The organism is Micromonospora sp. IBHARD004 (assembly GCF_052814115.1).
Genome location: NZ_CP199934.1, coordinates 5,454,899 through 5,565,766, shown reverse-complemented (window position 1 = coordinate 5,565,766; position 110,868 = coordinate 5,454,899). Strand labels below are relative to the sequence as shown.

Below are 110,868 nucleotides of genomic sequence, written 5' to 3'. Positions count from 1 at the left end.
ACGCCGACGCCGCCGAGGTCTTCGCGCTGGCCGACAAGTACTTCGGCGCGATCCCGCTCCGCGTCGACATCCCGTCCGCGCCGGACGGGCGTACCGTGCCGGCGACCGGACGCCCGGCGGCGGAGACGGTCACCACCGACGTGCCCGCGCCGCGGGTCTACCTCGCGCACCGCACCCACCCGTTCGGCATCCCCGGGTACGACGTGACCACCGTGCTCGCCACCGTCCTGGGCAGCGGCCGGGGCAGCCGGCTCTACCAGCGCCTCGCCGACGGCGAGCGGATCGCCCAACCGGACCTGATCGGCGCGTACGGGGTGGACCTGGCGCACGGGCCCGCCCCGCTCATCGCCACCGCGACCGCCCGCCCCGGCGTCACCGCCGAGCGGTTGGCCGCCGGGCTGGCCGAGGTCGTCGACGAGCTGGCCACGGTGCCGGTGACCGCGGCCGAGCTGGACCGGGCCAAGTCGCTGCTGAGCACCATGTGGTGGCGGCAGATGTCCACCGTGGACGGCCGGGCCGACACCCTCGGCCGGTACGCCACCCAGTTCGGCGACCCGGCGAAGGCCGGCGAGCGGCTGCCGGCCTGGCTCGCGGTCACCGCGGAGCAGATCGCCGAACAGGCCGCCGAGCTGCTCGGCGCCGCCGACCGGGTGACCCTGATCTACCTGCCCGAGGAGACCTCATGACGCTGATCGCCGAACGTCCCGGTCCGGGCGCCGCCCGTCCGTACCGGTTCCCGCAGGTGGTGCGCCGGGCCGCCGCCGGCGGGCAGGTCGTCGCCGCGCACCTGCCCGGGCAGAACCTCGCCGTCGCGCTGCTGCTGCTCGACGCGGGCGCCGGGCGGGAGCCGGTCGGCAAGGACGGCCTCGGCGGGGTGCTCGCCAAGGCCCTGGAGGAGGGGACCGCGCAGCGGGACGCCACCGCGTACGCGCTGGCGATCGAGGCGCTCGGCACCGAGCTGGTGACCGGGCTGGACTGGGACTCCTTCCAGGTGAGCGTGCAGGTGCCGGTGGAGCGGCTGAGCGCCGCCGTGGAGCTGCTCGCCGAGGCCGTCCGGACGCCCCGGCTCGACCCGGCCGACGTGCGGCGGGTCCGCGACGACGAGGCGACCGCGCTGCGGATGGACTGGGCCAATCCGGGACCGCGGGCGGACGCCGCGCTCCGCGCCGACCTCTTCGGCGCCGAAAACCGGTGGGGCCGGCCGATGTACGGCGACCCGGACACGGTGGCCGGGCTCGACGTGGACGACGTGACGGTCTTCCACTCCGAGTGGTTCATCCGCCCCGGGACGCTGATCGTCGCCGGTGACCTGGAGCGGATCGACCTGGACGCGCTCGCCGCGACGGCGTTCGCCGGCGCCGGCGGCGGGCCGGTGGAGAAGGGCGGCCCGATCGAGGTGCCGGTGCACGACCGCCGGCGGATCATCCTGGTGGACCGGCCCGGGTCGGTGCAGTCGACGCTGCGCCTCGGCCACCCGTCCCCGCACCGCGCCCACCCCGATTACGTGCCGATGACGCTCGCCGGCACGGTGCTCGGCGGGGCGTTCACCTCCCGGCTCAACCATCTGATCCGCGAGGTGCGCGGCTACACGTACGGCATCCGGGGCGACTTCGCCTCGTCCCGCCGGTTCGGCCGGTTCGCGGTCAGCTCCGGGGTGCAGACCGCGGTGACCGCGCCGGCGCTGGTCGAGGCGGTCGGCGAGATCACCCGTACCCAGCTGACCGGGGTGACCGAGGACGAGCTGGTGGTGGCCCGCTCCTGGCGGGCCGGGCAGCTCTCGGTGGAGCTGCAGAGCCCCCGGGCGATCGCCGCCGCGCTGACCACGCTGGTGGTGCACGACCTGCCGGACGACTACCACGCCCGGCTGCGCGAGTCGCTGCTCGCCGCCGACGTCGATCAGGTCTCCGCGGCGGCCGCGACGCATCTGCACCCGCACGCGCTCACCCTGGTCGTCGAGGGGGACTCGGCGGTGATCCGGGACGAACTCGTGGCCGCCGGCCTCGGCGAGGTCGTCGACCACGCCGGCTGACCGCGCGGTGTGACATCGGTCGCGGCGCCGCCGAGCGGGGCGTCCGGGGGCCGGCTGCGAATGCTTCGGCGGGGCGACCCGGAGGCGCGGGATCTTCCGGGCCACCGGGCCGTCCGACGGCGTCGTTCCGGGCCGCGGGGCCGGCCCGGTCGCCGTCGCCGCCGGTGAGCCGGCCGGTCGCCGGCCCGGGCGGTGGGAAAGCCTTCCCCGCCCGGCCGGGGACCTGGGTAGCCTCGCGGGCATGAGGATCGGCATTGTGGGGGCCACCGGCCAGGTCGGTGGCGTGATGCGGCAGGTGCTGGCGGAGCGCGAGTTCCCGGCGGAGCAGGTGCGGTTGTTCGCCTCGGCGCGGTCGGCCGGGCGCACGCTGCCCTGGCGGGACGGCGAGGTCACCGTCGAGGACGCGGCCACCGCGGACTACCGCGGGCTGGACATCGTGCTCTTCTCCGCGGGCAAGGGCACCGCGAAGGAGCTGGCCCCCCGGGTCGCCGCGGCCGGCGCGGTCGTCATCGACAACTCCTCGGCCTTCCGGATGGACCCCGAGGTGCCGCTGGTGGTCGCCGAGGTCAACCCGCACGCCGCCGCGAACCGGCCGAAGGGCATCATCGCCAACCCGAACTGCACCACCATGGCCGCGATGCCGGTGCTGCGCCCGCTGCACGAGGAGGCGGAGCTGGTCGGCCTCGTCGTCTCGACGTACCAGGCGGTCTCCGGCGCGGGGCTGGCCGGCGTCGCCGAGCTGGACGAGCAGGTCCGCAAGGTCGCCGAGCACGCCAGCGGCCTCGCCTTCGACGGCGCGGCCGTGGAGTTCCCGGCGCCGCGCTCCTTCGCCCGCCCGATCGCCTTCAACGTGCTGCCGCTCGCCGGCTCGATCGTCGACGACGGCTCGTTCGAGACCGACGAGGAGCAGAAGCTCCGCAACGAGAGCCGCAAGATCCTGGAGATCCCGGGGCTGAAGGTCTCCGGCACCTGCGTCCGGGTGCCCGTCTTCACCGGCCACTCGCTGCAGATCAACGCGCGCTTCGCCCGCCCGGTCACCCCGGCCCGCGCCCGCGAGCTGCTCGACGGCGCGCCCGGCGTGGCGCTCTCCGACGTGCCCACCCCGTTGCAGGCCGCCGGCCAGGACCCGACGTATGTCGGGCGGATCCGGGCCGACGAGACCGTCGAGCACGGCCTGGCGCTCTTCTGCTCGAACGACAACCTGCGCAAGGGCGCCGCGCTCAACGCCGTGCAGCTCGCCGAGCTGGTCGCCGCCGAGCGCCGCTGACCCCGGTCGTCCGCGTCGGCGCGTCGATCCGCGGGGCTGCCGTCGCATATCGCTTGTCGGGCAGCTGCCCGGTGAGCGCCCGGCCTGGTCGTCGAGTGGTCCGGCAGCGCCGCACGCCCGCCTGCGGCGATCGTCGCGCGCGCGCTTCGGCGATGCGGTGAGATGGGACGCGGAAGCGACGCATCGACGCGGGAGGATCCCATGACGGACGAGAACACCGAGCGGGCCCTGACCGACCTCATCGCCGGCCGGTGGATGGGCGTGCTGGCCACCATCAAGCGGGACGGCCGACCGCAGCTGTCCAACGTGGTTTACTCCTTCGACCGGGAGCGCGGCCTGATCCGGGTCTCGGTGACCGAGGGCCGGGCCAAGACCGCCAACCTGCGCCGCGACCCCCGGGCCAGTTTCCACGTCGGCAGCAACGACGGCTGGGCGTACGCGGTGGCGGAGGCGCGGGCGGAGCTGACCCCGATGGCCGAGCGACCGGACGACGCGACCGTCGAGGAGCTGATCGGGCTCTACCGGTCGGTGCAGGGCGAACACCCGGACTGGGACGACTTCCGGGCCGCCATGGTCGCCGAGCGCCGCCTCGTGCTGCGGCTGCACGTGGAGCGGGTCTACGGCATGCCCCCGCGCGGCTGACCATCGGGCCGGGTTCCCGCCCCGGCCCCGCTGTGTCCCGGGGGCGCGGTAACTGCCGGTCCCGGCACAGCCGCGCCGACTGGTGGTCCTGCTCGTGGCTGCCGCTCTTCTACGGCCTCAGCAACGGCTTCTACGGCCTGCGGCGGCGGATGCCCCGCCGGCGGTGGGCGGCGCGCGTTACCGGTCGGCGGGGGCGGGTAGACGACCGTGCCGACACCGAGAGGGGAGCACCATGACAACGGTCGGAGAGTTCATGACGACCCGGTTGGTGACGATGGACGGCAACGACACGCTCACCGCCGCGGCGCAGGAGATGCGCGACAGCGCCATCGGCGACGTGGTGGTGACCGACGGCGACAACGTGGCCGGCATCGTCACGGACCGGGACATCACGGTCCGCGCCGTCGCCGAGAACATGGACCCGAGCTCGACCAGGCTCAACCAGATCACCAGCAAGGACGTGGTCACGGTGAGCCAGTACGACGACGCGGTGGCCGCCGCCGACCTGATGCGGACCTACGCCGTCCGCCGGCTGCCGGTGATCGACGACGGCCGCCTGGTGGGGCTGGTCTCGATGGGCGACCTCGCCGTCGAGCGGGAGCCCCAGTCGGTGCTGGCGGACATCAGCGCCGACGAACCGAACAACTGACCCGTCCGCCGCGGTGACGCCGGCCCCCGGTTCGGGGGCCGGCGTCGTGGCTTTCGGCGGGCCTCCCCGCAGACGCTCAGACCGCCTCGATCACCACTCGCGCCTCGGACGCGCCCCGCGCGGCGGCCACCACCTCGGCTTCCGCCCGCACCTCCCGGCCCAACCGGGCCGGCAGCGCCGTGAACGGGGTGACGGTGAGGTCGAGTCGACCCTTGGCGGCCTGTCTGGCCCGCCAGGTGCCGGCGATCTCGCCGTCGACCAGCAGCGCGCCCGGGTTGCCCAGCATCCGCCAGAGCTGCTGCTGGTGGGCCTTCTCCGGGACCAGCAGGGCCCGGTCGCGGGCCTGCAGGTAGGGGTCGCCGGGCGGCAGCAGCCGGACCAGCCGCGCCCGCTCGGCCGCCCGGAGCGCGTCGAGCCGGTCCGCCGGCACCCAGGCCGGGCGGCCGTCGACGCGGACCTCCGTCAGCGCCTCCGCCGGCCACACCCGGCGCAGCTCGGTGGCGCTGGTGCCGAGGAACGCCGCCACGTCGCCGATCGTGGCCGGGCCGAGCAGCCGCAGGTAGGTCAGGGCCAGCGCGTCGGTGCCGGTCGCCACCTCGGGCGGCCCCGGGCGCTCGGCCAGCGGCGCGAGCCGCGCGGCCCGTCCGGACACCGCCAGGCGTACGCCGCCGGCCAGGCCGGCCTGCTGGAAGAGCGCGCCGGAGACGTGCCGGGCGCCGCAGGGCCGGCAGTCGTAGCTCAGCGCGGCCGGGATCCGCTCGGTGACCGCCCGGCTCACCTCGCCCCGGTCCATCGGAGCGGTCACCACCGCTTGGAACGCGTCGGCGGCGGCGCGGAACGCGGCCAGCCCCAGCTTCGCCCCGTCCCGGATCTGCCCGGGGATGCGGCGGGTGGCGTCGGTGTCGCTGAGCGGCCAGAGCGCCGCGGCCAGCGCCGGCAGCTCCGCCCGGCGGTGCAGGTGCGGCGCGCCCCGGTAGGACCAGACCAGCTCCAACCGGTCGTCGTCCAGCCCGACGGTCGCGGGAACCCGGGCGGCCAGCGCCAGCCGGGCCGAACCGTACGGGGTGTCCTGCGCGCCCACGGCCAGCACGTCGAGGTCGCCCGGGCCCGGCCCGGGACGGTCGAGCTGCTGGGCCGCCACCCGGTACGCCAGCACCCGCTCCCGGTCGATCCCCGCCACACCCGCCACGTGCCCTCCTCCGTCCGTCCCGTCGCAGGCTACCGCCGCCCGCCGACACCGCCGCGGCGTCGGCTCACCCGAACCGGGCGAGATTGACGTCGTACCCGATGGGCACCCCTCCTCGGACGTCGCACGCCGCGGATCGCGGGAGGAGTGGACCGGATGGACGCGACCACGAGGTTCTTCGAGGACCTGGACCGGCGGGGGTTCGAACCCCTGTTGCAGAAGACCTCCGGAACCCTGCGCTTCGACCTGCACGAAGGGGCGCAGACGACCCACTGGCTGCTCCAGATCGAGCGGGGCAACCTGCACGTGAGCCAGCAGGACCGGGAAGCCGACACGGTGGTGGGTACCCCGCCGCGGCTCTTCGGCGAGCTGGTCACCGGCAATGAGAACGTCATCGCCGCGCTGCTCCGGGGCGACATGACCGTCTCGGGCGACCTGCGCCTGGTGCTCCAGCTCGAACGGATCTTTCCCGGTCCGTCGGATGCCCGCGGGCCCCACCACGCATTCCAGAGGGAGGTCCGCTGATGTCGGCCACCAACACCGTCCGGATCCTGGACGGCAACACCTTCGTGGTCTCCGAGGACACCGGCGACATCGAGGCCACCCCGAGCGAACCGACCGGCCTGTTCTCCATCGACACCCGGTTCCTGTCCAAGTGGGTGCTGACCGTCAACGGTGAGCGGCTCAACGCGCTCTCCTACGACGACCTCCAGTACTACGAGGCGCGGTTCTTTTTGGTGCCGGGGATGGCGACGCACTACATCGACGCGAAGCTGTCGATCATCCGGGAGCGGGCGGTGGGCGCCAGCTTCCGGGAGACCCTGACCATCCTCAACCACGACGAGAAGGCGGTCGACCTGGAGATCCGGATGGACGCCGGCTCCGACTTCGCCGACCTGTTCCAGGTCAAGGACGAGATCCTCAACAAGAAGGGGGAGACCTACGCCGAGGCCGAGCCGGACCGGCTGCGGCTGGGCTACCGACGCGGGAACTTCCGGCGGGAGACGGTCGTCACCTCCTCCATGCCGGCCCGCTACGACCGGAACGGCTTCGCGTACACCATCCACCTAGAACCCAACGAGCAGTGGGACACCGCGATCGAAGTGCAGACGGCCGCGCTCGGCCCGGGCGGCCGGGACCTGCGGCTGGGGTTGCAGGCGCACGGCACCGAGCGGCTCGCCCTCCAGCACGACCTGGAGCAGTGGATCGCCAGGGCGCCCAAGGTGAACAGCGAGCACGGCCGGGTATCCCACACGTACCGGCGCAGCCTGATCGACCTGGCCGCGCTGCGCTTCTCGCCGATCTCGCTGGGCGGGCAGACGCTGCCGGCGGCCGGCCTGCCCTGGTTCATGACCATGTTCGGCCGGGACAGCATCCTGACCTGCCTCCAGGTGCTGCCGTTCGCCCCGGACCTGTCGAAGACGACGCTGCGGATCCTGGGCGCCCTGCAGGGCACCCGCTTCGACGACTTCCGCGACGAGGACCCGGGCCGGATCCTGCACGAGATGCGGTACGGCGAGACGGCCGCCTTCGAGGAGCAGCCGCACTCGCCGTACTACGGCTCCGTCGACGCGACCCCGCTGTTCGTGGTGCTGCTCGACGAGTACGAGAAGTGGACCGGCGATGTCGCACTGGTCAAGGAGCTGGAACGGGAGTGCCGGGCCGCGCTGAAGTGGGTCGACGACTACGCCGACCTGGTCGGCAACGGCTACATCTGGTACGAGCGGCGCAACACCGACACCGGCCTGGAGAACCAGTGCTGGAAGGACTCCTGGGACTCGATCTCGTACTCCGACGGGACGCTGCCGCCGTTCCCGCGGGCCACCTGCGAGGTGCAGGGGTACGCGTACGACGCGAAGATGCGGGCCGCCCGGCTGGCCCGGGAGTTCTGGGGCGACCTGGCGTACGCCGACCAGCTGGAGCGGGAGGCGGCAGAGCTGAAGCAGCGGTTCAACCGGGAGTGGTGGGTGGAGGACGGCGAGTACTTCGCCCTCGGCCTGGACCCGAGCGGTCGGCAGATGGACGTGCTCAGCTCGAACATCGGTCACCTGCTCTGGAGCGGCATCGTCGACCACGAGCGGGCGGCGAAGATCGCCGAGCACCTGGTCGGCCCGCGGCTCTTCTCCGGGTGGGGGGTGCGGACCCTGGCCGTGGGCGAGGTCCGCTACAACCCGATCGGCTACCACAACGGCACGATCTGGCCGTTCGACAACTCGTTCATCGCCTGGGGGCTGCGCCGGTACGGCTTCGCCGAGGAGGCGGCCACCATCGCCAACGGCATCCTGGACGCGGCCACGTACTTCGACGGGCGGCTGCCCGAGGCGTTCGGCGGCTACCCGCGGGAGCTGACCAAGTTCCCGGTGGAGTACCCGACGGCGTGCAGCCCGCAGGCCTGGTCGACGGGTACGCCGCTGCTGCTGATCCGCACGATGCTCGGGTTGGAGCCGCACGAGGGGCACCTCGCGGTCGACCCGCGGCTGCCGATCGGCATGGGCCGGATCGAGGTGCTGGACATCCCGGGCCGGTGGGGCCGGGTGGACGCCTTCGCCCGGGGCCGGATGGACATGCACAAGCTGGCCGCCTCGTAGCCGCGCCGCGGTGGCGCCGCCGGCCCCTGGCCCGCGGCGCCCAGGGCGTTCAGTGCCCCGGCGGCGTCTGGTCGCCGTGTGCCTCGGCGCGGGGGAGCAGGCAGAACTCGTTGCCCTCCGGGTCGGCCAGCACGGTCCACCGCGGCAGCTCGCGGACCACCGCGGCCCCGGCCTCCAGCACCGCGGCCCGCTCCTCGGCGTCGCCGACCAGATCGAGGTGGATCCGGCCGGGGGCGGGCAGGTCGTCCGCCGGGCTGATCCAGACGTCGGGCCGGTGCCCCGACGGGTCGCGCAGCAGCACCGCCTCGGTCGGCCCGAGCGAGCGGTCGGCGAGCCGGACCTGATCCACGTCGGCCACCGGCAGCCCGGTGATCGCGCTCCAGAACGGCGCGAGCAGGTACGGGTCGCGGCAGTGGATGACGATCGCGGCGAGGTCGGGCATGCCCTGACGGTAGCCGCGTCACCCGGTCGGCAGCACGCTGTCCAGGAACGCGGCGCTGACCGCCCGGATGTCCGGACGGTCCAGGTCGAGGGCGTGCCCGCCGTGGGTGATCCAGGTGTGCACCGGGTGCCCCGCGGCGAGCAGCCGCCCGGTGAGCCCGACCGACTGGCCGGCCGGCACGGACCGGTCGTCGCGCCCGTGCACCAGCAGCACCGGCACGCCGGAGCCGAGGTGCGTGGCGACGGTCGCGTCGACGGTGGCCGGGTCCCCGGCGGCCGGCGGGTGGCCGAGCAGGTCGGCCCACGGATCGTCGTGGGCGCGCAGCCGCCGCCACTCCGAGTCGAGCGGGTCGACCGGCGGCCAGTACGCCAGCGCGGCCGCCACGTCGCCGCGCCGGTCGACGCCGCGCAGGGCCAGGTGCAGGGCCAGGGTGGCCCCCGCCGAGTCGCCGCCGACCAGCAGCGGCAGCCCGTCGGCGGCCCCCCGGGCCGACCGGGCGGCCGCCCGTACGTCGTCGAGCTGGGCCGGCCAGTGCGCCTCGGCCACGAAGCGGTAGGTCGCCGACACCACCCGCAGCCCGAGCGGGGCCAGCGCCGCGCCGTCCTCGTGGTACCGGCCCCGCCAGCCGCCGCCGTGGATCCAGAGCAACACCGCGCGTTCCGTCATCCCGCCATCGTGTCCGGCTCCGCCGCCGCCCGCGAGCCGCCTCTGCCAACGGCAGAAGGGTGGTCCACCCCCGGAGTCCCGCGGCATGCTCCGCCCCTACGGTGCCGTAACCTACGCGGGGTAAAGTTGCCGGATGTCGGAACTCGTGTACCCGCCCGTGATCGCCGCCGCCAAGACGATGTTCCGGGTCCTCGACCTGCGCCTGACCGTGGAGGGCAGCGACCACGTGCCGCGCACGGGTGGCGCGGTCCTGGCCAGCAACCACGTCAGCTACCTGGACTTCATCTTCTGCGGCTACGGCGCGTACGAGTCCCGCCGGCTGGTCCGGTTCATGGCCAAGCACGAGGTCTTCGCGCACAAGGTCTCCGGCCCGCTGATGCGCGGTATGAAGCACATCCCGGTGAACCGGGCGGCCGGCGCCGGGTCGTACAACACGGCGGTGGAGGCGCTGCGGCGCGGCGAGGTGGTCGGCGTCTTCCCGGAGGCCACCATCAGCCGGTCGTTCCGCGTCAAGGAGCTCAAGAACGGGGCCGCCCGGATGTCGCAGGAGGCCGGCGTGCCGCTGCTCCCGGTCGCGCTCTGGGGCACCCAGCGGCTCTGGACCAAGGGCCGGCCGCGCACCCTGACCCGCCGGCACACCCCGATCACCATCCTGATCGGCGAGCCGATGGACCCGGCCGCGTACCCGGACGCCACCACCATGACCGCGGAGCTGAAGAGCAAGCTGAGCGCGCTGGTGGACCGGGCGCAGCGGGAGTACCCGGACGCCCCGGCCGGCGCCGACGACACCTGGTGGCAGCCCGTGCACCTCGGCGGCACCGCGCCGACCCTGGAGAAGGCCGCCGAACTGGACCGCCGGGGCCGGCGCACCACCACGTCCTGATCGGGCCAGCAGCAAGCGCTGGCGCGGGCGTTCGGGTGCGCGCGGGGGGTGTTCAACGACGGGCTGCGCGCACGCCGGGAAGCCCGCGAGGCGGGCGAGCCCTCCTGCCCGATGGTGAGCTGTCGAAGCGGGTCATCACCCAAGCGAAGCAGACGCCGGAACGGGCGTGGCTGGGCGAGGCGTCGGCGATGGTGCTCCAGCAGCGCCACGGTGGAATCGGCGGCCCGGGCCGTCGGCTTCACCGACGCCCGGATGCTCCGCCGCCTCCGCACCCGCACCCGCGTCACCCGCGACTTTCTCCTCCTCGCCAGCTGACCCCGACCGGGTCGCCGCGCCCCCGCCGGCCTCGGCCGGGGCCGGTGTCCGGCCAGGATCGCGGGCGGATCGGGTCGTGGGGTCAGCAGGCGGAGCCGGGGCGGTGCGGGAGGGCCGGCGGGACGGGCGCCGACTGGCGGGGCGAGCTCGGGTCCCGCTCCGCGTGCCGGCGGTAGTAGTCGTCGCGGGAGAGGAACTCGACCGGGAGCGAGCCGGGCAGCGTGACCCGGCCCGCCGCCGGGACGGGCGCCGGGCCGACCCGGGTGACCAGCTCGTCCCGCTCCGGCGGGGAGAGGTCCACCAGCTCCGGATGCACCAGCCGGAAGGCCGCCACCGACCGGCGTACCTGCCGGGCCAGCTCGGCGACCAGCGCGACCGGGCCGCCGAGGGCGAGCGCCGGCTGCCGGATGGTGCGCAGCGCGTCGCAGACGACCAGCAGTGCGGTGTCGCCGTCCGGGCCGTCGGCCCGCAGCTCCAGCCGGGACGGCCACTGCCAGCGGATCTGCCCGCTGACCAGGCGGGACGGCCGGGCCGGCCGCCGGTGCCGGGCGCCGGTCCGGCCGTCCCGCCCGGAGACCAGGGCCAACTCGGCGCCGCCGCAGACGTACGCGACCCGTCGGTCGGTGACGGTGACCGTCGCCGGCGCGGGGAGCTCCCAGCTGCGGGCGCTCTCGGTCGGACCGAGCAGGTGACCGGCCACCTGGAGTCGGTGCAGCCCGAGCACCCGCTCGCCCGGCTCCGGGAGCAGCGCGTACCGCCGGTCGAGCACGGGGCGGGCGGCGTCGTCGTCGCCGTCGAAGCGGTGCGGCCCGACGAAGAAGGGTGCGGCGTCCTCCTGCACTGTCACGACCTCCCCGGGACGGCTGGCGGTACGTCGAGCGTCGCCGACAATCCGCCCGATGTCATGACACCCGTTAGGGGGTCGGCCGGTCGGTCGCCGCCTGTGACCGGTAGATGCCGATCTCTTCCGGCCGGACGAGCCCGTCCTCGATCGCCCGGGCGAGCAGCGCCGCCTTGGTGGCGGCCGGCCGGCCCGCCCGGGTGTACTTGATCCGCGCCCGGTCCACGTACTGCTTGACGGTGTGCTCGCTGATCCGCATCCGGCGCGCCACCGACGCCTTCGACATCGACTGGAACCACAGCAGCAGCGCCTCGCGTTCCTTGTCGGACAGCGCCGGCCGGTCCGGCCGGGGGTCGCCCACCATCGCCCCGGCCAGCGCCGGCGGCACGTACGGGCGGTCGCTGGCCGCGGCGAGCACCGTGGCGACGCAGTGCTCGCGTCCCTCGTGCTTGGCGAGGAAGGCCACCGCCCCCGCGTCGAGCGCGGCGAGCATGGTGTCCGGGTCGGTGTGCTCGGAGTAGACCACCACCCGCCGGCCGGCGGCGCTCAGCTCGGCCAGCTTGTCGATCACCATCCGCCCGTGCAGCCGCAGGTCGAGCAGGACGACCTCCGCCTCCGGGGCGGCCCGCAGCACCACGTCCGGATCGTCCCCGGTGGCCAGTACCCGCAGCCGCGGCTCGGCGGCCAGCCAGGCCCGCACCCCGTCGATCACCACCGGGTGGTCGTCCACGATCGCCACGCCGATCGGCGGCGCGCCGGTCACGTCCTCCGCCACCGGGTCTGCGTCCATCTGATCTCCCCGTCCCGCTCGTGCACCCGCTCCACCGGACCCGCCTCGTCGGCGGCCGGGGGACCGGTCGCGTGCGGCCCGTCGTGGTCCGGGGTGACCAGGCTGACCACCACCTCGTCCGCCCCGGCGACCACGGTCAGCCGGGCCCACCGCCGGGCGTCGGCGAGCGCCGCGGTGAGTGGGTCGGCGAGCCGGCGGCGTACCTCCACCGGCAGGTCCGGTGGCACGCCGATGGCGATCAGCTCGATCGGCAGGCCGTTGCGGTCGGCCAGGTCGGCGGCGGCCCGCAGCTCGTGCAGCAGCGGATCGGGCACGTCGTCCGACTCGGCGATCAGCCGGCGCAGCCGGGCCGCCGCCAGCACGCAGCGCCGCCGCACCTCGGGGTCGGCCGGGTCGGCGTGGCCGGCCGCGAGGGCGGCCAGCACCTCCTCGGCGGCGCCGCTGACCAGGGCCAGCCGGGCCCGGCGTTCCTCCAGGGCCCGCTCCGCGGCCACCCGTTCCGTCGCCACCGCTCCGGCGGCCGCGGCGGTGCTCGCCCGGTCCCGGGCGAGGGCGGCGATCGCGGCGGCCCCGACGAAGACCGCCACCGGCAGGGACGAGGTGCCGTAGACGTACATCGCGTACCGGGTGAGGTCGGCGGGGGCGGTCGACCCGTGCCCGAGCACGGCGCCCAGCGCGATCACCGCGTGCGCGCCCAGCAGCGCGAGCAGCCAGCCGACCGGGCGGCGCCAGAGCACCAGCAGGAAGAACCAGGCGAGCCCGCCCCACACCCAGTTCGCCGTGGTGAACAGGTACGGCTCGCCGGCGGCGGCGAAGACCGCCGCGTCGACCAGCAGCAGCACCGCCGCCAGCCGCCGGGCGGGCAGCGGGGGGCCGCGCAGCAGCCGTACCCCGGCCAGCCCGCCGACCGCCGCGGTGACCAGCCAACCCGCACCCACCACCGCCGGCGCGGCCAGCTCCGACCAGGCACCCAGCACCGCCGGCAGCCCGATCGCCACGTGCCAGGCCAGCGCGATGGCCACCGCCGCGACCCTTGCGCCCCGGTCGGACGCGCTCGCGACCGCGCTCGCCGCGGCCCCCGCGCCCATCCGCTCGCCCACCGCCGCGGCCGGCCCGCCGCCGGGCCGGGGCGGGCGGCGGGCGGCCTCCTCCGGCGCGCCGACCCACGCGCCCAGGTCAGCCGACACCAGGCCACTCCAGCCGGATCCGGGCGCCCGTCCCCGGGGCGGAGGCCACCTCGGCCCGCCCGCCGACGGTCGCCATCCGGCCGCGGATCGACTCGCGCACCCCGTACCGCTGGGGCGGGACCGTGGCCGGGTCGAAGCCCGGACCGTCGTCGGCGACCTCGACCACGACGGCGTCGGCGACCCGGGCCAGGCGCAGCGTGACGGTCGCGCCGGGCGCGTGCCGGGCTACGTTGGACAGCGCGGCGGCGGCGCTCTCGGCGAGCGCCTCGGCGACCTCGGTCGGGACCGCGCACGGTGCCAGCGTCGCGCTCACCGGCAGCTCGGGCAGCCGCGCGAGGACCGCCCGCAGCCGGTCGTCCAGCGCCGTCGGCCCGGCCGCCGGCGCCGACCGGGCGTCGGCCAGGGCGGCGAGGGTACGCAGGTCGGCCGCGCACCGGTCGCGCAGCGCGGCCGACGGGCCGGCCACCGCGCCGAGCCCGACCATGGTAAGCGTGGCCAGGACGGTGTCGTGCAGGTCCCGGTTCTGCCGCCGCTCCGCCTCCCGGGCGGTCCGGGCCACCACCGCCGCCCGGGCCAGCCGCTGGAAGTCGGCGAAGGCGCGGTCGGCGCGCCCGATCCGCCGCCGCATCAGCGCCGTCATCATCGCCGTGCAGCCGGTCTGCACCAGCAGCGTGGCGGCGTGCGCGCGGGCCTCGACGGCGTTGCCGGCGTCCGCCGCGCCGGCCGCGTACGCGGCGGTGACCAGCAGCCCCGCCGGGACGGACCAGCGGGCCGGGGCGGTCGCCTGGGCGTTGATCACGGTGGTGCTGGCCAGCACCGCGAGCCAGCTCCCCTCGCCCGGCAGCACCCCCGGCGCCACCAGCCAGGGGATCAGCAGGCAGGCCGCGGTGGTGAGCGCGACGTCGCCGGCCACCAGCGGCCCGGAGGTGCCGCGCCGCAGGGCCCGGACGGCGTACCAGACCGACCAGGCGGTGAGCGTCGCGACCACCGGCACCAGCAGGGCCACCCGCACCGGCGGCGTCCGGACCGCCAGGGCGGCCACCGCGCCGACCAGACCGCAGGTCAGCCGGAGCAGCGCCGGCAGGGTGGTGAAGACGACGTTGAACGCGCCGCCCGCCGGCCGGTCCCACGCGGACGGTGGCGAGGTCGTGACGGCAGCGACCGGCATCGGGGGATTTGTCCTTCCGGCAGCGACCCGGTCGGGTCCGCACGGCGTAGATCGACGCCGGAGAATAACATGTTTGACTGCAGTCGGTCACCCTCGGTACGCGGCGCGTCGCTGTCCCGATCCGGCCCTCCCGGGCTGCGGCGCAATGCCGGCGCGCGTTCGGCGCTCGTGCGGTTGACTGCCGACATGCGCAGCGAATCACCGCGACTCCGCGTCGCCTTCCTCGGACTCGGCCGGATGGGCACCCCGATGGCCCGCCACGTGCTGAAAGCCGGACACGACCTGACCGTCTGGAACCGTACCCGCGGCAAGGCCGACGCCCTCGCCGCCGACGGTGCGACGGTGGCCCCCATGCCGGCCGCCGCGGCCCGCGGCCGGGACGTGGTGGTGCTGATGCTCGCCGACCCGGAGGCGGTCGAGCAGGTGCTGCTCGGCCCGGACGGGGTGGCCTCCGGCGCCGAGCCGGACACCCTGGTGGTGGACGCCAGCACCATCGGCCCGGACGCCTCCCGGCGAATGGCGACGCGGCTGCGCGAGCACCGGCTGCGCTACGTCGACGCGCCGGTCTACGGCTCGGTCGGGCCGGCCACCGAGGGGACCCTCGGCGTGCTGGCCGGCGGGGAGGAGACGGACGTCGCGGCGGCCCGCCCGCTGCTGGAGCTCTGGGGCGACCCGGAGAAGGTGCGGCACGTCGGGCCGGTCGGCGCCGGCAGCGCCGCCAAACTGGTCCGCAACCTCACGCTGGGCCTCGCTCTCGCCGGGATCGGCGACGCGCTGCGGCTCGCCGCCACCCTCGACCTCCCGCCCGACGTGGTGGACGAGCTGATCGCCGCCGGCCCGCTCGGCGCGGCCTTCCCACCCGTCCGCCGGATCCTGGCGTCCGGGCCGCCGGAGACGGCCGGTTTCACCGTCGACATGCTCACCAAGGACCTGCGGCTCTGCCTGGCCGCCGAACCCCGGCTGCCGCTGGTGGACGCGGCCCGGGAGGTGGGGGAGGCGGCCCACGCGGCCGGCCACGGCCAGGACGACACCGGTGCCCTGCCGCGCTGGATGCGCGACGCGTCCTGACCCGACGCTCCGCCTGACCGGCTGCGGTCACCCGGTCCGCCCGCTCGGTGAGGTGGTAGAGCGGACCCAGCAGCAGGGTCGCGTCGACCGAGTCGTCGGGCAGCGGCAGGTCCCGGGTACGCGCCGACTCCAGCCGCCCCTGCGGGGCGCGGTGCAGCCGCTCCGCCTCGGCGTGGACCTCGGTGTAGTACCGCCGGATGTCCGGCTCGGCCGGTCGATGATGTGGCATCCGTCGATGGTGGACGGCGGCGGGGCCGTCATCCGGTTTCCGGCCGCTCGCCGGGGGCGGGCGGCCGGAGGCCCGGTCAGGCCGGGCAGTTGTGGTACGCCTCGACCCGCCACCCGTCGTCGCCTCGGGACAGCACCCAGGTGGCGCGGCGCAGCCGGTCGGCGGGGAGCGTCTGCTCGCCGGGGAGCAGGAAGCCGCTGCGGCTGACCACCACCGCCGCGTCGTCCCCGACGAGCCGGACGCTCTCCGGCTCGTCGACCGAGGTGGAGCCCCGCAGCGGGCCGGCGAACGCGCCGGCCAGGTACCGGCGGACCTCCTCCCGGCCCTGGTGGAACACCCCGCCGGGCAGCACCACCGTGGCGCCGTCGGCGTAGCGGTCGGCGAAGGCGTCCGCGTCGTTGGCCGCCCAGGCGGCGACGAGGGCGTGCAGCACCTCGCGTACCGCCCGGTCGCCGCGGGTGTGGATGGTTCCGGTCTGCGTCATGGTCGTCCTTCCGTGGTGTGGGCCTCGCCGGTACCTACTCGCCGGCGGACCGGAACTCATCGGCCCGGCGGCGATGAAATCCGGCGACCGGGCCGGTAGGTATGTGATGGGCAGACCGGAGGGACGGACCAGTGACGGCGATCAGCGAGGACTTCGACCAGCGGACCCGCCCGTACCGGCGGGAGTTGCTGGCGCACTGCTACCGGATGCTCGGCTCGGCGCACGAGGCCGAGGACCTCGTGCAGGAGACGCTGCTGCGGGCCTGGCGGGCCTTCGACCGGTACGACCCGGAGCGGGCCTCGCTGCGGACCTGGCTGCACCGGATCGCGACCAACGCCTGCCTCACCGCGCTGCGCGGCCGGGCCCGGCGGCCGCTGCCGTCGGACCTCGTCGCGCCGAACCCCGACCCGGACGCCCGCATGGTGGTGGGGGAGGTGCCCTGGTTGCAGCCGATCCCCGACGCGGCGCTCGACCCGGCCACCGTGGTCGCCGCCCGGGGGAGCCTGCGGCTGGCGCTGGTCGCCGCCCTGCAACTGCTGCCGCCCCGGCAGCGGGCCATCCTGATCCTGCGCGACGTGCTCGACCGGCCGGCCGCCGAGGTCGCCGAGACCCTCGCCACCACGCCGGCCGCGGTCAACAGCGGGCTGCAACGGGCCCGGGCCCGGCTGGGCGCGCTCGCCGTACGGGAGGAACAGGTCGCCGAGCCGGCCGACCCCGACCGGCGGGCGCTGGTGGACCGGTACGTGGCGGCGTTCGAGCGGGCCGATGTCGAGGCGCTGACCCGGCTGCTCACCGTCGACGCCGTGCTGGAGATGCCCCCGGTGCTCAACTGGTACGTCGGCCGGGAGCGCTACGGCCGGTTCATCGCCCGGGCCTTCGCCATGCGCGGCACCGACTGGCGGATGCTGCCCACCGCCGCCAACGGCCAGCCCGCGCTGGCCGCGTACGTGCGCGACGGGGACGTGTACGTCCCGCACACCCTGCAGGTCCTCACCGTAAACTGCGGCCGGATCAGCCGGAACGTGGTGTTCCAGGACCGGACGGTGTTCGCCGCATTCGGGCTGACGCCGCTGGCAGCCGCGACGCCGGTCAGTGGACCGGCAGCGCCGTCGGCCCGCCGCCCTTCACCGACCGCTTCATCTGGTCGTACGACCAGATGAAGCACCGGACCTGCCGGTCGCCGCGGGCCCACGCCGCGTCGCCGGCCAGGGTGGCGAAGGGCACCTCCGGGGCGGTCCAGGTGCCGGCGTGCTGGGTGGGCCAGTCTGACGGGTGGTCGCCGCCGGTCTCGACCGCGCTGACCTCGAAGACGTCGCAGCGGAACAGCGGCTGCCCCCGGTCCAGCCGCTGCCACCACCAGGGGCGGGACGGGTGCGACGGGCTGATGCATCCTGCCACGGCGCCGGTGCTGCCGCCGTCCCGTCCACCGTCGCCGCCCGTCGCGGCGTGGCCATCCCAGGGTGACGGTGTGACATCCGGCGGGGGACCGGCGCTGAGGGGCACGAGATGAACGGACAGAACCTTTGGCCAGCGGACCTGCGGCGTCGCCGACTGATCACTCATCGGCGTCACCAGCGGTCCTCGGCAGCGGCCGGCCACCCCCGCCCGGCCGTGGGTCAGCCCGTGCGTACGTCCCGGCCCCCGGCGCCCCCGCCGGAGGCACCGCTGCACCGGAGGCACGCCGGGTGGCATTTCCGCACTTCCATTTCTCAGACGGAGCTGCTCGATGCTTGAGACCGCCCTCGCGAAACTCCTCACCCTGAAGGTCGGCGCCACGGCGCTCGCCGTCGCCGCCACCGGTGGGGTGGCGCTCGCCGCCGCGACCGGCACGCTGCCCGACCCGCTCAACACGTCGACCGCGAAGCCGTCGGCGCACGCCACCGGCAAGCCCTCCGACAAGGCCGACCACGGCAAGGGAGGGCCGGCCGAGGCGAAGGGCTCCCCGTCGCCGAACCTGGTCGGCCTCTGCCACGCGTACAAAGCCGGCGTCGCTGACAACCCGGGTAAGGCGCTGGAGAACCCGGCGTTCCGGGTGCTGATCACCGCCGCCGGCACGGAGGAGAAGGTGGTCGCGTACTGCGACACGCTCCTGGCGAACGAGAAGGGCCGGCCGAGCGGGGCGGCCAAGCCCACGGTCACCCCCAGCCACCCGGCCGGCCGGCCGCAGACCCGTCCGACCACGGCGAAGACCGAGCGCCCCGAGGCGCCCGGCGGCCAGCAGGCGACCACCCCGGCGACCAACTGACCCCCGGCACCGGGCGGGCTCACCCCCCTCCGCCCGGTGCCGGCACCGTGGCCTCCGCCGGATGACCTCCCCCCTCGGTCATCCGTGCGGGGTCGCGATCCGCGCCCACCCCGGCGCGGCGAGGCGGCGGCCGGTCCCGCGGCCGCCGCCTCACCCCTACCGTCCGCCCTGCCACCGACCGCCCACCGCGCGTGCCGCCCCGGCCCGGTCGCGCAGCCACTCCAGCGCCGTCTCGGCGTGGGTGAGCACGGAGATGTGCCCGTCCTCCGGGTACCGCCGCAGCTCCGCGCCGGGACAGCGCCGCGCCAGCCACTCGCCGTGCGCCGCGGGCACGACCCCGTCCCGGCCGCCGTGCAGCAGCAGCACCGGCGGCGTGACCCGCGCCGGATCGAAACCCCACGGCGACACGTACGCCAGGTCGTCGTCGATCAGCCCGCCCGGGCCGGCCTCGGTCGCCGGACCGACGACGCTGTCGAACCAGGACCACTCGCCGGCCAGGGCGGCCAGGTCGGCGGGGGTGAACCCCGGGTCGTACTCGACGCCGGAGGTCTCGAACTCCTCCTTCGCCGCGCGCCCGGCCGCCGCGGCGCGCAGCGACGCCACACCGGACGGCACCATGCCGGCGAACCAGTCGAGCCCGTCCGCGTCGTACGGGGCCATCGCCGCGCTGCTGACCACGGCGACCACACGGTCCGGCAGGAGCGCGCCGCAGGCCAGCGCGTGCGGACCCCCGCCGGAGTGCCCGACCACGGCGAACCGGTCGAGGCCCAGCGCGTCGGCGACCGCCGCCACGTCCGTCGCGGCCGAGGCGATGCCGCGGCCGGGGAGAGGCGTCGAGCCGCCGTACCCGGGACGGTCGTGGGAGATCCAGCGGATGCCCAGCCGGTCAGCCGCCGCGAACAGGGGCGCGGGCGGCGCGCCGATGTTCGGGGTGCCGTGGTGCCAGAAGACGGCGAGCCGATCCTCCCCGCCGGTGTCGTAGGCGTGCAGCGTGCGGCCGTCGCCCAGCCGAAGATCCAGCTCCGTCACCATGGCCCGAGACTAGCCGCACCGGCCGACGCGGCGACGTGCCGCCGGCGGGTGGCCCGGGCCGGAAAATCCGTTGATCCGGCTGCCAGAATCCGTCGCATGACCACCCGTGACAACCTCCTGCAACTCCACGACGACCAGGTACGCGGCACCATCGCCGACCGGCTGCCGAAGACCTGGACGCCCTTCTGGGACGGCCCGGTCCTCCGGATCACCGCCCCGTCCCGGGGGTTCACCTTCGCCCGGGACCTCGACCGGCTCTCCGTGGAGGAACTGGACGCCGTGATCGGGCGGGTCCGGGCACACTTCGCCGAACGCGGCCAGGCGGTCGAGTGGAAGACGTACGGCCACGACCGGGCCGATCTCACCGAGCGGCTCCGGCTGGCCGGCTTCGCGCCGGAGCCGGACGAGACCGTGCTCGTGGGCCTGGCGTCCGACCTGGAATCCGCGGGCGAGGCACCGGACGGCGTGACCATCCGACCCACCGCCGAGCGGGCGGACCTGGCCCGGATCGCCGCTATGGAGACCGAGGTGTGGGGCGTCGATTTCTCCTGGCTGGCCGACGACCTGGCCGACCGGATCGAGACGGCGCCCGACGACATTGTCGTCCTGGTCGCCGAGGCCGAGGGGCAGGTCGTCTCGGCCGCGTGGCTGGTCCTGATCCCGGGCACCGACTTCGGCGCGCTCTGGGGCGGATCGACCCTGGCCCGGTGGCGCCGGCGGGGCATCTACCGGGCGCTGGTCGCCCGGCGCGCGCGGATCGCCGTCGACCGGGGCCTGAAGTACCTGATGGTCGACGCCTCCGCGGACAGCTGTCCCATCCTGCGCCGGCTCGGCCTGCACGAGGTCAGCACCACCACCCCGTGGCTGTGGACGCCGGAGGCCTGACCGGAGGAATTACGGTGGCGCGGCATCCGGTGCCGCTGCTTGGCTGACGGCCGTGAGTGGACTCAACGATCCGGCGTTCTTCGACCGGTACGCGCACGAGTACGACGAGCGGAACGCTCCCGATCCCACGCCGGCGGTGGAGTTCCTGGCCGGCCTGGTGCCCGCCGGCGGGCGGGTGCTGGAACTCGCCATCGGCACCGGGCGGGTGGCCGTGCCACTCGCCGGGCGTGGCCTCGCGGTGGAGGGGATCGAGGGGGCGCCGCTGATGCTGGAGCGGATGCGCGCCAAGCCCGGCGGCGCCGACATCCCGACCGTCCTCGGTGACATGGCCGACGTGCCCGTCCAGGGCCCCTACGACCTCGCCTACCTGGTCTTCAACACCCTGTTCAACCTGCCCGACCAGGCGCGTCAGGTCGACTGCTTCGTGAACGTGGGAAAGGTGCTCGCCCCGGGCGGGCTCTTCGTGGTGGAGGCCTTCATCCAGGACGTGACGCAGTTCGACCGCGGCCAGCGGGTGGCCACCCGGGCGGTCACGGAGGACTCGGTGAACATGGAGTTCCTCCAGCACGACCCGGTGGCGCAGGCCGTCACGTACCAGCGGGTGACCTTCGACGCGCAGGGCACCACCCTGCGTCCGCTGCGGCTGCGGTACTGCTGGCCGAGCGAGCTGGACCTGATGGCGCGGCTGGCCGGCATGCGGCTGCGGGAACGCTGGAACGACTGGGGTCGCGGTCCGTTCACCGCCGCCAGCCGGCAGCACGTCTCCGTCTACGAGCGGGCCTGACCGGTCCCGTCACACCGGACGTTGACCTGCTGACATGCCGAAACTCGGGTGCGCGTCGGAAGGCGCACCCCTAGGTTGAGCCGATGACACTTGCTCATGACGTGGCCGGCAGCGGCCCGACGGTGCTCCTGCTGCACTCCACTGCCGGCGACCGGCGGATGTGGGACCCGCAGGTGCCGGTGCTGGTCGACGCCGGCTGTCGAGTGGTACGCAGCGACCTGCGGGGCTACGGGGACTCGCCCATGCCGGACGGGCCGTACAACAACGCCCAGGACGTCATCGAGCTGCTGGACCTGCTCGGCGCCGAGGAGTTCGCGCTGGTCGGGTCGTCGGGCGGTGGCCGCGTGGCGCTGGAGATCGCCGCCCGCTGGCCGCGCCGGGTCACGGCGCTGGCGCTGCTCTGCACCGCGCTGGCCGGGCACGAGCCCAGCGCCGCGCTCCAGGCGTTCGGCGAGCGTGAGGACGCGCTGCTCGAGGCCGGGGACGTCATCGGCGCGACCGACCTCAACGTGGACACCCTGGTGGGTCCCCACGCCGACCAGGCGGCCCGGGAACAGGTACGCGAGATGCAGCGGCACGCCTTCGAGGTGCAACTGGCCGCCGTGGAGGAGTTCCCGCAGCTCCGGCCCGAGTTCGACCTCGCCGACATCACCGCCCCCACCCTGCTGGTCTCCGGCGACCACGACCTGCCCGACTTCCGCCAGATCGCCGTGCGTCTGTCGAAGGAACTGGCCGACGCCCGGCACCTCGAACTCGACTGGGCCGGTCACCTGCCCAGCCTGGAGCGCCCCGAGGTGGTCAATCCGCTGCTGCTCGACTTCCTGCGGGAGACGCACGCCGGGGGTGGTCGGGGCCGACAGGGGTGACGGGAGCACGCCCGCCAGGGTTCGCGCCCGCGGCCCTGGCATCAGACGTCGTGACCGCGGTGCCCGCGGCACCTATCGTTCGCGGTATGCCGTCGTCCCTCTCCCGTCCCTCGCCCGGCGACGGCCCACGTTGGGCACGACAACGTGACCCACTCGGACGAAGGTAGGTGCCTCTTGTCTGCGATCGCCTCTCTGACCGTGGTCGACCGGACCAGCGTCCCGGAACTGGCACGGCTGGCTCACGTGTCGGCGTCGGAGCTGTCCGAATACCTGACCGAGCAGGGCCGCGAGCCGGAGGAGCAGTACGACTGGTCGGGCTACTGCATGACAGACCTCCTGATGTACCTGGAGGAGCGCGGCGTAGACCTGCAGAAGTCAGAGTTCGACGGCGAATCGGCAGCCATCAACGAGGTGTACGACCTGACCGTGCTGATCACGCCGGCGCACAAGAGGTTTCTCGACCAACTCGACCCCGCCGCGCACAGCGAGGAGGAGATGGCCGTCCACTTCGAGGAGATGGGGAATGGCTTTGAAGAGAGCGGCGTGGCAGGTCTGGACGGCCTGAGGCTGCTGCACGACGCCATCTCTCACCTTCGAGATGACGAAGTGCTGCTGCTGAACGTCGGCTGACCCGGGCGTGACCGACCTCGGTGATTGCTGCCGGCCTCGTATCCTCCGGGTCATGGCCGATGATCCACCCAGCTCGCGCCCGCCGCTCGGCCCCGTGCCGCGCACGTTGATCGCGGCGCTGCTCGTGCTCGGGGTGACGGTGCCTGCTCTGATCATCCGGGAGCTGGTGGGAGACGATCCGCTGGCCGATATCGGCTGGATCGCAGTTCCGGCAGCGGCTACGGCTTGGCTTGCGCCGCGTGCTTCCTACCGCCGGCGAGACGCACTGTTGTGGTTGGTTGGCCCGGGCCTCTACATCTTCGCCGTGATCGCCTGGCGTCTGGCCTTCCTGCCCTACCGCGATTGGAACCCTCGACCTGAGGAGGCATCGCACCTCCGGTGGCTTCGCGACCCGCAGCACGCCGGGTTGTGGTACCTGCCGGGGAACGCACCGTAAGTGATCGCCAGATGAGTGTGGTCAACGGCGCCGTTGATGAGGTTGGTGGACCGACAGCGGTTTCAGGTCTTCGTGGCCGAGTCGGCGCCCGATGTCCCGGGCCTGAGCGTGGGGATCAGTACCGTCGACCGGGAAGGTGACCACGTATCTGCCCGGCATGGCATACCGCAGTTCGCTCAGGTCGCGGGCGTAGTAGCTGATCTCGACCACGTCCGGGCGGTCCTCCGGCGCGCGGATCGCCACGTAGCTGCGTATCCAGGCTCCGCCGTCCTGCGCGTACCCTTCCCGCCACAACACGGCCTGGAGCGCCTCGGCAACCGACCGAGCCGGCCAGACGCGGCTCGCCCGGGCCGTGGCACGGGCCATCTCACCGGCGTACGCCTGCGCGTCGAACCGGAAGGTGCCCAGCCCGATCTCCGGCCCCTGCCTGAGCACCCTTCCGATGTCCGTCAGGCGCCAGCAATCCCAGATCACCTCAGAGCCGACCTGATGGATGCGGACCGCAAGTTCGTCCTCGGTCGTGTCGGACCCACCCAACCCGACCTCTCGTGCCAGCGGTGAGACGGCCAGCCCACCCGGTCCCAGCAAGCCGGAGGGCGTGAAGCCGGCTACCGGGTTCCCGTGGAAGCCGCCCGGTGGATACGCCGCTGCCACGACGTCAACGCCGTTGACGAGGATCCGCATACGGTGCGACGTGAACTCGGCGGGAAACAGCAGCGGCTCCAGCCTCAGGACATCGACCATCGCGCAAGTCTAGCTTCGCAACGAGCAGCGCAGTGTGCGCTACGACCGGGTGTCGGAAGCCCTGGTGATGGACTCGACCGGAAGCGGCATGCCGTCGACCCGCGTTGACGGTGGTGCGCCCGGCAGGATTCGAACCTGCGGCCTTGGGATTAGAAGTCCCCTGCTCTATCCGCTGAGCTACGGGCGCGCGTCGTGGGTGTCGCGCCAAGAGGGTACCGCCGCCTCCCGGGTGCGCGGGGGAACGGGTGGTCCCGGCCACGTCGCCGATCAGCGTCGCACAGCGCGCCCTCGCTGGCAGCCGGGTTGTCCGGGTCGGCTGACGGGCGGTGGCCACGATCCGTACCCTCGGCGTCGTGCTGCTCGACCCGGAAACCGAAAACGAGATCGCCTCCGAGCTCTGCAAGCTCCTCGGCCGCGCCATCCTGCCCGTCGGCCAGCTCGACCGGCCGGGTGACACCGGCCGGGGTTTCGGGACGGCGTTCTTCTTCACGGAGCTGGTCACGGCCACGGACGGCAGGCAGTTGGTGCGCGAGTACCTGCTGACCGCGGACGCGATCACCCGGGCACCGTACGGGGAGATCGGTCTGCGGGCGAGCATGACCGAGCCGGCGGGGGCCGCGTCGGACGGGATACTGCTGGCGGACTTCGCCGCGCAGTGGGTCCACCTGCCGGAGGTCGGGCTCGCCGCCATGCTCGCCAAGGGCCTGCACGAGCACGCCGAGGCCCGAGGCTGGCGGTGGCGGACGCAGCCGGTGACCGCAGCGGTGGCAGCGTCCTCGGAGGCCGTCGCCCGGATCGGCAATGCCCCCGCGTCGGCGTTCGTGCTCGCGCTCGGCGTCGCCGAGGACGGGTCACGGCCGCTGGAGGCGGCGATCGAGCGGCTGGTCCGCGACGGTGACGACATCCGCATCACCACGGAGCTGCCCGCCGGCTACGTCGGCGCCCCGGTCTTCGGCGTCGAGGAGACCGCCGTCGGCGACCTGGCGGTGCACTGCCTGGGTCTGGTGCTGCCCGGCGGGGGCGGCGGCCACCGGATCGCGACCTTCGACCGGATCCGGACGGCGCTCGCCGCGGTGTCGCCGGGCGCCTGAGGCTCAGCCCTCGGCGGTCGCGCCGGCCCGGTCCTCGACCGGCCGCCGGGCCGCCGGCGGGCCGTCCGGCTCCGCCGCGGTCGGGCCGGCGCCGAGGAAGGCCTCCGCCCACCGCCCGGCCTCCGTGAAGACCTTCTCCCGTACGGCGGGGCTGGAGAGCGTCAGGTCGTGCAGCCCGCCGTCGAAGCGCGCGAGGGTGACGTGCCGGCCGAGCCGGGGCGCCCAGCGGACCATGTGCTCCACGTCGAGCACGGCGTCGGCGAGGGTGGCCGACTCGTGCCACTTCGTGCCCCGGAAGCTGCGGGTCGAGCAGGCCAGCAGCACCGGCACCGGGATCTCCAGCCCGGCGCGGAGCTGGCGCTGGGCGCTGCGGATGGCGTTGATCCAGCCGGCCCGGACGGGGAACCCGGCGAGCGGCTTCCAGGCCAGGTCGTAGCGCCACTCGCCGCGGTGGTCGGCGTGCAGGCTCTCGCCGTACACGGTGCCGAGCCCGAAGGGGAGGATGCGGTGCGGCGCCCTGCGGCCCAGCCGGGAGACGGCGGCCGCGAGGGGTCGACGGACCAGCCAGGGCGCGTTGATGTCGAAGAAGGGGCTGTTCAGGAAGAGGCCGTCGACCAGGCCGGCCTCGCGGCGGGCGTGCGCCCAGAGCGAGATGATCAGGCCGCCGGTGGAGTGGCCCATGGCGAGCAGGGTGTCGTGCCCGTCCTCCGCGCGGATGATCTTCGCGGCGGCGTCCAGCTCCGGGAAGTACTCGCTCAGGTCGTGGCAGAAGTTCGGGGTCTGGTGCGGCTGCAGGCTGCGGCCGTACTTCCGCAGGTCGAGGGCGTAGAAGTCCCAGCCGCGCTCGGCGAAGAAGTCGGCGACGTGGGTCTGGAAGAAGTAGTCGACGAAGCCGTGCACGTAGAGCACCGCCCGCCCGGTCGGGCGCTCGGCGCGGCGGCGGACCAGGGTCGCGACGACCGGTCCCTCGTCGTCGGTGCCCAGGTCGATCGTCTGCCGCTCGTACGGCGATCCCAGCACGTCCGGTTCCACAACCGCGACGGTACGCCGCGACGCTACCCGGCGGTAGCCCCCGCCCCGTCCGCACCGCGCGGACGGGCCGGGGTCGCCTCAGACGGTCTCCGCGTCGGCCCGGCTCGGGTCGGCGGCGGGCAGCTCGTCCCGCTCCTCGGCCCGGTCGGCGCCGGCGTCGGCCAGGCCGTTGTCCCGCAGGTGCTTGTTGTGCCGGGGCTCCTGCCGGGTCTTGGCGTCGTTCAGCCGCCGGCGCAGGTCGTCGCGGACATCGTTGAGCGCGGCGTGCAGGTCCTCCTCGCTGGAGGTGGTGACGATCTTCTGCCGGCCGGCGACCCAGCACTCCAGGGTGACCTTCTGCCCCCGGGCCTCGCGGTCCTTGACCGACACCTCCAGCTCGGTGGCGTCGGCGTGGAAGCCGGCCAGCCGGGCGTCCAGGGTCGCGAACTGCTCGGCGATCCAGTTCCGGTCCCCCTGCGAGAACCCGGCGCCGACGCGCAGGCACCCGGCCACGGTCGCGGGGTTCGCCACGGCGCTCATCGCCGGGCCTCGCCCTCGGTGCGGACGGAAGCGGTCGTACGGAGTGAGCAGAGGATCATCTCGCTGGCCTTTCTCTCGGTTGATCAAATCCATACCCAGTCGGCGTCCGTCCGGAACCGCCCCGCCCTGGCGCCCCGTCCGGCGATTCCGATCATGCGGCGGCCCAGGTCGGGGCTCCCGGGTCGATCGGCCCTAGCAGGCCGGACCTTGATCAGGTCGTTGTCCACAGGCCGCCGCGTCGTCCACAGGCCGTGCCGGTGGCGGCGACGGTGGCGCCTCCGGTGGCCGAGGCTCGGCGTCGAGTCGACTCGCCACGGCAAGCCCCGAATTTCCCCTGGAGGGACGATGTTCGATACGTACGTCACCATCGTCGGCAACGTGCTGACCGCGCCCGAATGGCGCCGCACCACCCAGAGCAACACCCTGGTGGCCAACTTCAAGGTCGCCTCGACCGCCCGGCGGCTCGACCGGGACAGCGGCCGCTGGGTCGACGGGAACAGCCTGCGGGTACGGGAAAGTACCATGTCCCACTATGACTACGGCGATCATCTACGTGCGGCTCTCGTCCCACCGGGGCGACCTCGACCCGTCGACCTCTCCCGCCCGGCAGGAGGAGCGCGCCCGACAGTACTGCGCGGCGAAGGGCTGGGACGTTCACCCGCATGTGGTCCGTGACCTGGACGTAAGCGGGTCCGACAAGGGCCTTCGGCTCGATCGTCCGGGCCTTGGCGAGATTCGCGAGCGGTGGGGCGAGGTCGACGTCGTGATCTTCGCGAAGCTCGACCGGCTCGCGCGGAACGTCGTCGACTTCCGGGCCTTCGCCGACGAGGCGGACGCACACGGCGCGGCCCTCGTGTCAGTCGCCGAGTCGCTCGACCTGACCACGCCGGGTGGGCGCTTCGTCGCGACGATCCTCGCGGCCTTCGCGGAGATGGAAGCCGCGACGATCGCCGAGCGGACCGTCGCCGGCATCGCCGGGGTGCGGGCTCTTGGCCGCTGGGCCGGCGGCGCTGCGCCGTATGGGTTCCAGATCGTCCCGGCGCCGGACGGACCGGGCTTCGTGCTCGCGCCCGACGCTGAGACGGCGCCCTTCGTCCGCGAGGCGGCCGAGCGGGTGCTCGCAGGTGAGTCGCTGTACCGGATCGCGCACGACTTCAACGGGCGCGGTGTGCCGACGCGCTCGGCACTACTCATCCGCGACGGGCGAACAAAGCGCGAGACGGCGGCCAAGTGGTCAACCCAGGTCGTCGCGCAGATGCTCCTGAATCCTGCGACCGTCGGCCGGTCGGTGTACCGGAAAGAGGTGATCCGAGGCGAGGACGGGATGCCGCGCCAGTTGTGGGAGCCGATTCTCTCGCTCGACGTCTGGCACCAACTCCGCGCGGCGCTCGCGGCGAACGGTGACGGCGTCGAGGGGCGAGGCCGGCGCGTGCGGGCTGCGCGGCTGCTCTCGGGGATCGCCAGGTGCGCAGGATGCGGGCGGGTGCTCTACGCGTCGTCGCGGAAGCACGCGAGCGGGACGACCGTGCCGACGTACGCGTGCGCGGCGCGGCGCAACGGGCAGGGCTGCCAGGGCGTCGCGATCACGGCCGAGCCGACCGAGCAGTACGTCGAGCGGGAGGTTATGCGCCTCGTCGGGCACCGGCGGGTCGTCGAGATGGTGACTGTCGCGGTCGACGACGGCCGGCGGGCTGACGTCGAGGCGGGAATCTCCGACATAGCGCGCCAGATGACAGAGCGCGGGGCGGACGTCGCGGCACTGGCGGCCCGGCTCGCCGAGCTGCACGCAGTGCGCGAGGCGTTGCCGGCGACGGCTGTGACGGAGGTTCGCCGGGTGGAGACCGAACGCACCTACGCCGAGGAATGGGAGTCGCGCGACGTTGACGGTCGGCGGGCGCTGCTCGCGTCGGCCGGCGCGCGGGTTGTCGTGCATCGGGCGGCGGTGCCGGGGCGGAAGATCTTCGATGAGACGCGGATCGACTTTCAGACCGGGCACTTCGACGACCCCGAGGCGCAGCGGCTCGCCGAGATCGCATACGAGGAGGCGATGCCGTAGGGCCCCCAGAAACGGCCGCAGCCCCGGCCCTAGCTGGACTAGGGCGCCGGGCGGAACGGGCGCGAGAAGTAGCCCTACGAGGGGTCGGCGGTGGCCTTACGCGGCGACGACGAACGATCGCCAGTCGAAGTAACCGCGCCCGTCGCGGATGTAGACCGCGCTACGCGGCGCGACCTGGCGCGAGCGACGCCCGCTCGATCCGCTAGGAAGCGTGGCAGCGCGACCTCCTCAAGCCGCTCCCGCAAGAAAGCCAGGACATGTTCGTCGTGTCGACGTTCGATCTCCGCGCGACGACGAGCCGAGCGTGAGCCCCACCCTCGGGTCGTCGTCCGGTTACCGACCTGGACAAGCCGGGGGCCTCCGCCGTCTCCCAACTCAACGACAAACCAAACTGCCATGAGGTCAAACTCGGGCACGTAGTCGAGGTCCGTCTCGTCCATCAGCCGAATGTCGCGCACCTTGAAGATCCACGAGTTTGCGCCGTGGCCCTCAAGCCGGTACGGCAATGCCGGCCCTTCTTCTGGCGGCGTCTGCGAAGTCATGATCCAGTTTGGATTCTCGACGAGCAGCTGACACCGCCATACCGTTACAGCTCCACGCCCCCGGTTTGTCAAGTCCAACTGGATCAGTCGATCGTCGGGCGAAAACGGCGTTGGGAGATTGGGCTCAATCAACACCTTCGGCGCACCAGAGCGGAATGCGAGCCACGAGACCACCAGAGAGCCGGTCGAAACGATCGAGGCGTAGATCGACAGAGCCAGTGCCATGGATCGATGGTGGCATGCGGGATCGAGGCTTGGTCGTTCTGCGGGTGTCGGCGGCGGTCAGAATCCGAAGCGCTCGCGCTCGGTCGGCGGGGCCGGCTCGTGCTCGACGGCGGCGGGGTTGGCCGCGATCCACGCGTCGGCCAGGGCTTCCCAGTCGGCGCGGCCGTGCCGCATTCCGTAGAGGTGGGCCTCGACGCGGATCGTCCAGCGGTCGACGTTCGGCGCGTCGGTCGTCCAGCCGGTGCCGGCTCGCCGGGGCTGGACGCGGGCCAGCGGGTCGAAAGGCGGTGCAGTCGCGGGGCGCGCGGCGTACCACGCTCGGGCGGCGGCGACGGTGAGGTCGGCCCGGTCGACGCCGGCCGGGAGCAACGTCGCGGCGTACCGCTGGGCCGCTCGCCGGACGGCGTCCAGGGTTCGCGAGGCGTCGTCCGGGCCGTCGGGGTAGTCGGACGGTCGGAACGGCGGCCACGCTCGACCACCGAACGCGACGGCGACGGCGGCGTCACCCCCGCGGCCGGCGCGGAGGGATGCGCGGCGGCTCATCCGTTCCGTCTCCACCGCTGGCCAACGAGAGCGCGGCCCGCATTGGACGCGGCCGACGGCTCGGCCAGGTGCAGGCCGACGCTACGAAGGGCCCTCACGGCCTCGGCGCGGGCCATACGAGCATCGCCGACGAGCGGGTTAGCGACGAGCTGGCCTCGGTAGCCGGGGACGAGCCATGCGTCGCCGATCGCGGCCTCGGCGCGGTCGGCCAGGGATACGAGCTTGACGGCCTGGACGAGGGCGCCGAAGCCGACGGCGGTGATCGTCGCGCCGTTCTCCTCCAAGACGTCGTGCCAGAGGTCCAGGGCGTCGGACGTGAGGCCCCCGGGCGGCGTTACGGAGGGTGATTCGGGGGCGTCGGGGACAGGGGTTAAGTCCGTTTCTGGCACGGAGTCTCCAAGGTGTGCAGAGGGTCGGTACGTATGGCGAGGGCGAGACGCTATGCCGCTTCGGTGAAGGCCGGGAGGGGCCGAGGGGGGTCCCCCAGGTCGGTAGCTCGCCGTGACTGACACGCGTTCAGTCGCTGGCCTGCTCGTCGGCCGACCACGCCGGGCCAGCGGGGCCGGGGCCGGGGCGGCGGGGGTAGGGGCACGCGCACACCGCCGACGGCCCGACCCGCGCCGGATGAGGGCGGGGCCGGGCCGGGGTCGGGGCGTGCGGGCCGTGCGTTAGTAGCGCTTGCGGATGCGCTGGGCGGTGTCCTCGGGGTCAAAGCCGTCGCCGTCGTCGTGCAAGGGCGAGTAGCTACCGGCGACCGGGGCGCGCCTGACGGCCGGGGTCTCGGCCTGGGCCTCAGCCTCGGCGGCGGCGATGCTGGCGCGGGTGGCGGCCAGGTCTTGGGCCTGGCGCATGATCTCGGCGGGTCGGGTCGCCGTGATCTTCGCGGCCAGCTCGGGCGGGAGGCCGCAGCGCTTGGCGTAGTAGGCGACGACGTCGGCCGTGGTCATGCGGCCGGAATTGTCGTCGCGGCGATCCAGCAGCTCAGCGGCCTCGGCGATTGCGCGGCCGACGCGGTCGGTCCGGTGGTTCATCTCGGGCACGGTCACGCCTTCGTTTCGTAGCGGCCATAGGTCGGGTTCCACACGATCGCGCCGGCCTTCGGCGTCTCGGGGTCGGCGTTGAAGTGCGCCAGCCGGAGTCCGCGGCCGAGGTCGGGGGAGGCGAGCGGGTCGACGGTCCAGGAGTCCACCGGGATGCCGGCCGTCACGGCGAGGACATCGGCCCAGGCCGCGTCAATCCGCGCCGACAGGTTGCCACGGCTGATCGCGTCCTGCCGGGCCAGCTTGGCGTAGTGGTCCGCGACGACTCCGCCCATGGCGAGTCGACGGTCGGCGTCCGGCTCGACGTGGGCGGCGACGGTGTCCAGGTCGGCGGCCGTCCTCGTGATCACGCGGACGCGGGCGTACGCGTCGGCGGCCTCCTGCGCGGCCTTCTCGGCCTTGGCGGCCAGCTCGGCCAGCGGGGCCAGGATCAGCGGGCGCAGCTCGGCGCGGTGGGCGGGGATGCTTGCCTCGGCGGCGCGAGCGGCGACGAGGGCGCGGGTGCGGCACGCCATGACCTCCGCGCGGGCGTGGGCGAGACGCGCCTCGGTGTGCGCCGGGTCGATCGCGACGGGGAGCTTGGTCTTGCCCTCGCGGATTGCGGCGGCGATCGCGGCGCGGTTGTCGGCGTCGGCGTCGTTGATTTCGTCGATCTTCGCCAGGGCCGAGCGGGTCGCGTCCTGGGCGGCCTCGAAGGCGGCGAAGGCGTCGCGCACGGCGGCGGGACAGTCGGCGTGGGCCAGGACGGCCGAGGGGAGGTTGTGGTCGAGGACGACGTTGTCGCCGTAGGTCTTGGCCATGGGGGCGGGTCCTTTCGGGTGTGGGCGTTACTGGCCGGCGGCCGGGCGGCCGTCGTCGGGGTTGGATAGGCGGAAAATCCAGGCCGGTCGGGCCGGCTTGGGCCGGCTGGTCCTAATGCCGTACTCGGCCAGGTCGGCGCGCAGCGGCAAAACCGCCATCCGGGCGGCGTCCACCGACTGCGCGGCGCGGCTGTCCGGCAGCGTCTCGGCGAACATCGCTCGCAACTCGGCCGACGTCGCGCGGTACTCGCCCTCGCCGGAGAGGACACGCTCGGCAATCACGCGGACCAGCGCGGGACGCACGCCCAGGAGAGACAGCCGACACACGCGGACACGCGGGTCGCCGTCGACCTCCTCGCGGGCGTTGACGAACGCACAGCCGTAGAGATCGCGCAGGAATTCACGCGAGGCGCGAGCGGACCGCTTCGCGGATGCCTCATACCGACAGGCCGGGTGACCGGGGCCGAGGCGGGCGGTCAGGTATGCGAGCAGTTCTTCCGGCGTCCCGCGCCAGTCACCGGCGTGGGCGTCGGCCAGCTCGGCGAGTGCGTGGGCGACGTATTCGTCCGGCTGGCGGTCGGGGAAGGTCACGCGGGGTCCTTTCTCGGGGTGTGCCGAACGCAGTAGGCGCGGAGACGGCCCGCGGCGTCGCGGGCGGTGTTTCGCGTGGGCTTGCGGCAACGGCGCCCGTCCGGGCGGTGGCCTCGGCATCGGTACTGGTCGGCCCGCAAGGCCTGCCAGACGGCCGCGTAGGGCTCTGGGGTGGTCACGGGTGGAGGCGCTCTCTTCGGCGGTGTACGGGCGTCTCTGAGGGGGTGGACGGGGCAGACCGGGGAGGGCGCCGCACGCTGCCTAACGGCGTACGGCGTCCCCCTCGGGAGCGCGCACCGGGTCGAAAGGAAGAAATAACCGGCGGCGCTCGGCCTCCCCGGACCCGCCCAAGGTCGAGGAGGCGTTTACACGAACGCCCGCCGATACCGGGGGCGGCCGGTAGGGCGGGCGTTCGTTGGTGCGGGGGTTAGCCGACCCGGCGCATGAACGGGAGGACCTGGGCGTCGTCGTGCCGCGGGGCGGCGGGCTCCCGCACGGCCTGGCGCTCGGCAACGAGGTCGGCCAGGCCGTCGAGGGCGGCGGCCCGCCACTCGTCGGTGAGACGGTCGACGATCAGGGCGGCCAGCTCGCGACTCTGCTCGCGGTTCATCGGCGTTACCTCCTGGGGAACGACGTACACCGGGCCACTGGCCCGACGTTTGCGAGGGCCGATTGCCTCGTCGGCAATGCGGTAGAACGTGGTGCGGCCCAGCGGGTTATGGCCGGGGGTGTTTGCGGCGGCCGTGGCGTACCACCCGTGAAGCTCGCCCGCCGGGTGCGGGCCGGGGGCCGCGCGGTCGCGCCAGGCCATGCACGCCTGAGCGGCGAGGATCATGTCGTCGCGCCGGCCGGCGCGGTCGTCGGCGCGTGCGGCCCGGTTGTGATCGCGCATGTAGGCGCGGCGACGCTCGGCGCGCTCTTCCTCGGATTGGGCCGACGTCGTCGAGCCGGCGCGGATGAGGGCCGGCGGCGGGTCGAGGTCGCCGAGGGACGGGAGGCGGCCGGCGATGAGGTCGGCGACCTTGCGGACCCATGATGAGCGGCCCCCATGTGCGGCCAGGGCGCGGACGTCGCGGGCGCCGTGGAAGGCGACCCAGGACGCGTCGGCCGGCGGCTCGGGGAAGTCGGCCAGGACGGCGGCGACGCGGTCCGCGAAAGTCGCGCGGGTGATGTGGTCGGCGGCGGCCCGGTCGTCGTGTAGCTCGCCAACGAGGACGCGGTCGTCGTCGCCCTCGGTCTGCTGGACGAATCGCGCGGCGAAGAGGGGCGTTAGGGCGACGGCGAGGTCGTAGGCGCGGAACGGCTTGACGGCGCGACGCAGGAGGGCGGAATGAGCGGAGGGCTCACGCCTCAGAAGGTCGGCGTAGAGCGGGGCGAGGAGGTCCGCCAGGTCGGCGGGCCGGGGTGATGACGGCGGGTCCGCGTCGGATGACACGCGGGGGGTCCTTTCGAGGTAGGGACGGGGCGGGACGGCTGGGCGGTGCGGTGACGCTCTGCTCGGCGGCATGTCGACCTCCTCGGCGGGGACTAGTTGCGTTGCACGCGCAGACGCGCCAGCTCGTCGGCCAGCTCGGCGACGGCGCGGGCACGTTCGGCGCGGTGGTGCGCGGCGCGGCACGGGCCACCGCAGAAGCGGCGATCGGCGCGCGAACCATCGGGCAGCGGCGCGGAACACTGGGCGCATTTCATCGGTAAACCTCCCTACGTACGTACAGATGACGGTGAAAAAAAGGAGCACCCCGCCGAACCTGAGCCGTGGGGAGGCTCGGCGGGGTGCTAGATCGCGAACGCGAGGGGCGCTCTAACTTGCCTATGCGCCAGCGTCGGGTGTCGCGTACGTGCGCTCCACCTTGTCTATGCGCCAGCGTCCCGACGCGGGGCGCGGTGAGCGGCGGCGGGTTGGTAGGCGGCCGGCGGCGGCGCTAGCGACGTCTTGGGCGAGTGAACGAGTGATGTAACAGGGCGAACTTTCGTCACCCCCGTATAACTCCCATAGAGGAGGAGGAGGAAAAAAAGGAGGCGGGATATATAGAAGTGACGTTCGTCGAGGGTGTTACATCACTCATTCACTCTCGGGTGACGATCGCGCCTCTCCCGCGTCGCCCGCGGCCGTGGCTACGGGCGCCTCGCCGCCCTCCCCGGCGTCGTCCCCGCGGCGTCGCCCCGCCACGGCGGCCCACAACGACGAAACGCCCCGCCGGGGCCGCACGGGGCGGCGTCCAGCGGGGCGGTCGGCCGGGCTGGGCGCGGTCCGCCTTGACACCGCCCTCCATGCTGGCCCCGCCGGGTGTCGTCGATAAGGAGTCCCCAGGGTGGACGTAGCCGCAATCGCGCAAGCGCTGTTCGGTGGGCTCGTCGGCGGGGCGCTGGTGCCCTACCTCACGCACGCGCGGGAGAAGCGCGCGGCCCGTAGCGCGGTGCGGCAACGTCTCGCCGAGGTCGAGCGCCGGCGGTGGGCCAAAAGCAAGGACTACGCCGAAGAGGTCGAGTTTGAGGCCGCCGTCGCGGCGTTCGAGGCCGAGGCCGTCAGCGCCGGCCTTCCCCGGTCGGTGGTCGGCGTCTACGCGGCGGCCGCCTACGTGAGTTTTGACTCAACCCGTAGGACCTACGGCAAGTACTCGGAGCCCGACATCCCGCCTGGCCTACCCGACATGGGCTGGCTTTCCGGTGATGTTGACGCGGTGGTGGTAGCCGCTAGGGACCTCGTGGCGGACGCAATTTGGCGGCCGGTCCTCAGCGCCGCGACGCGGGACTGGCGTATCCGAGGCATCCGGCAAACGGTCGAGTTGCTGCGTGACACGGAGGACCCCGACACGGACTGGCAAGCCTGGGCAGAACGAAACTTCAGAATGACCGACGGGCTGCGCAACGTCCGCAAGCGCTTGAGGGCGAAAGGCGGGGCGGGTGGCAAGCCGCTCCCGCCGCCGGATACGCCGAAAGCCCGCCGGGCCACCCTCGCGGGTGAACCGACGGGCTCGGATTGATCTAGGCGGGCCGCCAGGGCCTCGCTTGAGGACGTCGGCCAAGCGGGCCGGTTATGAGGCCGTAGCGGCGCGGGCGTGCGCCGGGGCGAGGGCGTCGAGGTCGTCGGCGACGCGGCAGCACGGGCAGACGTCGTCCCAGCGGGCGGCCAGGCTCGCGCCGTCCAGCGGCAACCACGCGCCGTCGTCGTCGGGGCTCACGGCCAGAAACGCGCCGCCCGCCTCTTCGCTCGCGTGGCCGTCGAGGTAGACCGAGCGGGCGTCGCCGGGGAGACGGACGACCGCGCCGAGCGGGGGCAGGCCGTCCGGGCCGGGCGTGGTGAGTTGCTCCAGGAGGTCGGCCGGCAGGCTCGACGGGTCGCAGACGAGGAGGAGGCCGCTAGGGGCGTCTACTTCGCCGCAGTAGGTCACGACGGGGGCGGGTGATGATGAGGCGGGGGCGCTGCTGGACATGGTGGGCGGCTCCTTCGACGTGGGGTGACGTCCTGCCTATGCGCCAGCGGCGGCCGGGGTGTTCAGTCGTTCTCGACCGCTCGGAACGCGTCCAGCGGCCCGACGACGGGATCGCCGTGCGGGACATGGCGCAGGACCTTCGCCCACGCCTCGTCGCGCGGCTGTCCCTCGCGGGCGTACTCGCGCAGGATGTCGTACACCATGAGTCGCAACGTGTGGCCGTCCTCGTCCAGGTCGGCGGCCGGGAGGTAGCCGAGGCGGTCGTCGCCCTGGCGGAAGAGGTGGCCGACGGTCTTACCGGCGAGCCGCACGGCGGTGATCTCGCCGGGGCCTCGGTAGGTCGGCGAGGGGTAGCTCGGCGGGGCGTAGACGAGGGACGCGGGTTGCGGGCGCCATGGCATGGGGGGCTCCTCGGGCGGCGGGGGCGGGCGGGGCCGGCGGCCGTAGCTACCGGCCCCGCTGGCGGACGTTAGGCGGCGGCTACGACAAGAGCGGGCGTCGCGACAGACTGGCGCGGCCAGTGTCGCTGGCACGTCCGCACACTGACGCCGAGGTCGGCGGCGACGCTCGCCGGGGTCGCGCCCGGTACGGCGGCGGCGCGGATCGCGTCGGCGGACGACTGGCGGGCCGTCGCCTTCGCGGGGGTCGACGTCGCGGCGACAACGGAGGCGACGACACGGGCGGCCGACAGATCGACGACCGGGGCGACGCTGGCGGCGGGCGACAGATCGGCGACCGGGGCCGGGGCGACGTCGGCGACGTGGGCGGGCGTCGCGGTGTCGGCGACGGCGGCGGGCGACGACGAGAAGACGAGCTTGACCAGCGCCATAAAGGCCAGCGCCGGGACGGCCGACAGGAGGCCGCCAGACAGGCCCGGCTTGGCGACGGCGAGCTGCGCCGAGAGCGACAGACCGGCGGCGGCGACGAGCAGCGCCAGCGGGTAACCCGCGGCCTTGCTGGCGCGGCGACGGCGGCGGATGTCCAGCAGCGCGGCAACCGGGACAAGCTCCGAAATGCACGCGTTGGCCCAGCCGAACCAATCCGGGGTGCCGGCGGGGCTGTTGCTCATCGTCCAGTCGTGAACGTGTGTAAACGAGGCTGCGCCAGCGGCGACGCCGACGACGAGGAGGATCGCCACGAGGACGACGGACTCGGCCCGCTCGGCGCGGGTCGGGCGGGTGGTCACGCGGCACCCCCGAGACGCTCGGCGCGGCAGGGGCCGCAGTTGTTCGCGGGCGAGCCTCGATGCTTCGGACACTGACCGGCGCGGGGGTTGGTTGGTAGCGCGGCGCCGCCCCGTAGGGAGCGGGCGCGCTCTTGGTTATTGATGGTTAAGGACGGTTCCCCCGAAGCACGCTTCGCCCCGGTCGGTAGCACGCTTCGCCCCGTTCGGAAGCGTGCCTCACCCCGGTCCGCTACCGGGACGAAGTCGGCTTCGTCCCGGTCCTCGGCCGGCTGCGGGACCTCGGTCGGGCCGCCCGACTGCGGCTCGGCGAACGGGTCCAGGGCGCCGGGGAGAGGCCGGCGGCGCCCCATGGCGAGGTCGTAGACGACGGGGCGCCGGTCGGCCGGGAGAAACGCGGTGTGCCGTTGGTCGCCGCGCCGGATAAGGCCGAGGCGCTCCAACGTCTTTAGGTCGTTCTGGACCGAGCGGACCGTCTTACGGGCGTAGTGCGCTAGACGCTCCTGCGAGGGAAACGCGGCGCGTCCGTTCGCGTGCGCGTGGTTGGCGAGGCCGATCAGCACGGCGACGCACTGCGGCGGGACGTCGGGGGCGTCGCTGAGCGCCCACGAGACGGCTTCGATGCTCACTGGGCCACCGCCACGGCGAGCGACCGGAGGTACGCGGCGAGGCCGCGGGCCGGGCCGACGTAGGCCAGGACGAGGCGGGGCGCGAGCGGGCGCGCTTGGGTACTCTCGTGCATGGGTCGCCTCCAGCGGCGATCAAGACCCCCGGGCCGGCGTTGGAGCGCCGCCGGGGGTCGTTCTTTTGGGTCGGGGCCTCATGTGGCAGTCACGCAAGACCCGCGTCCGGGTCAACTGCTGGCGCAAGCTGGCCGAGGGGGTGGCCGCCTCGGTGATGGTCGGCGACCCGGTGGTCGTCGCCGGCCGCCTCTACACCCGCGACTGGACCGACGACGCCGGCAACCACCGCACCCTCTACGAGCTGGAGGCCGTCGCGGTCGGCCACGACCTGTCCCGCGGTCGGGGCCGGTTCCTGCGCAACCGGCCCAGCATGACCACCAGCACCGTCGAGGACGCCGAGGCGGAGCGCCGGGTGCACGGCGAGGCCACCGAGCTGGTGCCGTCCGCGCAGGCGCCCGCCTCGCCCGACGACCGGCCGTTCGACGACGAGTTCGAGCTGCCCGGGTTCGCCGCCCCGCACGCCGGACCCGGCCTGCCCGACCTCGACCTGGACGGTCCGTCGGGCGGTGAGTTCGGGCCGGTGAGCGACCCATTCGACGACCGGACCGACGGCGCCGGTGACGACGAGGACGCCGACGAGCTGGCCGCCGAGCCCGGTGACGCCGGGACCCCCGACGAGCTGGACCCGGTCGTGGACGACACCGCCACCGGCGTCACCCCGACCGGTCGGGGGAGGCGCGGTCGGGGGCGGGCGCCGGTGCCCGCCTGACCCTGGAGTCGTGCACGGGGGAGCGGGGTGGCGACGCGACGGTGGTCACCCCGCCGTACGACTAGGCTGGCCGGCCGGAGGTGGTGACGGGTGCGGCAGGCGACCGCGACGGCGAACGCGGCAGGACTGGTGGTGGGTTACGCCCTGGACTCGCTCCTCGGCGACCCCCGCCGCGGGCACCCCGTGGCCGGCTTCGGCCGGGCCGCCGGCGCGCTGGAGCAGCGGCTCTACCGGCCGGACCGGGCCGCCGGGGCGGCCTTCACCGCGCTGGCCGTGGGCGCCCCGGTGCTGCTCGGCGTCGCCGCCACCCTGGCCACCCGGCGGCACCCGGTGGCGCGGGCGGCGCTGGTGGCCGCCGGCACCTGGACCGTCCTGGGCGGCCGCACCCTGCGGCACGAGTCGCGGGTGATGGGCCGGGCGTTGCGCCGGGACGACCTGCCCGCCGCCCGCGGCCGGCTCGGCCACCTCTGCGGTCGGGACCCGTCCGCGCTGGACGAGCCGGAACTGGCCCGGGCCACCGTCGAGTCGGTCGCCGAGAACACCTCCGACGCCGTCGTCGCGCCGCTGGTCTGGGGCGCGGTCGCCGGGCTGCCCGGCCTGCTCGGCTACCGCGCGGCGAACACGCTCGACGCCATGGTCGGGCACCGCTCGCCCCGCTACGCCCGGTTCGGCACCCCGGCCGCCCGCCTCGACGACCTGCTCAACCTGGTACCCGCCCGGCTGACCGGGCTGCTCACCATCGCCGTCGCGCCGACCGCGCACGGCGACCGCGGCCGGGCCTGGCAGGTCTGGCGCCGGGACCGCAACGACCACCCGAGCCCCAACGCCGGCCAGTGCGAGGCGGCCATGGCCGGCGCGCTCGGCGTCCGGCTGGGCGGGCGCAACGTCTACTTCGGCCGGTCCGAGGTGCGCCCGTACCTCGGCGACGGCCCCCGACCCGAGGCGCGGCACCTCAAGCGGGCCGCCCGGATCTCCGGCGCGGTCGGGCTGGCCGCCCTCGGGATCGCGGCGGCGTATCCGCTCACGATGGGGCGGCTGGTCGGCACGGTGCGGCGGTCCGCGCTGCGCGGCGTGCACGGCGCCGCGGCCGCCCGGGTCGCGTCCCGCCCGCCCGTGGGCGGCGTGGGCCGGGCGGGGGCGGCGCGGGGGAGCGGGCGGTGAGCGGCGGGCTGCTCGTCGCCGGGACCACCTCGGATGCCGGCAAGAGCGTGCTCACCGCCGGCATCTGCCGATGGCTGCACCGGCAGGGCGTGAAGGTGGCGCCGTTCAAGGCGCAGAACATGTCCAACAACTCCGCCGTGGTGGTCGGCCCGGACGGTCGCGGCGGCGAGATCGGCCGCGCCCAGGCGATGCAGGCGGCCGCCTGCGGGCTCGCCCCCGACCTGCGCTTCAACCCGGTGCTGCTCAAGCCCGGCAGCGACCACGCCAGCCAGGTGGTGCTGCTCGGCGAGGCCGTCGACACCGTCACCGCCGGCAACTTCCGCGAACTGCGGCCTCGGCTCGCCGGGACCGCCTTCGCCGCGCTCGCCGAGCTGCGCGCGGCGTACGACGTGGTGATCTGCGAGGGCGCCGGCAGCCCGGCGGAGATCAACCTGCGGGCCGGCGACTACGTCAACATGGGGCTCGCCCGGCACGCCGGGCTGCCCACGATCGTGGTCGGTGACATCGACCGGGGCGGCGTCTTCGCCTCGATGTTCGGCACGGTCGCCCTGCTCGACCCGGCCGACCAGGCACTGATCGCCGGCTTCGTGATCAACAAGTTCCGCGGCGACCCCGGGCTGCTCCAACCGGGGCTGGACATGCTGCACCGGGTCACCGGCCGGCCGACGTACGGGGTGCTGCCCTGGGAACTGGACCTCTGGCTGGACGCCGAGGACTCGCTCGCCTACGGCCGGGTGCTCGGTCGACCGGCGGCCCCGTACGGCACCGACTGGCTGGATGTCGCCGTGGTCCGGCTGCCCCGGATCAGCAACGCCACCGACGTCGAGGCGCTCGCCACCGAGCCCGGCGTCCGGGTCCGGCTCACCGTCGAGCCCGCCGAACTGGCCGCCGCCGACCTGGTCGTACTCCCCGGCTCCAAGTCCACCGTGGCCGACCTGGCCTGGCTGCGCGAGACCGGGCTGGCCGACGCGGTACTGGCGCACGCCGCCGCCGGCAGGCCGCTGCTCGGCATCTGCGGCGGCTTCCAGATGCTCGCCCGGGCCATCCACGACCCGGTGGAGAGCCGCCAGGGCAGCGTCCCCGGGCTGGGCCTGCTCCCCATCGAGATCACCTTCGACCCGCGGAAGACCGTCCGCCAGTCCAGCGGCACCGGCACCGGCGACGTCCCGGTCCGCGGCTACGAGATCCACCACGGGTACGTCTCCGCCGCCGACCCGACCCTGGCCCCGCTGCTCCGCCACACCGACGGCAGTACCGAGGGCGCGCTCCTCGGCGCGGTGCACGGCACCCACTGGCACGGAGCCTTCGAGTCCGACGGGTTCCGTCGCCGCTTCCTCACCGAGGTGGCCGGGCTCGCCGGGCGGACCGGCTTCCGGGTCGCCCCGGACACCGCGTTCGCCGCCGCCCGGGAGCGGACCCTGGACCTGCTCGGCGACCTCGTCGAGGAGCACCTGGACACCGACGTCCTCTGGCGCCTGATCGAGTCCGGGCCGCCCGCCGGCCTCCCCTTCATCCCGCCCGGTGCCCCACCCGCCTGACCACCCACCCTCGCCCCGGCGACCCGCGTCGGCCCGGCCACCCCGCTCGTCCGGATCGGGGAAGTGGCGGGACGCGAGCCGGCGCCACATCGCCGACCTGGCGGCTCTCTGGACCGATTCGCCGACCCGCGGCGAATCAGGCCGCCGAAGGGCCGCCCGGTGGAGTCCGGCGACAGCGAGCGTTCACGCCGCCCGGGGTCGCTGGGCGCAGGGCGTTGGCGCTCAGTAGCGGACGTCGGCGAGGCGGTCGGACATCGGCAGTCCCGCCTCCCGCCAGGCATCCACGCCGCCGATCATGTCCGTGGCCCGGCGCAGCCCCAGGGCCTGGAGGCTGGCCGCGGCGAGGCTGGAGCTGTACCCCTGGCGGCACACCACCACGATCTCCCGGTCGTAGCCGGTGGCCTCGGGGATCCGCCAGGCGCTCGCCGGGTCGAGCCGCCACTCCAGCACGGTCCGGTCGATCACGATCGCACCGGGCAGCTCGCCCTGCTCGCGGCGCTGCATCTCGGTACGCGTGTCGACCAGCAGCGCGCCCGCACGGACCGCCTCGATGGTCCCGTGCGGGGTGAGCCGGCGGAGGCCGGCGCGGGCCTGTTCCAGCAGGGCGTCGATGCCCGGACTCATCACGTCATGCAGCACCTCCCGATGATGCCGGTGGCGTCGCCGGTCCGCGTGGCGAACGGCCCTGCCGGCGCGCAGGATCCAGCGGACGGGGGACCATCGGCTAGCGTCGGGCGGGTGACGGTGGCGGTGGTCGAGGCGTACGCCGGGCTGGCCCGGCGGGTGCTCGCCGGGCCGGCGCGGTTGGGGCGTACCCGGATGGTGGCGGTCGACGGGCCGAGCGGCGCGGGGAAGAGCGCCTTCGCGACGCGGCTCGCGGACGCCCTCGCCGCGCTGCCCGGCGGCGGGCGACCACCGGTGGTGTGTACCGACGACCTGCTCGACGGGTGGGACGACCAGTTCACCTTCTGGCCGCGGCTGGAGGAGTGGGTGCTCGCGCCGCTGCGGGCCGGGCGGCCCGGGGCGTACCGGCCGTACAGCTGGGTGCGGCGCTGCTTCCTGGACCGGGAGGTGCCGGTGCCGGTCGGGCCGGTGCTGATCGTGGAGGGGGTGAGCGTGGCGCGCGCGGCGGTCCGGTCGGAGCTGACCCTGTCGGTCTTCGTCGCCGCGCCGGCGCCGCTGCGGCTGTCCCGCGCGCTCACCCGGGACGGGTCGGAGATCCTGCCCGAGCTGCGTCGCTGGCATGCCGGCGAGCGGGCGCACTTCGCCGCCGACGGCACCGAGGCGGCGGTCGACCTGGTAGTGGACGGCGCGCCGGCTCTCCCGCACGACGCCACCCACTACTACGTCCGCCGGCCGTGACCGTCCGCACCGGGATCCGCACGCCTTGCCGCGGCGAGCAGCCTCGGCGAGCCGGGAGACAACCCCTCTTCAGGAAACCGCGCTGATCGGGCGGGGCGGGCTCGGAGGTGCCGCCGGGTAAGGCCGGCATACGATGCCGGTCATGACCACACCGATCATGTCCGAGTCCGAGGTGCGGGCCGCCGTCGAGCGTGAACTGCCCGGAGTCCGTGCCGACCTCGAACGTCTCGTCCGCATACCGGGCATCGCCTTCGAGGGCTTCGACCACTCGCACGTCGAGCGATCGGCCGAGGCGGTGGCCGAGCTGCTGCGCGGCTGCGACCTCGACGTCAAGATCGTGCGCTCCGGCGGTCAGCCGGCGGTGATCGGAAAGAAGGCCGCCCCGCCCGGCGCGCCCACCGTGCTGCTCTACGCCCACCACGACGTGCAGCCGGTCGGCGATCGCTTGCTGTGGTTGTCGGACCCGTTCGAGCCGGTCGAGCGGGACGGCCGCCTGTACGGTCGGGGCGCCGCCGACGACAAGGCCGGCATCATGGCGCACGTCGCGGCGCTGCGCGCGTTCGGCGACCGCCTGCCGGTCGGCGTGGTCCTCTTCATCGAGGGCGAGGAGGAGTACGGCTCCGACTCGCTGGAGCGGCTGCTCGAGGAGCACCGCGAGGAGATCGCCTCGGACGTCATCGTGATCGCCGATTCCGGCAACTGGGACATCGGCGTGCCGGCGCTGACCACCTCGCTGCGCGGCATCGTCAACTGCTTCGTCGAGGTCCGCACCCTGGAGCACGCGGTGCACAGCGGGATGTTCGGCGGCGCGGTGCCGGACGCGCTGACCGCGCTGGTCCGGCTGCTGGCCACCCTGCACGACGACGCCGGGGACGTGGCCGTCGCCGGGCTGGTCGGCCGGGAGGGCGCCAGCGTCGACTACCCGGAGGACCGGATCCGGGTCGAGGCCGGCCTGGCCGAGGGTGTGCAGTTCATCGGTACCGGCCGGATCACCGACCGGCTCTGGACCAAGCCGGCCCTCGCCGTGCTCGGCGTGGACGCGCCCGCCACCGGCGAGGCGCCGAACGCGCTGGTCCCGTCCGCGAAGGCCAAGCTGAGCGTACGGCTGGCGCCGGGCGACGACCCGAAGAAGGCGTACGCGGCGCTCCGCGCCCACCTGGAGGAGCACGCGCCGTGGGGCGCGCGGGTGACGGTGACCTTCGAGCACGACGGCGATCCCTGTGTCATCGACGCCTCCGGGCCGATGTTCGACGCGGCCCGTTCGGCCTTCAAGGGCGCCTGGGACGGCACCGACCCGGTGGACATCGGCGTCGGCGGGTCGATCCCCTTCATCGCCACCTTCCAGGAGATGTTCCCGCAGGCGGCGATCCTGGTGACCGGTGTGGAGGACCCGCACGCCCGGGCGCACGGGCCGAACGAGAGCCTGCACCTGGGCGAGTTCGCCCGGGTCTGCCTGGCCGAGGCGCTGCTGCTGGCGAAGGTCGCCGAAGCGGGCACCAACCGGAGCTGAGGTGTCGGAACCGTAACTTCGGGGCCGATGTCGGAGTTTGGGGTGTGTCGGGCGCGGGGGTGTTATAGCCTTTCGAACATGCGTACGAACGACGAGATGGCGCGGCTCCAGGCCGCGGTGAGTGCTCTGGGGGACGTCGACGTCTCCGCGTGGCCCGAGGACACGCTCAAGGATCAGCTCGGCGAGCTCTCCGCCGTGCTGGTCGCCCTCGACACGCTGCTCACCCGGGTCGCCGAAGAGGTCCGCGCCCGCGGCATGCGGATCGAGGAGCCCGTCTCGGCCTGACCGGCACGGGCTCCTCGTCGCGTCGCACCGGTGACGAGCCGGGCAGGCAGCTCTGGGCCTCCCGCTCACGAGTCGGCCGGGTCGCGCGCGGGATCCGCAGCCGGGCCGGGTGGCGCGCGGGATCCGTCGCCCGGCCGGGAAACGCCGCGGCGTCGGGGGTGGCTGGCAGGATGGGATCCGTGCGGTTCCTCGACCTGGCGGCCACCTCCGCCGCGGTGGGCGCCACCAGCGGCCGGCGGGCCAAGGTGGAGCTGCTCGCCGCCGCGCTCCGGTCGCTCGACCCGCCCGAGGTGCCGGCCGGTTCCGGCTACCTCGCCGGCGAGCTGCGCCAACGGCAGACGGGCGTGGGCTGGGCCAGCCTGCGTGACCTGCCGCCGCCGGCCGCCGAGCCCACGCTGACCGTGGCCGGGGTCGACGCGGCGATCGACGAGATCGCGTCGGTGCGCGGCGCCGGCTCGCAGGCCCGTCGCCGGGAGCTGGTCGGCCGGCTCTTCGCCGCGGCCACCGCCGACGAGCAGCGGATGCTGGTCGGCCTGTTCAGCGGCGAGCTGCGGCAGGGCGCCCAGGCCGGGCTGCTCGTCGAGGCGGTCGCCCGGGCCGCCGAGGTGCCCCTGCCGGCCGTACGCCGGGCGTTGCTGCTCGCCGGTGACCTGCGGGCCGTCGCGGTGGCCGCGCTCTCCGGCGGCGCGGCCGCGCTGGCCGGCTTCGGTCTCCAGGTCGGCCGCCCGCTGGCCCCGATGCTGGCGCAGAGCGCCCCCTCGGTGGACGAGGCGCTCACCGCGACCGGCGTCCCGGCGGTGGTCGACGTCAAGCTGGACGGCATCCGGATCCAGGTGCACCGGTCCGGCCAGGACATCGCGGTCTTCACCCGCAGCCTGGACGAGATCACCTCCCGGCTGCCCGAGGTGGTCGCCGCCGTGCGCGCGCTGCCCGCCCGGGAGCTGGTCCTCGACGGCGAGGCGATCGGGCTGGACGCCACCGGCCGCCCGCTGCCCTTCCAGCAGACCTCCAGCCGGGCCGCTCGCCGCACCACCCCGAGCACCACCGGCGGCGCCCCGGTCGCGCCGGCCGTGCTGGCCGCCGCCGAGACCACCGGCGAGACGGTGCTGACGCCGTACTTCTTCGACCTGCTGCACCTCGACGGCGCGGATCTGATCGACCTGCCGGGCCGGGAGCGCTGGGCCGCGCTGGCCGGCGCGGTGGACCCGACGCTGCAGGTCGGCCGGGTGGAGGTGGACGGGCCCGAGCAGGCCGGCGCGGCGTTCGCCGCCGCGCTCGACGCCGGTCAGGAGGGGGTGGTGGTCAAGGACCCGGCGGCCCCCTACGACGCGGGCCGGCGCGGGTCGGCCTGGGTCAAGGTCAAGCCCCGGCACACCCTCGACCTGGTGGTGCTGGCGGTGGAGTGGGGGAGCGGGCGCCGGCAGGGCTGGCTCTCCAACCTGCACCTGGGCGCCCGGGAGCCGCGTACCGGCGAGTTCGTGATGCTCGGCAAGACGTTCAAGGGGCTCACCGACGAGCTGCTGCGCTGGCAGACCGAGCGGTTCCTCGGCCTGGCGGTGGAGAAGGGCGACTGGGTGGTCCGGGTGCGCCCCGAGCAGGTCGTCGAGATCGCGTTCGACGGGGTGCAGACCAGCAGCCGCTACCCGGGCGGGATGGCGCTGCGGTTCGCCCGGGTGGTCCGTTACCGGGACGACAAGACCGCGGCGGAGGCCGACACCATCGACGCGGTGCGGGCAATCCACGCCGGCCGGGTCACCGGCTGAGCGGGAGTGCGCCCGGTCAGACCGACGCGCTCGGCGCCGGTTCGGCCGCCCGGTCGATCGGCGGGCGGGGCTTGTCCAGCCCGGCCGCCCGGCGCGCCTCCCGGCGGGCGACCCAGCCGTAGCCGACGAGGCTCATGCCGGCGAAGAGCCACCACTGCACCACGTAGCCGAAGTTCTGCCAGTTGTTGGTGTGCCCGATCGGCACCGTCTGGAAGGCCGGGTCGGCGGCCGGGGTCTGCTGGTCGAGCAGCAGGTAACCGCCGTGGATCGGGTAGGGCAGCTCCCGGGCGAGCCGGCTGACGCCGATCCGCCGGGTCTCCAGCTTGCCGTCGCGCCGGTCCACCGCGCCCGCGCCGCTCTCGCTGGCCACCACCCGGCCGGCGACGGTCACCTCGCCGGTGGGCGCGGCCGGCACCTGCGGCTGGGCGGTGGCGCCGGCGCCGGGCGCCGGCGGGATCCAGCCCCGGTCCACCAGCACGGCCGTGCCGTCGGCGAGCACCAGCGGGGTGAGCACCTCGAAGCCGACCGTGTTGTCGACCGTCCGGCCGCGGACCAGGACCACGTTCGCGGGGTCGTACCGGCCGGTGGCGGTGGCCCGGGTCCAGGTGAGCCGGTCGGCGGGGGCGGGGCCGGCGCTGCCGGGCCCGCCGGTCGGGGCGGGCATCGCGTCGCGCAGCGGCGCGGGCGACATGGTCGCGCCGGCGTCGATCCGCTCGTTGATCGCCGTACGTCCCCGGTAGCGGTCCAGCTGCCAGTTGCCGAGGAACACCATCAGCGCGGCGGCGACCAGGGTCAGCGCGAGACAGCCCAGCCAGCGCGGGGTGAGCAGGAACCGGTACACGCATCGAGGCTACCCGTATGAGCGGGCCCACTGAGCTGCGCGGGCCCCGAACCGGCCGGTCGGCGGCCGTCGCCCGTCGGTCCGGCCGGGTATGGTCACGCGGGCGGACCGCGCGACCGGTCCGCCGCCGCGCACCACCCCCACCACGTACGTCCGGTCGCCTGCGAGGAGTCGATGATGACCGTCGTGCCGCGCGTCGTGTTGAGCGCGCCCTCCTCGGGGCACGGCACCAGCGCCCTCTCCCTCGGGCTGCTCGCCGCGCTGGCGGACCGGGGGCTCGACGTGGCCGGCTTCAAGATCGGGCCGGACCAGGTCGACGCGGCGTACCTGGGGCTGGCCGCCGGCCGCCCGGGGCGCAACCTGGACCCCCGGCTGGTCGGCCCGGAGCGGATCGCCCCGCTCTTCGCGCACGGCTCCGCGGGGGCCGGGCTCGCGGTGGTGCAGGGCACCATGGGGCTCTACGACTCGGTCGCCGGCCGGCCGGAGACCGAGTCCACGGCGGCGGTCGCCGGCGCGCTGCGCAGCCCGGTCGTGCTGATGGTGGACGTGGCCGCGATGGGGCAGTCGGTGGCCGCCCTGGTGCACGGCTTCCGGGCGTACGACGAGCAGCTCTGGCTCGGCGGCGTGATCCTCAACCGGGTGGCCTCGCCCCGGCACGAGGCGATGCTCCGCGAGGCCCTCGACGACATCGGCGTGCCGGTCTACGGCGCGCTGCGCCGGCACGAGCTGCCCCCGGTGCTGCCGGCCCGCCGGCACGGCCTGGTCCCCGCGGTCGCGCGGGACGGCGAGGCGGTCCGCGCGGTACGCCGGCTGGGCGAGGCGGTCGCCGCCACCGTCGACCTGGACCGGCTGCTGGTGCTGGCCCGCTCGGCGCCGGAGCTGACCGTCGACCCCTGGTCGCCGGAGCCGGTGGCGGGGGCGCCGGCCGGGCCGCGTCCGCTGGTCGCGCTCGCCGGTGGCCCGGGCGGCAGCTACAGCCACCCGGAGACGGCCGAGCTGCTCCGCGCCGCCGGCGCCGAGGTGGTCACGGTCGACCCGCTGCGCGACGAGGCCCTGCCCGCCGGCACCCGCGCGCTGGTCGTCGGCGGCGGGCTTCCCGAGTCGTACGCGGACGAGCTGTCGGCCAACCGCCGGCTCTGCATCGCCGTGGCCGAGCTGGCCCGCACCGGCCGCCCGGTGATCGCCGAGGGCACCGGCCTGCTCTGGCTGGCCCGGGAGCTGGACGGGCTGCCGATGTGCGGGGTGCTCGACGCGATCGGCGCGAGCCGGGACGGCATGGTGATCGGCTACCGGGAGGCGACCGCCCGGACGGAGGGCGTGGTGGCCGCCGCCGGCACGGTGGTGGTCGGGCACAAGCAGCACGCCGCGGTGCTCACCCCGCGGGCCGGCGAGCGGCCGGCGTGGAGCTGGGACGGCGGCGCGCCGGAGGGCTTCGTCTGGCGGGGCGTGCACGCCTCGCAGCTCGTCCCGCACTGGGCCGCGTACCCGGAGATCGCCGCGCGGCTGGTGGCCGCCGCGGCGGTGGAGCCGGCGACGGCGGAGGCCCCGGCGTGATCGGACAGGTGGCGGTGCGCCGCTTCCCGGCGCTGACCGTCTCCACCCCGCGCACCGAGGTCCGGCAGCTCACCGCGGCCGACGCCGAGGCGGTCGACGAGATCTTCGCGGACCGGCGGACCCAGCGCTGGTTGCCGCTGGCGGAGGCCTCGGGGCGGATCGAGGGGCGGGCCTGGTGCACGGAGCTGGCCCGGCAGCGCCGGGACAGCGGCGACGGCGACCACTACGGGGTGCTGCGCCGGGAGGACCAGCGGGTGGTGGGCTGCCTGTGGACCCGCCGCACCGACTGGGGCGCGCGGTTGACCGAGGTGTCCTACGCGATCGCGCCGCACGCCCGGGGCTACGGGCTGGCCGCCGAGGCGGTGGACGCGCTGGCCATCGCGTTGATCCTGGAGCACGGCTTCCAGCGGGTCGAGCTGCGGGTCGCGCCGGGGAACGTGGCGTCCCGCCGGGTGGCCGAGAAGGCCGGCTTCAGCTACGAGGGCCTGCTGCGCAACGCCGGCTTCGTCCGCGGCGCCCGCGTGGACCTCGAACTCTGGTCCTTCGTGTCCGCCGACCTCCGCTGACCCGGCCCGCCCCGGCGCGGCCCCGGGCCCCACACAGTTGATCAAGAGGTTCGCGTCGGGGATCGCCAGCGATCCGAACGCAAACCTCTTGATCAACTAACCCGGGCGCACCCCCGGGCGGTCCAGTGGTGGGTGGTCGGCGGCGCGGTCAGCCGACGATCTGGTCGGACGGCGGGGTGAACTGGCGGGTGGGCTGGCCCTTGAGCGCGTCGCGCAGGGTCTCGGCCACCGCGCCGATCGGGACCTGCGACTGACCGTCACCCACCGCGTTGAACGGGTTGTCCGGGTCGGCGATGAAGCTCGCCGCCGCCAGCTCCGGGGTGTACCCGACGAACCAGGCGGACCGGGTGCTGTCCGTGGTACCCGTCTTGCCGGCCACCGGGCGGCCCACCGTGCCCCGGACGCTGTCGGCGGTCGACCAGCCGCCGCAGCCCCCCTTCGCCGGGGTGTCGCCGGTCGGGCAGCGGGCCGCGTCGGTGGCGGCCCGCGCCGCGTCGGCGCTGACCACCTGCCGGCAGCGCGGCTTGGCGATCTCCCGCTGCACCCCGCCGGGCGTGGAGTACGTGGCCGGCGTCCCGTCCCGGTTCAGGATCGAGTTCACCGGGATGGCCTCGCAGTACCGACCGTCGGCGGCGATCGCGGCGTACGCGTTCGCCATCTCCAGCGGGGTGGCGTCGGAGACGCCTAGGGTGAACGCGCCCCACTGCTTCGCCTTTGTCGGGGACGCATGGTCCCGGTCCACGTCGGTACGCCAGCGCAGCCCGAGCTGTTCGGCGAGGCGGACGCCCTTGTCCGCGCCGATCTGCTCCTCCATCCACACCCAGTACGTGTTCACCGACTTGCCGAAGGCGGACCACATGGTCTGCTGACCGCTCATCGCGCCGCTGGCGTTCGTCGGCTGCCAGTCGTTGTAGACACGCGACCTGTACCGGTACGGGGCGTTGAACTCGGTGGACAGCGTCTTGCCCGAGTTGAGCGCGGCCAGCATCGGGAACATCTTGAACGTCGATCCCGCCTGGTAGCCAGGGAGCGAGCCCCCGCCGAGCAGCGGGGCGACCGTGTTCGGGTAGTTCGCCTTGACCTTAGGCCCGGCCTCCGGGTTGGAGCTGGATGGGTTCTCGCTCAGGTCCAGCGAGTAGTTCCGGTTCACCGCCATCGCCTTGATCCGGCCGGTGCCCGGTTCGGCGACCACGATCCCGTTGGCGAACGGGCTGCCGGTGTTCTCCTTGGCCCCGACGTTCTTCTCGGCCGCGTCCTGGATCTTCGGGTCGATGGCCAGCACGATCCGGTATCCGCCGCGACGCAGTTTGTCCATCCGTTCCAGCCGGTTCTCGCCGAACGCCGGCTGCGCGCTCCACCAGTTCTTCAGGTAGTCGCAGTAGAAGCCCCAACGGGTGTGCTTGTCGTCGATCGAGGCGCAGTCGTTCGGCGGGTTGGTGAGCTTGATCCGGATCGGTTCTGCCTTCGCGGCGGCGGCGGCGTCGGGTGACATGTAGCCGAGGCGGGTCATGTTGTCCAGCACGTAGTTGCGCCGGCCGGTGGCGTCCTTCTGGTCCGAGGTGATCGGGTCGTACTCGGAGGGGGACTTGACCAGGCCGGCCAGGGTGGCCGCCTCGACCGGGGTGAGGGTGGCCGGGGTCTTGGAGAAGAAGATCTGCGCGGCGGCGTAGATCCCGTATGCCCGGTGGCCGAAGTAGGCCGAGTTGAGGTAGCGCTCGAGGATCTGCTCCTTGCTCAGCTCCTTCTCCACGTCCAGCGCCATCCGCATCTCCTTGACCTTGCGCAGGCTGGTCTGCTGGGTGGCCTCCTGGACCTCCTTCGGGGTGCTGGCGCTGTCCCGCAGGGCCATCCGGACGTACTGCATGGTCAGCGTGGAGGCGCCCTGGGAGACGCCGTTGGAGCGGGCGTTCGCGACGAACGCCCGGGCCACGCCCTTCGGGTCGACGCCGCGATGCTGGTAGAAGCGGTTGTCCTCGGCGGCGACGATCGCCTGCTGGATGTTCGCCGACATGTCCGAGATCTTCGTGTACTGCCGGTATTCCTCGTAGAACATCGTCAGCACGGTCTTGCCGTCCGGCGCGTACAGGTACGACGTCTCGGCGGGCAGCGCGGTCTTCAGGATGCTCGTCTTCTGCTCCACTGCGTGCGCGGTGGCCTTGGCGCCGATGCCGGTGAAGGCGGCCAACGGGTACGCCACGGCGGCGACCACGATGCCGGCGATCAGCCCGGCGCGGAGGAGGGGAACGGCACGACCAGCGGAGGCAAGGGGTCGGTTGCTCACCTGGTCAAGCTATGACATTTCCGATTCGGAAATGAGAAGAATTCATAAACGGGCGAGCGGGTGGAGGGGTGGTGACGCGGCCCACGTCGGGATCCGCTGTCCCGCACGGCAGCTTCCCGGCAGGATCGCGGACATGCGCGCTGAGCTGATCGGGACGCCCGGCCCCGGAACGGATCCGGCCCCCGGGCCGAGCGTTGACGGGGTCGCTCCCGCCCGGGCCCCGGAGGCCGCCGGAGCGCCGTCGCCGGCCGGGGCGGGCCGGGCCGCCGGGCCCGAGCCGGACCTCGCGCACCACGGCGACGTCGAGGCCACCCCCGGCCTGGTCGACCTCGCCGTCAACGTCCGCCGCGACCCGATGCCGGACTGGCTGGCCGACCCGGTGGTCGCGTCGCTGGCCGACCTGGCCGCCTACCCGGACCCCGGGCCGGCCCGCGCGGCCGTCGCGGCCCGGCACGGCCGTCCCCCGGAAGAGGTACTCCTCACCGCCGGCGCCGCCGAGGCCTTCGTCCTGATCGCCCAGGGGCTGCGCGACGCCCGCCGACCGGTGGTGGTGCACCCGCAGTTCACCGAGCCGGAGGCCGCGTTGCGGGCCGCCGGGCACGCCGTCGAACGGGTGCTGCTCGACCCGGCCGACGGCTTCCGGCTCGACCCGGCCCGGGTGCCCGCCGACGCCGACCTGGTGATGGTCGGCAACCCCACCAACCCCACCTCAGTGCTGCATCCGGCCGCCGCGCTGGCCGCGCTGGCCCGGCCGGGCCGGGTGCTGGTGGTCGACGAGGCCTTCGCCGACACCACGCTCGCCCCCGGCGTCGACGGCGAGCCGGAGTCCCTCGCGGGCCGCCGCGACCTGCCCGGCCTGCTCGTGGTGCGCAGCCTGACCAAGACCTGGGGGCTGGCCGGCCTGCGGATCGGCTACCTGCTCGGCGAGGCCGGGCTGCTCGCCCGCCTCGCCGCCGCCCAGCCGCTCTGGGCGGTCTCCACCCCGGCGCTCGCCGCCGCGACCGCCTGCGCGTCGCCGAACGCCGTCGCGGCCGAGCGCGCCATCGCCGCGCGGCTCGCCGCCGACCGCGACCACCTGGTGGCCCGCCTGTGCGGCCTGCCCGGCGTACGCGTCGCGGGCCACCCGGCCAGCGCCTTCGTGCTGATCCACCGGCCCGGCGCCGACCGGGTCCGCGAACGGCTGCGCGAGCGCGGCTGGGCGGTCCGCCGGGGCGACAGCTTCCCCGGGCTCGGCCCGGACTGGCTGCGGATCGCGGTGCGCGACCAGGCCACCACCGACGCGTTCACCGAGGTAATGGCGGAAATCCTGGAGGCATGATGTTGGAGTCCACTGTTGCGGCGATCGGCCCGCTGGACGAGGCGGCGATGGCGGCCGCCCGCGACCTCCAGGGCCGGCTGACCAAGCCCGCCGGCTCGCTCGGCGCCCTGGAACCCCTCTCGGTACGCCTCGCCGGGCTGGCCGGGAGCTGCCCGCCGCCGCTGCCGGAGCCGGCCGCGGTGGCGATCTTCGCCGGCGACCACGGGGTGCACGCCCAGGGGGTCACCCCCTGGCCGCAGGAGGTCACCGCCCAGATGATCGGCAACTTCCTGGCCGGCGGGGCGGTGGTGAACGCGTTCGCCCGGCAGGCCGGCGCCTCGGTGACCGTGGTGGACGTCGGCGTGGCCACCCCGCTGCCGGTGGACCCGGCCGAGGTCGCCGGCCCGGCCGGACCCCGGCTGGTGGCCGCGAACGTCCGACCCGGCACCCGGGACATGACGGTCGGCGCCGCGCTCACCCGGGACGAGGCGCGGGCGGCGGTGGAGACCGGCATCCGGGTCGCCGGCGAGCTGATCGACGCCGGGGCGGGCATCCTGCTGACCGGGGACATGGGCATCGGCAACACCACGCCGGCCGCCGCGCTGATCGCCGCCTTCGCCGGGGTCGACCCGGCGGCGGCGACCGGTCGCGGGACCGGGGTGGACGACGAGACGTACCGGCGGAAGGTCGGGGTGGTGCGGGCCGCGCTCGACCGGCACGCGCCCGACCCGGCCGACCCCCTGGGCGTGCTGGCCGCGGTCGGTGGGCTGGAGCACGCCGCGCTGGCCGGGCTGATCCTGGGGGCCGCCGCCCGCCGGGTCCCGGTGCTGCTGGACGGCGTGATCGCGGTCAGCGCCGCGCTCGCCGCCGCCGCGTTCGCCCCGGACGCGGTCGGGGCGATGGTCGCCGGGCACCGCTCCGCCGAGCCGGGGGCCACCGCGGCGCTCCGGCACCTGGGCCTCGACCCGCTGATCGACCTCGGGCTGCGCCTCGGCGAGGGGACCGGGGCGCTGCTCGCGCTGCCGGTCGTCACCGGCGCGGTCCGGGTGCTGCACGAGGTGGCCACCTTCGACTCGGCCGGGGTGGCCGAGAAGTGAGTGGGAACCCGTACCCCCTCGGCCTGCGGCTCGCCCGCCGGCGCGTGGTCGTGGTGGGCGGGGGAGCGGTGGCCACCCGGCGGGTGCCGGCTCTGCTCGACGCCGGCGCGGACGTCCTGCTGGTCTCGCCGGAGCTGACCCCGGCGCTGCGCGCCCACGTCGACGCGGGCCGGCTGCGCTGGGAGCCGCGCCGCTTCGCCCCGGCCGACCTGGACGGCGCGTGGCTGGTCCAGGTCGCCGTCGACGACCGGGTGGCCGCCGCCGCGGTGAGCGCCGCCGCCGCCGAGCGCCGGATCTTCTGCGTACGCGCCGACGACCGCGCCGCCGCCACCGCGTGGACCCCGGCGGTGACCCGGCACGGACCGGTCACCGTCGCCGTGCTCGGCGGCGGCGACCCGCACCGCGCGATGGCCGTCCGCGACGCCGTCCGCGACCTGCTCAACGTCCGCACCGGCCTGGCACCCGCCGGCGGAACCGCGGCGGGACCGGCCGGGAGCCCGGGCGGCGGGCCGGCCGCGACCGGTCCGGAGGCGGCCCCGGGTTCGGGCGGGCGGGCGCCGGTGGCGGCCGGGGCGGCGCGGGGCGGGGGCGTCCCGGGTCGGGTGGCGCTGGTGGGCGCCGGACCGGGCGATCCTGAGCTGATCACGGTGAAGGGGTGGCGGCTGCTGACCGAGGCGGACGTGGTGGTCGCCGACCGGCTGGTGCCCGGGCTGCTCCTCGACGAGCTGCGCCCCGACGTCGAGCTGGTGGACGCTTCCAAGATCCCCTACGGCCCGTCCCGGGCCCAGGAGGAGATCAACCGGATCCTGGTGGAGCGCGCGCTGGCCGGGAAGTTCGTGGTCCGGCTCAAGGGCGGCGACCCGTACGTCTTCGGCCGCGGCGGCGAGGAGCTGCTCGCCTGCGCCGAGGCCGGCGTGCCGGTTACCGTGGTGCCCGGGGTGACCAGCTCGATCGCCGTACCCGCGGTGGCCGGCATTCCGGTCACCCACCGGGCCGTGGCGCACGAGTTCACGGTGGTCTCCGGGCACGTCGCGCCGGACTCGCCGGCTTCGCTGGTGAACTGGGAGGCCCTCGCCGCGCTGCGCGGAACCCTGGTCATCCTGATGGGCCTGAAGAACCTGGCGGCGATCACCGCCACCCTGGTCCGACACGGCAAGGACCCGGCCACGCCCGCCGCCGTGGTCCAGGAGGGCACCACGGGCGCCCAGCGCAGCCTCCGGTCGACGCTGGACGCGGTCGCCGCCGACGTGGCCGCGGCGGGCCTGCGCCCGCCCGCCATCGTGGTGATCGGCGACGTGGTGGGCGCCCTCGACGTCTGATCGACCCCACGACGCCGATGTGGCGGTGTCCCGGTCACCCGGACACCGCCACACCGGCGAAATGGCGAAATGGCGCTGGCGTTACTGCTTGAGCATGTTGTCGAGCAGCAGGGCGCAGCGGATCAGGCCGAGGTGGCTGTACGCCTGCGGGTGGTTGCCCAGGCCGCGCTCGGCGAGCGGGTCGTACTGCTCGGGGAGCAGCCCGGTCGGCCCGGCCGTGTCGACCATCAGGGTGAACAGCTCCTCGGCGTCGGTGCGCCGACCGGTGCGCAGGTACGCCTCGATCAGCCACGCCGTGCAGATGTGGAAGCCGCCCTCCCGGCCGGGCAGGCCGTCGTCCCAGTGGTACCGGTAGACGACTGGCCCGCTGCGCAGGTCCGCCTCGATCTTGAGCACGGTCGACAGGAAGCGCGGGTCGTCGCCGGGGAGCAGCCCGGAGATGCCGATCCACAGCGACGACGCGTCCATTTCGTCGTGCCCGTACGCGACGCTGTACGCCTCGGCCTCGTCGTGCCAGCCGTACTCCAGCACGTTCGCGCCGATTCGGTCGCGCAGCTCCACCCACTCCGGCCGGTCCTCGTGGCCGTGCTGCCGCACCACGTGCAGCGCCCGGTCGACGGTCATCCAGCACATGACCTTGGAGAAGATGTGGTGCCGCGGGGGGAGGCGGGCCTCCCAGATGCCGTGGTCTGGCTCGTGCCAGCGGCGGCGGACCGCCTCGACCATGTTCTCCAGCACCCGCCACTCGTCGTCGCGGACCGAGCCGCGCGCGTCGGCCACTGCGGCGATCAGGTCGGCGATCGGGCCGAAGACGTCGAGCTGGAGCTGGTGGTTGGCGAGGTTGCCGACCCGGACCGGCCGGGACCCGGCGTACCCGGGCAGGGTGTCGATGACCGCCTCGGCGCCCAGCTCGTACCCGTCCACCGTGTAGAGCGGGTGCAGCCGCTCGGGGTGCCCGCCGGTGCGCTCGATGCAGCCGTCGACCCAGCGCAGCAGCGCCTCGGCCTCCTCTACCGAGCCCAGGTCCACCAGCGCGCGGGCGGTCATCGCCGCGTCCCGCAGCCAGCAGTAGCGGTAGTCCCAGTTGCGGACCCCACCCAGCTCCTCGGGCAGCGAGGTGGTCGCCGCCGCCAGGATCGAGCCGGACGCCTCGTGGCAGAGCCCGCGCAGGGTGAGCGCGCTGCGGGTGACCAGGTCCCGGGCGGTGGTGGGCAGCCGCAGCCCGGCCACCCAGTCCTTCCAGGGCTGCTCGGCGGCGGCCTGGCGCTCGTGGATCGGCACCCGGTGGTGCTCCAGGCTATGCGTGCCGAAGCGCAGCTCCAGCACCACCTGGCCACCGGCGGCGGAGAGATCCACCATCGCCTTCGCGCTCTCGTTCACGCCGTCGCTGGTGACCTCCCACTCCACGCCCGGGGCGTAGAGCGCGACGGGCTCGTTGGAGCCGAGCACGAGCAGGCCGTCGTCGATCGGCTGCAGCTGCACCGCCACTTGCCCGAACTCGGGCCGGGGAGCGAAGTCGATCCGGGCCCGGCCGGACCCGGTGAGCACCCGGACCAGCGTCGAGTCGCCGGTGACGATGGCCGGGCCGTCCGGCGTGGTCTCCTTCGCCGGCAGGTCGAGCCAGTCGGTGACCGTCAGCCCGGACCAGCGGGTCTCCACCGTCATGGTGCCGCTGCGGTAGCGCTGCCCGAGCGGAATGCCACCGCGCTCCGGGGCGATGCTGAAGTGCCCGGCCGGGCTGCCGCCGACCAGGTCGGAGAAGATCGCCGCCGAGTCCGGCTTGGGGTGGCAGAGCCAGCTCACCTTGGCGTCGGGGGTGAGCAGCGCGACCGTCCGACCGTTGGCCAGCATCGAGTGCCGCTCGATCGGGACCGCCCGCTCACCGAAGAGCCAGTGCCGCCGGGTCTCCAGCAGCAGGCCCAGCGCCCGGGCCGCCTCGATCGGCTCGGCCACCCGGTAGTCGGCCCGGGTGTCACCCGGGCCGATCTTGATGCCGACGTCCGGTCCGTGCAGGTTGCCGAAGGCGTTCTCGTCGGTGACGTCGTCGCCGATGAAGAGCACGGCGCTCGCCGCGAGCTGGGTGCGGAGCTGGTCGACCGCGGTGCCCTTGTGGGTGGCCACCACCGACAGCTCGATGACCTCCTTGCCCTGGGTGACCGTGACCTCGTCCCAGGTGGCGGGGCCGCTGCGGACGGCCTCGATCGCCGCGGCCGCGATCTGCGGCTCGACCCCGCGGGTGTGCACCGCGACGCTGGCGGGCTTGCGCTCCAGCCGCACGCCGGGGTGCTCGGCGGCGATCTGGCGCAGCGCGTCGCGCAGCCGGGTCCGCACCGCGATCAGCTCGGGCGAGAGCCGCTCGACGAAGCCGATGTCGAACTCCGAGCCGTGGCTGCCGACCAGGTGGACCTCGCTGGGCAGCCGGGACAGCGCGGCGAGGTCGCGCAGCGCGCGGCCGGAGACCACCGCGACGGTGGTCTGCGGCAGCGAGGCCAGCGCGCGGACCGCGGCCACCGACTCGCGCAGCGGTACCGCCTTGGTCGGGTCCTCGACGATCGGGGCGAGGGTGCCGTCGTAGTCGCAGGCGACCAGGAGCTGGGGGACCCGGGCGATCCGGCCGATGGCGGCGCGCAGCTCGGGATCCATCACACCGCCGTGCGGGGTGGCGGGTGCAGGGGCGTTCACGACATCACCTCGGTTCGCGACTGCGGGGCTCGCAGGATCGGCTCACTCCTCGCGCTCACGCAGCCTCCGTATCGGGCACGCCGAGTTCGGTCAGGAAGGATTTGGCCCAGTGCCCCACGTCGTGGGTGCGCAGGTGGCGTTGCATCACCCGGATCCGGCGTCGGGCCTCGGGTTTCTCGACGTGCACGGCGCGCAGCAGCGCGTCCTTGACCGCGTCGGGGTCGTGCGGGTTGCACAGGAACGCCTGGCGCAGCTCGGTGGCGGCGCCGGCGAATTCACTGAGCACGAGCGCGCCGCCCTGGTCGGCGCGCGATGCGACGTACTCCTTGGCCACCAGATTCATTCCGTCTCGCAGCGGGGTCACCATCATCACGTCTGCCGCGACGTACATCGCGGCCAGTTCGGAGCGACTGTACGACTGATGCAGATAATGCACCGCCGGCACACCGACCCGTCCGAATTCGCCATTAATCCGACCAACTTCGCGTTCCACCTTGACGCGAAGTGCCTGGTAGTGCTCCACCCGCTCCCGACTCGGGGTGGCGACCTGCACCATGACCGCGTCCGGGACTGTCAACTTTCCGTCAGCCAGAAGCTCGCGGAAGGCCTTCAGCCGGAGCTCGATGCCCTTGGTGTAGTCGAGCCGGTCGACCCCCAGGATGATCGTCTTCGGGTTGCCCAGCTCCTCGCGGATCTGCTTGGCCCGGGCCTGGATCGCCGGATCCTCGGCCAGCCGCTCCATCTCCCGGGTGTCGATGGAGATCGGGAACGCGCCGGCCTTCACCTGCCGGCCGTCGACCTGGATCATCTGCCCCTCATAGCGCAGGCCGAGCAGGTGCCGGGCCAGCCGGACGAAGTTCTGCGCGGCCAGCCGCTGCTGGAAGCCGACCAGGTCGGCGCCGAGCAGTCCGCGCAGGATCTCGGTCCGGAACGGCATCTGCATGAACAGCTCGATCGGCGGGAACGGGATGTGCAGGAAGAAGCCGATCTTCAGGTCGGGGCGCAGCTCGCGGAGCATCGCCGGGACCAGTTGCAGCTGGTAGTCCTGCACCCAGACCGTCGCGCCCTCGGCCGCGACGTCCGCCGCGGCCTCCGCGAACCGGGCGTTGACCAGCCGGTACGCCTCGCGCCACCGGCGCTTGTAGGCGGGGGTCTCCACCGCGTCGTGGTAGAGCGGCCAGATCGTCGCGTTGGACTGGCCCTCGTAGTAGCGCTCCAGCTCCTCGGCGCTCAGCGGCACCGGGTGCAGCCGGATCCCCTCCAGGTCGAACGGCTCGGGGGCGGCGCCGGTGCCACCGGCCCAGCCGACCCAGGTGCCCTGCTGTTCGGCGAGGACGGGGTGCAGCGCGGTGACCAGCCCACCGGGGCTTCGTCGCCACTGCCGTCCTTCGGGTGTGCTCACCTCGTCGACCGGCAGTCGGTTCGCCACTACGACAAAGGAGCTACGGACGGTCACGATCGGCCACCTCCAGGTGCTGACGGGTCCACCGCGATGAGCGTACTGAGCGTAGCTGCGGCCTCTGGCGCCCCGTGCCGGAGTTCCCTACCCGTCCCACACTCGCCGAACCACCAGCGTGATCTTGTCGACATCGGTTGGCGATGCGGGACACGGCGTACTCCTCGGGCGGGGTGATGTGGGCGAAGCGGGCCGTACCTGTCAGGATTGACAACGGCGTGCGCGCGGCCGGCCCCGGCCGGCGGCGGCGGGCGGAGGTCGCAGCCCGCGCCCGCGCCGCCCATCAGGCGACAGCAACCCGACGGAGGTAGCCCGCACCGTGGCCCAGTTCATCTACGTCCTGGAAAAGGCGCGCAAGGCGCACGGCGACAAGGTCGTGCTCGACAACGTGACGCTGAACTTCCTGCCGGGGGCCAAGATCGGTGTGGTCGGTCCGAACGGCGCCGGTAAGTCCAGCCTCCTCAAGATCATGGCAGGGTGGGACCGGCCGAGCAACGGCGAGGCCCGGCTCATGCCCGGCTACACCGTCGGCATGCTCGCCCAGGAGCCCGCGCTCAACGACGCCAAGACCGTCCTCGGCAACGTCGAGGAGGCGGTCGCCGAGACCAAGGCCAAGCTGGAGCGGTTCAACAAGATCGCCGAGCAGATGGCCACCGACTACTCGGACGAGCTGATGGAGGAGATGGGCAAGCTCCAGGAGGAGCTGGACCACCTCGACGCCTGGGACATCGACTCCAAGCTCGAGCTGGCCATGGACGCGCTGCGCTGCCCGCCGCCGGACGCCGACGTCACCCAGCTCTCCGGTGGTGAGCGCCGCCGGGTCGCGCTCTGCAAGCTGCTGCTGGAGGCGCCCGACCTGCTGCTGCTCGACGAGCCCACCAACCACCTGGACGCGGAGAGCGTCTCCTGGCTGGAGCAGCACCTGGCCAAGTACGCCGGCACGGTGATGGCGATCACCCACGACCGGTACTTCCTCGACAACGTGGCCAACTGGATCCTCGAGCTGGACCGTGGCCGGGCCTACCCGTACGAGGGCAACTACTCCACCTACCTGGAGAAGAAGGCCGCCCGGTTGGCCGTCGAGGGTCGTCGCGACGCCAAGATGAAGAAGCGGCTCACCGAGGAGCTGGAGTGGGTCCGCTCCAACGCCAAGGCCCGCCAGACCAAGTCCAAGGCCCGGCTCGACCGGTACGACGAGATGGCCACCGAGGCGGAGAAGACCCGGAAGCTGGACTTCGAGGAGATCCAGATCCCGCCGGGCCCGCGCCTGGGCAGCACGGTGATCGAGGCGCACAACCTGACCAAGGCGTTTGGTGACCGGGTGCTGATCGACAACCTCAGCTTCACGCTGCCGCGCAACGGCATCGTCGGCATCATCGGCCCGAACGGCGTCGGCAAGACGACCCTGTTCAAGACCATCGTCGGGCTGGAGCAGCCCACCGACGGCGGGGTGAGGGTCGGTGAGACCGTCTCGCTGTCGTACGTCGACCAGAGCCGGGCCGGCCTGGCCGGTGACAAGACGGTCTGGGAGACGGTCTCCGACGGGCTGGACCACCTCATGGTGGGCAAGGTCGAGATGCCGTCCCGGGCGTACATCGCCGCGTTCGGCTTCAAGGGGCCGGACCAGCAGAAGCCGACCAAGGTGCTCTCCGGCGGCGAGCGCAACCGACTCAACCTGGCGCTGACCCTGAAGATCGGCGGCAACGTCATCCTGCTCGACGAGCCGACCAACGACCTGGACGTGGAGACCCTCTCCAGCCTGGAGAACGCGCTGCTGGAGTTCCCCGGCTGCGCCGTGGTCATCTCCCACGACCGGATGTTCCTGGACCGGGTCGCCACGCACATCCTGGCCTGGGAGGGCGACGACCAGAACCCGTCCAAGTGGTTCTGGTTCGAGGGCAACTTCGAGGCGTACGAGAAGAACAAGATCGACCGGCTCGGCGCCGAGGCCGCCCGGCCGCACCGGGTGACCTACCGCAAGCTCACCCGTGACTGACCGCTTCGTCTACCACTGCGCGCTGCGCTGGTCCGACCTGGACGCGTACGGCCACGTCAACAACTCGCGCTTCCTCACCCTGTACGAGGAGGCGCGGGTGGCGTTGATGTTCGCCGGCGGCCGGGCGTGGGGAGTGGGCTCGTTCGCCGACGGGGTGGTCATCCGCCGGCACGAGGTCGACTACCTGCGCCCGGTCGACTACGCGCTCGGCCGGGCCAGCGCGGAGGCGGCGCCGAGCGTCCGGATCGAGCTGTGGATCGAGGAGATCCGGGCCGCCTCGTTCACCGTCGCCTACGAGCTGTACGACGGCGACGTGCTGGCCAGCCGGGCCCGCTCGGTGCTCGTCCCGTTCGACCTGGCCGCGCAGCGGCCGCGGCGGATCAGCCCGGAGGAGCGGGCCTTCCTGCTCCGGTACGCGCCGGGGACGGGCGCCGCGTGAGCGGGGCGGCGGAGACCGGCGGGCACGGGCTGGAGGGCGTGGCCGACGCGGGCGCCTTCCTGGCCCGGCTGGTCCGGCTGGACCCGGCCGCCGTGGTCCGGCTCCGCCCGGTGCCGGGTACGGGCCGTACCGCTCTCTGGGCCCGGCTGCCGTGGGGCGTGCTCGTGGTCCGCACCGTCACCGGGGCCGCCCCCGGTGACGTCACCGTCGCCGCGGCCGAGCTGCTGGCCGAGCTGGAGGCCGCCGGCGGGGCCCTGCCGCTCCGCCGGGACGACCAGTGGCGGTGGCCGCTGCCACCGGCGGCCAGCCGGGCCGTGGAGACGCTGCCCGCCGGGGAGCTGCGCCGGATCGCCACCGCGGCGGCCGGCGCCCTGCGCGAGGCGGCCGCCCACGGCGTGGGTGGCCGCGCGGTCGGGCAGCGGGCACTGCGGGACGCCCTGCTCGACCATGTCGCGGTGGTGGTCACCCCCGACGACGCGCCGGAGACCCCGGTCGAGGTGCCGCAGCGGTTGGTGCAGGGGCTGGTCCGGATGGGTTTCCTCGGCCCCGGCGACGTGCAGGTACGCCTCGCAGGCCCTTGGGTCGGCCTGGTCGGACCGTACGGAGCCGCGTGGTCGCGGAAGGTCGCCGGGCTCACCCTGACGCCGAGAGTCGGTCATCCGAACGGATGACCCCGGATCATTCTTCCGGGCTGGGGCAGCCGTTGGGGGGATGCCTCAACCCGGCTGTCCGGGTACCGTCCATCCTCGGATCCAACGCACCGTAGGCGACTGGATCCGCTGGGGAGTGAGGTGCGCGAGCGATGCCGTGGTGGTCATGGCGCCCAGGTCCCGCCGGCGGCGGCGATCCGGAAACTCGAAGCGGGATCACAGTGGATGACACCGTGCGGGTCGGACCACCGGCCCCCCGGCAGCCGGGGGACGACGCGGCCGCCGACCGGCCGGTGATCGCGGAGATGCCGGCCACCGTCGCCCCGGTCACCCTCCGCCGGGTCTGCGACGCGCTCGACCTGCTCGACGTGCGTTACCTGGCCGACGGCGACGGCAACCTGCTGGCCATGTGGGAGCGGCACGCGGTGCTGGTCACCCTGGAGGGGCCGGAGGACGAGATCCTGGTGATGCGGGCCCGTCCACACGCGACGGTGCCACCCGACTGGGCGGACCGGGCCTACCGGGTGGTCAACGAGTGGAACCACACCCGACGGTTCTGCAAGGCGTACATCGGCGACCCGACCGAGCGCGGCCAGCTGCCGATCTACGCCGAGCTGCAGGTGCCGCTCGGCGCCGGGACGCACGACGCGCTGCTGGTCGAGATGCTCGACTGCGGCGCCGCGGTCGCCACCACCTTCGTGGACTGGCTGCACGACGAGGGCGCCCTGCTCTGACCGCGCCGGCCGGGGCCCGGTGGCCCCGGCCGGCGCCACGCGGTCGCCCGCCGTCAGGCCCCGGCGGCCGGGTCCTCCGCCACGTTGACCATGAAGTACGCGGCCCGCTCCAGGTAGTCCCAGAGCGCGCCCGCGATCTCCGGCGGCAGGTCGAGCCGGTCGACGGCGCGCCGCATGTGGTGCAGCCAGGCGTCCCGCTCCGCCGCGCCGATCCGGAAGGGCGCGTGCCGGATCCGCAGCCGTGGGTGGCCGCGCTGCGCCGAGTAGGTGTTCGGGCCGCCCCAGTACTGCATCAGGAAGAGGGCGAACCGGTCGGCGGCGGGGCCGAGGTCCTCCTCCGGGTACATCGGCCGCAGCAGGGGGTCGGTCGCGACGCCGGCGTAGAACTCGTCCACCAACTTGCGGAAGGTGGGTTCGCCGCCGACCGCCTCGAAGAGCGTCATCGAGCTGTCGGGCCGGTCGGATTCGCCTGCGGAAGTCACCGTTCCATCCTGCCAGGTGAGGCCGCGGGACGGCCGGGCCCATCGCCCGTCGGACGGGTGGCTCAGGTCACCGCGTGACTGTGCCGGCCCCGCTCGCCCGACCGCTCGTCGACCGCCCCGGCCGCCTGGACCGGCGTACGCGGCCGCCGGGAGTGCGGGACCGCCCCGGCGGAGTCGACCCGGCCGGCGGCCTCGACGGCGGCGTCCACCGTCTCCCGGCTCGGCCAGGTCAGCGCCGCCGCGACCATCAGCACCACGCCGGCGGCGCTCCACGTGCCCACCACGGCCGGGATGGGGAACCGCTCGGCGAGCAGCCCGGTGGCCAGCACCGCGACGCCCTGGATGATCTGGATCCCGCTGGCCATGACGCCGAACGCCCGGGCGCGGTAGCCGTCGGGCAGGGCCCGCACGAAGAGGCCGTTGGCCACCGGCAGGAGGCCGGCGACGGCGAAGCCGCAGGCGGCGGCGAGGATCGCCACCACCATCGGCGGCGGGTCGAGCAGCGCCGGGACGAGTGCCAGGGGGGCGAGGACCGCCAGCGGCCGCATCAGCGTGAGCCGGCGGGCGGGGGAGAACGCCCGGCCGACCAGCAACCCGCCGAGGATGAAGCCGACCGGATTGGCGGCCATGATGACGGCCTGCGCGACGCCCGTGTCGAGGTCGCCCCCGGCCCCCTCGGTGGCCCAGGCCGCGGCGAGGCCCTCCGGCACGATGGAGAAGAGCATCGCGCTGAACACCAGCACGGCGATGGCCCGCAGCACCGGCCGGCCGAAGACGATCTGGAAGCCCTGCGCGGTCTCCCGCAGCAGGTGGCTGCGGTGCGCGGCGGTCATCGCGGGCGGCCGGTCCCGGACGCCGAACCGGACCAGCAGGGCCGAGCCGCCGAAGGTGGCCGCGTTGATCAGCAGCGCGGCGGTCGGGTTGACCGTGGCGATCCCCGCGCCGATCAGGTAACCGAGCACCTGGGCGGCCTGGCCGGTGCTGGCGTTGATCGAGAGGCCCACCACCACGCGGTCGCCGGTCAGGATCAGCGGCATGAGCGCGGACCGGGCGGCCTGGCTCGGCGGGTTGGCCAGCGTGGTGCCGAAGAGCAGGGCGAGGATCAGCCACGGCGGGTTGCCGGGAATGGCCACCAGCACCATCAGCGCCATCCGGACCAGGTCACAGGTCACCATGACCTGCCGGTAGCGGTGCCGTTCGGCGAGCGTGGCGAGCAACGGACCGCCGACCAGCCAGGGCAGGTAACTGACCGCGAAGGCGGCGGCGGAGAGGGCCACCGACTCGGTCACCTGGTACACCAGGACGGTCACCGCGGCCTTGGCGATGTAGTCGCCGATCCAGGAGAGTGCGCTGGCCGTGAAGACGGCGCGGTATTCGACCTGGGCGAAAACTTCACGGAAGGTGGCTGGGCCCTCCCGGGCAGGTCGCTCGTCGGACACCGTCGCCTCCATCGTTCCCCAAGGTCGGCCACTCGTGATGACCTGCCCGGGAACCGTCGTCAGATCTACGGATCAGCGAGGACACGAGCACGCCCCCTTGGGAGCGTGTTGCACCGGATTCTGCCCGATCGTCTGACAACTGGCTAGGGTGAACGGATTGATCGTCGCATCTCCGACTGAACGAACGGACGATACCCGAGGGGCCGCGCGGTCCGCGACCCCCGGATCGTCCGTACCGCCGGGGCGGCCCGTCGGCGTCAGGTCGGGCCACCCGTCCCGGTCTCTCGACCGGGTGCCGGGGCCGGCATGCCCGGGTAGAGCCGGCCGGCGGCGATCCGGGCGGTGATGCCGGAGTTCTCCAGCGCCTCGGCGAGTCGGCGGCGCAGCTCCCGGCCGACCGCGAACTGGCCGTCGGCGGTCGTCTTGACCACGGTGCGGATCACCGCGCCGTCCACCGTCATCTGCTCGACGCCGAGCACCTCGGGCTCCTCGACGATCTGCGGTGCCAGCTCCGGGTCCATCGCCATCGAGGCCGCCGCCGTCCGCAGCACCGCGCTCGCCTGCTCCGTGCCGGCGAAGCCGATCGGCAGGTCGACCACCACCAGCGCCCAGCCCTGGCTCTTGTTGCCGACCCGGACGATCTCGCCGTTGCGGATGTACCAGAGCACGCCCCGCCCGTCCCGCACGGTGGTGACCCGCAGGCCGACCGCCTCCACCACCCCGGTCGCCTCGCCCAGGTCGACGGTGTCACCGACGCCGTACTGGTCCTCGATCAGCATGAACAGGCCGGCGATCAGGTCCTTGACCAGGCTCTGCGCGCCGAAGCCGAGCGCCACGCCGGCGATGCCGGCGCTGGCCAGCAGGGGCGCCAGGTCGAAGCTGAACTCCTTCAGCACCATCAGCAGCGCGATGCCGAAGATGAAGGCGGTGACCAGGCTGCGCAGCACGGAGCCGATCGCCTCGGCCCGCTGCCGCCGCCGCTCCGGCACGAACTGCTCCGGTTCGAGCGTGGCGCTGGGGATCCGCTCCCGCAGCGGCCGGAGCATGGGGGGCATCGCGCCCTCGGTGGTGGTCCGCACCAGCCGGTTGATCGTGCGGTGCAGTGCCCAGCGGGCGACGATGGCGAGCAGCAGGATCAGGATGACCCGCAGCGGCTTCAGCACGATCCAGTAGCTGCCCTCGGCGAACCAGGCCGAGCCGGTCAGCTCGTAGACGTTCTTGCACCAGGGGTCCATCCGGCAGTCGGCGGACGGCGTGGGGCTCGGGTCCACGGCGGGCAGGGCGAGGAGCATCAGGCTGGCGGCACTCACCCTGTCTTCGTACCGCAACGCTCCGGTGCGGCCACCGCCGACCCTCCGGACGGTGACCACCGGGCGAGCGGCCGCCGGCGGCGGCGATCAACCCGGGCGGAACCGGTCATCTTGACACGGGCCACGGAAGGTTCAAGGGGGGTACCCCGGATTAGTACGTGCAATCCGGGGTCCGATCAGGGACGATTGGCGCAGCGGACGTCGGTGATCCGGCCGGCGCCGGTGCGGCTCCCCGCTGCCCGCGGGGCGGGCTCCGGTGCGACAGCGGCGGGAGCAGCTGGACCGGGAGGGTGAGCACGATGCCTGACATACGACCCACGGCGGGCTCCGGCGCGTTGGTCCTCAACGCCACCTACGAGCCGCTGTGTGTCGTGTCGGTGCGTCGAGCCGCGATCCTCGTGCTGTCGGCCAAGGCCGTCTGCGTCGCCGACGGCGACGGCGTCCTGCACAGCGCCCGCAACGCGCTCCCGGTGCCCTCGGTGGTCCGGCTGACCCGCTTCGTCCGGGTGCCGTACCGGACCCACGTCGGGCTCTCCCGCCGGGCGATCTTCGCCCGGGACGGCTGGCGCTGTGCCTACTGCCGGGGGCCGGCGGAGACCATCGACCACGTCTTCCCGCGCAGCCGGGGCGGCCGGCACGCCTGGGAGAACGTCGTCGCCGCCTGCGCCCGCTGCAACCACACGAAGGGCGACAAGACCCCGGCCGAGCTGGGCTGGCGGCTGCACAGCCTGCCGGCGGCCCCGAAGGGGACGGCCTGGCGGGTGCTCGGCCACCGGGCGCCCGACCCGCGCTGGGCGAACTGGCTCGACCTGCGCGAGCCGGAGGCGGCGGCCTGACCCGCGGTCACGGGCCGCGCGCCTTGACCAGGGACGCGTAGACCACCACGTTGTCGGCGTACCCGGTCTCGCCACCCACCCAGCGACCACCGCAGGTGATCAGGCGCAGGCTGGGGCGGCTGAAGTCGCCGAAGATCTCGTCCACCGGCAGCTGGTCCTTGTCGTACCGCTGCACCGCGGTGACCTCGAAGACGGCCACCGACCGGTCCTCCCGGGCCACCTCGACCCGGTCGCCGTCGTCCAGGCTCTTCAGGTCGTGGAAGACCGCCGGTCCGGTGGTGGTGTCGACGTGCCCGACGATCACCGCCGGGCCGTACTGTCCGGGCGTCGGCCCCTGGTCGTACCAGCCGGCCTCACCGGATTTGTCCACCTCCGGCACGGCGATGCTGCCGTCGGGGGCGATGCCGACCCGGTGCACCGGGGCCCGCAGGTCGATCCGGCCGATCGCGATGTCCGTCGGCGGGCTCGCCGGCAGCACCGGGAACTTCTTCGGCGGCGGTCGCAGGCCGGCGCTGAGCTGTTCCGGCAGGACGCTGATCCCGGTGATCCGTTCCACGCCGAGCATCGCCACGATCAGCACCATCAGCGCCGCGATCATCAGCACCGGGACGCCCGGCCCCCGCTGCCCGACGGACTGCCACCGGCCCGCCGCGCGGCGGGCCGCCGCAGCGGGCACCGGACGGGCCTGCGGGTCGGCCGTGGTGACGCTGGCCGAGAAGGCGTGCCCGGCGGCCCGGGCGAACCGGCGTGAGGCCCGGGAGAGCAACTGGGCCCCCGCCGCGAGGCGGCTTCCGGCCCGGGCGTGCTCCCGCCTCCGGCCGGCGGACGGCCGCCGCCGCGCCCGACCCGGCGTGGCCTGGTCGTCCCGGAGCCGGATCGCCCGGTCGTTCCGGTCAGGTCCGGCCGCGACGTTGCGGCCTCGCGCCATCCCGGTGATCCGGCCTTGTGCCGTCCCGGCCGTCCGGCCTTGTGCCGTCCCGGCCGTCCGGCCTTGTGCCGTCCCGGCCGTCCGGTCTCGTGCCGTCCCGGCCATCCGGCCTCGTGCGGTTCCGGTGATCCGGCCTCGTGCCGCTATGTCCCGGTCCGGTGTCGCCCGGTCGTCCCGGTCACGTGAGCGGGCCATGGCCGCACCTCGTCAGCCGCGGGAGCCGGCCCTGCGACGGGCGCTGACACCGGCCACCACCGCCACCGCGACCAGCCCACCGATCAGCAGCAGCGAGCCGGCGCCCCGGCCGGTCGCGGTGCCACCGCCGCCGGTCGCCGGGCCCTTGCTCGGCTGGGCCATGTTCAGCACGGTCAGGATGGTCGACGCGGTGTTGCCGTTGGAGCAGCGCAGGTCGACCGGGTAGTCGCCGGGCGCCTTGTTGCCGGGGATGGTGACCGCGCCGGTCAGGAAGCCGTTGTCCGGACGGAGCATCACCCGACCGAAGGCGTCCGAGTTCACCTCGGCCTGGCGGTTGTTGTCGTTGCCGCAGCTGGCCCGGATGCTGACCCGGGTGCCGGCCTGCGCGGGGTTCGGCGTGACCTCGACGAAGGTGTTCTCCCCGGCCCGGGCCGGGGCGCCGGCCATCAGGACGAACGCCCCGACCAGCCCCAGTACGGTCAGTACGGCGGACAGAGCGCGATGTGACACAAGCCCCCGCATGATTCCCCCCTCCCGGTGCGGCGCACCGGAATCCTGCTGACGGGCAGTGGGGGCTGCATTCCCGCTGGCTCCGGGGCAAACCCCGGTCAGCGGCGGCGGCCGGGCGGGGTCGGGCCGGCCGGCGGCGGGAGGGGGGTCAGCGGGTGCCACTCCAGCGGGCTGGAGAGGACCATCGTGCTGGACGGCTGGCCGTACGGGGCGAGGCGGTCGATGACCCCCTCGAACTCGTCGATCGAGCCGGCCGCCACCTTGAGCATGCTGCACGCGTCCCCGGTGATCCGGTGGATCTCCATGATCTCCGGCCAGCCCGCCACCTCGGGGTCGTTCAGGATGCAGCGCGGGCCGTAGCAGGACATCCGGATCAGCGCGACGACGCTGCGGCCGGCCCGGGTCAGGTCGACGTGCGCGTGGTAGCCGGTGATCACGCCGGACTCCTCCAGCCGGCGGACCCGCTCGGCCACCGCCGGCGGCGACAGGTGCACCCGCCGGGACAGCTCGCTGAACGAGAGCCGGGCGTCGGCCTGGAGCTCCCGCAGCAGCGCCCAGTCCATGTCGTCCATGCGTGACCTTTCCTTCGTGAACCCGGACCCGATTCCGGTTTTGATCCGGCAGGTCCGACCACCGTACCGCCGTTGAACAGGCATTCCATTCGCCGATCCACCCGCGGGATCATGACGCTACCCGGCGTACGGAGGGAGATGACAGTGGAGCAGACGGACCTGCGGTCACCGAAGGTGACCGCTGCGGTGCGTCCGGTCACCCCGCAGCAGCGGGCGGCCCGGGCGGCGCGCAACGGCGGCGAACCGACGCTGGAGTTCACCGAGCGGGTGCCCTACGACGCGTACGTGCGGGCGAGCACGCTGCACGGGTTGCAGCAGCCGCTCAGCGAGGACCCGGGCGAGATGTCCTTCCTGATGGTCAGCCAGATCATGGAGCTGTACTTCGGGCTGACCTGCCACGAGCTGCGGCACGCCCAGCGGGAGCTGCGGGCGAACCGGGTCTGGGAGGCGCTGCCGGCGCTGCGCCGCGCCGCCCTGCACCTCGAAGGGCTCAACGCGGCCTGGCAGGGGCTGCGCTGGATGACCCCGGCCGACTTCAACCGGTTCCGCAACCTGCTCGGCGAGGGCTCCGGCTTCCAGTCGGCGATGTACCGGCAGTTGGAGTTCCTGCTCGGCCTCCGCGACCCGGCGCTGATCCGCCCGTTCCGCCGGCAGACCGAGGTGCACGCCGAGCTGACCGCCGCGCTCGCCGCGCCGAGCCTCTGGGACGACGTGGTCGCCCTGCTCGCCCGGCGCGGCTTCGACCTCCCCGCCGAGCTGCTCGACCGGGACGTGGCGGTCGAGCACGAGCCGCACCCGGCCGTCGAGGCGGCCTGGGTGCGGATCTACGCCGACGGCGGCCCGGACAACCACCTGCGGCTGCTCGGCGAGGCGCTGACCGAGGTGGCCGAGCGGTTCGGCGACTGGCGCTGGCACCACATCAAGGCGGTGCAGCGCACCATGGGCGCCAAGGTCGGCAGCGGCGGCTCCGCCGGGCTGGCCTGGTTGCAGCGCAGCATGGCCCGGGTGGTCTTCCCCGAGCTGTGGTCGGCCCGGACCGCGATGTGAGTGGGAAGCGAGAAATGAACGCCCAGGAAAACGAGGGGCACCGCCTCGACGCCGCCGACCCCGGACACCGGCACCTGTTCCACGTGCCGCCGGCCGAGGGCGGGCGCTACCCCGAGGTCGCCTACCTGGCCGGCAACTCGCTCGGCCTCCAGCCCCGGGCCACCCGCACCGAACTCCTGGCCGACCTGGAGGCGTGGAGCCGGCTGGGCGTGGAGGGGCACCTGGAGGCGGAGCGGCCCTGGCTGCCGTACCACGAGCTGCTGACGGCGCCGGCCGCGCGACTGGTCGGCGCCCGGCCCGCGGAGACCGTGGTGATGAACTCCCTCACGGTCAACCTGCACCTGCTGATGGTGAGCTTCTACCGGCCGGCGGGAGAGCGGACCCGGATCGTCATCGAGGACAGCGCCTTCCCCTCGGACAGCTACGCGGTCCGCAGCCAGGCCCGCTTCCACGGCCTCGACCCGGACACCGCCGTGGTCCGGTTGACGCCGCGGCCCGGCGAGGAGAACCTGCGCACGGAGGACGTGACCGCTTTCCTGGCGGCCGAGGGGCACACGGTCGCGCTGGTGCTGCTCGGCGGGGTCAACTACCTGACCGGCGAGCTGATGGACATCCCGGCGATCACCGCCGCCGGCCGGGCGGCCGGTGCGGTGGTCGGCTGGGACCTCGCGCACGCGGTCGGCAACGTCCCGCTGGCGCTGCACGACTGGGACGTCGACTTCGCCGCCTGGTGCTCGTACAAGTACCTCAACTCCGGGCCCGGGGCGCTCGCCGGCGTCTTCGTCCACGAGCGCCACCTCGGCGACCCCGACCTGCCGCGCTTCGAGGGCTGGTGGAGCACCGAGGCCACCACCCGGTTCGAGATGACCCCGGTCTCCCGACCGCCGGCCACGGTCGAGGCGTGGCAGATCTCCAACCCGCCGATCTTCGCGATGGGGCCGGTCCGCACCTCGCTGGAGCTCTTCGACTCCGTCGGCATGCCGGCGCTGCGGGAGCGCAGCCTGCGGCTCACCGCCTACCTGGAGCGGCTGCTCGACGAGGTGACCGCCGACCGGCCGCTGACCGTGGTCACCCCGCGCGACCCGGCCCGCCGGGGCTGCCAGCTCTCCGTACGGATCGGCACGGGCAGCGCGAACGAGCTGACCAAGCGGCTGCGGCACGAGCACGGCGTGATCGCCGACGCCCGGGAGCCGGACATCGTCCGGTTCGCCCCGGTGCCGCTCTACTCGACGTACCACGACTGCTGGCGGGTCGCCGACGCGCTGGCCGCCACTGTGGAGGTGAACCGGTGAGCGCGAGGAGTGAGCCGGGTTTGCGAGCCCCGCAGTCGCGAACGAAAGGGAGGCTCCAGTGACGGGGCACCGTGAGGAGATCGCGGTGGTCGGCGCCGGGCTGGCGGGCTGCCTGCTGGCCTGCTTCCTGGCCCGGCGCGGCTACCCGGTGGCGCTCTACGAGCGGCGGCCGGATCCGCGTATCGGGACGGTCGAGCGGGGCCGCTCGATCAACCTGGCGCTCTCCGAGCGCGGCCTCGACGCGCTGCGCCGGATCGGACTGGCCGAGCAGGTGATGGCGGACGCGCTGCCGATGCGCGGCCGGATGATCCACCCGGTGGAGGGGGAGGCGCAGTTCCAGTCGTACAGCGTCTCCGGCGACCGGGCGATCAACTCGATCAGCCGGGGCGCGCTGAACAACGCCCTGCTCACCGCCGCTGCCGCACTGCCCGGGGTGCGGATCGCCTTCGACCACCGGCTGGTCGGCCTCGACCCGGCCAGTGGCGAGATGATCTTCGAGACCCCGCAGGGCAAGGTCACCACCGCCGCGTCGGTCGTCCTGGGCGCCGACGGCGCCGGCTCCGCGGTGCGCGGGCAGCTCCTCGGGTACGGGGTGCTGACCGAGAGCCTGGACTTCCTCGACTACGGCTACAAGGAACTCACCATCCCGCCGCTCGGCGGCGACTTCGCCCTGGACCCGGGGGCGCTGCACATCTGGCCGCGCGGCACCTCGATGATGATCGCGCTGCCCAACCCGGACCGGTCGTTCACCTGCACGCTCTTCTGGCCCACCCACGGCACCGCGAGCTTCGCCTCGCTGGGCAGCCCGGCCGCGATCGAGCAGCACTTCGCGAAGCACTACCCGGACCTGGTCCCGCTCGCCCCGAACCTGGTCGACGACTACCAGCACAACCCGATCGGGGTGCTCGGCACGGTCCGCTGCACCCCCTGGCAGGTGGACGGGAAGGTCGGCCTGCTCGGCGACGCGGCGCACGCCATCGTGCCGTTCTACGGCCAGGGCGCGAACTGCGCGTTCGAGGACGTGGTGGAGCTGGACCGCTGCCTGGACGAGTGTGGCGACGAGTGGTCGGCGGCGTTGCCGCTGTTCCAGCAGCGCCGGCAGGAGAACGCGGAGGCGATCGCCCGGATGGCGCTGGCCAACTTCGTGGAGATGCGGGACAAGGTCGCCTCGCCGGTCTTCCAGACCCGCAAGCGCGTCGAACACGCACTGGAACGGGCCCTGCCCGGCCGGTACGTTTCGCAGTACGAGCTGGTCTCCTTCTCCACCACCCCGTACGCCCAGGTGCGCCGCCGGGTGCGCCGGCAGTACCAGGTGCTGGGGGCGGTGGCGGCCGGCGCGGTGGCGCTGCTGGCCGGTGGGCTGGCCGCGATCGGCCGAGGGAGGCGCGGATGACACTCTGGGATCCCCGGCTGATGGCCGGGCACGCGCCGGACGGTCCGGGCCTGCTGCGCAACTTCGTCGACGGCGAGTTCGTCGCCGCCGGGCGCCGGTTCACCAAGCGCAGCCCGGTCACCGGCGAGCCGGTCTTCGAGGTGGCCGAGGCGGACGCGTCCACCGTGGACGACGCGGTGGCCGCCGCCCGGGCCGCGCTGCGCGGGCCGTGGGGCCGGATGGGGGAGCGGGAGCGCGCCGAGGTGCTGCGCCGGGTCGCGGACGAGCTGGAACGCCGCTTCGACGACCTGGTCGCCGCCGAGGTCGCCGACACCGGCAAGGCCATCTCGCAGGCCCGGACGCTGGACATCCCGCGCGGCGCGGCGAACTTCCGGTCGTTCGCCGAGATCGTGGCGACCGCGCCGACCGAGTCGTTCACCACGGTCACCCCGACCGGCGGCCGGGCGCTCAACTACGCCGTCCGCAAGCCGGTCGGCGTGGTCGCGATCATCGTGCCCTGGAACCTGCCGCTGCTGCTGCTGACCTGGAAGGTCGCCCCGGCGCTGGCCTGCGGCAACGCCGTCGTGGTCAAGCCCAGCGAGGAGACCCCGGCCTCGGCGACGCTGCTGGCCGAGGTGATGGCCGCCGCCGGCGTACCCGACGGGGTGTTCAACCTGGTGCACGGCTTCGGCCCGGACTCGGCCGGGGAGTTCCTCACCCGGCAGCCGGGCGTCGACGCGATCACCTTCACCGGGGAGTCCGCCACCGGCAGCGCCATCATGCGCGCGGCCGCGGACGGGGTGAAGGCGGTCAGCTTCGAGCTGGGCGGCAAGAACGCCGGGCTGGTCTTCGCCGACGCCGACCTGGACGCGGCGGTTGCCGGCTCGGTCCGGTCCAGCTTCACCAACGGCGGGCAGGTCTGCCTCTGCACCGAGCGGATCTACGTGCAGCGCCCGGTCTTCGAGGAGTTCACCGCCCGGCTGGCCAAGCGGGCGGACGAGCTGGCGTACGGCTGGCCGGCCGGCGAGGCCACGGTGAACATGCCGCTGATCTCGCACACCCACCGGGACAAGGTGCTCGGCCACTACGACCTGGCCCGCGCCGAGGGCGCCGAGGTGCTGGCCGGCGGCGGGGTGCCCGGCTTCGGTGACGCCCGCGACGGCGGCGCGTACGTGCAGCCGACCGTGCTGACCGGGCTGGGCCCGGACGCCCGGACCAACCGGGAGGAGATCTTCGGCCCGGTCGTGCACGTCGCCCCCTTCGACACCGAGGACGAGGCGTACGCCCTGGCGAACGGCACCGAGTACGGCCTGGCCGCGACGGTCTGGACCCGCGACGTGGGCCGGGCGCACCGGGCCGGGTCCCGGCTCGACGCCGGCATCGTCTGGGTGAACACCTGGTTCCTGCGTGACCTGCGCACCCCGTTCGGCGGGGTGAAGGCCTCCGGGATCGGCCGGGAGGGCGGGGTGCACTCGCTCGACTTCTACTCCGAACTCACCAACGTCTGTGTGGACCTGTCATGACCGCTGAAGTGGAAGCCGCCGCCCGGGAACTGACCGAGGCCCGGGAGAGCGGGAAGCCCTGCCCGCCGCTGCGCGGCCGGCTGCTGCCCGAGGGGGACGTCGAGTCGGCGTACCAGGTGCAGCAGCTCCAGGCCCAGGCCCGGTGGGACCGGGGCGAGCGCCGGGTGGGCGCGAAGATCGGGCTGACCTCCCGGGCGGTGCAGGAGAACTTCGGGGTCTACCAGCCGGACTTCGGCGTGCTCACCGACGTCATGGCGGTCGGCGACGGCGTCGAGGTCGCGATCGACCGGCTGCTGCAGCCGCGGGTGGAGGCGGAGATCGCCTTCGTGCTCGGCGCGGACCTGACCGACGAGCGGGTCACCACCGTCGACCTGATCCGGGCCGTCGACCACGTGCTGCCGGCCATCGAGATCGTCGACTCGCGGATCGCCGGCTGGGACATCTCCATCGTGGACACCGTGGCGGACAACGCCTCCAGCGGGCTCTTCGTGCTCGGCACCACGCCCCGCCGGCTCGCCGACGTCGACCTGCGGCTGTGCGGGATGGTGCTGGAACACGCCGGGGAGCCGGTCTCGGTCGGCGCCGGGGCGGCCTGCCTCGGCAACCCGCTGCACGCGCTGGAGTGGCTGGCCGGCACCATGGCCCGCGCCGGCGACCCGCTGCGCGCCGGGGACGTGGTGCTCTCCGGGGCGCTCGGCCCGATGGTGCCGGTGGCGCCCGGCGCGGCGTACGAGGCGCGGATCTCCGGGCTCGGCTCGGTGCGGACCTGTTTCTCTTCGTCCGAGGAGGCGGCGTGACTGTCGGGGTGGCGGTGATCGGCTCCGGCAACATCGGGACCGATCTGATGATCAAGGTGCTCCGGCTGAGCGGTGATCCTGATGGGTCGCGACTGCGGGACTCCGCTTCGCTGCGTTCCTCGCGCTCCCCCGGGAGCCTGCGCATGGTGGCGATGGCCGGCATCGACCCGGACTCCGACGGCCTGGCCCGGGCCCGGCGGCTCGGCGTGGCCACCACCGCCGGGGGCGTCGACGGACTGGTGGCGCTGCCCGAGTTCGCCGACGTGGAGCTGGTCTTCGACGCCACCTCGGCCGGCGCGCACCGGCACAACGACGCGGTGCTGCGGGCGCACGGCCGGACCGTGGTCGACCTGACCCCGGCCGCCATCGGCCCGTACGTGGTGCCGCCGGTCAACCTCGACGAGCACCTGCACGAGACGAACGTCAACATGGTGACCTGCGGCGGCCAGGCGACCGTGCCGATCGTCGCCGCCGTCGGCCGGGTCACCCCCGTCGCGTACGGGGAGATCGTCGCCTCGATCGCCTCGAAGTCGGCCGGCCCGGGCACCCGGGCCAACATCGACGAGTTCACCGAGACCACCGCCCGGGCGATCGAGGTGGTCGGCGGCGCGGAGCGCGGCAAGGCGATCATCGTGCTGAACCCGGCCGACCCGCCGCTGCTGATGCGGGACACCGTCTACTGCCTCTGCCCGGACGCCGACGCCGACCGGGCCGCGATCGCCGCCTCCGTCGCCGACATGGTGGCGACCGTGCAGGAGTACGTCCCCGGCTACCGGCTCAAGCAGGACGTGCAGTTCGACCGGGTCGACACGTACGTGCCGTCGCTGGGGCGGCACCTCACCGGGCTCCAGGTCTCGGTCTTCCTGGAGGTCTCCGGCGCCGGACACTACCTGCCCGCGTACGCCGGGAACCTGGACATCATGACCTCGGCCGCGCTGCGCACCGCGGAGCGACTGGTGGCCCGGCGGGCGAAGGGAGTCCCGGCATGACCGACCTGTACATCCAGGACGTGACGCTGCGGGACGGCATGCACGCCATCGCCCACCGCTACACCGTCGACCAGGTCCGCACCATCGCCGCCGCGCTGGACGCGGCCGGGGTGGCCGCGATCGAGGTGGCGCACGGCGACGGCCTCGCCGGCTCCAGCGTCAACTACGGCCACGGCGCGGCCAGCGACGCCGACTGGATCTCCGCCGCCGCCGAGGTGATGACCAGCGCGAAGCTCACCACCCTGCTGCTGCCCGGCATCGGCACCATCGCCGACCTGAAGGCGGCGAAGGCGCTCGGGGTGACCAGCGTCCGGATCGCCACCCACTGCACCGAGGCGGACATCTCCGCCCAGCACATCTCCTGGGCCCGGGAGAACGGCATGGACGTCTCCGGGTTCCTGATGATGTCGCACATGAACGACCCGGCCGGGCTGGCCGCCCAGGCCAAGCTGATGGAGTCGTACGGGGCGCACTGCGTGTACGTCACCGACTCCGGCGGCCGGCTGCTGATGTCCGACGTGGCCGAGCGGATCGACGCGTACCGGCAGGTCCTCGAGCCGGAGACGCAGATCGGCATCCACGCCCACCACAACCTGTCGCTCGGCGTCGCCAACAGCGTGGTCGCGGTTGAGCACGGCCGCATCCTCGGCGCCGGCCCGGCCGACGCGGACGGCCCGCACGGCCGGACGGTCCGGGTGGACGCGTCGCTGGCCGGGCAGGGCGCCGGCGCGGGCAACGCGCCGCTGGAGGTCTTCGTCGCGGTCGCGGAGCTGCACGGCTGGAAGCACGGCTGCGACGTCTTCGCGCTGATGGACGCGGCCGACGACGTCGTCCGTCCGCTGCAGGACCGGCCCGTCCAGGTCGACCGGGAGACGCTCTCCCTCGGGTACGCAGGCGTCTATTCCAGCTTCCTCCGGCATGCCGAACGCGCCTCCGCGAAGTACGGGGTGGACGTCCGCTCGATCCTGGTCGAGCTGGGCCGGCGCCGGATGGTCGGCGGCCAGGAGGACATGATCGTGGACGTGGCGCTCGACCTCGCCGGTCGGCGCGGGCAGGAGGAGGTTTCGTGAGCGCGAGGAGTGAGCCGGGTTTGCGAGCCCCGCAGTCGCGAACGAAGGTGGCGCTGTGATCGGCATCGACACGGCGGGCATCGCCGAGCAGCTCGGCACGGCGGCCGACACGGCCACCGCGATCCCGCAGCTCGCCGCCGAGACCGGCCTCGACGTCGACGGCGCGTACGCGGTGCAGACCGCGCTGGTGCAGCGCCGCCTCGACCGGGGCGAGCGGCTGGTCGGGCTGAAGATGGGGCTGACCAGCAAGGCGAAGATGGCCCAGATGGGCGTGGACGAGGTGATCTGGGGCCGGCTCACCGACGTGATGCGGGTGCCCGACGGCGGCCCGGTCGACGTCGGCGACTTCATCCACCCGCGGGTCGAGCCGGAGGTGGCGTTCCTGCTGGACCGGCTGCCGGAGCCCGGCGAGGCGCTGGGCTCCTTCGCCGACGCGGTCCGCGCGGTGGCCCCGGCGATCGAGCTGATCGACTCCCGGTACGCCAACTTCACCTTCTCGCTGCCGGACGTGATCGCCGACAACACCTCGGCCGCCGCGTTCGTCGTCGGGCCGTGGTCGCCGGTGCCGGACGGGCTGGACAACCTGGGCGTGCTGCTGGAGATCGACGGGCGGGTGGCCCAGGTCGGCTCGACCGCGGCGATCCTCGGCGACCCGCGCCGGGCGCTGGACGAGGGCATCCGGCTGGCCGGGCGGCACGGCGTCCGGCTCCGCGAGGGCTGGGTCTTCCTGGCCGGCGCCGCCACGGCCGCCGTGCCGCTGCGTCCGGGCGCCCACGTCCGGGCCGTGGTGGAGCAGCTCGGCACCGCGTCGCTGCGGGCCGCGTCATGACCGCGGGCGCTCGGGTCGTCGCCGGGAAGGCTGTGCCGCGCGGGGCGTTCCCGCACGTCAAGGTCGCGGGCGGCTTCGTCTTCGTCTCCGGTACGTCGTCGCGGCGGCCGGACAACACCTTCGCCGGCGTCTCCGTGGACGAGTTCGGGACGACGGATCTCGACATCCGGGTGCAGACCCGGGCCGTCATCGAGAACATCCGGGACCTGCTCCGGTCGGTCGGCGCCGAACTGTCCGACCTCGTCCAGGTCACCAGCTACCTGGTCAACATGAACGACTTCGGTGGGTACAACGAGGTGTGGGCGGAGTTCTTCGACGCCACCGGGCCGACCCGGACGACGGTGGCGGTGCACCAGTTGCCGCACCCGCACCTGCTGATCGAGATGCAAGCCGTCGCCCTGCTCCCCCAAGGAGGTCAGTCGTGAGTGAGATCGCCGAACCGTTCAGCTTTCCCGGCTGGATCGCGGAGAACCAGCACCTGCTGAAGCCGCCGGTGGGGAACAAGGAGATGTTCCCCGGCGGGGACGACTTCATCGTCATGGTGGTCGGCGGGCCGAACCAGCGCACCGACTTCCACGTCGACCCGTACGAGGAGTTCTTCTACCAGGTCAAGGGCAACATGCACATCAACCTGATGACCCCGGAGGGGCCGCGTACGGTGCACGTGCGCGAGGGTCAGATGTGGATGCTGCCGCGCGACACCCCGCACTCGCCGCAGCGGCCCGAGGCCGGCTCGATCGGCGTGGTGGTCGAGCGGGTCCGCGAGGAGGGCACGCTGGAGAAGTTCCAGTGGTACTGCCCGGAGTGCGGGCACAAGGTGCACGAGGTGGAGCTCCAGGTCCGCGACATCGCCGCCGACCTCCCCCCGGTGTTCCAGGCGTTCTACGCCGACGAGCAGGCGCGTACCTGCGACAAGTGCGGCACGCTGCACCCGGGCAAGGGCTGATGCACGGACCGGTCGTCGACGTGCACACGCACGTCGTACCCAAGGGGTGGCCGGACCTCGCCGCGGCGTGCGGCGGGTCCGGCTGGCCCTGGCTGCGGGTGGACTCCGAGCGCGCCGCCATGATCATGGTGGGGGAGACGGAGTTCCGCCCGGTCGGCGCGGAGTGCTGGGACGCGGAGACCCGGCTGGCCGACATGAGCGCCGACGGCGTCGACGTGCAGGTGGTCTCGCCGACCCCGGTCTTCTTCTCCTACGACCGCCCCGCCGACCAGGCGGTGAAGGTGGCCCGGATCTTCAACGACCTCACCCTGGCGGTCACCGCGGCCGGCGGCGACCGGCTGGTGCCGTTCTGCCAGGTGCCGTTGCAGGACCCGGACGCCGCCTGCGCCGAACTGGACCGCTGCCTGGCGGCGGGCCACGTCGGCGTCGAGATCGGCAACCACGTCGGCGACCGCGACCTGGACGACCCGGGGATCGTCCAGTTCCTGACCCACTGCGCCGAGGTGGGCGCGCCGGTCTTCGTGCACCCCTGGGACATGCCGGGCAGCCCCCGGCTGGACCGCTGGATGGCCCGCTGGCTCACCGGCATGCCGGCCGAGACCCATCTGTCCGTGCTGGCGCTGATCCTCGGCGGCGTCTTCGACCGGGTGCCGCCGAGCCTGCGGATCTGCTTCGCGCACGGCGGGGGCAGCTTCCCGTTCTGGCTGGGCCGCGCCGACAACGCCTGGCACCGCCGCGGCGACCTGGTACGCGGCGCCTCCACCGCCCCGCCCAGCTCCTACGTCGACCGGTTCAGCGTCGACTCGGTGGTCTTCGAGCCGGCCGCGCTGCGGCTGCTTGTGGACACCATGGGGGAGGACCGGGTGCTGGTCGGCAGCGACTACCCGTACCCGCTGGGGGAGCGGCCGGTCGGCGCGGTGGTCCGGAAGGCCGACTTCCTCACCGCCGACCAGCGCGACAAGCTCCTCTCCCGGAACGCCCTGCGCTTCCTGCACGGCTGACCGGCGGCCGGACGGCCCCAGCCGCTGGTCAGCTCGCCGCCGACTCCCCACCCGCCGCTGCCGGCCGGCAGCCGTACTGCCCCGCCCGACCCACCCCGGAGGGCGGCAGGTCCACCGGGACCGGGCGGGTCGGCGCGTGAGAAGTGCGCCGGGCGGATCGTCCGGGCAGGATGACGGCATGGCCGAGCCGCACGACCTGACCGCGCTGGAGCAGGCCGCCGCGATCGCCCGGGGCGAGCTGTCCAGCGTGGAGCTGGTCGCGCACCACCTGCACCGGGTGGACGCGCTCGGCGACACGGTCGGCGGGTTCGTCACCGTCACGCCGGAGCTGGCCGTCGAGGCCGCCCGGGTCGCCGACGCGGTGCCGGCCGGGCAGCGGGGTCCGCTGCACGGCGTACCGACCGCGATCAAGGACCTCACGCTGACCGCCGGGGTGCGGACCACCTTCGGCTCCGCCGCCTTCGCCGACTTCGTGCCGCCGGTCGACGCCGACGTGGTCCGGTTCATCACCGCCGCCGGGCTGATCAGCCTCGGCAAGACCACCACCTCCGAGCTGGGCTGCTCGCTCTACTCCGAGGGGCTGGTCGCGCCGCCGGCCCGCAACCCGTGGGACCTCGGGTACACGGCCGGCGGGTCCAGCGGCGGCGCGGCGGCCGCGGTGGCGGCCGGGCTGGTGCCGGTGGCCCAGGGTTCCGACGGCGGCGGCTCGCTGCGCATCCCGGCGTCGCTCTGCGGCCTGGTCGGCTACAAGCCCAGCCGGGGGCTGGTCTCCGGCGGGCCGCTCGGCTTCGGCGCGTTCGGCCTGCCGACGAACGGCCCGATCGGGCGGACCGTCGCCGACGTCGCCGCGCTGCTCGACGTCATGGCGCAGCCGGTGCCCGGCGAGCCCTACCTGCCCCCGGCCGCCCCCGCGGGCGGCTACCTGGCCGCGGCCCGCGAGGCCGCGCCGGGCCGGCTGCGGATCGGCCGCTTCACCACCCCGATGCTCGCCGACGAGCCGGTCCACCCCGACTGCGTCGCCGCCGTCGACCGGGCCGCCGGGCTGCTCACCGCGGCCGGCCACGAGGTGGTCGAGGTGCCCGCGCCGCTCGGCCCCGAGGCGTGGCCGCTCTTCGAGACCGTCTGGCATGTCCTGGCGCTCTCCCCGGTGTCGCCCGAGCGGGAGAGCGAGCTGTTGCCGCTGACCCGGCTCCTCCGCTCCCGCGGCGCGGCGGTCGGCGCCGGCGCGCTGATGGCCACCCTCGGCGAGCTGCAGGCCCAGGTACGCCTCGGTGCCCGCCGGACCGCCGGCTGCGACCTGCTGCTCTGCCCGACGCTGGCCGCGCCGCAGGCGCCGGTGGGTTCGTTCGCCGCGCTCGACCCGGCCGAGGATTTCGACCGGCAGCGCCGGTTCTCGCCGTACTGCGCCATCTTCAACGTGACCGGCGAACCGTCCGTTTCCCTGCCGGTCGGTCGCACCGCCGACGGAATGCCCGTCGGGGTGCTGCTCACCGGCCGGTACGGCGCCGACGCGACATTGATCGCCACTGCCGCGCAACTGGAGCACGGGTGTGGCGGATGGGATCACCACCCCGCAATTTGGCGGGCCGTCGACTCCGCTAACGTGAATACCACAAGCGGAGTCGGGGAATCGTCTCCTTGATCGTCCACCCGACCCGGAATTCCTGGTCTCTCTTTCCGCCTGGGGGCGTTGAGGTTGTCTGTTACCGAGACGTTGCTGGTCTACGTCGGCATCCCGGCGGCCGCGGTGCTGGTGATCGCCGGACTGGCACTCGCCGGCGGCCGTCGCGGCGGTGGCGGCGCCAAGCGCTACCGGCCGGGCCGGCCCTTCGACTTCACTCCGGTCTGGTTCCTCGGCCGTCCGGAGCAGCTGGCCGACTCGGCCGGCACCGCGCTGGCTGCGGGGGCGCAGGCGCCGGCGCTGACCAGCCACAAGCTTGAGAAGGCCGGCGTCGAGGCGCCGGCCGGTGGAACCGGAGGCGCAAGTGACCGTTGGTGAGAAGCAGACCGCGACGGGGACGGTCACCCCGCCCGAGGTGCTGGACGGGCCGTTCTCGACCCGCCAGCTGCTCCGCATCGACGAGGCGCTCCGCCTGGCCGACCAGGGCACCGGCCTGGTCTTCTCGGTCTACGTGGGCGGCCTCGACGAGCCGATCCGGGAGCACGCGCAGCGGCTGCACCGCCAGCTCGCCGAGCCCGACAAGTCGGTCCTGATCGCCGTGTCGCCCAACCAGCGGCAGCTGGAGATCGTCACCGGCCGGTACGCGCGCAAGCGCATCCCGGACACGTACGCCAAGCTCGCCGCGCTCTCCATGGTGGCGTCCTTCGGCGGCGGCGACCTGGCCGGCGGCATCATCCAGGGCCTCGACCAGCTCGCCAGCCACGCCGGCAAGGGCTGAGCCCTCCCGTACGACGAAGCCCGGTCCGCGTGTTCGCGGGCCGGGCTTCGTGCTGTCGTCTCAGGCGCTCTGGGCGTCCTTCGCGCGGGCCTTCAGGGCACGGACCACGCCGTCGCGACCCTCGGCGACCAGCCGGCGCAGCGGCGCCGGGTGCCCCTCCTGCGCCAGCCACGCGTCGGTCTCGGCCACCGTCGTGTCCTCCACCAGGTACGCCGGGTAGGCGAGCTGGGTGAACTCCTGTGCCGGCTCGCTGTCCCGGCTGGCCCACACCTGGCCCACCGCGGCGAAGTACTTCTCCCGGTACGGCGCGACCAGGTCGACCTGCGCCGGGTGCGCGAAGCCCTGCAGCAGCGCCCGGTGCCGCCAGTTCGGCAGCGCCTCCGGGCCGGTGAGCTGCGCCCACACCGCCGCCTTGTTCTCCGCGGTCGGCACCAACGCGTGCGCGTACGCGGCCTCCCGCTCGCCGCTGGCCGTGCGGTCGCCGGCCAGCTCGGCCTCGACCTCGGCGGCACCGGCCGCGCCGTTGGCCACGAGGGCCTGGAGCACCGTCCAGCGCAGCTCGGTGTCGACGGTCAGCCCGGCCGGCACCTCGGCGCCGTCCAGCCAGCCGCGCAGCGTCGCCAGGTCCTCCTCGCCGCGGCCCGCCGAGGAGTACGCCCGGGCCCAGGCGAGCTGGAAGCCGCTGCCCGGCTCCGCCGCGGTGAGCGCGTCCTTGGCGGTCCGGGCCAGCTCGGCCCAGCCGGTCGGCGCCCACGCCGGGTCGGCGTAGAAGGTGAGCGTGGTGGTCGCCTGCCGCAGGGTCGCGGTGACCAGGTTGATGTCGGTCTCGGCGGGCAGCCCGGCCAGCACCAGCGCGACGTAGTCGCGGGCGGCGAGCTCGGCGTCGCGGGTCATGTCCCAGGCGGCGGTCCAGCACAGCGCCCGGGCCAGCGACGACTCGAAACCGGCGATGTGCTGCACCACGGTCGCCATGGACCGCTCGTCGAGCCGCAGCTTGGTGTACGTCAGGTCGTCGTCGTTGAGCAGCAGCACGTCGGCGGCGGGCTTGCCGTGCAGCGCGGTGAGCTCGGTCTGCTCACCGGTCACGTCGACCTCGATCCGCTCCCGGCGGACCAGCCGGCCGTCGGTCAGGTCGTAGAGGCCCACCCCGATCCGGTGGGTACGCAGCGTCGGGTGTCCGGACGGCGCCTCCTGGCGCGCCAGCACCTTCTGGTAGGCGCCGTCGTCGCCGATGGTCACCTCGGGGCGCAGCGTGTTGACCTGCGCCGTCTCCAGCCACTGCGCGGCGAACTTGCGCAGCTCCCGGCCGGAGGCCGCCTCCAGCTCGGAGAGCAGGTCGTCGAAGGTGGCGTTGCCCCAGGCGTGCTTGCCGAAGTAGGCCCGCAGGCCGGCCAGGAACGGCTCCTCGCCGACGTACGCGACGAGCTGCTTGAGCACGCTGGCGCCCTTGGCGTACGTGATGCCGTCGAAGTTGACCTCGACCGCCTCCAGGTCCGGCATCTCGCAGTAGACCGGGTGGGTGGAGGAGAGCTGGTCCTGCCGGTAGCCCCAGTTCTTGCGGATCGACAGGAAGGTCGTCCACGCGTCCTGGAACCGGGTGGCGTGCGTGTTGCACCAGTGGCTGGCCCACTCGGCGAACGACTCGTTCAGCCACAGGTCGTTCCACCAGCGCATGGTGACCAGGTCACCGAACCACATGTGCGCCAGCTCGTGCAGGATCGTGTTGGCCCGCTGCTCGTACTCGAAGTCGGTGACCTGGGAGCGGAAGATGTAGTGCGACTCGGCGTGGGTGACGCAGCCGAAGTTCTCCATCGCGCCGGCGTTGAAGTCCGGCACCCAGAGCTGGTCGTACTTGGGCAGCGGGTAGCGCACCCCGAACTTCTCGTGGAAGAAGTCGAAGCCCTGCTTGGTGATGAGGAACAGGTCGTCCGAGTCCATGTACCGCGCCATCGAGGCCCGGCAGAAGACCCCCAGGTCGATGCCGTCGTGGCTGTCCCGCACCTCGTGGTACGGGCCGGCGCAGAGCGCGGTGATGTAGGTGCTCATCCGCGCCGACTCCACGAAGTGGACGGTCTTCAACCCCTCGCCGGCCGGCTCCTCCCGCCCCACCGGCATGTTGGAGACCACCCGCCAGTGCTCCGGGACGGTGGCGTGCCAGGTGTAGACGCTCTTCAGGTCGGGCTGGTCGAAGCAGGCGAAGACCCGCTGCGCGTCCGCCGTCTCGAACTGGCTGTAGAGGTAGGTCTCCCCGTCGACCGGGTCCACCGTGCGGTGCAGGCCCTGCCCGCTGTTCGAGTACCCGAAGTCCGCGTCCACCACCAGGGTGTTCTCCGCGTCCAGACCGGACAGCGTGAGGCCCTTCTCGGCCGACCAGCCGGAGGTGTCGACGGGTGCGCCGTTGAGCGTCGCGGACCGCACCGACTCGGCGGCCACCTCGATGAAGGTCGTCGCCCCCGGCTCGGCGCAGCGGAACCGGACCTCGGTCACCGAACGGAACGTGCGGCCCGTGGCCTGCACGGCGGTCGACAGGTCAAGGCTGATGTCGTACCCGGTCACCTCGAGCAGGCGGGCCCGCTCGGTGGCCTCGACCTGGGTCAGGTTGCGCACTCCCGGCACTGTTCGTCTCCATCCCACTCGCGCCGCGCCCGGCGGCCCCGGCCTCCCCGGCCCGCTCGTGGCGGCCGGTCCGGTTCGAGTCTTCCATGCACCGACACCCTTCGGTGGTCGAGGTCACGCTCTCATTCCGCTGCCGGTCGATGCCGCCCGGGGTGAGGATCGGGGGAGGCGCCGGGCTCACCGGCGCACCCGTCGTGAAGGGATCTCACCGTGACCGAACGTGTCGCCGTGGACATGTGGTTCGACCCGCTGTGCCCGTGGGCGTGGATCACGTCCCGCTGGCTGCTGGAGGTCGAGAAGGTCCGGCCCGTGGACATCAGCTTCCACGTGATGAGCCTGTCCGTGCTCAACGAGGGCCGGGACCTGCCCGAGCAGTACCAGGAACTGATGAAGAGCGGCTGGGGCCCGGTGCGGGTCTGCATCGCCGCCGAGCAGGCGCACGGCACGGAGGTGCTGGCGAAGCTCTACACCGCGATGGGCACCCGGATCCACCTCGGCAAGGAGCCGCTCGGCCGGGAGATGCTGGTCGGCGCGCTCACCGAGGTCGGCCTGGACCCGGCGCTCGCCGACGCCGCCGAGACCACCGCGTACGACGAGGCGCTGCGGGCCAGCCACGAGGCGGGCATGCGGCCGGTCGGCACCGACGTCGGCACCCCGGTGATCCACGCCCCCGGCCCGGACGGCGACAAGGTCGCCTTCTTCGGCCCGGTGATCACCCCGGCGCCGAGGGGCGAGGCGGCCGGCCGGCTCTGGGACGGTGTCCTGCTGGTCGCCGGCACCCCGGGCTTCTACGAGCTGAAGCGCTCCCGCGAGCTGGGCCCCATCTTCGACTGAGGGCGGAGCCTCCGGCGACGATCCGAGCCCCGTACCGACCCGGCGTCACCGGGCCGGTGCGGGGCTCGTTTCACCGGGTGTCCCAGCCGGCGGCCCGCGGGGCCGCACCCCGGCAGCTCCTGGAGGCAGTCCCATGGGTAAGCACCGCCATACGTCCGCCGGCGCGCCGCAGGAGACGGCGACCGAGGACTCCGGTGCGACGTACTGGTCCGTGGACGAGGCCGACTGGCCGGACGTCCGCCCGACCCTGCCGGCCGAGATGGTCGACCTGCTGGCCCCACCGATCGTGGTCGGCGTTGCCCGGGTGGTCGCCACCTCCCGGATGGCCCCGCCGGCCGAGGCGGACCTCCCCACCCACACGTCCGGGACGATCCGGTCCGGCGTCGCGGCCGGCCGTCCGGTGCCGGCGGGCGCGACCACCGTCCGGGTCGCCGCGTCGGCGGCGGCGTCCCACCCGTTCGGCCCGGCCGGCGCCGTGCCGGGCGGTCGCCCCGGTGCCGGCCCGGTGCCCGGCCGACACCGCAACGCACACGCCCCGCTCGACCGCAACGGCTGAGCGCGCCCCTTTCATCTGGTGGACGCGGTGAGGGTCCGGGTCCGGCGCGCCGGGGGCCGCGGGTAGCGTCGGTGGGCATGACGGTCGTGCATCCGATCGCCCGGGCCTGGATCACCACCGGCGGCACCGGCGCGCAGAACTACGACGAGTTCGCCGACGACGCGGAGATCACCGCGATCATCGAGGCGAACCCGCACAGTGCTCTCGGCATCGAGATGCCCCACCGGGCGCCGGAGAGTCTCGGCAAGTCGTTCCTCGACGCCCTCCCGGACGCGGTGGCCCGCCTGACCGAGGCCAAGGCGGACGGCAGTTACACCCCGGCCGAGCAGGTCGTGGTGCTCTACCGGATCAGCGCGCCGGGGGAGGAGTCCGCGTACGGGCTCTTCGCCATGGTGGACACGGACCAGATCTCCACCCGGGCCGACGAGCCCGGGCTGGTGATCCGCAACGAGGACGTCTTCATCGCCAAGGTGCGGGAGCGGGTCGCCCTGGCCGAGGCGCTCGGGCACCTGCTCTCGCCCGTACTGCTGCTCCAGACCGGGCGGGGCGACGAGCTGCACGCGGCGCTCGCCGCGGCGACCGAGTCGGCCGGCGCGCCCGCCGCGACCGACGTCGACCAGTCCGGGCGGACGCACGCCATCTGGCTGCTGGGTCCCGGCCCCGAGCAGGACGAGCTGACCGCCCTCGCCGGCGGCGGCGAGCTGGTGGTCGCCGACGGCAACCACCGCAGCCTGGCCGCGCAGACCGGCGGGCTGCCCCGCTTCCTCTCGGTGATCACCACGCCGGCGTCGGTGGCGATCCAGCCCTACAACCGGCTGGTCAGCGAGCTGACCACCACGCCGCCGGAGCTGCTCGACCGGCTCCGCGCCGCCGGTGCGGAGATCGCCCCGATCGACGGCCCGGTCGAGGTCCCGGCGGGCGGCGGCGCCGTCCACCTCCACCTCGCCGGTCAGGGGTACGCGGTGACCCTGCCGCACGTCGACGGCGGCCGGCTGGAGAACCTCGACCACGCCCTGGTCGAGCGGCTGCTGCTGCGCGACGCGCTCGGCCTCGACCCGGGCGACAAGCGGATCACCTACGTGGGTGGCGACTACCCGGCGAGCTGGCTCACCGGGGAGGTCGACGCCGGCCGGGCCGAGCTGGCCGTCCTCATCGCCCCGGTGACCGTGGACGACTTCGTCGCGGTCAACCTGGCCCGGGAGAAGATGCCGCGCAAGAGCACCTGGTTCACCCCGAAGGCCCGCGGCGGCCTGGTGGTCGCCGAGCTGTCCCGCTGAGCTGTGACGAATCCGCCTCCGTGTCGCCGCCCTTGCGGCGGCACGGAGGCGGGCCTGTCAGACTGCGCGGTATGCGCGTCTACCTGGGATCCGATCACGCCGGTTTCGAGCTGAAGGTGCACCTGGCCAACCACCTGGCCACGCAGGGGTACGAGGTGGTCGACGTCGGCCCGCACGCCTTCGACCCGGACGACGACTACCCGGCGTTCTGCCTGCACACCGGTGACCGGGTGGTCAACGACCCGGGCAGCCTCGGCGTGGTCATCGGCGGCTCCGGCAACGGCGAGCAGATCGCCTCCAACAAGGTCGCCGGCGTCCGCGCGGCGCTCGCCTGGAACATCGACACGGCGCAGCTCGCCCGGGAGCACAACGACGCCAACATCATCGCCGTCGGCGCCCGCCAGCACACCCTGGACGACGCGACCGCCCTGGTCGAGGCGTTCCTGACCACGCCGTTCTCCGGCAACCCGCGGCACTCCCGGCGGATCGCCCAGGTCGCGGCGTACGAGCAGACCCGCGAGCTGCCCGAGCTGCCGGCCTGACGGGTCAACGACCGGAGCGGGGGAGGTCCTCGCGGGGGACCCAGTTGCGCCGCACGATCACCACGCGGGCCTCGGCCTCGGCCAGGTCCGCCTCGGTGGGGCGGGCGGCGTCCCGCGCCCGCAGCGCGGCGGCCACCCCGACCTGCGACGACCCGGAGCCGACCAGGCCACGCAGCCCCCGCTCGCCCTCGTCGGCCGCCGGGCCGGGCCGGCGGCCGCGCGGCGGCTCGTCGTGCACCCCGGCCGTCGTCGCGCTCGGCCCGTCCGGGGCCGGCGACCCGCTCTCGACCTCGCCGTGGTGCCGCAGCCGGCGTCGCCGTCGCTCCGCATCACCCATCGGTCGACCGTACCGCCCCCGGGACGCGGTCGCCCGCCCGTGGCGGTCCCGGCCCGCACCCGTCGGCGCTCAGAACATCTCCATCGGGGTTGGGGCGCGGTGCCAGCCGAAGGCCGGGGCGGCCGCCGCGAGCACCCCCGGCACCAGTTCCCGCACCCGGCCGGCGGCGGCGAGCGCCCCGAGCCCGGCGCCGCCCAGGTAGAGCTCGCCGAGTGCGCGTACGTCGCAGGCGAGCTGGGCCGGTTCGGTGGTGGCCGTGCAGGTCGCCGCCGACGGGCCGCCGACCAGGCGCCAGCGGCCGGCGTTCTCCGGCAGCAGCTCGTCCGTGACCTCGATCACCACGTCCAGGTCGGTGGCGTACCGGCGGGCGGCCAGCGCGGCAGGCAGGTCGACCACGCGTACCCAGAGCCCGTCGGAGAGCTGGGCGCCGAGCCGCCGCGGCTCGTTCACCAGCCACAGCAGCGGCTCGTCCACGGCGGCGGTACGGAAGGACAGCCGCCGGGTCAGGTCGATCGAGAGCAGCAGCCGCCACAGCGCCAGGTACGCGTCGGGGTGCTCCGCGACCACCTCGTCGACCCGGACCTCGCCGCGCGGGCCGCTCCCGTCCCACTCGTCCTTCGTCCGGAACAGCGCGTACCCGTCGAGCCCCGACGGCCCCTCGTGCAGCAGCACCCGCCGCTCGGTGGCCCCCTCCCGCAGGCTCTTCACGTCGGCCACCACGTACCGCCACCAGCGCTCGTCCCGGTTCGACCAGCCGGGGCGGTCGGCGCGGACCCGGTCGTACAGCCGGGCCAGCTCGGCCTGCCGCGCGGCCGGCTGGTCCAGGCGGAGGGTGCCCGCGACGGCCGGCTCCGGCAGGCGCAGCTCGGTGGTGTCGCAGCTCACGGTGAGCCGCTGCGCGGCCAGGCCGTAGCCGAACCGGGGGTAGATCCGGCCCTCGCTGGCCCAGAGCACCGCGATCGGCTCCCGGCCGGCGTCGCGGATCTCCCGCAGCTGGCGGCGCATCAGAGCGGTGAGCAGGCCCCGGCGGCGGTGGGTCGGGGCGACCGAGACCATCGTCACGTGCGCCGCCGGCACGCTGGCGCCGGGCACCCCCAGCTCCCGGGTGAACGCCGCGGCGTGCGCGACCGCCGTCGTGCCGTCGCGGACCAGCAGCGCGCGCTCCGGTTCGAAGATCCCGCGCTCGACCTCGAGCAGCTCGGGGTCGGGACCGCCGTGGAAGGCCAGGGCCAGCAGCCCGGCGATCTCGTCGAAGTCCTCGGCCCGGGGCACCACCACATCGGTCATCAGATGTGTGTAACCCATCACCGTCGGGGTCGGCGACCGATTTGCCGGCTCGCTACCCTCGGAACCGTGGCCGGCGTCGGTCAGGGGGAGGACACGAGATGGCGGACCAGACACAGCCGTGGGCCGAGCGCACCGTGGAGGTGCCGCCGCAGCCCGGTGTCGGGGTGCCCGCGCAACGGGACGCGTTCCAGCGGGGGGTGGCCTCGGTCGGGCAGCCGCGTACCCCCCGTACGGAGCAGTTCCCCACCGTCGACCGGGCCGACTGGTCCGACGGCTCCGCCCCGCGCCGGCCGATGGGCTGGCACCTGGCGCGGCTGCGCCGGGGCGGTGAGTGGAGCGCGGCGGGGGGCCTCTTTTCCTTCGTCTGCTGGGGCATCTGGGCGATCTCCGGCCGGGGGGACCTGACGGCCCCGCTGCTGACCTTCGCGCTGAGCCTGCTCACCGCGGTCGGTCTCTTCGCGCTCTCCCGCCTGCTCGGCCGGCTGATCTGGGAGCGGCAGCTGGGCCGGGTGCGGCGCAGCGCCCGCGGCGCGCACCTGGTGACGGCCCTCTTCCTGGCCGGCGTGGGCGTCGCCTACCTGCAGCAGACCGAGTGGGTCGTGACGGCCTGGAACTGGGTCACCGGAAACTGATCCCGGCGCCCGCGGGCGGGTCGGCGTCGCGCCGCCCGCCCGCGCGCCCGGTCGCGGGATGCCGCGACGCCGGCCGTCACTCCACCAGGACGTCGGCCGCATACCCGGCGGGGCACGGTTCATCCGCGGTCCCGACCGGCTGAGCCTCAGCTCAGACCCGGGTCGGTGGCCCGGCGGGGTCGCCCCGGGGCACCCGCGCGGTTCGTCCCCGAGGCCGGACGAAAGCGACGAACCGGCCGCGGGCCGGCCGTTCGGCGACCCGCGCGGCGCGTCCGGCGCACCGACCCCGACCGGCCGTCGTGCCGGCGGACGTCCGGGGCCAGCATGGGGCCATGGGCGCATATCGATCAGCGTACGAGCGGAGCATCGCCGACCCGACCGGCTTCTGGCGGGACGCGGCGACGGAGATCGACTGGTTCCGGGCGCCGGAGCGGATCCTCGACGACAGCGCGGCGCCGCTGTACCGCTGGTTCCCGGACGCGGTGCTGAACACCTGCCACAACGCGCTGGACCGGCACGTGGCGGCCGGCCGCGGCGACCAGCCCGCGCTGATCCACGACAGCCCGGTCACCGGCACGGTACGCACCTGGAGCTACGCGGAGCTGCTCGCGGAGACCGCCCGGTTCGCCGGGGCGCTGCGCCGGCTCGGCGTCGGCCGGGGCGACCGGGTGCTGCTCTACCTCGCCATGGTGCCGGAGGCGGTGATCGCGATGTTGGCCTGCGCCCGGCTCGGCGCGGTGCACTCGGTGGTCTTCGGGGGCTTCGCCGCCCACGAGCTGGCCGTCCGGATCGACGACGCCCGACCTAAGGTGGTGGTGGCGACCTCCTGCGGCATCGAGGTGGACCGGGTCGTCGACTACCACCCGATCCTCACCGCCGCGCTGGCCGAGGCGGCGCACGCCCCCACGCACTGCGTGATCGTGCAACGGCCGCCCCGCCCCGCCCCGCTCCTCCCCGGCCGGGACCTGACCTGGGACGAGGTCATGGCGGACGCCGAGCCCGTCGACTGCGTCCCGGTCAACGCCACCGACCCGCTCTACATCCTCTACACCTCGGGCACGACCGGCCGGCCCAAGGGCGTGGTGCGGGACAACGGCGGGCACGCCGTCGCGCTGCGCTGGTCGATGCGGAACGTCTACGACATCGGGCCGGGCGAGGTCTTCTGGGCCGCCTCCGACGTCGGCTGGGTGGTCGGCCACTCCTACATCGTGTACGCGCCGCTGCTCACCGGCGCGACCACCGTGCTCTACGAGGGCAAGCCGGTCGGCACCCCCGATGCGGGCGCGTTCTGGCGGGTGGTCTCGCAGCACCGGGTGTCCGCGTTGTTCACCGCCCCCACGGCGATCCGGGCGATCCGCCGGCAGGACCCGGACGGCGCGCTGATCGACGCGTACGACCTGTCCTGCCTGCGTACCCTCTTCCTGGCCGGCGAGCGGCTCGACCCGGACACCTGGGCCTGGGCGGGGGAGCGCCTCGGCGTGCCGGTGGTGGACAACTGGTGGCAGACCGAGACGGGCTGGCCGGTCGCGGCGAACCTGCGCGGCCTGGAGCCGCTGCCGATCAGGCCCGGCTCCCCGTCGGTGCCGGTGCCCGGGTACGACATCCGGGTGGTCGACGGCGGCGGCCGGGAGGTCCCGGCCGGCACGGACGGCTCGATCGTGATCCGGCTGCCCCTGCCGCCCGGCTGCCTGCCCACCCTCTGGGGCGACGATGAGCGGTACGTCCGCTCCTACCTGTCCACCTTCCCCGGCCACTACCTGACCGGTGACGGCGGGCGGTTCGACGCCGACGGCTACCTCTACGTGATGGGCCGCACCGACGACGTGATCAACGTGGCCGGGCACCGGCTCTCCACCGGGGCGATGGAGGAGGTGCTGGCCGGCCACCCCGCGGTCGCCGAGTGCGCGGTGATCGGGGTCGCGGACGCCCTCAAGGGCCAGGTCCCCAGCGGGTACGTGGTGCTCAAGGCCGGCGCCGAGGTCGACCCGGACGCCCTCGCCGGTGAGCTGGTCGCCCTGGTCCGGCAGCGGATCGGCCCGGTGGCCGCGTTCCGCCGGGTCACCGTGGTGCCGGCGCTGCCGAAGACCCGCTCCGGCAAGATCCTCCGGCGGACCATGCGCGGCCTGGTCGAGGGGCGCGACGAGCCGGTCCCGGCGACCATCGACGACCCGGGCACCCTGGCCGTCTTCCGCGGCCTCGGCGCTCCCGCCGACTGAGCCGTCCCGCCTGAACCGGCCGGGCGGCCGCCGGCGCGGCCCGACCTCGCCGTCAGCCGGCGGCGAAGCGGTGCAGCACGAACTCCTTCGTCGAGGCGCAGGCGATCACCTCGGTGTTCCACGAGCAGGACTCGCCACGGACGTCCTTGAGCAGGCCCAGCTCGACGACCCGGCCGGACTCCGCGCCCACCCCGGCGACGCTGCGGTCGTCCTCACCGCTGCCCAGCGGCTCGGCGAAGACCAGCAGGTTGCCCGCGTCGACCCGGACCGCCGTCCCGTCCCGCGCGTCCAGCACCCGCTGCCCGTCCGGGCCGAAGAGGGTCACCGCCGGGTCCGGGTACGTCCGCCGGGCCAGCACCCGCTCGCCGAGCGGCACCAGCAGATCGGCGCCGGGGGCGGACCAGCGCTCCGTCTTCTTCCCCTCGGCCGCGGCCACCACCACGGCGGTGGCCTGGTCGGCGTCGGTCACCTCCAGCAGACAGGCCCGGTGCTCGCCGCACGGCACCAGCCCTCTGGGTCGGTGCCGCTCGTCCTGCGCCCGGTAGAGCACCGTCGGCACCGCCGAGCTCCCCAGGTCGTACGCGAGCAGCTGGTACCCGCCGTCGTCGTTCGCGACGTACAGCCGGTCCTCGTGTGCGACGACCAGGTCGTCCGGCTCCGCGACGTTGGTGCGCCGCCGCACCACCGCGCCGGTGCCCATCTCGATCAGGTGGACGGAACGGTCCGATGCCACCTGCACGATCCGCCGGACCCCGCCCTGCCACGGATCCCGGGCGCCGCCACCGGCGAAGCCCGGCCCGGCCAGGCCCTCCTCGCTGGTCACCAGATGGACGCTGGTGCGCGAGTTGCCGTACTGATCGCGCGGGTCGGCGCGGCTCCACTTCTCCGTACCGTCGCTGACCCGGAGGCCGACCAGCCGGTGTCCGGCCCGGTCGGCCAGCACGAGCACGTCCGTGCCGAAGAAGAGTTCGTCGTCGCCGTGCACCGGGTGATGCCACCGCTGCCGGCCGGAGTCGGCGTCGAGGACCTCCAGCTCACGGGGGGTGCTGGTGCCGGAGGCGTCCGCGACGAGCGCCACCCCGTCGGGCAGGGCGATGATCCGGTCCCAGCGCTCGGCGGGCGCGGCGCTCTGCCGGCGCCACAGCTCCTTGCCGCTGCCCGCGTCGGCGGCGACCACCTCCAGCCGGTCGTCGTCCCGGCGGTACGCCAGGTAGGCGCGGTCGCCCAGCATCGCGGTGAACATGTCGGTGGGCCGCTCCGCGCCGGCCGCGATCCGCTTCCCCTTGTCGAACGCCTGGAAGTCCAGCTCCGGATGGCGGTCCCGGGTCAAATAGAGCACCGTCGCGGTGGCCACGCCGGCGAGGGCCGCCACCGCGCCGAGCGACACCCAGAGTGCCCGCCGCCGTCGGCCGCCGGGTTCCGTCGCGGCCGACGGGGGTACGCCCGGACCGCCGCCCGGTACGCCCGCCACCCAGTGCCCCGGCGGGGCCGCCGCCGCTCCGACCTGACCGGGGATGGAGCGGCCGTTGGCCGCTCCTCCGGACGGACCGGGGTTCGGCGGCCCGACCGCCTCGCCGACCTGGCCGGCAGGAACCGACCCGGGTCCCGGTCCCGGCGGGGGACCGGCGGGGGCGGTGATCAGCGGCCGGGGCGCCGATCCGGTCCGGCGCAGCGGCAGGTCGGTGAGCGCGCCCTCGGCGACCGGCAACTCCGGTTGCTCCAGCATGGTCGGCGCGACGCCCAGCTCGGCGTGGAGCATCCGGGCCACCAGCGGGATCCGGGACGAGCCGCCCACCAGGAACAGCCCGGCGAGCCGTTCGGGGGTCAGCCCGGCGGCGGAGACCACCCGCCGGGTCTCGGTGACCGCCCGGCGTAGCAGAGGCGTCGCCACACCCTCCAGCTCCTCGCGGGTCAGCGGCACCGCCGCCTCCACCCCCGGCACGGCCACCGGCGCGACCGTGGCGCGGGAGAGCATCTCCTTGGCACCCCGCACGTTCTCCAGGAACCGGAGGCGGTCCCGCCAGTGCGTGGTGTTCTCCGGCTGGGTCAACCGGGCCCACTCGGCCGGGTGGGCGGCGGCGATCCGCTCGCCGAGCAGCTCGACGAGCGCCGCGTCGAGGTCCAGGCCGCCCAGGTCGTCGAGGCCGCCACAGGAGACGACCGTGAAGCCGGAGTCGCCCCACGGGTCCGCGCCCTCGTTGCGGACCACGGCGATGTCGAGCGTCCCGCCGCCGAAGTCGAAGACGGCGACGGCGTCGCCGACCGGCACCGGCCGGCGCAGGGCCTCGGTGTAGTAGCGGGCGGCGGCCACCGGCTCGCGCAGCAGCCGGGTCCCCGGTGGGGTGGGACCGGACATGGTGTGTTCGGCCGCCGACGGCCAGCCGGCCAGCGCCAGCGCGTCGGCGAGCACCTGCCGGCGGTCCGCGTCCCAGGTGGCCGGGCAGGTGACGACGGCGGGCGGCAGGAAGCCGACCGCGCCGACCGCCGCCTCGGCGACCGTGAACAGGACCGCGGCGAGCAGCTCGGCAGGGGAGAGCCGACGGTCGCCGAGCGGGACGGCTGCCTCGTCGACCCGGCGCTTCGGGTTCGGCTCGTACCGGTCCGGGTCGACCTGGGCCAGCCGTTGGGCGTCCCAGCCGACGTGCAGCTGGCCGTCCGCGTCGGCGTACACGCCGGAGGGAAGGATCGGCTGCCCGTCGACGAGCAGCGGCCGGGTCCGCCCGTCCGGCCAGCGCAGCACCGCCACCGTGTTCGACGTGCCGAGGTCGACGCCGAGGGCGAACCCGTCCTGCTGGCCTGCCATTCGCCGATACCTCCGCCGAGACGAGGGGATGCCCGGCCCCGCATCGTACGCAGCCACCACCGCTCCACCATTGATCGGTCTGTCAGGGCCCGGCACTCCTCACCGGACCGTCCACGGACCGGAAATCCACGGGCGTCGCGGACGGAACCTGCGACACCATGATCGGGTGATGCGTGCGTGGGGGAGTGGACGGCGCCGGCCCGCCGTCACGGACGAGCCGATGACGGCAGCGGTGGCCAGCGCGATCGACCGGGCCCCCACAGGCGGCTGGGACGCTCTCGACGGCCTTCTCGACGTGCTGGCCGATGTGGACGACCGGGGTGACGACGCCACCGTCAGGCGGGCGCTCCATGCGCTCGGCGGGCAGCAGCCACGGCGACGGCCGGGTACGCGAACGCGCGGTGCGGGCCATCCTGGTCGACCCGCGCCCCGAACTGATGCCGTTCCTGGTGCTGCGGACCGGTGACTGGGTGCGACAGGTACGGGAGTGGCCTCCCGACTGCGCGCCGGCCTGATGCTGGCGCTGGATCCCGATCCGCGGCTGTCGGACCGGGACCGTGCGGACGTCACCCGGCTCGCCCGCCACGCCGGCCGTACTTCGCGCCGGATGCCGCGACCGGAGCTCGCGGTGCCGGTGGCCCAGCGCGCGGAGCTGGTCCCCCTCGCCCGGCGGGCCGGTGCGGCCCTCGGCGAGGAGACCTCCGGGCTGCTCGAAGCCTGGCTGAGGACCCCCTGACGAAGGCGGGCGGTCCCCCGCACCGCACGGGCGATGCCGCACCGTGACTGCCGCGAGACCCAATGGTCTGTCGCCATCGGGCACCGTGACCCCATGAAGGCGCTACCGGTGGTGGCCCGGGTGATCCTCGCACTCGGGCTGTCGGGCTTCGGGCTCCTGATCGTGTTCCTCGTCCTCGTCGGACACCTCCTCGGTCCCGAGATCAACGAGGTCACCGAAGTCCGGGACGGGACAGCACCCGGCACGGTGCAGGTGAGCGTGGAGAGTCGGACCGCCCGCAGCCACAGTTCGACCTCCTGGACGCTGGACGACGAGGGATCCATCCAGCGCCGATCCGACGACCAGCCGCGGCCGGCCCGGACAAAGGGCTGTGCGGACGCCGACTGCTACCGCGTGGTGCCCGGTCGCCTTCGGGTCGAGCGGCGGCACGGCGACACCGGTGCGTACACGGTGGCGTGGGAGGTCGGCGATGCGACGTACCGTCAGCTCGCCGCGGCGCAGCCCGACCTCGGTGACCCGGCCGCCCACCTGTCGTCACGGTCGCTGGTCGTGCACAAGGTCGGCGGTGGTCACGTCGTCTTCGTCGCGAACGGCCGGGACGGGTTGCTCTACCGGGACGTCACCGGCGGATGGCATCGGCTGGGATCGCCGCAGGGCGGCGAGGGCGTCTACTTCGAACCGCCGCCGCGCCTGGCCACCGACCCGCGTCCGCTCGACCTGACCTGGTACGCGGTCGGAGTCGTCGTACTGGTGGTCCTGCTGTCCGGTGCGATTCCCGTCGCCCGTAGGCGACCGTTCCGGTTCGGCCCGGCGTTGATGGTCGTCCTCGTGGCGCTCGCGGCCGGGGCGGTGGCACTGCTGGGCGCCCGGTTCCCGGACGTCGGCATGTTCCCGGGAGTCTTCTACGGCGTACCCGTCATCTTTGCCGCGCTGGTCCTCGGCAGCTGTTGCGCACTGCTTTTCGCCATCGCCGCCGGTAGAGGTTCCCGGGCCGGGACGATCCCAGGGGCCAACGGGCACTGACCCGTTCGAACATGTTCCCCGCATGTACATACGTGACGTATACCCTCGGAGTAGGTCCACCGATCCGAGCACCTGCGACGACTGCGGAGTCGGCCTCAAGGAAGCCGGGATGTACCTGCTCCTCTCCGTGGTCGCGGCCGGGCTGGTCTTCCCGCTGCTCATGCTGATCGGGACGGCGACCCGGCTCGCCGCGGCCCGGCGGGAGCAACGCTTCGCCGCCATGCGCCTCGTCGGTGCGACGCCCCGGCAGATCTCGGTGCTGGCCGCGGTCGAGTCGACCGTCGCCGCCGTCGCGGGCACCGCCGTCGGCTTCGGACTGTTCCTGCTGTTCCGCCCCGCGCTCGCCGCGATCCCGTTCACCGGCATGCCCTTCTTCACCAGCGACCTGTCACTCGGTGTGGTCGACGTGCTGCTGCTCGCGCTCGGTGTACCCGCCGGCGCCATGGTGGCCGCGCGGCTCGCTCTGCGCCGGGTACGGATCTCCCAGCTCGGCGTCAGCCGGCGCGTCACCCCCCGCCCGCCGCGCGCCTGGCGGCTGATCCCGCTCGTCGCGGGCCTGGCCGAACTCGCCGGGTTGGTCGGCCGGCGTCCGGCCAGCAGCGCTGGTCAAACCTTGGCGTACCTGCCGGGAATCCTGGTGATCATGGCGGGGCTGGTGATCGCCGGACCGTGGCTGACCATGGTCGGCGCCCGGGTCATGGCGCGTCGGGCCAGCCGGCCTGCCACGCTCATCGCCGCACGGCGGCTCGCGGACAACCCGCAGGCCGGCTTCCGGGCGGTCAGCGGACTCGTCCTCGCGCTCTTCGTTACGAGCGTGGCCACCGGTGTGATTACCACGATCGTCGCCGACCGGGGCGCCCCGCGCACCGGCTTGGTGTTCAGCAGCGCCGTCTCCAAGACCTTCTGGCCACAGGAGCGGGCCGAGGGTCAGGCCGCGCCGCCGGTGGACGCGATCCCGGCCGAGCTCGGATCGGTCCCGGGGGTGCGGAGCGTCGTCGTGGTCCGCGCCAACCCCGACGACCGGCCGGACGCCGACGGCTGGCGGTGGCCCGGCGTGATCTCCTGCGCCGAACTCGCCCGGGTCCCCGAATTCGGCGGCTGCCCTGCCGGGGCCGGGGTGGCCGCGGTGGACCGGATCTCATCGGTCCGCGAATGGTCCGGATGTCCGACGGCCCTCCGGTGTGGAGGGCGGCCACCATCCCGCCGGGCGACCTGTGGCAGTTGCCGATGCTGTCGGTCGTCGTCCAGACGGACGGGTCCGACGCGGCGATCGAACGGGCCAGGACGGTCCTCGAGGCGGCCTTCCCGCAGGGACGTTTCCCCAGCACCGTCGGCGAGTTCGAAGCCGACTTCGGGCGCACCCTCGTCCAGTGGCAACAACTGGCGCACGTCGTGATCCTCGTCAGCCTGCCGATCGCGGGCTGCAGCCTGGCCGTCACCGTGGCCGGCGGCCTCAGCGACCGGAAGCGCCCCTTCAGCATGCTGCGCCTGACCGGTGTCCAGCTCGGCGTGCTGCGCCGGGTGGTCGCGCTGGAGAGCGGCGTACCCCTCCTGTTCGCCGCGGTGGTGGCAACGGGAACTGGGCTCCTGACCGCCCATCTGTTCCTCACGTCGTAGATGCACTACTCGCTGCGGCCGCCGGAGCCGACGTTCTATCTGATCGTTCTCGGTGGGCTCGTCGCCTCGCTCGGGATCATCGCGTCGACCATGCCGCTGCTGCAGCGGATCACCGGCCCGGAGACCGCCCGGAACGAGCGACCGGCACTTACGAGGGCCGGACCGCCTCGTGACGCGAGTCGGCCCAGGTGTGGCGGTCCTGCCGCGCACCTGGGCCGGGGGGGGGGGGGGGGGGGGGGGGGGTGGAGCGGGCGACGGGAATCGAACCCGCACCGTCAGTTTGGAAGGACGAAGATCACGGCCGCCAGGGACCTGATGGGCCAGTTCAACTGCAGGGAGTGTGTGACCGTTCATGCCCCCTGGTGACCGTCCGGGGTACCGGCTACTGGCACGTGGATGGCACGGCGCGTAGGCAGTACGAGATCAAGTCAATACGGAGGTTCTTGCCAAGATCGCCGATGGCCGACAGTATGAGCCGACTCGACGAGGAGAGGGATCACGGCCATGGACACGGAGCCACCGGTAAACCGCGGCTTGGCTGCCCTCATGGTCGCCTCCGGCGCCGCAGGCCTGATCCTGCTACTGACCAGCAACGGGGGTCGCCGCTTGATCCTCGCCTTGGTGGCTTTCGCCTGCTTCATCGTCTTCGTCGCACTGCTCGGCTTGAGTTCGATTCTCCGCCAGCACGAGCTCTGGCGCGGATGGTCTGAGCGGCAGCGGTTGAACGAGAAGAAGGCTGATGAAGAGAACGCAAGCCTCTAGAGCTTCGGCGAGGGCCGGGATTCGGGGCGGAGCCCCGAATCCCGGCTCAACTGTCGGCTTGGGCCATCCGGGACCTGGTAATCGCGTGGTTCGGGGTCGCGCATGACGTGGCGAAGGACTGGGTCGGTGGTGGCGGTCATCCTGGCGATCATCGTCGCAATGGTGGGCGTCGAAGCTTGGCGGTGGTGGCACAACCACCCGCCGTACGGTCCAGAAGCGCTGGCTATCCAGTCCTCGCTCAGGTTCGTCAGCTACGAGGAGGCTCAGGCCGCGCTCGGTGAGAACGCGAATGCCCCCTTGGCGTCCGGACGCGACCAGTTGGTGCTCGGCCGGATTTCCTGGCAGGCCCCGCCCAAGGCACTCGATGGCGGCTATTTTGCGATCTTCCTTATCGACAAGCGCACCCACCACAAGCCGGAGGTCATCGCCGTACCTGCGCCGCAGGAGGAGTCGGTCGGCCTCGGGAGCGCCGGCATCGAGAGCAGGATCGAAGAGCGCTACCCCTGGCTACGAGGTGCGGGCTCCCTCAAGGTCCGGGACAACGAGTGGCGGGACAACGGCAACAGACTTGGCGTGGCCGACGAGAAGGCTTCACCGCTGACGTTCGTCGCGCTATTTCCGTACCTCGACAAGCCCCACTGGGAGCCCACGATTGCCACCGCACCGGTTGCGATGTCGGACCTGCTGTTGGCTCTGGTCTACATGGGGCCGGACGGGCAGGTGTACTGGGCACAGCGGCTCCAAGGCTAGGTAGCGGATCTCCTCGTCGGGCAGTTGCCAGACCGTCCAGCCTCCCCGGACGGGGACAAGGTGGAGCGCCTCACTAGCCGAACGACCTTGGCCCCGTCCGGGGAGGCTGGTAGCCCTTGTGGTGCCCGGCGTGGTGATCTGCGACGGCATCTCTGAGGAGGGTCGGGGTTCGGGGCGGAGCCCCGAGGTCTTCTGGGTCCTGGTCGTCCGTCAGCAGGCCGGGGCCAGGCCGGCGCGGCCCGCTTGCGGGCCGCCTTGATCTGATAGAGCGCAATTCGGCAACGTAGCGCGGACTCGGCTGTCCTGTCACGGCACATGCTTGACAGTGGCGTCCCACCAGACATGATCCGAACAGCGTGGCTGTCGTAACGGACCGGGAGCGTGGCGTGGATCGCTTAGACCTGAGGAGCCGGGATGAGCTCCTGGTTGCCGCTGGCCTCTCCGTCATTGGTGCGGATCCCGGCTGGCTGGATCCCGAACGCGCATGGCAGACGGTGGTGCGAGCCGGGACGCAACCAGACGTGGTGATCGATGACAGCCGGGACGGATATCTGGACGAGGTGAACATGGCCTGGCTTCACCTAGCGCAGTCAGTTGGCGTCATCAGTTCCGACCGAACGTTCTTCGTCAGCGTGGCCGGCCCCGGCGCGTTCGCGCTGCCGTGGGCACTCGTCCGCCTGCAAGACGGTCCCCGGATGGCTCAGCACTTGGTCATCTATCCCGGCGAGCCTGAGTTCGTCACTATCGGGACCGAAACGCAGGGACTGTGCGGGGTCACAACGGAGGAGGATGGGATCTGGTTGCTGTCCGCCTCCTAGGCACACCGTCAAGCATGTGCTGGGACGGATTTGGGCGGGTTCAAGGGGTGTGCGCAAGTAGCTCGGCGAGCTTCTCGGATGGTGTCATGAAGCCGAGGGTCTTGCGGGGGCGGGTGTTGAGGCTACGGGCGAAACGAGCGAGGTCGTCGGCGGTGTGGAGCGATAGGTCTGTTCCCTTGGGCATGTACTGGCGGAGCAGGCCGTTGGTGTTCTCGTTCGATCCACGCTGCCAAGGCTTGTGGGGGTCGCAGAAATAGACCTGGATGCCGGTGGCTGCGGTGAATTGGGCGTGCTGGGACATCTCCTTGCCTTGATCCCAGGTGATGGTGCGAACCAGCTCGTCGGGCAGGGTGGCGACGGCCTGCCGCATCGCCTGCTCGACGCTGTGGGCGGTGCGGCCTTGGGGTAGGTGCAGCAACAGCAGGAATCTGGTGCTTCGCTCCACGAGGGTGCCCACCGCGGACTTGCTGTCTTTGCCGAGGATCAGATCGCCCTCCCAGTGGCCGGGCACCGCACGATCGTCGGCCTCGGCGGGGCGTTCGCTGATCATGACCATGTTCGGGATCCGGCCGGTGTTCTCGGGCCGCTGGCGGGCGCGGCGCTTGACTCGGCCGGTGCGCAGGCAGCGGGCCAGCTCTCGGCGTAGCTCACCGCGGCCCTGCACGAACAGCGCCTGATAGATGGTTTCGTGGCTCACCCGCATCAGGGGATCGCCGGGGAACTCGATTGGCAAGCGCCGCGAGATCTCCTGCGGTGACCACCAGGCCCGCAGCCACTCGGTCACCTTCCCGGCCAGCCTCGCACAGGCCAGCTTCGGCGTCTTCGGGCGTCGGGCCCGCGCTCGAGCTCGCTGGTGAGCCCGCCATGCGCGGTAGTCATCCCGGCCGCCGTTACCAGCCACTTCGCGTGAGACCGTCGAGGTGGCCTTGCCGAGCCGGGCGGCGATCGACGTGAACGATTCGCCGCCACGAAGGCCGAGACTGATCTCCTCCCGGTCGGCGAGGGTGAGCCGCCCGGGCCCCGGCTGCCAAGAGTCGGATCGCACAGGGCGTTTCGATTCGCGGCGTACGACGGTTCGGACGATCTCATGGGAGCAGCCGACCTGGCGGCAAGGCGTACTGCCTGCTGCGGGCCGTCCTCAACACGGCGGTGCGGGAGGACGAGATCCTTCGGCAGAACCCGTGCCGAATCAAGGGCTATGACCGCTACCACACGCCGGAACGGCCCACCGCCACCATCGCCCAGGTCTACGCCCTGGCCGACGCCATGCCGGCCCGCTTCGCCGCACTCATCATCGTCGCTGCCCTTTCGGGCCTGCGCTGGGGAGAGCTGGCTGCCCTGCGCCGCTGCGACGTCGACCTCGACGCCGCGACCGTGCGGGTGCCCCGCAAGCTCGCCGCCCTGAAGGATCGCCTGGAGTTCGGGCCACCCAAGTCGGCCGCTGGGGTCCGTGTCGTCGCGCTGCCGGCGGCCGCGGTCGAGGCGCTCCAGGAGCACCTGGCTGAGCACGTCGAGAGCGGCCCCGAAGCGCTGATCTTCACCGGGGAAAAGGGCGCGCCGCTGCGGTCCGGCAATTTCGGACGGGCCGTCAAGTGGACCAAGACCGTCGCCTCGGTGGGCCTGGTCGGCTTCCACTTCCACGACCTGCGCCACACCGGCAACACCCTCGCAGCCGCCTCCGGGGCCAGCACCCGCGAGCTCATGCACCGCCTGGGACACGCCACCATGCGCGCCGCCCTGATCTACCAGCACGCCACCAGCGAGCGCGACCGCGAGATCGCCCGGGCGATGGACCGCCGCATCACCGGAGAGGACCGACGCCGACCGTGAATGGCACGCGGATGGCACGCAAGATCCAACACGGGGGAGAAGCGAAAGGCCCAGGTGCCGCGATCATGCGGTTTACCTGGGCCTTCGTGGGTGGAGCGGGCGACGGGAATCGAACCCGCACCGTCAGTTTGGAAGACTGAAGCTCTGCCATTGAGCTACGCCCGCGAGCGCCCCGCGGTGACGAGGCGCGCCCGACAGCCTACCCAATGCCCGGCCCGCCCGCGCAGCGCCGTACCGCCGCGCGGGCCCCCTGCCCCCGTCAAGATCCGCACAACGTGCGGGAAAGAGCGGCCTCCCGGGCTCGGAGAGCACTCTTTCCAGCAAGTTGTCGCCTTGCCTGGGCCGGAGCCCGGGCCGGGAGGCCCGGGCCACGCGACCGGGCCGCGCGCCCGGCGGGCGGCGGCCGGAGCGGCGGGTCGATGCGGCCCCGGGACGTCCGGGGAGCGCGGACGGCATACACTTCTCGTCGCCACGGGGTGTGGCGCAGCTTGGTAGCGCACTCGCTTTGGGAGCGAGGGGCCGTGGGTTCAAATCCCGCCACCCCGACTGTCGTCCGCGGCCGGGTCGTCCGGGAACCGCCGATTTTTCCGCGCGGTACCCCGGGCGCTGCCGAACCGGCAGCCCGGCTCGCCTACACTCGATTGTCGCAATCACGCCCAGACTCAACTGAGATCCGTCAAGGAGTACGCCTGTGAAGAGCACCGTCGAGACTCTGAGCCCGACGCGCGTGCGGCTCGCCATCGAGGTGCCGTTCGTCGAGCTCGAGCCGAGCCTCAGGAAGGCGTACCGGGAGATCGGTTCGCAGGTGCAGGTGCCCGGCTTCCGCCGGGGCAAGGTGCCGGCCGCCGTGATCGACCAGCGGGTGGGCCGGGGCACCGTCCTCAACGAGGCGGTGCAGGAGGCCATCCCGCAGAACATCCTCGCCGCGGTCCGCGAGCACGACCTGAAGACCCTGGGTCGCCCGGAGGTCGAGATCACCGAGTTCAACGACGGTGACTCGCTGAACTTCACCGCCGAGGTCGATGTCCGCCCGGAGATCACCCTGCCCGACCCGGCCACCATCGAGGTGACCGTGGACGAGATCCAGGTCGACGACAGCGAGATCGACGAGCAGGTCAAGGGCCTGCGGGAGCGGTTCGCCACGCTGAAGACCGTCGAGCGGGCCGCCCAGGAGGGCGACTACGTCCAGATCGACCTGAACGCCACGGTCGACGGCGAGGACGTGCCGGGCGGCTCGGCGACCAACATCTCGCACGAGGTCGGCAGCAAGCAGCTCCTGCCGGGCCTGGACGAGGCCGTGGTCGGCCTCGCCGCCGGTGACAGCACCACCTTCTCCACCCAGCTCGTGGGCGGCGACTTCGCCGGCCGGGACGCCGAGGTGGCCGTGACGGTGCGCACCGTCAAGGAGAAGGAGCTGCCGGAGCTGGACGACGACTTCGCCCAGATGGCGAGCGAGTTCGACACCATCGAGGAGCTGCGGAACGACCTGCGTGAGCGGGTCACCCGGGGCAAGCAGGTCGAGCAGATCTACGCGGCCCGCGACAAGGCCCTCGAGCAGATGGTCGCCGCCGCCGAGGTGCCGGCGCCGGACGGTGTCGTCCGCGAGGAGGTCGAGAGCCGCAAGGCCGCCATGGTCGACCAGCTCGAGCGGATCGGCGCCTCCCTGGAGGAGTACCTCGCCGCCGAGGAGAAGACCGAGGAGCAGATCGACGCCGAGCTGACCGAGGCGGCGACCGACGGGGTCAAGATCCAGCTGCTGCTGGACACCCTGGCCGACGCCGAGGACGTCCAGGTCTCCGACGACGAGTTCGGTCACGAGATCGTCCACCGCGCCCAGCGCGCCGGCATGGCCCCGCAGCAGTACTACGACCAGCTGGTCCGCTCCGGCGCCGCCACGGCCGTCTTCGGCGACGTCCGCCGCGGCAAGGCGCTCGCCTCGGTGATGGAGAAGATCAAGATCAAGGACTCGGCCGGCAACGAGGTCACCCTCGACGCGCTGCGGGCCCAGAACGAGGCCGAGCACGACCACCAGCACTGATCGTCACGGGTTGGCCGCCGTCCGCCGCTTCACGGTGGGCGGCGGCCGAAACCCTTTCCGGGGTACGTCTCCAGGACAGCTGCGCTGAGAGCGAACAGTGTCCCGACCGGGAGTACGCCCACCGGCTGAGCGGTTAGTGTCGGGTAGGACGGTACGGAGAGCGAAGGGCTGCCATGACCGACATGCACATCCCAGCGAAGCCGCTCCGGGCGATCGAGGCCCGCGGTGGCGACACCATTGGCAACCTCGACGACTCGGTCTACAACCGGTTGCTGAAGGAGCGGATCGTTTTCCTCGGCAGCGAGGTGACCGACCAGGTCGCCAACCGCATCTGCGCGCAGCTGCTGCTGCTCGCGGCGGAGGACCCGGACCGCGACATCAACCTCTGGATCAACTCGCCGGGTGGCTCGGTCTACTCCGGCATGGCGATCTACGACACCATGCAGTTCATCGACAACGACGTGTCGACCGTGGCGATGGGCATGGCTGCCTCGATGGGCCAGCTGCTGCTCTGCGCGGGCACCAAGGGCAAGCGGTACGCCCTGCCGCACGCACGGATCATGATGCACCAGCCGTCCGGTGGCCTCGGTGGCACCGCGTCGGACATCGCGATCCAGGCCGAGCAGATGCTCTACACGAAGCGGATGTTCCAGGAGCGCGTCGCCCACCACACCGGCCAGAGCCAGGCGCAGATCGAGGCGGACTCGGACCGGGACCGCTGGTTCACCGCCCAGGAGGCCATGGACTACGGCTTCATCGACAAGGTGATCATCGGGGCCGCCCAGGTTCCGGATGGCGCCGGGACCCTGAGCTGAGGAGCTGACGATGACTGATCTGAGCCTGCCGCCTCAGTTCGCGGCCGTGCACAACCGTTACGTGCTCCCCTCGTTCGTGGAGCGCACCTCGTACGGGGTCAAGGAGTCGAACCCGTACAACAAGCTCTTCGAGGACCGGATCATCTTCCTCGGCGTGCAGGTGGACGACGCGTCGGCCAACGACGTGATGGCTCAGCTGCTGACGCTCGAGGGCACCGACCCGGACCGCGACATCATCATGTACATCAACTCGCCGGGTGGTTCGTTCACCGCCATGACGGCGATCTACGACACCATGCAGTACGTCCGGCCGGACATCCAGACCGTGTGCCTGGGCCAGGCGGCCAGCGCCGCGGCGGTGCTGCTGTCCGCCGGCACCCCGGGCAAGCGGATGGCGCTGCCCAACTCCCGGATCATCATCCACCAGCCGGCCACGGAGGGCGGCTACGGTCAGGGCTCGGACATCGAGATCCAGGCCCGGGAGATCCTGCGGATGCGGACCCAGCTGGAGGACATGCTCTCCCGGCACTGCAACCGCCCGATCGAGCAGGTCCGCAAGGACATCGACCGGGACAAGATCATGACGGCCGAGGAGTCCAAGGAGTACGGGCTGGTCGACACGATCCTCACCAGCCGCAAGAAGGGCCTGTTGGCGGCGAACGCCGCCAGCTGAGCAACACCTGGTCGGAGGTCGGCCGTGGATCCGTTCCCGGCCGACCTCTGACACACCCGTTTTGGGGGTCGGAGAAACCTCCGCCAGCGGGTAACGTCGGGTCTGTACCGCTTCGCTGGGTCGGACCGGCGGGGCGAACAGACGGACGGGCGCCCAGCGCCCGCAGGTCAGGGCCGGCGTTCCGGCCGACGAGTGCAGGGAGAACGTAGGTGGCACGGATCGGTGACGGCGGCGACCTACTGAAGTGCTCCTTCTGCGGCAAGTCGCAGAAGCAGGTCAAGAAGTTGATCGCGGGCCCCGGGGTCTACATCTGTGACGAGTGCATCGATCTCTGCAACGAGATCATCGAGGAGGAGCTGGCCGAGTCCGGCGAGGTGAAGTGGGAAGAGCTTCCCAAGCCGATGGAGATCTGCCAGTTCCTCGACAACTACGTGGTGGGTCAGGACCAGGCCAAGAAGGCGCTCGCGGTCGCGGTCTACAACCACTACAAGCGGATCCAGGCCGAGTCGGCCGGCGCGCCGGGCTCCGGCAGCGACGCCGTCGAGCTCGCCAAGTCCAACATCCTGCTGCTCGGCCCGACCGGCTGCGGCAAGACGCACCTGGCGCAGACCCTCGCGCGGATGCTCAACGTCCCGTTCGCGATCGCCGACGCCACCGCGCTCACCGAGGCGGGCTACGTCGGCGAGGACGTGGAGAACATCCTTCTCAAGCTGATCCAGGCCGCGGACTACGACATCAAGCGCGCCGAGACCGGGATCATCTACATCGACGAGGTCGACAAGATCGCCCGTAAGTCGGAGAACCCGTCGATCACCCGGGACGTCTCCGGCGAGGGCGTCCAGCAGGCGCTGCTGAAGATGCTGGAAGGCACGGTGGCCAACGTGCCGCCGCAGGGCGGGCGGAAGCACCCGCACCAGGAGTTCATCCAGATCGACACCACCAACGTGCTGTTCATCTGCGGTGGCGCTTTCGCCGGGCTGGACCAGATCATCGAGGCTCGGACGGGTTCCGGTGGCACCGGCTTCGGCGCCCGGCTCCGGTCGGTCTCCGAGCGGTCCACCGACGACATCTTCAGCCAGGTCATGCCGGAGGACATGCTCAAGTTCGGGCTGATCCCGGAGTTCATCGGCCGGCTCCCGGTGATCACCAACGTGCGCAGCCTCGACCGCTCCGCGCTGGTCCGGATCCTGACCGAGCCGCGCAACGCCCTGGTCCGGCAGTACCAGCGCCTCTTCGAGCTGGACGGCGTCGAGTTGGAGTTCGAGCAGCCGGCGCTGGAGGCCATCGCCGACCAGGCGATGCTCCGCGGCACCGGCGCCCGTGGCCTCCGGGCGATCATGGAAGAGGTCCTGCTCTCCGTGATGTACGAGGTGCCGAGCAACCCGGATGCCGCCCGCGTGCTGATCACCCGCGAGGTGGTCCTGGAGAACGTCAACCCGACGATCGTGCCCCGCGAGTTCACCGGTCGCCGGGCTCGTCGGGACCGCGAGGAGAAGTCCGCCTGATCTCCGTACCGACCGCGCCCGGGATCATTCCGGGCGCGGTCGGCGTGAGCGGGTCCGCCGGTCCCATTCGCCCGACGGGGTGACGACCACCATCACCAGTCGCACCGGCTCGTCGCCCGCGTTGCGGTAGCCGTGCTCCCGGTCGGCGTGGAACTCGATCGTCTCCCCGGCCCGTACGGCGTGCGCGACGCCGTCGACCATCACCGTCGCCGTGCCGCTCAGGACGTGCACCACCTCGCGGGTGCCGCGGGGGTGGTCGGGGGAGTGATGCGTCTCGCCCGGCTCCAGCCGCCAGTCCCAGAGCTCGACCAGGTCCGGCTCGCCCAGGCCGCTGAGCAGCTGGGCGCTTCCGCCGTGCGCGCCCCGCCAGAGCACCGGCGCCTCGCCGGCGGCGGTGGTCCGGACGGTGCTCTCCTCGGCCGGCTCGAGGAGCTGGGCGATGTTGACCCCGAAGGCGTCCGCGACCCGGCAGAGCGTGCCGATGCTCGGGTTGGTCCGGGCCCCTTCGATCTGCACGAGCATGCCCTTGCTGACCCCGGACCGCCCGGCCAGCTCCTCGAAGGACCAGCCGCGGGTGGCCCGCAGTTCGCGTACCTGCCGCGCGACGGCGGACGTCACCGCTCTCACCCGCCCGGCACTGGCGTCGGTCATCACACTATCCTTCGCGGTTAATATTGTGGTACGACATCCGGATGTTCCCCATTGTGCTCGCGGCAGTGTCCGCAGTCGCGTTCGGCACGGCCGACTTCTCCGGCGGAAAGGCGTCCCGCCGGGCCGACCCGATCGCCGTCACCGTGGTCTCACAGCTGCTGAGCGTCCCGCTGCTGCTCGCGCTCGTGCTGGTGGTGCCCGGCACGCCACATACCGTCGACCTGGTCTGGGGCCTGCTCGCCGGGGTGGCCGGCGCCGCCGGCGTCGTGCTGCTCTACCGGGCCCTCGCCGGCGGGATGATGGCGGTCGTCGCGCCGGTCACCGCGATCACGGCCGCCCTGGTGCCGATCGTCGCCGGTCTGATCACCGCCCGGTCGCCCGGCACTCTCGCGCTCTGCGGCGCCGGCCTCGCCGTGCTGGCCATCGCCCTGGTCAGCCTCGGGGAGGGCGGCCGCTCCGGGGCGGTGTCCCCGCGCCTGGTGGGAATGGCCCTCGGCGCGGGCGCGCTCTTCGGCGTCTTCTTCGCCCTGCTCGGCCAGGCCGACGAGGACGCCGGCATGTGGCCGGTGCTGGCCGTACGGGTCAGCTCGATCGGCTTCGGACTCGCGCTGGCCGCGCGTGCCGGGGTGAGCCTGCGGCTCGGGCCCCGGGTGCTCGGCTGGGCCGCGGCGGCCGGCCTGCTGGACTCCGCGGCGAACGCGCTCTACCTGGCCGCGGCCAGCCGGGGCCACCTGAGCATCGTGGCGGCGATCGCCGCGCTGTACCCGGCGAGCACCGTGCTCCTCGCGCTCGCCGTGGACCGGGAGCGTCTTCGGCCGGCGCAGATCGCCGGTCTGGGCTTCGCCGCGGGGGCCCTGGTCCTGGCGAGCCTCTGAGCACTGTCGTCGACCGTCGCCCATCCGTACGCTGAACCCCATGCGCGTCGCCGTCTGCCAGCTCAACGCCCGCGACGACCGGCCGGCGAACCTCGCCGCCGCCGAGGCCCTGCTGGCCAGGGCCGCGGCGGCCGGCGCCGACCTCGCCGTCCTCCCGGAGTACGTGGACTACCTCGGCCCGGCGAAGGGCATGCCGGAGCCCGAGCCGGTGGGCGGCGTGGTGGGGGAGTTCTTCGCCGCGGTGGCTCGCCGGCTCGGCATCTGGGTGGTCGCCGGCTCCTTCCACGAGGCGGGTCCCGATCCGGAGCACACCTGGAACACCTCGCTGGTCTTCGACCGGACGGGCGCCCTCGCCGCCAGCTACCGCAAGATCCATCTGTACGACGTGGAGATCCCGGGCCGGGTGTCGTACCTCGAGTCGGCGACCGTGGCGCCCGGGGACCAGCCCGTGGTGGTCGACGTCGAGGGCCTGCGGGTGGGCCTGTCGATCTGCTACGACCTGCGCTTCCCGGAGCTCTACCGGCAGCTCGCCAGCGAGGGCGGCGCGCAACTCCTCGTCGTGCCCGCGGCCTTCATGATGCACACGGGGCGGGACCACTGGGAGGTCCTGCTGCGCGCCCGGGCGATCGAGAACCAGTGCTTCGTCGCGGCCGCCGGCCAGACCGGCGACCACGAGCCGGGGCGGACCTGCTTCGGTCGCAGCATGGTGGTGGACCCGTGGGGGACGGTGCTGAGCCAGGTGCCGGACGGGCCGGGCCTCGCCGTCACCGACCTGGACCTGGACCGGCTCCGCACGATCCGGGCGGAGCTGCCGAGTCTCGCGAACCGGCGGCTCTGAGGGCGGTCAGCTCTCCAGCAGGACGCCGACGACGGTGAAGCCGGCGATCGCCGCGGCGGTGACGAGCAGTGCGGTCGTCATCCGGGAGGGGCCCCGTCGGGCGAGCCGCCGGACCGACACCAGGACGACGAAGAGCACGAACCCCCCGATGACCAACTGCCAGAACGGCAGCAGGAGCCCGAGCAACGCTTCCTCGGCGGCCTGG

At 73.6% G+C, this 110,868-nt stretch carries 112 protein-coding genes, 3 tRNA genes and 3 pseudogenes (2 of these 118 only partly in view); 74 read left to right on the top strand and 44 right to left on the bottom strand.

Going from position 1 to position 110,868, the window contains the following annotated elements:
• From ACTWO6_RS27110 to ACTWO6_RS27090, 5 genes are all read left to right on the top strand, one after another.
• Nucleotides 1-686 carry the 3' portion of a M16 family metallopeptidase gene (locus ACTWO6_RS27110; protein ID WP_446216581.1) on the top strand. 607 nt of this gene lie to the left of the window's left edge, so 686 of the gene's 1,293 nt are visible here — the last part of the coding sequence; its start codon lies off the left edge, out of view; the stop codon is at nt 684-686.
• A complete protein-coding gene (locus tag ACTWO6_RS27105; RefSeq protein ID WP_446216580.1) occupies nt 683-2,029 on the top strand; it encodes a M16 family metallopeptidase in 1,347 nt (448 codons plus the stop codon). Before ACTWO6_RS27110 ends, ACTWO6_RS27105 begins: the two co-directional genes overlap by 4 nt.
• Before the next feature lie 241 nt (nt 2,030-2,270).
• A complete protein-coding gene (locus ACTWO6_RS27100) occupies nt 2,271-3,296 on the top strand; it encodes an aspartate-semialdehyde dehydrogenase (RefSeq protein WP_446216579.1) in 1,026 nt (341 codons plus the stop codon).
• Nucleotides 3,297-3,497: 201 nt separating this feature from the next.
• Complete coding sequence (locus ACTWO6_RS27095) at nt 3,498-3,938, top strand: PPOX class F420-dependent oxidoreductase (RefSeq protein ID WP_446216578.1); 441 nt, start codon at nt 3,498-3,500, stop codon at nt 3,936-3,938.
• Between the two features lie 232 nt (nt 3,939-4,170).
• Nucleotides 4,171-4,587, top strand: a complete 417-nt coding sequence (locus ACTWO6_RS27090) for a CBS domain-containing protein (protein WP_446216577.1) — start codon at nt 4,171-4,173, stop codon at nt 4,585-4,587.
• Between the two features lie 76 nt (nt 4,588-4,663).
• Here the strand turns inward: ACTWO6_RS27090 and ACTWO6_RS27085 are convergent, their stop codons facing one another.
• Nucleotides 4,664-5,776 carry a DNA glycosylase AlkZ-like family protein gene (locus tag ACTWO6_RS27085; RefSeq protein ID WP_446216576.1) on the bottom strand — a complete coding sequence of 371 codons (1,113 nt, stop codon included), beginning with the start codon at nt 5,774-5,776 and terminating at the stop codon, nt 4,664-4,666.
• 153 nt (nt 5,777-5,929) lie between these two features.
• Between ACTWO6_RS27085 and ACTWO6_RS27080 the strand changes: the two genes are divergently transcribed.
• Both ACTWO6_RS27080 and ACTWO6_RS27075 read left to right on the top strand, forming a co-directional pair.
• A complete protein-coding gene (locus tag ACTWO6_RS27080; RefSeq protein WP_446216575.1) occupies nt 5,930-6,298 on the top strand; it encodes an SCP2 sterol-binding domain-containing protein in 369 nt (122 codons plus the stop codon).
• On the top strand, nt 6,298-8,361 hold the full coding sequence (locus ACTWO6_RS27075; protein ID WP_446216574.1) for an amylo-alpha-1,6-glucosidase: 2,064 nt from the start codon (nt 6,298-6,300) through the stop codon (nt 8,359-8,361). Before ACTWO6_RS27080 ends, ACTWO6_RS27075 begins: the two co-directional genes overlap by 1 nt.
• A gap of 49 nt (nt 8,362-8,410) precedes the next feature.
• Here ACTWO6_RS27075 and ACTWO6_RS27070 read toward each other — a convergent pair whose 3' ends face one another.
• Nucleotides 8,411-8,803, bottom strand: coding sequence for a VOC family protein (locus ACTWO6_RS27070; protein ID WP_446216573.1), 393 nt, complete (start codon nt 8,801-8,803; stop codon nt 8,411-8,413).
• Nucleotides 8,804-8,821: 18 nt separating this feature from the next.
• Nucleotides 8,822-9,469 carry an alpha/beta hydrolase gene (locus ACTWO6_RS27065; protein ID WP_446216572.1) on the bottom strand — a complete coding sequence of 216 codons (648 nt, stop codon included), beginning with the start codon at nt 9,467-9,469 and terminating at the stop codon, nt 8,822-8,824.
• 133 nt (nt 9,470-9,602) lie between these two features.
• On the opposite strand from ACTWO6_RS27065, the gene ACTWO6_RS27060 reads away from it, so the two are divergent.
• Nucleotides 9,603-10,352, top strand: a complete 750-nt coding sequence (locus ACTWO6_RS27060) for a lysophospholipid acyltransferase family protein (RefSeq protein ID WP_446216571.1) — start codon at nt 9,603-9,605, stop codon at nt 10,350-10,352.
• Between the two features lie 397 nt (nt 10,353-10,749).
• Here the strand turns inward: ACTWO6_RS27060 and ACTWO6_RS27055 are convergent, their stop codons facing one another.
• The 4 genes from ACTWO6_RS27055 to ACTWO6_RS27040 form a co-directional block, all read right to left on the bottom strand.
• A complete protein-coding gene (locus ACTWO6_RS27055) occupies nt 10,750-11,508 on the bottom strand; it encodes a hypothetical protein (protein WP_446220780.1) in 759 nt (252 codons plus the stop codon).
• Between the two features lie 73 nt (nt 11,509-11,581).
• On the bottom strand, nt 11,582-12,298 hold the full coding sequence (locus ACTWO6_RS27050; RefSeq protein ID WP_446216570.1) for a response regulator transcription factor: 717 nt from the start codon (nt 12,296-12,298) through the stop codon (nt 11,582-11,584).
• Complete coding sequence (locus ACTWO6_RS27045) at nt 12,268-13,485, bottom strand: hypothetical protein (protein WP_446216569.1); 1,218 nt, start codon at nt 13,483-13,485, stop codon at nt 12,268-12,270. Before ACTWO6_RS27045 ends, ACTWO6_RS27050 begins: the two co-directional genes overlap by 31 nt.
• The gene (locus ACTWO6_RS27040; protein ID WP_446216568.1) at nt 13,475-14,653 is read right to left on the bottom strand and encodes a sensor histidine kinase; all 1,179 of its coding nucleotides are present in this window, start codon (nt 14,651-14,653) and stop codon (nt 13,475-13,477) included. The genes ACTWO6_RS27045 and ACTWO6_RS27040 overlap by 11 nt, the downstream gene beginning before the upstream one ends.
• A gap of 186 nt (nt 14,654-14,839) precedes the next feature.
• On the opposite strand from ACTWO6_RS27040, the gene ACTWO6_RS27035 reads away from it, so the two are divergent.
• Complete coding sequence (locus ACTWO6_RS27035; RefSeq protein ID WP_446216567.1) at nt 14,840-15,721, top strand: NAD(P)-dependent oxidoreductase; 882 nt, start codon at nt 14,840-14,842, stop codon at nt 15,719-15,721.
• 305 nt (nt 15,722-16,026) lie between these two features.
• Here ACTWO6_RS27035 and ACTWO6_RS27030 read toward each other — a convergent pair whose 3' ends face one another.
• Nucleotides 16,027-16,434, bottom strand: coding sequence for an SgcJ/EcaC family oxidoreductase (locus tag ACTWO6_RS27030; protein ID WP_446216566.1), 408 nt, complete (start codon nt 16,432-16,434; stop codon nt 16,027-16,029).
• A gap of 131 nt (nt 16,435-16,565) precedes the next feature.
• Between ACTWO6_RS27030 and ACTWO6_RS27025 the strand changes: the two genes are divergently transcribed.
• Nucleotides 16,566-17,594 (top strand): RNA polymerase subunit sigma-70, encoded by a 1,029-nt coding sequence (locus tag ACTWO6_RS27025; RefSeq protein ID WP_446216565.1) that lies wholly within the window; start codon nt 16,566-16,568, stop codon nt 17,592-17,594.
• Here the strand turns inward: ACTWO6_RS27025 and ACTWO6_RS27020 are convergent.
• Nucleotides 17,524-17,832 (bottom strand): hypothetical protein, encoded by a 309-nt coding sequence (locus ACTWO6_RS27020; protein WP_446216564.1) that lies wholly within the window; start codon nt 17,830-17,832, stop codon nt 17,524-17,526. The two genes, ACTWO6_RS27025 and ACTWO6_RS27020, sit on opposite strands and share 71 nt — an antisense overlap.
• A gap of 328 nt (nt 17,833-18,160) precedes the next feature.
• Here ACTWO6_RS27020 and ACTWO6_RS27015 point away from each other — a divergent pair, with 328 nt between their 5' ends.
• On the top strand, nt 18,161-18,679 hold the full coding sequence (locus ACTWO6_RS27015; protein ID WP_446216563.1) for a hypothetical protein: 519 nt from the start codon (nt 18,161-18,163) through the stop codon (nt 18,677-18,679).
• A gap of 156 nt (nt 18,680-18,835) precedes the next feature.
• Here ACTWO6_RS27015 and ACTWO6_RS27010 read toward each other — a convergent pair whose 3' ends face one another.
• On the bottom strand, nt 18,836-19,711 hold the full coding sequence (locus ACTWO6_RS27010) for an alpha/beta fold hydrolase (protein WP_446216562.1): 876 nt from the start codon (nt 19,709-19,711) through the stop codon (nt 18,836-18,838).
• Between the two features lie 96 nt (nt 19,712-19,807).
• Between ACTWO6_RS27010 and ACTWO6_RS27005 the strand changes: the two genes are divergently transcribed.
• The 5 genes from ACTWO6_RS27005 (at nt 19,808) to ACTWO6_RS26985 (ending at nt 23,312) form a co-directional block, all read left to right on the top strand.
• Nucleotides 19,808-20,596, top strand: coding sequence for a GNAT family N-acetyltransferase (locus ACTWO6_RS27005; RefSeq protein ID WP_446216561.1), 789 nt, complete (start codon nt 19,808-19,810; stop codon nt 20,594-20,596).
• A 52-nt stretch (nt 20,597-20,648) separates the two neighbouring features.
• Nucleotides 20,649-21,380 carry a class I SAM-dependent methyltransferase gene (locus ACTWO6_RS27000; RefSeq protein WP_446216560.1) on the top strand — a complete coding sequence of 244 codons (732 nt, stop codon included), beginning with the start codon at nt 20,649-20,651 and terminating at the stop codon, nt 21,378-21,380.
• 83 nt (nt 21,381-21,463) lie between these two features.
• Nucleotides 21,464-22,246 carry an alpha/beta fold hydrolase gene (locus tag ACTWO6_RS26995; RefSeq protein WP_446216559.1) on the top strand — a complete coding sequence of 261 codons (783 nt, stop codon included), beginning with the start codon at nt 21,464-21,466 and terminating at the stop codon, nt 22,244-22,246.
• Between the two features lie 174 nt (nt 22,247-22,420).
• On the top strand, nt 22,421-22,876 hold the full coding sequence (locus tag ACTWO6_RS26990; protein WP_446216558.1) for a hypothetical protein: 456 nt from the start codon (nt 22,421-22,423) through the stop codon (nt 22,874-22,876).
• Between the two features lie 52 nt (nt 22,877-22,928).
• On the top strand, nt 22,929-23,312 hold the full coding sequence (locus ACTWO6_RS26985; protein ID WP_446216557.1) for a hypothetical protein: 384 nt from the start codon (nt 22,929-22,931) through the stop codon (nt 23,310-23,312).
• A gap of 21 nt (nt 23,313-23,333) precedes the next feature.
• Here the strand turns inward: ACTWO6_RS26985 and ACTWO6_RS26980 are convergent, their stop codons facing one another.
• Both ACTWO6_RS26980 and ACTWO6_RS26975 read right to left on the bottom strand, forming a co-directional pair.
• Nucleotides 23,334-24,056, bottom strand: coding sequence for a hypothetical protein (locus ACTWO6_RS26980; protein ID WP_446216556.1), 723 nt, complete (start codon nt 24,054-24,056; stop codon nt 23,334-23,336).
• 111 nt (nt 24,057-24,167) lie between these two features.
• Nucleotides 24,168-24,243 (bottom strand) — tRNA-Arg (locus ACTWO6_RS26975).
• Nucleotides 24,244-24,382: 139 nt separating this feature from the next.
• Between ACTWO6_RS26975 and ACTWO6_RS26970 the strand changes: the two genes are divergently transcribed.
• Nucleotides 24,383-25,147: a hypothetical protein gene (locus ACTWO6_RS26970; protein ID WP_446216555.1), complete on the top strand. Its 765-nt coding sequence runs from the start codon at nt 24,383-24,385 to the stop codon at nt 25,145-25,147.
• A gap of 3 nt (nt 25,148-25,150) precedes the next feature.
• Here ACTWO6_RS26970 and ACTWO6_RS26965 read toward each other — a convergent pair whose 3' ends face one another.
• Both ACTWO6_RS26965 and ACTWO6_RS26960 read right to left on the bottom strand, forming a co-directional pair.
• Nucleotides 25,151-26,179 (bottom strand): alpha/beta hydrolase, encoded by a 1,029-nt coding sequence (locus tag ACTWO6_RS26965; RefSeq protein WP_446216554.1) that lies wholly within the window; start codon nt 26,177-26,179, stop codon nt 25,151-25,153.
• A gap of 78 nt (nt 26,180-26,257) precedes the next feature.
• A complete protein-coding gene (locus tag ACTWO6_RS26960) occupies nt 26,258-26,698 on the bottom strand; it encodes an HPF/RaiA family ribosome-associated protein (RefSeq protein WP_446216553.1) in 441 nt (146 codons plus the stop codon).
• Nucleotides 26,699-27,043: 345 nt separating this feature from the next.
• Here ACTWO6_RS26960 and ACTWO6_RS26955 point away from each other — a divergent pair.
• Nucleotides 27,044-27,211 (top strand): annotated as a pseudogene (locus ACTWO6_RS26955) (single-stranded DNA-binding protein); the annotation flags it as partial.
• 19 nt (nt 27,212-27,230) lie between these two features.
• Entirely contained in the window at nt 27,231-28,754 is a 1,524-nt protein-coding gene (locus tag ACTWO6_RS26950; RefSeq protein WP_446216552.1) for a recombinase family protein, read from the top strand.
• Between the two features lie 74 nt (nt 28,755-28,828).
• Here ACTWO6_RS26950 and ACTWO6_RS26945 read toward each other — a convergent pair whose 3' ends face one another.
• The 7 genes from ACTWO6_RS26945 to ACTWO6_RS26915 form a co-directional block, all read right to left on the bottom strand.
• Nucleotides 28,829-29,521 carry a hypothetical protein gene (locus tag ACTWO6_RS26945; RefSeq protein ID WP_446216551.1) on the bottom strand — a complete coding sequence of 231 codons (693 nt, stop codon included), beginning with the start codon at nt 29,519-29,521 and terminating at the stop codon, nt 28,829-28,831.
• Nucleotides 29,522-29,578: 57 nt separating this feature from the next.
• On the bottom strand, nt 29,579-30,064 hold the full coding sequence (locus ACTWO6_RS26940; RefSeq protein WP_446216550.1) for a hypothetical protein: 486 nt from the start codon (nt 30,062-30,064) through the stop codon (nt 29,579-29,581).
• Nucleotides 30,061-30,348: a hypothetical protein gene (locus ACTWO6_RS26935; protein WP_446216549.1), complete on the bottom strand. Its 288-nt coding sequence runs from the start codon at nt 30,346-30,348 to the stop codon at nt 30,061-30,063. Before ACTWO6_RS26935 ends, ACTWO6_RS26940 begins: the two co-directional genes overlap by 4 nt.
• Before the next feature lie 384 nt (nt 30,349-30,732).
• Nucleotides 30,733-31,110, bottom strand: coding sequence for a hypothetical protein (locus tag ACTWO6_RS26930; protein ID WP_446216548.1), 378 nt, complete (start codon nt 31,108-31,110; stop codon nt 30,733-30,735).
• Nucleotides 31,107-31,904: a hypothetical protein gene (locus ACTWO6_RS26925; protein WP_446216547.1), complete on the bottom strand. Its 798-nt coding sequence runs from the start codon at nt 31,902-31,904 to the stop codon at nt 31,107-31,109. The genes ACTWO6_RS26930 and ACTWO6_RS26925 overlap by 4 nt, the downstream gene beginning before the upstream one ends.
• A 27-nt stretch (nt 31,905-31,931) precedes the next feature.
• Nucleotides 31,932-32,495 (bottom strand): hypothetical protein, encoded by a 564-nt coding sequence (locus ACTWO6_RS26920; protein WP_446216546.1) that lies wholly within the window; start codon nt 32,493-32,495, stop codon nt 31,932-31,934.
• Between the two features lie 427 nt (nt 32,496-32,922).
• The gene (locus tag ACTWO6_RS26915) at nt 32,923-33,930 is read right to left on the bottom strand and encodes a hypothetical protein (RefSeq protein WP_446216545.1); all 1,008 of its coding nucleotides are present in this window, start codon (nt 33,928-33,930) and stop codon (nt 32,923-32,925) included.
• 101 nt (nt 33,931-34,031) lie between these two features.
• On the opposite strand from ACTWO6_RS26915, the gene ACTWO6_RS26910 reads away from it, so the two are divergent.
• Both ACTWO6_RS26910 and ACTWO6_RS26905 read left to right on the top strand, forming a co-directional pair.
• Entirely contained in the window at nt 34,032-34,190 is a 159-nt protein-coding gene (locus ACTWO6_RS26910) for a hypothetical protein (RefSeq protein ID WP_446216544.1), read from the top strand.
• Between the two features lie 617 nt (nt 34,191-34,807).
• The gene (locus ACTWO6_RS26905; protein WP_446216543.1) at nt 34,808-35,479 is read left to right on the top strand and encodes a hypothetical protein; all 672 of its coding nucleotides are present in this window, start codon (nt 34,808-34,810) and stop codon (nt 35,477-35,479) included.
• A 51-nt stretch (nt 35,480-35,530) separates the two neighbouring features.
• Here ACTWO6_RS26905 and ACTWO6_RS26900 read toward each other — a convergent pair whose 3' ends face one another.
• The 4 genes from ACTWO6_RS26900 to ACTWO6_RS26885 all read right to left on the bottom strand — a co-directional run bounded on the left by ACTWO6_RS26900 (nt 35,531) and on the right by ACTWO6_RS26885 (nt 37,741).
• Nucleotides 35,531-35,929 carry a hypothetical protein gene (locus ACTWO6_RS26900; RefSeq protein WP_446216542.1) on the bottom strand — a complete coding sequence of 133 codons (399 nt, stop codon included), beginning with the start codon at nt 35,927-35,929 and terminating at the stop codon, nt 35,531-35,533.
• 62 nt (nt 35,930-35,991) lie between these two features.
• The gene (locus ACTWO6_RS26895) at nt 35,992-36,330 is read right to left on the bottom strand and encodes a hypothetical protein (protein ID WP_446216541.1); all 339 of its coding nucleotides are present in this window, start codon (nt 36,328-36,330) and stop codon (nt 35,992-35,994) included.
• Between the two features lie 68 nt (nt 36,331-36,398).
• Nucleotides 36,399-37,115 carry a DUF2637 domain-containing protein gene (locus ACTWO6_RS26890; RefSeq protein ID WP_446216540.1) on the bottom strand — a complete coding sequence of 239 codons (717 nt, stop codon included), beginning with the start codon at nt 37,113-37,115 and terminating at the stop codon, nt 36,399-36,401.
• On the bottom strand, nt 37,112-37,741 hold the full coding sequence (locus tag ACTWO6_RS26885) for a helix-turn-helix domain-containing protein (protein ID WP_446216539.1): 630 nt from the start codon (nt 37,739-37,741) through the stop codon (nt 37,112-37,114). The genes ACTWO6_RS26890 and ACTWO6_RS26885 overlap by 4 nt, the downstream gene beginning before the upstream one ends.
• Nucleotides 37,742-37,955: 214 nt before the next feature.
• Here ACTWO6_RS26885 and ACTWO6_RS26880 point away from each other — a divergent pair.
• The 3 genes and pseudogenes from ACTWO6_RS26880 to ACTWO6_RS26870 all read left to right on the top strand — a co-directional run.
• A pseudogene (locus ACTWO6_RS26880) lies at nt 37,956-38,564 on the top strand (single-stranded DNA-binding protein); the annotation flags it as partial.
• A gap of 90 nt (nt 38,565-38,654) precedes the next feature.
• On the top strand, nt 38,655-39,725 hold the full coding sequence (locus tag ACTWO6_RS26875; protein ID WP_446216538.1) for a cobalamin biosynthesis protein: 1,071 nt from the start codon (nt 38,655-38,657) through the stop codon (nt 39,723-39,725).
• Entirely contained in the window at nt 39,722-41,263 is a 1,542-nt protein-coding gene (locus ACTWO6_RS26870; protein ID WP_446216537.1) for a cobyric acid synthase, read from the top strand. The genes ACTWO6_RS26875 and ACTWO6_RS26870 overlap by 4 nt, the downstream gene beginning before the upstream one ends.
• A 222-nt stretch (nt 41,264-41,485) precedes the next feature.
• On the opposite strand, the gene ACTWO6_RS26865 is transcribed toward ACTWO6_RS26870, so the two are convergent.
• On the bottom strand, nt 41,486-41,887 hold the full coding sequence (locus tag ACTWO6_RS26865) for a rhodanese-like domain-containing protein (protein WP_446220779.1): 402 nt from the start codon (nt 41,885-41,887) through the stop codon (nt 41,486-41,488).
• 114 nt (nt 41,888-42,001) lie between these two features.
• On the opposite strand from ACTWO6_RS26865, the gene ACTWO6_RS26860 reads away from it, so the two are divergent.
• From ACTWO6_RS26860 to ACTWO6_RS26845, 4 genes are all read left to right on the top strand, one after another.
• Nucleotides 42,002-42,625: a uridine kinase family protein gene (locus ACTWO6_RS26860; RefSeq protein ID WP_446216536.1), complete on the top strand. Its 624-nt coding sequence runs from the start codon at nt 42,002-42,004 to the stop codon at nt 42,623-42,625.
• A gap of 157 nt (nt 42,626-42,782) precedes the next feature.
• Nucleotides 42,783-44,135 carry a M20/M25/M40 family metallo-hydrolase gene (locus ACTWO6_RS26855; RefSeq protein WP_446220778.1) on the top strand — a complete coding sequence of 451 codons (1,353 nt, stop codon included), beginning with the start codon at nt 42,783-42,785 and terminating at the stop codon, nt 44,133-44,135.
• A gap of 78 nt (nt 44,136-44,213) precedes the next feature.
• A complete protein-coding gene (locus tag ACTWO6_RS26850) occupies nt 44,214-44,420 on the top strand; it encodes a hypothetical protein (protein ID WP_446216535.1) in 207 nt (68 codons plus the stop codon).
• 170 nt (nt 44,421-44,590) lie between these two features.
• Nucleotides 44,591-46,183: an ATP-dependent DNA ligase gene (locus ACTWO6_RS26845; protein WP_446216534.1), complete on the top strand. Its 1,593-nt coding sequence runs from the start codon at nt 44,591-44,593 to the stop codon at nt 46,181-46,183.
• Nucleotides 46,184-46,199: 16 nt separating this feature from the next.
• Here ACTWO6_RS26845 and ACTWO6_RS26840 read toward each other — a convergent pair whose 3' ends face one another.
• Entirely contained in the window at nt 46,200-47,024 is an 825-nt protein-coding gene (locus tag ACTWO6_RS26840; protein ID WP_446216533.1) for an SURF1 family cytochrome oxidase biogenesis protein, read from the bottom strand.
• A 177-nt stretch (nt 47,025-47,201) separates the two neighbouring features.
• Between ACTWO6_RS26840 and ACTWO6_RS26835 the strand changes: the two genes are divergently transcribed.
• Both ACTWO6_RS26835 and ACTWO6_RS26830 read left to right on the top strand, forming a co-directional pair.
• Complete coding sequence (locus tag ACTWO6_RS26835) at nt 47,202-48,578, top strand: cobyrinate a,c-diamide synthase (protein WP_446216532.1); 1,377 nt, start codon at nt 47,202-47,204, stop codon at nt 48,576-48,578.
• Complete coding sequence (locus ACTWO6_RS26830) at nt 48,575-49,144, top strand: GNAT family N-acetyltransferase (protein WP_446216531.1); 570 nt, start codon at nt 48,575-48,577, stop codon at nt 49,142-49,144. Before ACTWO6_RS26835 ends, ACTWO6_RS26830 begins: the two co-directional genes overlap by 4 nt.
• A gap of 148 nt (nt 49,145-49,292) precedes the next feature.
• On the opposite strand, the gene ACTWO6_RS26825 is transcribed toward ACTWO6_RS26830, so the two are convergent.
• The gene (locus ACTWO6_RS26825) at nt 49,293-51,425 is read right to left on the bottom strand and encodes a transglycosylase domain-containing protein (RefSeq protein WP_446216530.1); all 2,133 of its coding nucleotides are present in this window, start codon (nt 51,423-51,425) and stop codon (nt 49,293-49,295) included.
• A 133-nt stretch (nt 51,426-51,558) separates the two neighbouring features.
• On the opposite strand from ACTWO6_RS26825, the gene cobC reads away from it, so the two are divergent.
• Genes cobC through cobA form a run of 3 tightly spaced genes read left to right on the top strand, consistent with a single transcriptional unit; the run spans nt 51,559 to nt 55,138 of the window.
• Entirely contained in the window at nt 51,559-52,743 is a 1,185-nt protein-coding gene (gene cobC / locus ACTWO6_RS26820) for an Rv2231c family pyridoxal phosphate-dependent protein CobC (RefSeq protein WP_446216529.1), read from the top strand.
• On the top strand, nt 52,743-53,819 hold the full coding sequence (gene cobT, locus ACTWO6_RS26815) for a nicotinate-nucleotide--dimethylbenzimidazole phosphoribosyltransferase (RefSeq protein ID WP_446220777.1): 1,077 nt from the start codon (nt 52,743-52,745) through the stop codon (nt 53,817-53,819). Before cobC ends, cobT begins: the two co-directional genes overlap by 1 nt.
• Nucleotides 53,816-55,138 carry a uroporphyrinogen-III C-methyltransferase gene (gene cobA / locus ACTWO6_RS26810; protein WP_446216528.1) on the top strand — a complete coding sequence of 441 codons (1,323 nt, stop codon included), beginning with the start codon at nt 53,816-53,818 and terminating at the stop codon, nt 55,136-55,138. The genes cobT and cobA overlap by 4 nt, the downstream gene beginning before the upstream one ends.
• A gap of 81 nt (nt 55,139-55,219) precedes the next feature.
• Here the strand turns inward: cobA and otsB are convergent, their stop codons facing one another.
• Complete coding sequence (gene otsB / locus ACTWO6_RS26805) at nt 55,220-57,781, bottom strand: trehalose-phosphatase (RefSeq protein ID WP_446220776.1); 2,562 nt, start codon at nt 57,779-57,781, stop codon at nt 55,220-55,222.
• A 94-nt stretch (nt 57,782-57,875) separates the two neighbouring features.
• Nucleotides 57,876-59,276, bottom strand: coding sequence for an alpha,alpha-trehalose-phosphate synthase (UDP-forming) (locus tag ACTWO6_RS26800; RefSeq protein ID WP_130339285.1), 1,401 nt, complete (start codon nt 59,274-59,276; stop codon nt 57,876-57,878).
• 319 nt (nt 59,277-59,595) lie between these two features.
• On the opposite strand from ACTWO6_RS26800, the gene ettA reads away from it, so the two are divergent.
• The 4 genes from ettA to ACTWO6_RS26780 all read left to right on the top strand — a co-directional run bounded on the left by ettA (nt 59,596) and on the right by ACTWO6_RS26780 (nt 63,095).
• The gene (gene ettA / locus ACTWO6_RS26795; protein WP_446216527.1) at nt 59,596-61,272 is read left to right on the top strand and encodes an energy-dependent translational throttle protein EttA; all 1,677 of its coding nucleotides are present in this window, start codon (nt 59,596-59,598) and stop codon (nt 61,270-61,272) included.
• A complete protein-coding gene (locus ACTWO6_RS26790; RefSeq protein WP_130339281.1) occupies nt 61,265-61,711 on the top strand; it encodes an acyl-CoA thioesterase in 447 nt (148 codons plus the stop codon). Before ettA ends, ACTWO6_RS26790 begins: the two co-directional genes overlap by 8 nt.
• The gene (locus ACTWO6_RS26785) at nt 61,708-62,382 is read left to right on the top strand and encodes a hypothetical protein (RefSeq protein ID WP_446216526.1); all 675 of its coding nucleotides are present in this window, start codon (nt 61,708-61,710) and stop codon (nt 62,380-62,382) included. Before ACTWO6_RS26790 ends, ACTWO6_RS26785 begins: the two co-directional genes overlap by 4 nt.
• A gap of 131 nt (nt 62,383-62,513) precedes the next feature.
• Nucleotides 62,514-63,095: a YbjN domain-containing protein gene (locus tag ACTWO6_RS26780; protein ID WP_446216525.1), complete on the top strand. Its 582-nt coding sequence runs from the start codon at nt 62,514-62,516 to the stop codon at nt 63,093-63,095.
• Nucleotides 63,096-63,148: 53 nt separating this feature from the next.
• Here the strand turns inward: ACTWO6_RS26780 and ACTWO6_RS26775 are convergent, their stop codons facing one another.
• From ACTWO6_RS26775 to ACTWO6_RS26765, 3 genes are all read right to left on the bottom strand, one after another.
• Nucleotides 63,149-63,538: a globin gene (locus ACTWO6_RS26775; RefSeq protein ID WP_446220775.1), complete on the bottom strand. Its 390-nt coding sequence runs from the start codon at nt 63,536-63,538 to the stop codon at nt 63,149-63,151.
• A 101-nt stretch (nt 63,539-63,639) separates the two neighbouring features.
• A complete protein-coding gene (locus ACTWO6_RS26770; RefSeq protein WP_446216524.1) occupies nt 63,640-65,028 on the bottom strand; it encodes an MFS transporter in 1,389 nt (462 codons plus the stop codon).
• Between the two features lie 245 nt (nt 65,029-65,273).
• Nucleotides 65,274-66,308: a mechanosensitive ion channel family protein gene (locus tag ACTWO6_RS26765; protein WP_446220774.1), complete on the bottom strand. Its 1,035-nt coding sequence runs from the start codon at nt 66,306-66,308 to the stop codon at nt 65,274-65,276.
• Between the two features lie 317 nt (nt 66,309-66,625).
• Here ACTWO6_RS26765 and ACTWO6_RS26760 point away from each other — a divergent pair, with 317 nt between their 5' ends.
• Nucleotides 66,626-67,162: an HNH endonuclease gene (locus ACTWO6_RS26760; RefSeq protein WP_446216523.1), complete on the top strand. Its 537-nt coding sequence runs from the start codon at nt 66,626-66,628 to the stop codon at nt 67,160-67,162.
• A 7-nt stretch (nt 67,163-67,169) separates the two neighbouring features.
• Here ACTWO6_RS26760 and ACTWO6_RS26755 read toward each other — a convergent pair whose 3' ends face one another.
• The 3 genes from ACTWO6_RS26755 to ACTWO6_RS26745 form a co-directional block, all read right to left on the bottom strand.
• The gene (locus ACTWO6_RS26755; protein WP_446216522.1) at nt 67,170-68,090 is read right to left on the bottom strand and encodes a class F sortase; all 921 of its coding nucleotides are present in this window, start codon (nt 68,088-68,090) and stop codon (nt 67,170-67,172) included.
• 207 nt (nt 68,091-68,297) lie between these two features.
• Entirely contained in the window at nt 68,298-68,807 is a 510-nt protein-coding gene (locus tag ACTWO6_RS26750; protein WP_446216521.1) for a hypothetical protein, read from the bottom strand.
• An 86-nt stretch (nt 68,808-68,893) separates the two neighbouring features.
• Nucleotides 68,894-69,367: an Lrp/AsnC family transcriptional regulator gene (locus tag ACTWO6_RS26745; RefSeq protein ID WP_446216520.1), complete on the bottom strand. Its 474-nt coding sequence runs from the start codon at nt 69,365-69,367 to the stop codon at nt 68,894-68,896.
• 138 nt (nt 69,368-69,505) lie between these two features.
• On the opposite strand from ACTWO6_RS26745, the gene ACTWO6_RS26740 reads away from it, so the two are divergent.
• The 14 genes from ACTWO6_RS26740 (at nt 69,506) to ACTWO6_RS26675 (ending at nt 82,632) form a co-directional block, all read left to right on the top strand.
• A complete protein-coding gene (locus ACTWO6_RS26740; protein WP_446216519.1) occupies nt 69,506-70,414 on the top strand; it encodes a tryptophan 2,3-dioxygenase in 909 nt (302 codons plus the stop codon).
• 14 nt (nt 70,415-70,428) lie between these two features.
• Entirely contained in the window at nt 70,429-71,706 is a 1,278-nt protein-coding gene (gene kynU / locus ACTWO6_RS26735) for a kynureninase (RefSeq protein ID WP_446216518.1), read from the top strand.
• Nucleotides 71,707-71,764: 58 nt separating this feature from the next.
• Nucleotides 71,765-73,099: an FAD-dependent oxidoreductase gene (locus tag ACTWO6_RS26730; RefSeq protein ID WP_446216517.1), complete on the top strand. Its 1,335-nt coding sequence runs from the start codon at nt 71,765-71,767 to the stop codon at nt 73,097-73,099.
• A 20-nt stretch (nt 73,100-73,119) separates the two neighbouring features.
• Nucleotides 73,120-74,601, top strand: a complete 1,482-nt coding sequence (locus tag ACTWO6_RS26725; protein WP_446220773.1) for a 2-hydroxymuconic semialdehyde dehydrogenase — start codon at nt 73,120-73,122, stop codon at nt 74,599-74,601.
• The gene (locus ACTWO6_RS26720) at nt 74,598-75,398 is read left to right on the top strand and encodes a 2-keto-4-pentenoate hydratase (protein WP_446216516.1); all 801 of its coding nucleotides are present in this window, start codon (nt 74,598-74,600) and stop codon (nt 75,396-75,398) included. The genes ACTWO6_RS26725 and ACTWO6_RS26720 overlap by 4 nt, the downstream gene beginning before the upstream one ends.
• Entirely contained in the window at nt 75,395-76,387 is a 993-nt protein-coding gene (locus tag ACTWO6_RS26715; RefSeq protein WP_446216515.1) for an acetaldehyde dehydrogenase (acetylating), read from the top strand. Before ACTWO6_RS26720 ends, ACTWO6_RS26715 begins: the two co-directional genes overlap by 4 nt.
• Complete coding sequence (dmpG, locus tag ACTWO6_RS26710; protein ID WP_446216514.1) at nt 76,384-77,457, top strand: 4-hydroxy-2-oxovalerate aldolase; 1,074 nt, start codon at nt 76,384-76,386, stop codon at nt 77,455-77,457. The genes ACTWO6_RS26715 and dmpG overlap by 4 nt, the downstream gene beginning before the upstream one ends.
• Nucleotides 77,458-77,512: 55 nt before the next feature.
• The gene (locus ACTWO6_RS26705; RefSeq protein WP_446216513.1) at nt 77,513-78,286 is read left to right on the top strand and encodes a 2-keto-4-pentenoate hydratase; all 774 of its coding nucleotides are present in this window, start codon (nt 77,513-77,515) and stop codon (nt 78,284-78,286) included.
• Complete coding sequence (locus tag ACTWO6_RS26700) at nt 78,283-78,711, top strand: RidA family protein (protein WP_446216512.1); 429 nt, start codon at nt 78,283-78,285, stop codon at nt 78,709-78,711. Before ACTWO6_RS26705 ends, ACTWO6_RS26700 begins: the two co-directional genes overlap by 4 nt.
• Nucleotides 78,708-79,232 carry a 3-hydroxyanthranilate 3,4-dioxygenase gene (locus ACTWO6_RS26695; protein ID WP_446216511.1) on the top strand — a complete coding sequence of 175 codons (525 nt, stop codon included), beginning with the start codon at nt 78,708-78,710 and terminating at the stop codon, nt 79,230-79,232. Before ACTWO6_RS26700 ends, ACTWO6_RS26695 begins: the two co-directional genes overlap by 4 nt.
• Nucleotides 79,232-80,233, top strand: coding sequence for an amidohydrolase family protein (locus tag ACTWO6_RS26690; protein WP_446216510.1), 1,002 nt, complete (start codon nt 79,232-79,234; stop codon nt 80,231-80,233). The genes ACTWO6_RS26695 and ACTWO6_RS26690 overlap by 1 nt, the downstream gene beginning before the upstream one ends.
• Nucleotides 80,234-80,411: 178 nt before the next feature.
• Entirely contained in the window at nt 80,412-81,875 is a 1,464-nt protein-coding gene (locus ACTWO6_RS26685) for an amidase (protein WP_446216509.1), read from the top strand.
• 54 nt (nt 81,876-81,929) lie between these two features.
• The gene (gene ctaJ / locus ACTWO6_RS26680) at nt 81,930-82,232 is read left to right on the top strand and encodes an aa3-type cytochrome oxidase subunit CtaJ (RefSeq protein WP_446216508.1); all 303 of its coding nucleotides are present in this window, start codon (nt 81,930-81,932) and stop codon (nt 82,230-82,232) included.
• On the top strand, nt 82,219-82,632 hold the full coding sequence (locus ACTWO6_RS26675; protein ID WP_446216507.1) for a DUF5130 family protein: 414 nt from the start codon (nt 82,219-82,221) through the stop codon (nt 82,630-82,632). The genes ctaJ and ACTWO6_RS26675 overlap by 14 nt, the downstream gene beginning before the upstream one ends.
• A gap of 60 nt (nt 82,633-82,692) precedes the next feature.
• Here ACTWO6_RS26675 and pepN read toward each other — a convergent pair whose 3' ends face one another.
• Complete coding sequence (gene pepN, locus ACTWO6_RS26670; RefSeq protein ID WP_446216506.1) at nt 82,693-85,239, bottom strand: aminopeptidase N; 2,547 nt, start codon at nt 85,237-85,239, stop codon at nt 82,693-82,695.
• Between the two features lie 219 nt (nt 85,240-85,458).
• On the opposite strand from pepN, the gene ACTWO6_RS26665 reads away from it, so the two are divergent.
• The 4 genes from ACTWO6_RS26665 (at nt 85,459) to ACTWO6_RS26650 (ending at nt 88,457) form a co-directional block, all read left to right on the top strand.
• Nucleotides 85,459-86,082 (top strand): mycothiol-dependent nitroreductase Rv2466c family protein, encoded by a 624-nt coding sequence (locus ACTWO6_RS26665; protein ID WP_446216505.1) that lies wholly within the window; start codon nt 85,459-85,461, stop codon nt 86,080-86,082.
• A gap of 133 nt (nt 86,083-86,215) precedes the next feature.
• Complete coding sequence (locus ACTWO6_RS26660; protein ID WP_446216504.1) at nt 86,216-86,638, top strand: hypothetical protein; 423 nt, start codon at nt 86,216-86,218, stop codon at nt 86,636-86,638.
• Between the two features lie 77 nt (nt 86,639-86,715).
• Nucleotides 86,716-87,915, top strand: a complete 1,200-nt coding sequence (locus tag ACTWO6_RS26655; RefSeq protein WP_446216503.1) for a DUF1015 family protein — start codon at nt 86,716-86,718, stop codon at nt 87,913-87,915.
• Nucleotides 87,916-87,986: 71 nt separating this feature from the next.
• Nucleotides 87,987-88,457, top strand: a complete 471-nt coding sequence (locus ACTWO6_RS26650; protein WP_446216502.1) for a ribose-5-phosphate isomerase — start codon at nt 87,987-87,989, stop codon at nt 88,455-88,457.
• A gap of 4 nt (nt 88,458-88,461) precedes the next feature.
• Here ACTWO6_RS26650 and ACTWO6_RS26645 read toward each other — a convergent pair whose 3' ends face one another.
• On the bottom strand, nt 88,462-88,794 hold the full coding sequence (locus tag ACTWO6_RS26645) for a hypothetical protein (protein WP_446216501.1): 333 nt from the start codon (nt 88,792-88,794) through the stop codon (nt 88,462-88,464).
• Between the two features lie 69 nt (nt 88,795-88,863).
• Nucleotides 88,864-90,081 (bottom strand): GNAT family N-acetyltransferase, encoded by a 1,218-nt coding sequence (locus ACTWO6_RS26640; protein WP_446216500.1) that lies wholly within the window; start codon nt 90,079-90,081, stop codon nt 88,864-88,866.
• 98 nt (nt 90,082-90,179) lie between these two features.
• Between ACTWO6_RS26640 and ACTWO6_RS26635 the strand changes: the two genes are divergently transcribed.
• Complete coding sequence (locus ACTWO6_RS26635) at nt 90,180-90,713, top strand: hypothetical protein (RefSeq protein WP_446216499.1); 534 nt, start codon at nt 90,180-90,182, stop codon at nt 90,711-90,713.
• A 332-nt stretch (nt 90,714-91,045) separates the two neighbouring features.
• The gene (locus ACTWO6_RS26630) at nt 91,046-92,929 is read left to right on the top strand and encodes a propionyl-CoA synthetase (protein ID WP_446216498.1); all 1,884 of its coding nucleotides are present in this window, start codon (nt 91,046-91,048) and stop codon (nt 92,927-92,929) included.
• Nucleotides 92,930-92,981: 52 nt separating this feature from the next.
• On the opposite strand, the gene ACTWO6_RS26625 is transcribed toward ACTWO6_RS26630, so the two are convergent.
• Complete coding sequence (locus ACTWO6_RS26625; RefSeq protein WP_446216497.1) at nt 92,982-95,732, bottom strand: Hsp70 family protein; 2,751 nt, start codon at nt 95,730-95,732, stop codon at nt 92,982-92,984.
• Nucleotides 95,733-96,082: 350 nt separating this feature from the next.
• Here ACTWO6_RS26625 and ACTWO6_RS26620 point away from each other — a divergent pair, with 350 nt between their 5' ends.
• The 8 genes from ACTWO6_RS26620 to ACTWO6_RS26585 all read left to right on the top strand — a co-directional run bounded on the left by ACTWO6_RS26620 (nt 96,083) and on the right by ACTWO6_RS26585 (nt 101,438).
• Nucleotides 96,083-96,247 (top strand): hypothetical protein, encoded by a 165-nt coding sequence (locus tag ACTWO6_RS26620; RefSeq protein ID WP_446216496.1) that lies wholly within the window; start codon nt 96,083-96,085, stop codon nt 96,245-96,247.
• Nucleotides 96,220-96,468 (top strand): hypothetical protein, encoded by a 249-nt coding sequence (locus tag ACTWO6_RS26615; protein ID WP_446216495.1) that lies wholly within the window; start codon nt 96,220-96,222, stop codon nt 96,466-96,468. The genes ACTWO6_RS26620 and ACTWO6_RS26615 overlap by 28 nt, the downstream gene beginning before the upstream one ends.
• A 93-nt stretch (nt 96,469-96,561) precedes the next feature.
• Nucleotides 96,562-97,491 (top strand): hypothetical protein, encoded by a 930-nt coding sequence (locus tag ACTWO6_RS26610; RefSeq protein WP_446216494.1) that lies wholly within the window; start codon nt 96,562-96,564, stop codon nt 97,489-97,491.
• Between the two features lie 109 nt (nt 97,492-97,600).
• Nucleotides 97,601-98,887 (top strand): FtsX-like permease family protein, encoded by a 1,287-nt coding sequence (locus ACTWO6_RS26605; protein ID WP_446216493.1) that lies wholly within the window; start codon nt 97,601-97,603, stop codon nt 98,885-98,887.
• On the top strand, nt 98,884-99,108 hold the full coding sequence (locus tag ACTWO6_RS26600) for an FtsX-like permease family protein (protein ID WP_446216492.1): 225 nt from the start codon (nt 98,884-98,886) through the stop codon (nt 99,106-99,108). Before ACTWO6_RS26605 ends, ACTWO6_RS26600 begins: the two co-directional genes overlap by 4 nt.
• 504 nt (nt 99,109-99,612) lie before the next feature.
• Nucleotides 99,613-99,870: a hypothetical protein gene (locus ACTWO6_RS26595; RefSeq protein WP_446216491.1), complete on the top strand. Its 258-nt coding sequence runs from the start codon at nt 99,613-99,615 to the stop codon at nt 99,868-99,870.
• A gap of 126 nt (nt 99,871-99,996) precedes the next feature.
• Nucleotides 99,997-100,620, top strand: coding sequence for a hypothetical protein (locus ACTWO6_RS26590; RefSeq protein WP_446216490.1), 624 nt, complete (start codon nt 99,997-99,999; stop codon nt 100,618-100,620).
• 386 nt (nt 100,621-101,006) lie between these two features.
• Nucleotides 101,007-101,438 (top strand): hypothetical protein, encoded by a 432-nt coding sequence (locus tag ACTWO6_RS26585; protein ID WP_446216489.1) that lies wholly within the window; start codon nt 101,007-101,009, stop codon nt 101,436-101,438.
• Between the two features lie 40 nt (nt 101,439-101,478).
• On the opposite strand, the pseudogene ACTWO6_RS26580 reads toward ACTWO6_RS26585, so the two are convergent.
• Nucleotides 101,479-102,546, bottom strand: a pseudogene (locus ACTWO6_RS26580) (IS30 family transposase); the annotation flags it as partial.
• A gap of 41 nt (nt 102,547-102,587) precedes the next feature.
• Here ACTWO6_RS26580 and ACTWO6_RS26575 point away from each other — a divergent pair.
• Nucleotides 102,588-103,268, top strand: coding sequence for a tyrosine-type recombinase/integrase (locus tag ACTWO6_RS26575; RefSeq protein WP_446216488.1), 681 nt, complete (start codon nt 102,588-102,590; stop codon nt 103,266-103,268).
• A 91-nt stretch (nt 103,269-103,359) separates the two neighbouring features.
• Here the strand turns inward: ACTWO6_RS26575 and ACTWO6_RS26570 are convergent.
• Nucleotides 103,360-103,433: transfer RNA gene (locus ACTWO6_RS26570), tRNA-Gly, on the bottom strand.
• A gap of 307 nt (nt 103,434-103,740) precedes the next feature.
• Here ACTWO6_RS26570 and ACTWO6_RS26565 point away from each other — a divergent pair.
• From ACTWO6_RS26565 to clpX, 5 genes are all read left to right on the top strand, one after another.
• Nucleotides 103,741-103,814 (top strand) — tRNA-Pro (locus tag ACTWO6_RS26565).
• Nucleotides 103,815-103,959: 145 nt separating this feature from the next.
• Nucleotides 103,960-105,306: a trigger factor gene (tig, locus tag ACTWO6_RS26560; RefSeq protein WP_446216487.1), complete on the top strand. Its 1,347-nt coding sequence runs from the start codon at nt 103,960-103,962 to the stop codon at nt 105,304-105,306.
• Nucleotides 105,307-105,479: 173 nt separating this feature from the next.
• The gene (locus ACTWO6_RS26555; protein WP_334457005.1) at nt 105,480-106,121 is read left to right on the top strand and encodes an ATP-dependent Clp protease proteolytic subunit; all 642 of its coding nucleotides are present in this window, start codon (nt 105,480-105,482) and stop codon (nt 106,119-106,121) included.
• Between the two features lie 10 nt (nt 106,122-106,131).
• Nucleotides 106,132-106,794 carry an ATP-dependent Clp protease proteolytic subunit gene (locus ACTWO6_RS26550; RefSeq protein ID WP_130339200.1) on the top strand — a complete coding sequence of 221 codons (663 nt, stop codon included), beginning with the start codon at nt 106,132-106,134 and terminating at the stop codon, nt 106,792-106,794.
• A gap of 209 nt (nt 106,795-107,003) precedes the next feature.
• Nucleotides 107,004-108,299, top strand: coding sequence for an ATP-dependent Clp protease ATP-binding subunit ClpX (gene clpX, locus ACTWO6_RS26545; protein ID WP_109965224.1), 1,296 nt, complete (start codon nt 107,004-107,006; stop codon nt 108,297-108,299).
• Between the two features lie 24 nt (nt 108,300-108,323).
• On the opposite strand, the gene ACTWO6_RS26540 is transcribed toward clpX, so the two are convergent.
• Nucleotides 108,324-108,950 (bottom strand): helix-turn-helix domain-containing protein, encoded by a 627-nt coding sequence (locus ACTWO6_RS26540; protein WP_446216486.1) that lies wholly within the window; start codon nt 108,948-108,950, stop codon nt 108,324-108,326.
• 41 nt (nt 108,951-108,991) lie between these two features.
• On the opposite strand from ACTWO6_RS26540, the gene ACTWO6_RS26535 reads away from it, so the two are divergent.
• Together ACTWO6_RS26535 and ACTWO6_RS26530 are read left to right on the top strand one after the other, a co-directional pair.
• Nucleotides 108,992-109,825 (top strand): EamA family transporter, encoded by an 834-nt coding sequence (locus ACTWO6_RS26535; RefSeq protein WP_446216485.1) that lies wholly within the window; start codon nt 108,992-108,994, stop codon nt 109,823-109,825.
• 40 nt (nt 109,826-109,865) lie between these two features.
• A complete protein-coding gene (locus ACTWO6_RS26530; protein ID WP_446216484.1) occupies nt 109,866-110,663 on the top strand; it encodes a carbon-nitrogen hydrolase family protein in 798 nt (265 codons plus the stop codon).
• A gap of 6 nt (nt 110,664-110,669) precedes the next feature.
• Here the strand turns inward: ACTWO6_RS26530 and ACTWO6_RS26525 are convergent, their stop codons facing one another.
• On the bottom strand, nt 110,670-110,868 hold the 3' portion of the coding sequence (locus tag ACTWO6_RS26525) for a hypothetical protein (RefSeq protein WP_446216483.1). The gene runs 20 nt beyond the window's last position; 199 of the gene's 219 nt are visible here — the last part of the coding sequence; its start codon lies beyond the right edge, outside the window; the stop codon is at nt 110,670-110,672.

Coding starts and splice junctions, on each gene's coding strand:
- ACTWO6_RS27040 (WP_446216568.1), bottom strand. CDS start 14,653: ATGCCGGTCGCTGCCGTCACGACCTCGCCACCGTCCGCGTGGGACCGG.
- ACTWO6_RS26660 (WP_446216504.1), top strand. CDS start 86,216: ATGGGTAAGCACCGCCATACGTCCGCCGGCGCGCCGCAGGAGACGGCG.
- ACTWO6_RS26630 (WP_446216498.1), top strand. CDS start 91,046: ATGGGCGCATATCGATCAGCGTACGAGCGGAGCATCGCCGACCCGACC.
- ACTWO6_RS26625 (WP_446216497.1), bottom strand. CDS start 95,732: ATGGCAGGCCAGCAGGACGGGTTCGCCCTCGGCGTCGACCTCGGCACG.
- ACTWO6_RS26925 (WP_446216547.1), bottom strand. CDS start 31,904: ATGGCCAAGACCTACGGCGACAACGTCGTCCTCGACCACAACCTCCCC.
- ACTWO6_RS27060 (WP_446216571.1), top strand. CDS start 9,603: ATGTCGGAACTCGTGTACCCGCCCGTGATCGCCGCCGCCAAGACGATG.
- ACTWO6_RS26535 (WP_446216485.1), top strand. CDS start 108,992: ATGTTCCCCATTGTGCTCGCGGCAGTGTCCGCAGTCGCGTTCGGCACG.
- ACTWO6_RS26750 (WP_446216521.1), bottom strand. CDS start 68,807: ATGCGGGGGCTTGTGTCACATCGCGCTCTGTCCGCCGTACTGACCGTA.
- dmpG (WP_446216514.1), top strand. CDS start 76,384: ATGACCGACCTGTACATCCAGGACGTGACGCTGCGGGACGGCATGCAC.
- ACTWO6_RS26540 (WP_446216486.1), bottom strand. CDS start 108,950: ATGACCGACGCCAGTGCCGGGCGGGTGAGAGCGGTGACGTCCGCCGTC.
- ACTWO6_RS26760 (WP_446216523.1), top strand. CDS start 66,626: ATGCCTGACATACGACCCACGGCGGGCTCCGGCGCGTTGGTCCTCAAC.
- ACTWO6_RS27005 (WP_446216561.1), top strand. CDS start 19,808: ATGACCACCCGTGACAACCTCCTGCAACTCCACGACGACCAGGTACGC.
- ACTWO6_RS26685 (WP_446216509.1), top strand. CDS start 80,412: ATGGCCGAGCCGCACGACCTGACCGCGCTGGAGCAGGCCGCCGCGATC.
- ACTWO6_RS26945 (WP_446216551.1), bottom strand. CDS start 29,521: ATGGCACTGGCTCTGTCGATCTACGCCTCGATCGTTTCGACCGGCTCT.
- ACTWO6_RS26845 (WP_446216534.1), top strand. CDS start 44,591: ATGGGATCCGTGCGGTTCCTCGACCTGGCGGCCACCTCCGCCGCGGTG.
- ACTWO6_RS27065 (WP_446216572.1), bottom strand. CDS start 9,469: ATGACGGAACGCGCGGTGTTGCTCTGGATCCACGGCGGCGGCTGGCGG.
- ACTWO6_RS26940 (WP_446216550.1), bottom strand. CDS start 30,064: ATGAGCCGCCGCGCATCCCTCCGCGCCGGCCGCGGGGGTGACGCCGCC.
- ACTWO6_RS27050 (WP_446216570.1), bottom strand. CDS start 12,298: ATGGACGCAGACCCGGTGGCGGAGGACGTGACCGGCGCGCCGCCGATC.
- ACTWO6_RS26645 (WP_446216501.1), bottom strand. CDS start 88,794: ATGGGTGATGCGGAGCGACGGCGACGCCGGCTGCGGCACCACGGCGAG.
- ACTWO6_RS26745 (WP_446216520.1), bottom strand. CDS start 69,367: ATGGACGACATGGACTGGGCGCTGCTGCGGGAGCTCCAGGCCGACGCC.
- ACTWO6_RS26850 (WP_446216535.1), top strand. CDS start 44,214: ATGCGTACGAACGACGAGATGGCGCGGCTCCAGGCCGCGGTGAGTGCT.
- cobC (WP_446216529.1), top strand. CDS start 51,559: ATGCGCGCTGAGCTGATCGGGACGCCCGGCCCCGGAACGGATCCGGCC.
- ACTWO6_RS26960 (WP_446216553.1), bottom strand. CDS start 26,698: ATGAGCGCCGTGGCGAACCCCGCGACCGTGGCCGGGTGCCTGCGCGTC.
- ACTWO6_RS26755 (WP_446216522.1), bottom strand. CDS start 68,090: ATGGCGCGAGGCCGCAACGTCGCGGCCGGACCTGACCGGAACGACCGG.
- ACTWO6_RS27080 (WP_446216575.1), top strand. CDS start 5,930: ATGGACGCGACCACGAGGTTCTTCGAGGACCTGGACCGGCGGGGGTTC.
- ACTWO6_RS26775 (WP_446220775.1), bottom strand. CDS start 63,538: ATGACGCTCTTCGAGGCGGTCGGCGGCGAACCCACCTTCCGCAAGTTG.
- ACTWO6_RS27090 (WP_446216577.1), top strand. CDS start 4,171: ATGACAACGGTCGGAGAGTTCATGACGACCCGGTTGGTGACGATGGAC.
- ACTWO6_RS26720 (WP_446216516.1), top strand. CDS start 74,598: ATGACCGCTGAAGTGGAAGCCGCCGCCCGGGAACTGACCGAGGCCCGG.
- ACTWO6_RS26690 (WP_446216510.1), top strand. CDS start 79,232: ATGCACGGACCGGTCGTCGACGTGCACACGCACGTCGTACCCAAGGGG.
- ACTWO6_RS27095 (WP_446216578.1), top strand. CDS start 3,498: ATGACGGACGAGAACACCGAGCGGGCCCTGACCGACCTCATCGCCGGC.
- ACTWO6_RS26530 (WP_446216484.1), top strand. CDS start 109,866: ATGCGCGTCGCCGTCTGCCAGCTCAACGCCCGCGACGACCGGCCGGCG.
- ACTWO6_RS26895 (WP_446216541.1), bottom strand. CDS start 36,330: ATGCCATGGCGCCCGCAACCCGCGTCCCTCGTCTACGCCCCGCCGAGC.
- ACTWO6_RS26835 (WP_446216532.1), top strand. CDS start 47,202: ATGACCGTCGTGCCGCGCGTCGTGTTGAGCGCGCCCTCCTCGGGGCAC.
- ACTWO6_RS26555 (WP_334457005.1), top strand. CDS start 105,480: ATGACCGACATGCACATCCCAGCGAAGCCGCTCCGGGCGATCGAGGCC.
- ACTWO6_RS27075 (WP_446216574.1), top strand. CDS start 6,298: ATGTCGGCCACCAACACCGTCCGGATCCTGGACGGCAACACCTTCGTG.
- ACTWO6_RS27035 (WP_446216567.1), top strand. CDS start 14,840: ATGCGCAGCGAATCACCGCGACTCCGCGTCGCCTTCCTCGGACTCGGC.
- ACTWO6_RS26865 (WP_446220779.1), bottom strand. CDS start 41,887: ATGAGTCCGGGCATCGACGCCCTGCTGGAACAGGCCCGCGCCGGCCTC.
- ACTWO6_RS26765 (WP_446220774.1), bottom strand. CDS start 66,308: ATGCTCCTCGCCCTGCCCGCCGTGGACCCGAGCCCCACGCCGTCCGCC.
- ACTWO6_RS26980 (WP_446216556.1), bottom strand. CDS start 24,056: ATGGTCGATGTCCTGAGGCTGGAGCCGCTGCTGTTTCCCGCCGAGTTC.
- ACTWO6_RS26610 (WP_446216494.1), top strand. CDS start 96,562: ATGAAGGCGCTACCGGTGGTGGCCCGGGTGATCCTCGCACTCGGGCTG.
- cobT (WP_446220777.1), top strand. CDS start 52,743: ATGTTGGAGTCCACTGTTGCGGCGATCGGCCCGCTGGACGAGGCGGCG.
- ACTWO6_RS26605 (WP_446216493.1), top strand. CDS start 97,601: ATGTACCTGCTCCTCTCCGTGGTCGCGGCCGGGCTGGTCTTCCCGCTG.
- ACTWO6_RS26740 (WP_446216519.1), top strand. CDS start 69,506: ATGACAGTGGAGCAGACGGACCTGCGGTCACCGAAGGTGACCGCTGCG.
- ACTWO6_RS26950 (WP_446216552.1), top strand. CDS start 27,231: ATGACTACGGCGATCATCTACGTGCGGCTCTCGTCCCACCGGGGCGAC.
- ACTWO6_RS26900 (WP_446216542.1), bottom strand. CDS start 35,929: ATGTCCAGCAGCGCCCCCGCCTCATCATCACCCGCCCCCGTCGTGACC.
- ACTWO6_RS27070 (WP_446216573.1), bottom strand. CDS start 8,803: ATGCCCGACCTCGCCGCGATCGTCATCCACTGCCGCGACCCGTACCTG.
- ACTWO6_RS26550 (WP_130339200.1), top strand. CDS start 106,132: ATGACTGATCTGAGCCTGCCGCCTCAGTTCGCGGCCGTGCACAACCGT.
- ACTWO6_RS27015 (WP_446216563.1), top strand. CDS start 18,161: ATGCTTGAGACCGCCCTCGCGAAACTCCTCACCCTGAAGGTCGGCGCC.
- ACTWO6_RS26650 (WP_446216502.1), top strand. CDS start 87,987: ATGCGCGTCTACCTGGGATCCGATCACGCCGGTTTCGAGCTGAAGGTG.
- ACTWO6_RS27010 (WP_446216562.1), bottom strand. CDS start 19,711: ATGGTGACGGAGCTGGATCTTCGGCTGGGCGACGGCCGCACGCTGCAC.
- ACTWO6_RS26780 (WP_446216525.1), top strand. CDS start 62,514: ATGCCGTGGTGGTCATGGCGCCCAGGTCCCGCCGGCGGCGGCGATCCG.
- ACTWO6_RS26855 (WP_446220778.1), top strand. CDS start 42,783: ATGTCCGAGTCCGAGGTGCGGGCCGCCGTCGAGCGTGAACTGCCCGGA.
- ACTWO6_RS26620 (WP_446216496.1), top strand. CDS start 96,083: ATGCGCTCGGCGGGCAGCAGCCACGGCGACGGCCGGGTACGCGAACGC.
- ACTWO6_RS27100 (WP_446216579.1), top strand. CDS start 2,271: ATGAGGATCGGCATTGTGGGGGCCACCGGCCAGGTCGGTGGCGTGATG.
- ACTWO6_RS26700 (WP_446216512.1), top strand. CDS start 78,283: ATGACCGCGGGCGCTCGGGTCGTCGCCGGGAAGGCTGTGCCGCGCGGG.
- otsB (WP_446220776.1), bottom strand. CDS start 57,781: ATGGATCCCGAGCTGCGCGCCGCCATCGGCCGGATCGCCCGGGTCCCC.
- ACTWO6_RS26725 (WP_446220773.1), top strand. CDS start 73,120: ATGGCCGGGCACGCGCCGGACGGTCCGGGCCTGCTGCGCAACTTCGTC.
- ACTWO6_RS26640 (WP_446216500.1), bottom strand. CDS start 90,081: ATGACCGATGTGGTGGTGCCCCGGGCCGAGGACTTCGACGAGATCGCC.
- ACTWO6_RS26985 (WP_446216557.1), top strand. CDS start 22,929: ATGGCCGATGATCCACCCAGCTCGCGCCCGCCGCTCGGCCCCGTGCCG.
- ACTWO6_RS27030 (WP_446216566.1), bottom strand. CDS start 16,434: ATGACGCAGACCGGAACCATCCACACCCGCGGCGACCGGGCGGTACGC.
- ACTWO6_RS26655 (WP_446216503.1), top strand. CDS start 86,716: ATGACGGTCGTGCATCCGATCGCCCGGGCCTGGATCACCACCGGCGGC.
- ACTWO6_RS26635 (WP_446216499.1), top strand. CDS start 90,180: ATGGCGGACCAGACACAGCCGTGGGCCGAGCGCACCGTGGAGGTGCCG.
- kynU (WP_446216518.1), top strand. CDS start 70,429: ATGAACGCCCAGGAAAACGAGGGGCACCGCCTCGACGCCGCCGACCCC.
- ACTWO6_RS26995 (WP_446216559.1), top strand. CDS start 21,464: ATGACACTTGCTCATGACGTGGCCGGCAGCGGCCCGACGGTGCTCCTG.
- ACTWO6_RS27105 (WP_446216580.1), top strand. CDS start 683: ATGACGCTGATCGCCGAACGTCCCGGTCCGGGCGCCGCCCGTCCGTAC.
- ACTWO6_RS26595 (WP_446216491.1), top strand. CDS start 99,613: ATGGACACGGAGCCACCGGTAAACCGCGGCTTGGCTGCCCTCATGGTC.
- ACTWO6_RS26770 (WP_446216524.1), bottom strand. CDS start 65,028: ATGGAGGCGACGGTGTCCGACGAGCGACCTGCCCGGGAGGGCCCAGCC.